Source organism: Paenibacillus oryzae, from assembly GCF_001675045.1.
GTDB classification, from domain to species: domain Bacteria; phylum Bacillota; class Bacilli; order Paenibacillales; family Paenibacillaceae; genus Pristimantibacillus; species Pristimantibacillus oryzae.
On sequence record NZ_LYPA01000047.1, the window covers coordinates 1 to 115,343 of the forward strand.

Genomic DNA, 115,343 nt, shown 5'->3' on the forward strand with positions numbered 1-115,343 from the left:
GTGGAAGCACAGCAATGTGTGGAGCTGACGAATACTAATCGGTCGAGGGCTTATCCTATTCGCTTGATTGTTCATACAGACATCAAGCAACCAGCTAAAGTAACGTTAAGCATTCTTTCGTATCCGGTTTTCAAGGTACAAAAACCTTGGTTTTATACATATTCCCTGATAGCTCAGTCGGTAGAGCACTCGACTGTTAATCGAGTTGTCACAGGTTCGAGTCCTGTTCGGGGAGCCAGTCATGGAGAAGTACCCAAGTGGCTCAAGGGGACCCTCTGCTAAGGGGTTAGACTGCGTAAGTGGTGCGAGGGTTCGAATCCCTCCTTCTCCGTTTTATAATCAAGGCCCGTTGGTCAAGGGGTTAAGACACCTCCCTTTCACGGAGGTAACAGGGGTTCGAATCCCCTACGGGTCACCAATGCCGTTGTAGCTCAACTGGTAGAGCAACTGACTTGTAATCAGTAGGTTGGGGGTTCAAGTCCTCTCGACGGCACCATTTTGCGGAAGTGGCTCAGCGGTAGAGCATCGCCTTGCCAAGGCGAGGGTCGCGGGTTCGATTCCCGTCTTCCGCTCCATAAGTTTTACGGGATGTAGCTCAGCTTGGTAGAGCACCTGGTTTGGGACCAGGGGGTCGCATGTTCAAATCGTGTCATCCCGACCATTCAATGCATACTTAATAAAGCTGCCAGTATAATAGCAGCTTTTTTTTGTGCCCCCGCATTCGCAATTAAAGAATGCGGGGGTATTTTATTGTCTGCCTCTGCTTCGCTTTCTAAGGTATCACTCCACTTAAGCAGTTACGGGGACTGTGATTCGGTCGATGCGTACATGAAATACATCCATTGGCGTTTCAACGGGGATAACATCGCCCCATGTCCTTAAGAGCAATTTTTCCGCAATGGGCGATAAAAAAGAAATGCGATTTTGCTCAGGATCGGCTTCATCAGGAAAAACGATGACAAAAGTATCTGTCATATTTTCCTCCGTGTATGTCACCGTTACGCTGCTGCCAATAAGAACGACGTTTTGCGGCTCTTCGCCTGAACGCAACAATTCATCCAGTGCATCCGTATAGGCATCTAGCATCTTATCCGCATTTGCCCGTTTGTTATCGTATTCTGGAAAATGGGCGTTTAAAAATAAGAGCTTTTCCTCGCGAAGACGCAGAAGCTGGAGATGGTAAGCTCCCCTATCTGCCTTTTCCTGTTTACTATGGCTCATAGTAGATTTCACCCCCTGGATGCTGCCGGCCGCCATGGAAGACGATTCCCGTTTGATTACTCATATTGAATTCCTCCCGATAGTAAGATAAGAGGCCTCCGAGGGAGGCCTTAACTGTATTGTAGCAGACTTAATGAGGTAATACCAAAGTTACCTTTTTGAATAATCGTGTCTCGATAAAAGGTCCGGTTACTTGTCAGTAAGGCCGCAAATTCGCAGAAAGGCGCATGTTAAAAGTTTATGCAGAGAATTAAAAAGCTGCATAGCGTCCAAGAAGGCAGGGAATAGTAGGCATACGGAAGGATCGAACCCGAGACAAATGAAATGATGATTGGGGAAAGGGGTCTTGTTTGAAAATGAGGATAAAATCCGGCGCTATCGCCGTATTATTAACTGCTGTATTATTTACAGCAGCAGGGTTGATTCATGCTCTGCCTGAGGCAATTACAGCTAAGGGGGCTACTGTTCAGAGCGGCAATCAACCGTCTGCATTTCATTTTGGCTTCAAAAAAAGTGTAAACGGCAAGCTGCCGTCGATTGATGAAGAAGGCTTCAAAGAGATTTTGAATAAACATGATTCGTTATTTCTGGGGAATACGGAACGCAAGGACTTGTACCTGACTTTTGATAACGGGTATGAAAATGGATTGACAGCGGCTATTCTGGACGTATTGAAGGCCAAGCAGGTGCCCGCAGCCTTTTTTGTAACGGGTCATTATGTTAAAGAAGAGCCCCAATTATTAAAGCGCATGGTGGACGAAGGGCATATCGTAGGCAATCATTCCTGGAGCCATCCCGATATGTCGCAGTTGAACGAGACTCAAATTGCTTCCGAGCTTGATCGGGTTGATGAGCAGGTTCAGCGCATTACCGGGCAGAAAAAGATGCAGTATTTAAGACCCCCGAGGGGCATTTTTAATGAGCGCGTTCTTGCAGCAAGCCGTAAGCTGGGCTACAGAAGCGTATTTTGGTCCATTGCGTACAAGGATTGGGATGTCAATGCGCAGAGGGGGGCCGGTTATGCTTTTGAGCAAGTCATGAAACAGCTGCATCCCGGAGCGATTTTGCTTCTTCATTCCGTTTCCCGGGACAATGCGCAGGCTTTGGGCAGCATCATCGATAAAGCCAGAGAGCAGGGGTATACCTTCCGCAGTCTGGATGAGCTGGTTGCGGAAGAACTCCCCGGAGGCATGGGAATATTTCCTTGAGCTCAATAAAAGTCTTCTCTTCAACGTTTTCGGCTGTTTGCTAAACATGAATCGCTGCATGTTTAGCAGGCAGTTTTTTTGAGTCTATCAATAAAATACAATGACACAGGTTAATAGAATAGAATGAGCCCTGCTCGTTGATCACGTATACTTATGGTGAAATATGTAAGCGCTATCAAACTTATGAATCATTTTGGAAAAGGGAGATGGTTGAGCATGGGGACTAAGGGAATTCAGTCAAGGGCAGGGAGGTTTGTAATAGGACTGGCTATATTGGCGCTGCTTGGGCAAGCTATTCTGCTTGCCGGTCCGGCGCAACGGGCGGATGCCGCTATCGGTCCGGCGGATTTTTTGAAGACGGATGGACTGTTTATCAAAAATAATAGCGGAACGGGAGAAATTGTAACACTGCGCGGTACTAACGTCGGAGGCTGGCTGGCTCAAGAGTACTGGATGTCGCCATTAGGCGAATTTGCGGCCGACCGCACGGGATGGACCGTGACTGCATCAGCAAATGGAGCAAATGCGGGCAATGTACTTGATGGAAGCAATACGACATATTGGGATAGCGGGGCCAATCAAACGAGCGGGCAATGGCTGCAAATTAATTTGGGTGCGCCAACGTTGTTTAACCGGATCTATGTTGATGCGGGAGGCAGGACGGGCGATTATCCGAGAGGTTTTGTCGTCGAAGCATCCAATGATGGTGCTACTTGGCGAAATATCGCCAGCGGAGCTTCTGTCACGGCCAATACGGTAATTCGCACCATACCGCAGGCCGCTCAATATGTGCGCATAAGCCAGACGGGAACGGCATCCAGCTGGTGGTCAGTGGCGGAATTTAATCTTTTTAACGATCCCGTCCTGAATAATGGTTCCTTTACGGCTTCCTCCTTTGCTTCGGGAGCCGGCACAACGGCGAATGCTGCTGTGGACGGAAATGTTAATACAAGATGGACAAGCGGCGCGGCACAAACAAACGGGCAAACCTTCACAATGAATCTGGGCGGTAACAGAGAGGTTAGCCGAATATTAATCGATGCCGGCGCGGCATCAGCTAATGATTATGCCAGAGGCTACGAGGCTTGGGGATTAACGGACGGCGTATGGACTAAATATGCAAGCGGAACCGGCACTTCCCGATTCATCCATGCAGAGTTTTGGTGGTCCTACTGGATGTCGGAAATCAGAATCGTGCAAACGGGAAGCAGCTCCAACTGGTGGTCGATCGCCGATGTGGCCGTGTACTCCGGTGGCAGTCTGGAGCGGAGCGGATGGACGTTAAGCGCATCGTCCAGCGCAGCTGGCTCAGCTCCTGCAAATGTAAGAGACGGCAATCCGGGAACCGTGTGGACGACCGGCGCTGCTCAAGCAAACGGGCAATGGTTTCAGATCGATTTAGGCTCGAAGGCTACCTTTAACCAAATCGTGCTAGACACGGACAAAAATTCGGGTCAGGAACAGGATTATCCGCGGGGATATACCGTCCAGGTTTCGCAAAATGGAAGTACATGGACAACAGTCGCCACCGGGCAAGGATTGCGCAAAGCAACGCCTATCAATTTCCCCGCAGTGGGAGCCAGATACATTCGCATCAACCAGACAGGCAGCGCAGGCAACTGGTGGTCAATCGGGGAATTAAACATTAGTCTGAACAATGATGACTATTCCCTGTATTCTACACTAGGACAGCGGTTTGGAGCCTCTACACGAGAAAGTCTGTATACGACGCATCAGAATACATGGATCGTGGAGAGCGATCTCGACATGATTAAAAATATGGGCATGAACGTGATAAGGGTGCCCATCGCCTGGTTTGAGATTATGGACGAAAGCGGTGCGATAAAGCCGGATGCCTGGACCAATATCGATTGGATCGTCACAGAAGCGGCTGAGAGAAATATGTATGTGCTGCTTGATCTGCACACCGTTCCGGGCGGAGGTTGTCCTTGGGGCAGCTGCGGGCGCGTCGGCCCCAATCCAAATGCGTTTTGGACTACGCAAGCCTATCAGGATATGGTCGTTGATATTTGGAGGGCAATCGCATCCCGTTATGTCGGCAACCCGGCAATCGCGGGTTACGACCTCATTAACGAACCTCTGATCGATTATTCAGAGGATGCCGACGACGTTGCTCAAAAAAGCGCGTATTATGACCGGCTATACGATGCGGTTAGGGCGATTGATCCCGACCATACTATTTATCTCGCCGCATTTTTTAACTGGAGCAGCATTTATGCGCCGGCGATTTACGGTTGGGAAAACGTAGTTTACGAGGTTCATCCCTACGATATGCCAAATGGGAAGGATGCGGATGCGCAAAACACGCTTGTTGAATCTACTGTAGCGCAGGTTGGAGCCATCCAAAACGATCCCAACTGGAATGTTCCGATTTTGCTGGGTGAATATTCGTTGTATCATTACGATGACGTTTGGGCCAAGTTTATGTCGGGCTTAAATGCTTTAAACATTTCATGGACGAACTGGTCGTATAAAGTGCGGCAGGATCAATACCAAGGAGCAGGCGGCTATTGGGGCTTCTACAATTCTAACCATAATCCGTTGCCGATCATTAACAACGATGCTTCTGCGACAATTGCGGCCAAGCTGAGCCAATTCGGCACCTCGCAATTTGCGGCCAACACGCGGTTTATTGATGTGGTAAGCCGATTTGCTGCCGGCCAGCCCTGGATGGCAACCGTTCCGATCGACAAAAGCGGCTGGACGGCAACGGCATCATCGACGGAGCCCGGAGGTTCACCCATGAACGCTTTGGACTGGAATCCCGCCACCCGTTGGAGCAGCGGTACGCCCCAGGCTGCGGGACAATGGTTCCAGGTTGACATGGGCGCAAGAAAAGCGTTTGACCAGGTTTCCTTCGAGACGGGAACCTCAAACAAGTGGGATTACCCGCGGGGCTATCAGGTACAGATCTCCAATGACGGCGCAAGCTGGACGACCGTAGCATCCGGCCAAGGCTTTGGCTGGAAGCAAGCAATCGTGCTTGGCCCTCAATATGCCCAATACATTCGGATTACGGGAACGGGCTTTTCGCATGAATGGTGGTCCATCTCGGAATTCCACGTTTACTCCGAGCCTTCGCTTGATCGGAGCGGCTGGACGGCCAGCGCGTCCGGAACGGGGGCTGGCGATTCAACAGCAGGGCCGCTTGACGGCAGCTTAACAACGCGCTGGAGCAGCGGAGCGCCTCAGAGCGATGGTCAATTTTATGCCGTGGATATGGGCAAAGCGCAGACCTTCAACCGCTTGCTGCTGGAAACGGGAGCATCTTCAAGCGATTATCCGCGCGGCTACCAGATTCAGGTATCCGCCGACGGGACGAATTGGACGACGGTTGCGTCCGGCGCTAACGGAAATACAAACCTGCTGATTCAATTCCCGGTACAAACCGCTCGTCATCTTCGCGTGGTGCAGACGGGAACGGCAAGCAGCTGGTGGTCCATTGCCGACCTTCAGATTTATGGGGAAAAGGAGCTGTCGCGGACAGGCTGGACAGCGTCGTCATCGCATAGCGAAGCCGGAAGCAATCCGGCGAATGCTCTGGATGCCAGCGAAACGACGAGATGGAGCAGCGGCGCAGCACAGGCTGAAGGCCAGATATTCCAGGTGGATATGGGAGCAAACCGGTGGTTCAATCATATCGTTATGGAGTCCGGAGCAAGCACAAGCGATTTTGCAAGCGGCTACGTCATTGAAGTTTCTTCAAATGGCTCCAATTGGAGAAGCGTAGCAAGCGGTGAAGGGCGCTCGGCTACGATTTCGGCGAATTTCCCCATCACGGAAGCCCGTTATATCCGGGTAACGCTTAAGAAAGCTTCGCCAAACTGGTGGTCGATCAGCGACTTTCGCGTATTTGAGTAGGAGGGGTGAACATGGGCGTAAAGCTGTCTTTTAGAAAATGGATCTCTGGCGTCACGGCATTGTTTATGCTGACGACAATGGCCGTTTTGCCCGACAAGGCGTTTGCGAACGATTACCAGAATCCCGCGCTTGGCGTGGAGCAGCGCGTATCGGACTTGCTTGGCCGCATGACTCTGCAGGAAAAAATCGGGCAGATGCTCCAGGTTGAGCGGCTTGCCGCCAGCCCTGGCCAAGTAGGGAGCAATTTTATCGGCTCCGTATTAAGCGGAGGAGGCTCCAATCCTGTCCCCAATACAAAGGAAGCCTGGGCGTCAATGGTGAACGGATACCAGGCAGCGGCAATGGGAACGCGACTTGGCATCCCGATTTTGTACGGCGTGGATGCCGTGCACGGACATAACAACGTCTATGGGGCAACTATTTTTCCGCATAATGTAGGACTGGGGGCGGCAAACGATGAATCGCTGACGCGAAGAATCGGCGCGGCAACCGCGAAGGAAATCAGAGCAACCGGAATCCAGTGGGACTTTGCTCCTTGCTTGTGCGCGCCGCAGGATATTCGCTGGGGGAGAACCTATGAAGGTTATTCCGAAGATCCCACCATTGTTTCACGGCTGGGCACGGCATATGTGGAAGGATTACAGGGGCTGCCTGGCGATGCCGGTTTTTTGAAAGGGACCAAGGCCGTTGGCACCGTCAAGCATTGGCTAGGCGATGGCAACACAACGGCGGGAGACGACCAAGGAAATATAACGTTGTCTGAAAGCCAGCTTGATCCCTTCATTCAGCCATATAGAGAAGCTATACAAGCGGGAGCCCGTTCAGTCATGATTTCGCTGACGACTTGGAATGGCGCCAAAATGCACGCCAGCTCTCATCTGATTACAACTATGCTGAAGCAGGGGTTAGGTTTTGACGGCATTGTCGTATCAGATTGGAACGGAGCTTATTCGCTGGTCAATCAGGGAGTATACCCCAACTACTCCGATGCGCTCAAAGCGACGGTTAACGCGGGTATTGACATGTTTATGGAACCGGACAACTGGTCACAGTTCATTCCAACATTGACCGCGCTCGTCAACAGCGGGCAGGTGAGTCAGACGCGCATTAACGATGCAGTCTCGCGTATTCTCAGGGTCAAGTTTCAAGCGGGATTGTTTGAAGCGCCGTATAGCGATCCTTCTCTTCTCACCGACGGTTCGTTTGGCGGAACGCAGCATAGAGCTCTGGCCCGCGAGGCGGTTCGCAAATCCGCCGTTTTGCTCAAAAATGAAGGCAAGCTGCTGCCTTTGTCCAAAAACGCCAAACTATTTGTTGCAGGTTCAAAAGCGAATGATATAGGCACGCAGTCCGGCGGATGGACGATCAGCTGGCAAGGCTCATCCGGGGCGATTACGCCGGGAACTACGATTCTGCAAGGGATACAGGCTGCTGCGGCCAATCCCGCTAACATCACTTATTCCTCTAACGGCTCAGGCGCCGCCGGGCATGACGCGGCTATTGTAGTTGTGGGAGAAGACCCGTCAGCGGAAATGATGGGAGATGTCGGGCCCGGCCAGCCGCGTCCCAACCTAGACCTAAGCGCCGCCGATCAGGCGGTATTGGCTAATGTGGCGGCAAGCGGTGTACCCATGACAGTTGTTCTTCTATCCGGTCGTCCCATGACGATTAGCGGCATGCTTCCGGATTGGGAGGCGTTTGTGGCTGCCTGGCTTCCAGGTACGGAGGGAGCGGGGATAGCAGATGTGCTTTTTGGCGATTATGATTTTACGGGCAAGCTGCCCTTTACCTGGCCTCGAGACATGACCCAAATCCCGCTGACCTATAAAGATAGCGGATATACGCCATTGTTTCCGATTGGCTATGGCCTTAATGCTTTATCGGGCGGAGTGCGGGAGCTGCCTGGCATGATCGAAGCTGAAAACTACAACGCTTCGTTTGGCGTCCTGTCGGAGCCATCGAGTGATGCCGGGGGCGGCCTGAACGTTGGGTTTATTGAAACTGGCGATTGGATGGAATATCGGGTGCTGGCTCCATCCGCAGGCACATACAAGCTGAGATTGCGCGTAGCGAGCGGCATTGGCGGGGGAGCGCCAAATGGTATTGGCGTCAGCTCAGGCGGGACTTCGCTGGCGACGATAAGCGTCCCCGGCACAAGCGGCTGGCAGTCCTGGACGACCGTTCAGGGTACCGTAACACTGGCAGCCGGCGCGCAAACGCTGCGCCTCACGGCGCTTGGCGGAGGATGGAACGCCAACTGGCTGGAGCTGATTCCGGCTGCTGCTCCTTCAAGCAATCTTCTTCTCAATCCGGGATTCGAAACGGGGGATACATCGGGCTGGAACGAATGGAACGACGGCTTGCTTGCGCAAAGCGTCGATACCGATCAGCCTTATGATGGAACGCGCAAGCTGACACATTGGGCGTCCGTCCCGTATCGCCAGTTAACGCGACAGACCGTTAATGTTCCAAACGGGCTATACCGGCTCAGCGTGAAAGCGAGAACGGGAGGCGGCCAAAACGCACTTCATCTGTACGCAAAAACAGCTGGCTTTGAGAAGCGCGCGGCGGTAACAAGCGCGGCTTCGGAGTATTGGAAAACGTACTCAATCGACCGGATTCTAGTGACGGACGGCATGCTGGAAATTGGCGTATGGTCGGATGCCAAAGCGGGCAATTGGTCAGCGTTTGACGGGTTTGAGCTTATTCCGGCCAACTAAGCCAGCTCGCAGGAGAACTCCTGCATCCAGTCGAATTAACATTAGAAAGACCCGGAGAGCCGGGAGCAGGAGGAACCTATGCCGCTGAAATCAATCAGCATCCGCTTCCGGCTGATGGTGCTTATGATCGCGCTAACAACGCTTCCGGTCATTACAGTGACCTGGCAGGCAACGAATAATACGAGAAGTTCCGTGGAGACGGAAATGATCGGCGCCAACAAGTCCAGAATGATGTGGGCAAGCCAATATGTGGACGAGTTGATTCAACAGATTGATACGCTGTTTTATGCGCTTCATATCCGGTCAGATTTGGTGGGCGAGCTCGCGAGGGTAGACGAACTGGATGCGGAGGAGCGTTTCCGGCTGCAAAATACGTTGTTTGCGGCTATGAACACGGCTTATTATTCGTTCTCCCGAAAAATCGACAATCTGACGCTGTATATCCATGCCACGGGAAGGGCGTATTCCGTTAATTATGCTAACAGCGGAATGAACCACTCGCTTGAAATTGAGGACGGACCGTGGAGCCGTATACAAAAACAGCCGATTGGCTTATATTTCAAGTCATCCGGAGGAATGTTAAGCGCATACCACTCCATGAATGAATTTCAAGGGCAGGAGCTGATCGGCGGCATAGCCGTGCGCATCGACGATAAAGTGTGGGGGCAAGCCGCCTCCTTATTGCAATCGGAGCCAGAAAGCTCGATCTTCCTCATCAACGATGAGGGAGAGCTGCTTCCGGGCTCTTCGCCATTGCCGGAGGATGAAGGATTAATTGCGGTTCTGGAAGACATAAAGCCGGAGTCGCCGGATGTCAGGTTTATACGAACCGATAACTATTATGCCTTTGCAAAGCTGGTTGGCGGCGGGCAACTGCATATTGTCAAAGCTATACCGGCTGCAACAATCGATGCCATCGCCAGAAAAACGATGATGGCCGGCATATGGACGGGTGTGCTTTTTGCAGTTATCTCCATTATTTTGTCCATCGTTGTATCGTTACGTATTAGCCGGCCGATCGTAAGTCTTGCCAAAACGATGAGGAAGGCGCATATACACGATTTTGAGATGAAGGCTGTGCAGAGCAAAGATGAGATTGGGCTGCTTGAAGTCGGCTACAATTTTATGATGGCGCGAATGAAGGCTCTGATCGAAAACGAATACCAGCGTGAAATCGATCTGAAAAACGCGCAATTGATCGCTTTGCAGGCTCAGATCAACCCCCATTTTCTTAACAATACGCTCCATATGATCGGCGGCATGGCATTGGTAAAGGGCGCGCCGGAAATTTACCGCGTCACGCATGTTATGGGAGATCTGCTCCGTTATTCCATCAGCTCGGAGCAAGAACAAACGGTCCAGCTGAGCGACGAGATGAAACATACGTCCAATTACTTGTACATTCAGGAGCAGCGCTTTGCGGGGCGGTGCACCGTCAAGCTGCTTGTGGAAGAACGGGCGGGAGCGGTTACTATGCCAAAGTTTACGCTGCAGCCCATTGTAGAAAACGCCTTTGAGCATGGACTTCAGGCAAAGCAAGGCGAATGGAGGCTGGAAATCAGGGCAAGGGTAATCGGGAAACGGCTTGTTCTGATCGTCAAAGACGGCGGTGTCGGCATGGAGCGGGAGAGATTGGCTCAATTACGCAGAGAGCTGGCTTCGACAGGCCGGTCAACGATATCCTCCTCCCCATCCGATGGATTAGGCAGAAGACGTGGTATTGGATTATCCAATGTTCACGGGCGGCTCGCGATTATTTATGGAAAGCGGTACGGAATCCGATTGTTTAGCGAAAAAGACGCAGGGACGCTGGTTGTTCTTGCGCTGCCGGCAGCCGACGCGATGGTTGACGACGGGAAAAACAAGGGGGACTTCTATGTATAGCTTGTTTATTATGGACGACGAACCATGGTCGAGGGAAGTAGTAAAAGCGCTGGTCAATTGGAAGACCCTCGGCTTTGTGCTGTCGGGAGAAGCGGAGGACGGTACAGCCGGCTTGCGGGAGCTTGGCGAGCGGCGGCCCGACATCGTTGTGACGGATATGAGAATGCCCGGCATTGACGGCGTAGATCTGCTGCAAGCCATACATGAGAGTCACCCCAGGATGAAAATTATCGTGATGAGCGGATACAGCGATATCGTCTACCTGAAAGGCGCAATCCGTTCCAAAGCTGTGGAATATTTGCTTAAGCCCATTAACGGCGAAGAGCTGAATGCGGCTTTGGGCAGATGCAAGGAAGAGCTGGACGATAGGAAGGGACTCGGTTATAGGCTTAATCACGACAAACAGCTCCTTCCCAGATCGCCGATTTTTTCGAGCGGAGAAGCAATGGCCCGTTATTCCGGCTTTCGCGACCGGCTATACGCCAGCTTGCTCGCTTTGGACAGAAACCGTGTCGAGGCTTCCTTTGAAGCTTTTGCCAGAGCTCTTGGAGATAAGGAGTTTAACGTCGTGGAGGCCGAAGGCCTGTCCCGGATTGCCAGCGATTTGCTGCTGCTGCTGGAGCAATTCCTGTCGGAGCAGGAAACGACGCTGGAGCACCTGCTGCAGGGCTGGCCCGGCAAGGCGGATACGCTTCATAAAGAAGGCGGTCCGGGAGAGGTCGTTACCGCCATGCGTGACTTGTACCGCTCTGCGATCGACGGGCTATTGGCGCTGCGCCTGTCGCGCAGCAGGCTTGAGCTTGAGGATGTAGTGGGGTATATTGATGCCCATTATCATGAATCCATCACATTGGAAACGGTAGCGGGACAATTTCTTGTCAGCCGGGAGCATCTCAGCCGTTTATTCAAGTCCAGAACGGGTGAAAATTTGTCAGATTATATTCTGCGCAAGCGGATGGAGAAAGCCCGTTTTCTCATTGCGGAGGAGCGGCTGCCGATTAAACATGCCGCGCAGCTGGCCGGATATGAGGATATCGCCTATTTTTACAGGGTGTTCAAAAAGCACTTTGGCGTGACGCCTGGAGAATTGCGCAAATAGGGCGGCAAAGCATCAATATAGTACAATGCCATACATTAAAATCCTCAAAAGAAAGCGCTTTATCCCTTCGGTATACTGAAGCTGTAACTAACTTTTGGGGGGAATTCACAATGAAGAGAGCACTTCACCTGCTGCTGACGCTGACGATGCTGGTCGCCGTGCTGGCCGCTTGCAGCTCGGGAACAAACAAGAACGGACCATCAGGCAGCGCTTCGCCTTCATCCGCTAGCGGCGGAGAGGCGGCTGCCACGGAGCCGCCTAAAAAAGTCGAGCTGAAGGTGTTTATGAGCTTTCCGAGGTTCAAGGATCAATTCGAGCGTTACTTCGCGCAGTTTAAGGAAAAACAGCTGGCGGAAAAAAATATCGACGTTACGATCCAACTGGAAATGCCCAACGCGGACCAGGCCAAGCAAATCCTGCAATCCCGGTTATCGTCGGGCGACGCGCCTGATCTCTATACCCTGCATGCCAATGACATCCCGACCTACTACGACGCGGGATATGTTGCGGATTTGACCGGGCAGCCGTTTGTAGCCAAGCTTTATGAAGCGGTGACGGAGACGGTCAAATACGACGGCAAGGTAGCGGCGCTTCCGCTTGAAAGCTTGTCGTGGGGATATTTGTACAATAAAACCATTTTTAAAGAGCAAGGCTTGACGCCTCCGCAAACGCTGGACGAAATGAAAGCTGTAACGGAAAAGCTGCAAGCCGCAGGCGTAAAGCCTTTCCTGCTTGCGTTTCAGGAATCCTGGATTCCGCAATTGATGATGGCGCTGTCCCTTGGCGGTACCGTTTCGTCATCCCATCCGGACTGGATTCAGAAGATGAATGAAGGCAGCGCTTCTTACGCCGATGTAAGATCGGTATTCGATATTATCGACATCATTATGGCGAATGGCACTGACAAGCCGTTCGAGACGGGTAATGAAGCGGGCTCCGCAGAATTTGCCAATGGCAAGGCGGCTATGTGGGTACAAGGCCCTTGGAACGCAGAAACGATATTAAAAGTGAATCCCGAGATGGACTTTGGCGTTGCGCCGCTGCCCGTCAGCAGCAATCCGGAGGATGCAATGATTAATCTGGCGACCTCAACGTCGCTTGCTTTGTCTCCAACGAGCAAAAATAAGGATGTGGCGCTGGATTTGCTCAATTATATTCTGGACGACAAGGATTCCTCCGCTTTGTTTGAGGAATTGAAATTTAATCCTATTGCAACCGTCCATCAATATGAAGTATTCCCTTGGGTGAACGAAGCGAGCTCCTACGTATCCCAAGGCAAAGCCTATCTGGATCTCAAGCTTCCCAACGGCGTTACGGACGAAACGGCCAAGCTGCTCCAAAGCTACTATATTAAGGACGTAACCCAGGATGACATCATCGCAGCGCTGGATAAAGTATGGCAAACCGCCGTCAAGAGCAATTGATTATGACGCGGGCAAACGATGTCCGGCCAACCGGGAGTGAAGGATAGATGCCGACAACTAGAAAGTGGAAGCCGTCTGCCATGCTGCTGCTGTTTGTTTTTCCCGCGCTGGTGTTTTATTGCGTCTTTACGCTTGCCCCCGCTATCGGGGGCATCTGGTACAGCCTGACGGACTGGAATGGGCTGAATCCGGCGTATCGCATGGTGGGGTTATCCAATTACGTCGAAGCGATGGGAGACCGCTTTTTTCTGAAGTCGCTTTGGTTTACGCTGAAATTTGTTGTGTTTATGCTGGTTTTGCAAAATTTGCTGGCTATTCTGCTAGCTGTTTTTATCGAAGCGATGGGGCGCAGCAAGGTGTGGTTCCGAACGATTTTTTTTATGCCTAATATGTTAAGTCTTATTATTGGCGGTTTTATGTGGATGTTTATTTTTACGCGGGTTTTTCCTTATGGGGCAGAAAAGCTGGGATGGTCCCTGCTGAATCAATCATGGATCGGAGACCCCCGTTATTCGTTTTTTTCCATTCTTGCTCTTTCGTTATGGGGCGGCGTCGGTTATTTGATGGTCATCTATATTGCGGCTTTGCAAGGCGTTCCAAAAACGCTGAAGGAAGCGGCCGCGATAGATGGGGCGGGAGCGCTCAGTTTATTCCGCAACGTTACGCTGCCGATGATTTATCCGGCGTTAACAATCGGCGTTTTTCTGACGCTCAACGGTTCGTTTAAGGTGTTTGATGCGGTATATTCGCTGACGGGCGGAGGTCCGGGGCGGTCCACGCAGGTTATTGCAATCAATATATTCGAGGAAGCGTTCAGCTTCTCCAATCGCTATGGATATGCAAGCGCCAAAGCTATGATTCTGTTTGGCATTGTCCTGGTCATTTCCATCGTTCAGCTAGCGGTTATGAAGCGCCGGGAGGTGAGGGCATGATTTCCCCCAAATCCTTTCAGACGGCTTCTATTGGAATCCGGCAAACGGCGCTCCGAAGGATAGGCGCCGGCGGCATGTTTCTGTTCCTGCTTATTGCGGCAATCATTACGCTGTTTCCCATTTATATGGCGCTTCTGAATTCCGTCAAAACGCAAGGCGATATGCTGAGCAATATTTTGGCGCTTCCCGCCTCCCTGGAATGGGGCAATTATACCGATGCTTTTCGCAAAACGAATTATGTTCGCAGCTTGTGGAATACGTTTGTTGTAGCTGGCACTGGTCTTGCTGGCATCGTCCTGTTTGCATCGATGGCCGGCTACAAGCTGTCGCGGACGCCGGGAAAACTTAGTGCATTTCTGTTTGGCCTGTTCGTTATGTCCACCCTTATTCCGTTTCATTCCATCATGATTACGCTGGTCAGAATCAGCAGCGGCTTGAAGCTGCAGGGCAGCGCTGTTGGACTTGGTCTTCTCTATATCGGCCTTGGCGTGGCTGTAGCGATATTCCTGTATCATGGCTTTGTCAAGTCGGTGCCCAAGGAGCTAGACGAAGCCGCGGTCATTGACGGATGCGGCGAGTTCAAGCTTTATTTTGCCGTCATCCTGCCGCTATTGCTGCCGATTACGGCAACAATTGCCATTTTGAATACGCTCTGGATGTGGAATGATTTTTTGCTCCCGCTGCTGGTTTTGACCGATTTCAAAAGCTACACCTTGCTCTTGTCGACCAACATGCTGTTTGGGGAATACAACAATGATTGGTCCGCTATACTGGCATCGCTTGTGCTGGCTATGCTGCCGGTCATCCTACTTTATTTGCTTCTGCAAAAATATATTCTGCACGGCATTTCGGAAGGCGCAATCAAATCTTAAACGCTCTTAAACGCAAGGAAGGCGCTTGAAAGCTTGCATTTCGGGGAGGATCAGGAATTCATGAATGTGGAGAGGAACAAGGAGGTATATGGCTTTCTCCGGGCGGACGGCTGCAGGCTGGTCAACGGGAGGGGTGAACCGGTTTTGCTGCGGGGCGTCGGCTTTGGCAGCTGGCTTTTGCCCGAAGGTTATATGTGGCGCTTCCCGCAGGAGGGCGACCGCCCGCGGCGGATCGAAATTATGGTGGAACGTCTGATCGGCGCGGAAAATGCGAAAGCATTTTGGGATGCCTACTATAACAGCTATATAATCGAAGAGGACATTGCCGCCATAGCGGAGGAAGGCTTCAACTCGGTTCGGATTCCGATCAATGCCAGATTTCTGACGGGCGAAGGGCCAAAAGGCCGGGACGCGGAGGAGACTTTATCGGATCTTACATTTGATGGGGAGCGATTGGCGCTGATCGACCGTGTCATTGATTGGTGCAGGAGTCACCGCTTGTATGTCATTCTGGATTTGCACGGCGCGCCGGGCGGGCAGACAGGGACCAATATCGACGACTCCCGGTATGACCATCCGGAGCTGTTTACTGACGGAAAACGTTCCAGGGAGGCCGTTGAGCTTTGGCGGATATTAGCCGAGAGGTATAAGGACGAATGGATCGTCGCAGGGTACGATTTGCTGAACGAGCCGTTGCCGGAATGGTTTTCGGCTTATAACGATCGCGTTTTGCCGCTGTATAAGGAAATGATTGCGGCGATTCGCGAGGTAGACAAGGAGCATATGATCATTTTGGAAGGCGTCCATTGGTCCACGGATTGGTCGATTTTCGAGGAGGCATTCGGCAATGATCCCATAGACGGGAATGTGCTGCTGCAGTTCCACAAATATTGGAACAATCCCGATACGGAAAGCATTGCGCATTATTTGGCATGCCGGGACAAATGGAAGGCGCCGATTTTTATGGGCGAAGGCGGCGAAAATAATAAGGACTGGTATGCGGGGGCGTTTTGCCTGTTCGAGGATCACGAGATATCGTGGAATTTCTGGACATGGAAAAAACTCGATACCACCAACTCGCCCTGCTCTATAAACAAACCGGAGCAATGGGAGCTACTGACCGCATTTTTGCAGGGCGGAGAGCAGCCGGATGCCGAAACGGCGGAAGCCATCCTGAACCAATACCTTCATAATATGAAACTCGAAAATTGCGTCTATAGGCCGGAGGTTGTCCGTTCGCTTCTGAGACGTGCGCCCGTTCGCATACCGGCTGTATTTTACGGATACAAGGGTGAGGGCGTCAGCTACGGGGTTGGAGAGCGCAAGGGAGCTGGACATGATGTGCACGATGAACCGCGCCATGAGCTGTCAGACGCCGATCGGACAATGGGGAGAGAACCACGGAATTCATCTGCCGCTACTGGTTTTCGGGCAGGGGACCACTCTCTCATTGCCTTCAAGCAGGGCGGCCTGCAGACCGCAACGTTTGCGCATGGAGGCGGAGAGGAATGGAAGCCGGAGGAATGGCTTTGCCTGAAGCTGCTTGAGGGCGATTGGTATTGCTATTCCTTCCATGAAGACATCGCGGATCGCCGGCGGATGACGGAAGTGACGGTTTCTGTGGAGGTTCAGGGAGCGGGTCAAGGAGGAGAGCTGCAACTGGAATTGGATAACCAGCAGATAGCGTCATTTAAGGCGGAGCCCGGCGAATGGCGGACCTGCGGGCCGTTTTTATTGGGAATGCCGGCAGCGGGCCGGCATGAATTAATCCTTCGATGCACACACGGCGCTTTGAAAGCAAGCTGGCTGTTATTGGAGCGGGGTTAATTAGCAAATCTGCATGGTTGGCATTAATAAAAAGGAGCCTTTGCAGCCATTTTTTACGATGGCGTGAAAGGCTCCTTTCGCGTGAGCAGGTTCCCGTTTCATTTTAACCCGGCGTCAGGCCAACGCAGGTTTTTTGGAGAAAAAGGCCGTAAGAGCTTTATATACTTCATTTTTTTCCTTAATAATGGAATACATGAATTTTTTGTCCTGAATATGCTTGTAGGCAGACATAAGCGTGCTGCTTCTATTATATTGGTTGACTTCTCCGTAGCCAAACATGTTGCAGCGCTCCAGCAGCTGGGCAATCAGCTTGACGCAGCGTTCATTGTCCGAGGTCAAATTGTCGCCGTCCGAAAAATGAAACGGGTAAATGTTCCAGCTTGCGATGGGATACCGGCTATCAATAATATCAAGCGCTTTGACATACGCGGATGAACAAATGGTGCCGCCGCTTTCGCCGCGCGTAAAAAATTCCTCCTCCGTCACTTCCTTGGCTTCGGTATGATGGGCGATAAACACAATCTCCACCTTTTCGTATTGCTGCCTCAGGAAACGCGTCATCCAGAAGAAGAAGCTGCGCGCGCAATATTTTTCAAAGGAGCCCATGGAGCCGGAAGTGTCCATCATGGCCAGAATGACCGCGTTGGACTGCGGCTTGACGATCTCCTCCCATGTTTTGTAGCGCAGATCATCCGGGCTTATGCCATGAATGCCGGGTTTTCCCGAGGTGGCGTTCCGCCGCAGATTTTCAATGATGGTTCTTTTTTTGTCGATATTGGACATGATTCCTTTTTTGCGGATGTCGGTAAACCGGATTTCCTTTGTTTCGAGCTGATCCTTGTCCTTATGCTGGAGGAAGGGAAGCTCCAGCTCCTGGAACAGCATCTGCTCCAATTCCGCAAGCGAAATTTCGGCTTCAATAATGTCTTCTCCGGGCTGATCGCCCGCACCCTCGCCCTTTCCGCCTTTTTTGGCAGCTTTGGGATCAACGCCGAGCACGTCCCCTACCTGACTGTCGCCATCGCCTTGGCCGATATGCTTGCTTTTATTGTAATTGTAGACGAAACGATATTCATCCAGGCTGCGGATCGGCACTTTAATGGTTTGCTTGCCGTCCGACATGACGATGCTTTCCTCGGAAACGAGATCGGGCAGGTTTTGCTTGATCGCCTCCCTTACCTTCTCCTGGTGGCGCGCCTGGTCTTGATACCCTTTGCGGTGCAGGGACCAATCTTCTTTTGACACAATAAACATTCCTGAACTCATTATCGGCCACCTCCTGCTTCAATGGTTGCTGTTAACTAATATATTCAAGCCCGGCTCTGTTATGTGAAGGAAATGAGCCTGCAATCGTCATAGAAGAGGCATATTTCACCTTGCTTCCTGTGTGGCGTGTCTTCAAGCTTCAATGATAGAATGGGAGAATAGAAGGCTGCAGGAGGGGAAGTGAGTGTTGTGAAGCTGTTTCATACGGCGGATTGGCATTTGGGAAAGCTGGTGCACGGCGTATATATGACGGAGGACCAGCGCTATGTGCTGGAGCAATTCATAGAGGCGGTGCGGGACGAAAAGCCCGATGCGGTTATATTGGCAGGCGATATTTATGATCGCGGCGTTCCTCCCGTAGAGGCGGTGGAGCTATTGGACTGGGCTCTGGAGCAAATCGTGCTGGAGCTGGGAACGCCGGTCCTTGCCATTAGCGGAAACCACGACAGCCCAGACCGGATAGCCTTTGGCTCCCGTTTTATGGAGAGCCGGGGGCTTCATTTGGCTGGCGGATATACGGGGGAGATCAAGCCGGTAGTATTAAAAGACGAATTCGGAGAAGTGCATGTGCATCTTGTGCCCTACGCCGACCCTGGTCAAGTGCGGCATGCGCTTGGCGACGACGGGATACGGACTCATCAGGATGCTATGGCCGCCATTACGGCAAAACTTGAAGAGAAGCTGGACCCTTCGGCGCGGCATGTGCTGGTGGGACATGCTTTTGTAACGCCGGCGGGCGAAGCCCAGCCTAATACAAGCGAATCCGAAAGGCCGCTTTCTATCGGTGGAGCCGAGCATGTCAGCGCAGCCTTATTCCAATCCTTTCATTATACGGCGCTGGGGCATTTGCATGGAGCGCATTATGTGCTTAACGAAACGATTCGTTACAGCGGTTCGCCGCTCAAATATTCCATAACGGAAGAAAATCACGATAAAGGGTATTTGGTCGTGGAAATGGACGGGAACGGAATGTCTGCTGTTCAAAAGAAACCGTTGGCGCCCAGACGGAATATGCGGCGGGTAATTGCATCGATTGAGGAACTGGAGCGCCATCCTGTCAATGACGATTATGTGTTTGTGACGCTGCTTAACGAAGCCCCGGTATTATTTCCGATGGAGAAGGTTAGAGCCGTTTATCCCAACGCCCTGCATGTTGCCCGGCAGACGGCCCCAGCTAGCCATCAGGATGCCCAAAGCGGCGTTTCGGAAGAAACGGCCGCCAAGCGAAGCCAAAGCGAACCTGTGGATTTGTTCGCGGGATTTTATCAGGAAGTGAAGGGCGTGCCGCTCACCGAGAAGCGTAAGTCATTATTTGCGGATATGCTTGAAGGCCTGCTCAAGGAAGAGGGGGCTGGCGCATGAAGCCGTTAAAGCTGGCTATGACGGCCTTTGGCCCTTACCGTAACGAGGAAATCATTGATTTTACGAAGCTGGGCGAGCACCGGCTGTTTGTTATTTCGGGAAATACAGGCGCAGGCAAAACAACGATTTTTGACGCCATTTGCTTTGCTTTGTTTGGTTATGCCAGCGGAGAGGACCGGATGGACCCCCGGATGCTGCGCAGCCAATTTGCGGATGAGGATACTCATACGGCGGTAGAGATGACCTTTTCGTCGGGAGGCAGGACGTATCGGGTGCTCCGCCAAATGAAGCATCGCAAAGGAGCCAACAAAAGCGAAACGGGCGAAAAATGCGAGCTGTACGAGCTGCTGGATGGAATGGAGCTGCCTGCCGTCGATCGTTTTATTACGACGGAGGTTAATGCGAGACTGCTTGCCATCGTTGGGCTGAGCAAGGAGCAATTCAGCCAAATCGTCATGCTTCCGCAGGGCGAATTCCGCAAGCTGCTAACCTCGGACACCGATAATAAGGAGGAAATTTTGCGCCGTATTTTCCGAACGGAGCTGTTTCAGCGGCTGCAAGGGAAATTTCAGCAGCGAAACCGGGAGCTGCAGGATAAGCTGAAGGAGCAGCGGGCCGGCGCGGCCGCCGTGATGCGGCAGGCTGCAGAAGCGTTGCCGCTGCGGGATGGAAGTCTCCTGCAGGCAACCTTTGGCCAGGAATCCTACAACAGCGTTCAAGTAGGTCAAGCATTGGCCTTGGAGGCGGAGCATTACAGGCTGCTGGAAGCCAGGGCCGGATTGGACAAGCAGGAAGCAGCAACAGGTTTGGAAAAGCTTCAGGAGAAGCTGCACGCTATGACGTATCTGAACGAGCGGCACGACGAGCTGGAGCTCAAGCGCCGCCAGCTCCACGAATACAGCATACAGAGCGATGCCATGGCCATTCAGGAGCAGGCGTTAAAGCTGGCTGCAACCGCGGAGACAATACGCCCGCATGAGGAGGCTGCGCTCCGCAGCGTACAAATCCGCCGGGAGCAGGAGATGATGCTGGAGCAGCGGATGAAGGAGCTGGAGGAGGCCGAAACGCGCCGCAGTCTGGCAAGCGCCAGGCTTCAGGACGAAGCCGCAAAGGAAGAGGAGCGGCATAGGGCCGAGCGCGAGCTGAACGCCATGACGGAGCTGCTTCCTGTTGTTCAAAGCTTGTCGGTCAGAGAAAAAGACCTGACCGGGCTTGACCGGCGCTGCAAGGAAGCCCGCGCTGCGGCAAGATCGACCGAAAACGCGCTGGCGGAAGGGCGAGCAAGGCGCAATGATCTCCTGCAGCACATTTTGGGCAGCGAAAAAGCGCTGAAGGAGCTGAATTCGGCTCTGCAGGAGTTGACTGGCATCGAAGCTTCCGGCAAAGCCATCAAGCGCCTGCTTGGCGTTTCGGAGGAGCTGCGCCGTTGCGTCCGCCTGGAACAGGAATTCAAGCATGAGCTTGCTTCCGCCCGCGAAGCGCACGAGACATTGGAGCAGGCTTGGGTTGAAGGGCAGGCAGGAATGCTTGCTTTCCATTTGCATGATGGACAAGCTTGTCCCGTGTGCGGAAGTCTGGAGCATCCAGCGAAGGCTGCAACTCACGGGAATATGCCAAGCAAAGAGCAGGTTCAGGCTGCAAAAGAACGTTTATCCCATGTGGAGCGTGAGCTTTTGGCAGTTCAGGCTCAAGCTGCTGCGGCGGCGTCCGTCCAGGAGCTCGACGACGAGGAATGGGAGGGACTGCTGCCCGGCATTGGCAAATTGCCGCTTTCTGAGGCAAGCACGGAAGAAAAGCTGCTGAGGAGGCAGGCAGAGCTTAGAGAAGCATGGAAGAGCGGGAAGGAGCGAGCCGGAAGCCTGCAGGCAGCCTCGGATGCGCTGGATGGCTTGAGGCAGCAGCAGAGCGAGCTGGAGAGCCGGCTTGCCGGGCTGGAGGCGGAGCTTGAGGCGTCAAGAGGCCAGGTGCGAAATCTGGAGCTGCGTCATGCCGCAGAGAAGGCGCTGCTGGAGCGCGAGCTTGATCGTATACCTGAAACGCTGCGGCGGCCCGAAGCATTAAACGAAGCAATAACGAGCGGACAACGGCGTTTGAAGGAGCTGCAGAGGGCTTGGCAGAGCGCGCAGGAGGAAGCTGCGGCTTCGGAAGCCAGACTGGCGGAATGCAGGGCATATGCCGGCGGGGCGCGTGAACGATATGAAGAGTCGCTTCGCGAAGAAGCGGAGAAAGAAGAACGGCTGAAGCGGGAGCTGGCGCAAGCCGGTTTCGGTACGGTACAGGACTACCGGAACGTGCTGCTTGAGGAAAGCCAAAGAGAACGTTTGCTTAATGAGCTGGAGCAATACCGCGCTAGCGTAGCGGCGTTGAAGGCTTCGATCGACCAATTGCATGAGCAGCTCTCTGGCACCTCCCGGTTTCCACTCGAGGAGCTGCAAGCCGCAATTATAGAGCAAAAAGAAACTCATGAAGGAGCTATCCGCGCGGAAAGCGAAGCCCGGAGCTATAGCCGCGAAGCCTTCCGGCTGAAGGAAGCGGTTGGGGCAACGGCGGCTTCGGTGGCCCGGCTGGAGGAGGAACTGGAGGATGTGCTGGACCTGTACAGCATGCTGAAGGGAGACAACAGCCTCAAGCTGTCCTTTGAACGGTATATTTTGATCGAATACCTGGAGCAAATCGTAAGCATGGCAAACGTGCGTCTAGCTGAGCTGTCAAACGGGCAGTTTCAGCTGCAGCGGAGCGACAGGCTGGAATCCAGAGGCAAGCAAAGCGGATTGGGTCTGGATGTATACGATGCGTATACAGGCCAGCAGCGGGACGTCAAAACCTTGTCCGGCGGAGAAAAATTCAATGCATCGTTATGCCTTGCGCTAGGTATGACTGACGTTATTCAATCCGTGCAAGGAGGGATTTCTATTGAGATGATGCTAATTGACGAAGGGTTTGGCTCACTAGACGAGGAATCTCTGCAAAAGGCTGTAGCCGCGCTTGTCGATTTGCAAAAGCGAGGACGAATGATAGGTGTCATTTCCCATGTGGGAGAGCTGAAGGAGGCCTTTCCGGCATGTCTGGAGGTTCACAAAACGAAGGAAGGCTATAGTAAAACAAAATTGGTCCTTAAATAAGGGCTTTAAAGCGGAAAACGGGCTTGCATGGCGCGGGGACAAAAAACTCCCCTTCCTTTAACAAAGGAAGGGGAGAGAATGTACAAGTAAGCGGGAAAGCTAGGAGGCGGCAGCCATGCCCGCCAAACCGATGATAAACAGTCCGATTGCCCCTACAAAAACAAGGCCGTTCAAAATCAAGCCGATAATACCGAAAACCTTGCGCTTGTTTTTGGCAAATACGGCGATTAAGCCAAAGATGAGACCAAGGAAAGCCAGGCCGACGGCTCCCACAAAAAGGACCATGGCGCCAAGCATACTAGTAACGGCTCCCTTGAATTCTTCGTTTTCCAAAATTTTATTGCCAAGCTCCGTTTGATCCTGATATTGCTCCGTCATAGAGAACATTTCGTTAAGCAGGTCCTCGTTGTTTGTAAAGTTGGATACGGATGAACTTATGATGAGGGAACCGATGATGATAAGCAGGACAGAAACAATGGCTATAACAAATGATGTGATGCCTAAGCCGGAATGCTTGAGCGGCTGGTCAAAGCCGACCGGCTGTACCGGGCTAAAGCCTTGGTTGTTGGACGGGAATTGATTTTCATTATTTTCCATTACTCTAACTCCTTTTATATGTATTTAATGAATTATACACAAAAACGAAAGGATTGAAAACAACATGATTCCCAAATATTTTGTAATCGGAGCAATTAATGCAGCATTTGCCATTGCGCTGGGCGCGTTCGGAGCCCACGCGCTGGAGGGGCATTTTTCCCCGGATCGTCTGGATACGTTTGAAACAGGTGTCCGTTATCATATGTACGGAGCGCTTGGCCTTATGCTGATTGCGCTGCTGGACAAGCTGGCGGGAGGAAGCCGGCTGATCGTTATCGGAGGCAAGCTTCTTTTGGCAGGTATGCTTATATTTAGTGTGAGCTTGTATGTGCTGGTTTTAGCGAATATCCCTATGCTGGGTGCGGTGACGCCGATCGGAGGCTTCGCCATGCTGGCAGGCTGGGGCTTCGTTATCGCAGGCGCGCTTAAGCTGAAAGGAAAGCAGGGGTAATACAAGTTCATCCGCGGCTTCGACAGCATTCGCGTCCCGGAAAAGGCGGTTTGCTGTCGTTCAAGCAAATATTTCTATGACAAATTATTGATTTCGTTTATAATAAAGCTGACAATGAGTTGACTCGACGCGAGGAAGGAAGTTTGTGTGTGGCTGAAGACATAAATAAAACGCCTAAAGCACGGCTCCGACAACGGAAGATGACGGTTCTGAATGAACCGTGGACAATGATAGCTGGCATAACCGCGTTAGCATTATTGTGGCTGCTAATTACCTTTTTGGTCATTCATGACGCCATGTACCGGTGGACGTCGTTTACGGTGGCAGCATTGCTGCTGGCTACCGCCCTTTTGCTTTATTTGCGCCGAAACCCGCTGGGAGGCATCCAGAAATACCATGGAGCCATTGCGGACGCATTGCTTGTATCCGACGCGGTTCCGCTAACCGTGCTGGATTCATCCGGCTATGTCGTGGAGTTAAATGAGGCTTCCAGTCTGATGCTGGGCTACCAGCGATTCGAGCTGATTGGCGAACCTTTGATTACTCTTATTGATCCCGGAAGCCGCACGACGCTCAAACAGGCGCTTGAAGAGGCGGCTCAAGGCTCTATTACGAGAAACAATGTACATATTAACCATCGCTCGGGCTTTCCGCTTGAGCTGCAAATCATATGCTCCCCGATGCAGAGAGACGGAATTATTATCGGGTCCCTGCTCATCTGTCAGGATCTGAGCGACCGCAAGCGCAATGTTGAGCGGATACGCTATATGGCCTATTACGACGATATGACAGGGCTGCCTAACCGTACTTTGTTCCAAATCAAGCTTACGGAAAGTTTGGCCAGCGCCGGGGAAGAAGGCCGGCTGGTGGGCGTTTGTTACCTGGATCTCGACGGCTTTAAGCTGGTTAATGCATCCTTCGGGCGCGAATTCGGAGATATGCTGCTGCTTCAGGTGGCGGAGCGGGCAACGCGCGGCTTGTCGGAGCAAGACCTGGTTGCCCGAATGGAAGGCGATGAATTCGCATTTCTGTTTCATTCCATCTCTTCCGAGGACGAGCTAATGGAGAAAGCCAATAAATTGCTGAAAGCAATCGAGGAGCCATACGAATTAAAGGGGTTCCCCGTTCATATCACAGCCAGCATGGGCTTGGTGACAAGCTCGCAGGCGCTTGATGACGGCTATACCATGTTCAAAAAAGCGGATATCGCATTGGTCAAAGCAAAGGAAAACGGGAAAAGCGACTGCAAGCTGTATTCCGAAAGCTGGGAAAATTCATCCTTTGAGCGTTTAAAGCTGCAGCATGAGCTGTACCAGGCTATTCAACGCAATGAATTTGTGCTTCATTACCAGCCTCAGTATGATCTTGGCGGAGGCGGCATTGTTGGCGTCGAAGCGCTTGTCAGATGGAATCATCCCGTTCGCGGACTCCTGTCGCCTGGCGCCTTCATTCCGCTTGCAGAGGAAAGCGGAATGATCGTTCAGATTGGCGATTGGGTGCTGATGGAGGCATGCCGTCAAAACAAGGAATGGCAGGACGAGGGCCTGCCCCCGATGCCTGTTGCGGTCAATCTTTCCATCCGGCAATTTATGCAGCATGATCTGGCAGCGCGAATTGCCGAAGTGCTGCAACTAACCGGCTTGGAGCCGCAATATTTAGATTTGGAAATTACAGAATCCATGACCATTGATGTTGGCCATGTCACCCGCTGTTTGCTGGCGATTACGGAGCTTGGCGTTGGGATAAGCGTTGACGACTTTGGAACGGGGTACAGCTCGTTTCATTATTTGAAAAACTTCCCGATCGACCGGCTCAAAATAGACCGTTCCTTTGTCCGGGATATTCAGCAGGACCCTGACGATGCTGAAATCGTGGCGGCCATTATTGCTATGGCCCACAATCTGAACATTCAGGTTATCGCTGAAGGCGTGGAAACAGAAGAGCAAATGGAGTTTTTGCGCAGACATCAATGCGATGAAATGCAAGGATACTTCCGCAGTCCGCCTGTATCCCATGACCGGATTGAACGAATGCTTAAGGCTGGTTAATTACGCCCTATACATAATGAGCCTGCTCCGCATGGTAACGAATGAGTCGTTATGATGTGGAGCAGGCTCTTTTTTGCTGGATGGGAGTCCTTGTCTAATCCAAAATATCCTCAATTTCGGTCATTCTGAACGTATACACCTGTTTCTCGTCCACATGGTAAATGGTAATCAGCTGTTCGTTTTCGTCGATGTTAATGACTCGGCAGGGGATATTCAGCGTAATACCCAGTCCCTTGTTCACAATTAGCCGGATAAGCGCGTTGCTTTTCATAAACTTATGCAGGCTATTGAATCCGGGTAATTCCTGCTCTAGTTCAGGCTGTTTTTTTGGCGGGGTTGGGAGCGTTACGGGAATTTCAGAGCGCTGATTGTTTTCGACCAGCATTTGCTCTATGAGTTGGCCAAGCTGAATGCCGGAAGCGATGCGGTAATCTTTAAATCCGTTTGTATTCAAGGCTTTTAGCAATTGCTCCAATGCCTTGGCGTGATGGACATCTTCTACGAGAATGTCAACATTGAAGAGGTAGTTGGCTGGAGTGCCTTTTTGCTGGTTATTCATATCGAATGCTCCCACTGTTTTTTTAATTACAACATTTATTAATATACCACTAAATTTGCAGGGTACATAGACCTATATATTGGAACAATCCACACTGGGGAATGAAGGGAGCATATACTGTTTATTGCGATTGATTGGATATTTTATAGGTCCTGGGAGGTGGGTCATTTGGTGAAAATGGTTCCTTTTACACTGGAGAGCGGCGCTACGGTATTGGGGGTTGAAGTCAAGCTTCCCAAAACGACATTGTTATCCATTTCAACGGATCGGGGTTATATTATGTGCGGCGCGTTGGACGTTGCCTTGCTCAATGATAAGCTTAAAAGCCGTGAAATCATTGCCGGCCGCGCGGTTGGCGTACGCACATTGGAAGAGCTGCTGGCGGCTCCGCTGGAATCCGTGACGCACAAGGCCGAAGCGATAGGCATAACGTTGGGGATGAAGGGAGCAGACGCGCTGCAGCTCATGCTTTGATACAGCTTGGAGATCCTGATTTTGAGAAACCTCTTCAGCCGCTACTGCTATAAGAGAGAAGCAGCGGCTGCAAGAGAGCCCTAGCTATCATTGATGGAAAAGCTTGGCCAAATTTTCCTTGAACGGGGCTTGAATGATGCCTTTTTCGGTAATGATGGCCGTTACATACTCATTAGGGGTGACATCGAACGCGGGATTAAATACTTTGACGCCCTCCGGAGCGGTCCGTTTGCCAAAACCATTCGTAACCTCCTCGGCGCTGCGTTCCTCGATTGGAATTTCCGCGCCGGTAGGCGTTTCCAGATCAATGGTTGAAAGCGGGCACGCAACATAAAAAGGAATGCCATGAGCTTTGGCCAATACGGCTACGCTGTAGGTTCCGATTTTGTTGGCAACGTCGCCGTTTGCAGCCACGCGGTCGGTGCCTACTATAACGGCGTCAATCCAGCCTTTGGACATGACCATGCCGGCCATATTGTCGCATATCAACGTAACGTCAATACCCGCTTGATGCAGCTCAAACGCCGTCAAGCGCGCTCCTTGAAGAACCGGACGGGTTTCGTCCGCAAAAACGCGGATGGACATGCCCTGCTCCTTGGCCAAATAAAAAGGGGCCAGCGCCGTACCATATTTGGCAGTTGCCAGGCCGCCGGCATTGCAATGCGTCAAAACGCCCATGTCATCCTTAAATAACGACAAGGCATATTCGCCGATTAACCGGTTGGTCTCTTCATCCTCGCTTTGGATAGCTATTGCCTCCTGAAGCAGTCCTTCTTTAGCGGCCTCAAGCGTTATAGACTGGCCTGCAAGCCGAAGCGCCGCAGCCTTCACCCGGTCTAGCGCCCAAAACAGATTAACCGCCGTTGGCCTGGAGGTTGCCAGGTACGCGGAGTCGCGAATGACGGCTTCCTGCCATTCCTGCAGATTTGATGCCGTATGGCTGCCAAGAACAACGCCGTATGCGGCGGCAATTCCAATAGCAGGAGCGCCTCTCACCTTCAAATGGAAGATCGCCTCCCACACATCTTGAACAGTCGTTAACGGCAAATAAACAATTTCCTCCGGCAGAAGCCGCTGGTCCAGCAAATCCAGCTTGCCGTCCTTCCAAATAAGCGATTGCAGCCCGTTATAAAGCGTGGTCATGTTGAATGAACATCCTCTCTTGTTGCTGCAATTTCCAGCAAATCTCGTATGGAATTGGCCTTGCGGTTTCTGCGGATTAATGCCGTGCCTATGGCAAGCGCAAGCCTCTGCGCTGCTTCTCGTTTTGCAGCATCCGGAATCTGGTCGATATCCGCGACATGGGACAGGCCTACGATACGGCGTACCATTTTGGCTCCGGCAAAACCGATGGAATCTTGAAGAAGACGTTTCATATAAAGTTCCCGATAGCCCGGCGCGGATGAAGCCATCCGGTCGACGCCATGCTGATCCCAGAGCGCCCGAAATTTGGAGTCGAAGGCATTCCAAATCTCTTCTATTGTACGAAGCAAATAGGTTCGGAACGCAGCACGCTCCTGCTCGTCCCTGCTCCAGTGGACTTGTCCGGCATAATTCAAGAGCAGATTCGCAAAAACGGCTCCTACATCAAAGCCAATCGGTCCGTAGAAGGCGAATTCGGGATCGATAACTTTTGTTGATTCAGGAGTGGCAAAAATGCTGCCCGTATGAAGGTCGCCATGAAGAAGAGCCTGGGCCTGGGTCAAAAATTTCTCGCGCAGCAAAGCGATTTCCAGATGCAGCTCCCCGTCAGTCCGAAGAGCCGCGGCGGCATCCTCCAGATGGCTATCGTAGCTATTGTTTGGAGAATCGGTGTAGGGATCGTCAAAAATAAGATCCTCTGTAATTTTACAGAGCTCAGGATTAATAAAAGCTTTGACGAGCTGCTTTTTGTCCTGCTGGTTCATGCCGAGATCCGAGGTGAAAAACAGTGTATTTGCCATAAATGTGGATATATGCTCGCTGAACAGGGGGTAGCGCGTGCCCTCCATCAGACCCCTGCGCATAATATGATGGCTGCTCAAATCCTCCATCGCTGTCAGCGCAAGCTGGGCATCATAATGATAAACCACTGGCACAAGTCCCGGAGCAAGCTTGCCCTCCAGCATTAGTTTTTCGCTTTCTATGCGAGCGCGGTCGAGGGTGAGCGGCCAGGACTCTCCAACAACTTTGGCATAAGGCAGCGCTTGCTTCAAAATGACGCTGGCTCCGTTTGCCGCGTCTGTAATATGAAACACCAGGTTCAAGTTGCCGTCGCCGATTTCCCGGCAGGACAACTCGGCGTTTTCCGGAAACAGCTGATTGATTTCCCGGGCAATTTGTATCGCTTTTTCTTCGTCTAATGGACGATAGGCGGTCATGCCTATACACCTCCGGATGAGTATGATGTCATTGCCCAACTATAAGAGCAGCGCGTTAGAAGATACCCCCTAGTATAATAGAAAATAATAATGGATGGAATACCTTAGGGTATGTATGAAAAACCGTTTGGGGTCATCTTGCACAGCCTTTTGTCCCCCTGCTGCGTCCATTTTGCTTGACTTGCCCCGGTAAGCCTGCACAAAACTTCCTTGTATGGGACGAATAATTCGCACTACCTCTCGGAGTATTCAGACACAATCCAGGAAGGCTGTTCAAAAAGTAAGAGGCTTTATTGTTTATGCTTGCGGAAAACCTCAGATTAAGTTGACTTCCGCCGTGCTTTTTCCCACAATAGAGGAAACGAATCAATGGGGGACAAGTGATGAGCGTAGAGAATAACATGCAGCCCGTCGCACTCAAGGAATGGGCCGTGTCGGTTAAGGCGTTGCAAGAAGGCAAACAGATTATCGTCATGCGCAAAGGCGGAATTATTGAAGAAACACGAGATTTTCGCCTGCTCAGCCACAGCTTCTATCTCATGCCGGCTTACGAGCATCAGCGTAAGGAATTGCTGAAGCCGCTATACTATGACGATATGGATGAGACGCTGGTGAACTGGTCGCCTGATATGGGGGAAATGACGCTGTCTTCCTATGCCGAGGTTAGCGACGATATTGAAATCCAAGACCAGGAAACGCTGGACCGGCTGAGGGATCACCATATTTGGAATGATACCTTTGCAGAGGAGAGGTTGAAGTGGAAGCGCAAAAATCCTCTTCATTTACTTATTTTGAAGGTTTACAAGCTTGATAAACCGATCTCCATTCCGATGAAGCCGGCGTATACGGGATGTAAATCCTGGGTAAGGCTGGAGGATGGGATTCCTGAGCGGAATATGTCTCCCGTTATGCCGGAGTCGAAATTTGCGGAGGAAAGAGACAGAATAAGAAGGGCTATCATTGATTTATAACTAAAACTATATTAAAATGATTATTGAGAATCAGTGAGAATCAAAAAATGTCATTTAAAAATATAACCGTGGAGGGATAAGCATATTATGGCAACGCATTTTGTCATCGATGGTCTGAAAGCAGAAATCGAAGGAAAAGAGATTTTGAAGGGAATCAACCTGGAAATCAAGGGTGGAGAAATTCACGCGATTATGGGCCCTAACGGCACAGGCAAAAGTACGCTGGCATCCGCGCTCATGGGTCATCCCAAATATGAAGTGACGGAAGGCACAGCTACAATGGACGGCGAAGACCTGCTTGAAATGGAAGTGGATGAAAGAGCGCGCGCTGGTCTGTTTCTGGCAATGCAATACCCAAGTGAAATCCCGGGCGTAACCAACTCCGACTTCCTTCGCAGCGCAATCAACGCTCGTCGCGAAGAAGGCAGCGAAATTTCACTTATCCGTTTCATTCGTCAAATGGAAGGCAAGATGAAAGAGCTGGAAATGAATCCGGAGTTTGCGCACCGTTACTTGAACGAAGGTTTTTCCGGCGGCGAGAAAAAGCGTAACGAAATTCTGCAAATGATGCTGCTGGACCCCAAAATCGTCGTGCTCGACGAAATTGATTCCGGTCTGGACATCGACGCATTGCGCATTGTAGCTAATGGCGTTAACGCCATGCGCTCTGAAGATCGCGGTTTCCTCATTATTACGCACTATCAGCGTTTGCTGAACTATATTACTCCTGACTTTGTCCATGTCATGATGCAAGGCCGCATCGTTAAATCCGGCGGTCCTGAGCTTGCGCAGCGCCTTGAGAACGAAGGCTACGACTGGGTAAAGGAAGAACTGGGCATCGTTGACGAAACCGTCGGCCAGTCTTAATACGGGAGGAGGCAGATAAAATGAGTACACAATTGACGACTCCAACCGACCGGAACTCTGCAGAAGAGCTGGCGCGGAGCAAAGGGGAGCCGGAATGGCTTGTCAAGCTTCGCGGCGAAGCCGCGGAACTTGCGGGCGAGCTGGCATGGCCAAAGCCGGAGAAGGTTCGGATTGAACGCTGGAATTTGACTGCGGTTGGCAGCTATGCCAAGCCGGCTCCAGCGGCATCCCTGGCCGAACTGCCGGAGGATATTGCGTCGCTTGTAGCGGAAGGAACGGAAAATCTGGTTGTTCAACGCAACTCGGGCGCGATCTGGCGCGGGCTTTCTCCAGAGCTGGCTGCCCAAGGCGTTATTTTTACAGACCTCGAAACGGCTTGCACGGAGCATGGCGAGCTCGTTCAGCAATATTTGTTCCAGGCCGTCAAAAAGGACGAGGACAAGCTGACTGCATTGCATGCGGCTATCTGGAACGGCGGCGTATTTCTGTACGTGCCAAAAAATGTGGAAGTGGAATTGCCGCTTCAAGCTGTTCTTTACAATGATGCTGAAGCCGCATCGTTTGCTCCGCATATTCTGATTGTTGCCGAAAGCAATAGCCGCGTCACTTACGTCGACTGCGTTGTAACGGATAAAGCAGCGGTTTCGTCTCCGTTTGTTCATCCGTCCGTCGTAGAAGTATTTGCAAAATCCGGCTCGCTTGTACGTTTTGGCTCCATTCATTCCCTTGGCTCCGCTGGCGTCGACATGACGTTCCGCCGCGCTGTAGTGGAGAACGACGCACGCGTGGAGTGGATCATCGGCGATTTGAATGACGGCAACACCTTGTCGGATACCAAGTCCATTATGAAGGGCCAAGGCTCTACCTCCGACGTTAAAGTAATCAGCGTAGGCAATAACGCTCAGCAGATGAGTTTGACTACGCAAGCTGTTCATTTTGGCAAAAGCTCGGACAGCAACATGATTACTCGCGCTGTTATGAAGGATTCCGCTTCGGCGATCATCAATGGCATTACGAAAATTGAACATGGCGCTACCAAAGCCAATGGCGTTCAGACTGAAAAGGTTCTGATGCTGAGCCCTAAAGCGCGCGGTGACGCCAACCCTATTCTGTTGATCGATGAAGACGATGTAACAGCGGGCCACGCGGCAAGCGTAGGTCAGGTTAACCCAGAGCAGGTTTATTATCTTCGCTCTCGCGGCATTAGCAAGCAGGATGCTGAACGATTGATCATCTACGGATTCCTTGCCCCTGTCGTATCGGAAATTTCGGTCGAGGCGGTTCGGACCCAGCTTCAGCAATTGCTGGAAAGGAAGCTTGAGGGATGAATATACATGCAGTAAGGGAGCAATTCCCGATTCTGCATCAAGAGGTAAACGGGCATCCGCTCGTTTACCTGGATAGCGCGGCGTCTTCCCAGAAGCCGCGTTCCGTCATTGATGCGGTAAGTCGTTACTACGAGCTGGACAATGCCAATGTGCACCGCGGCGTGCATACGCTTGGCTCCCGCGCGACGGACGCGTACGAGGGGGCCCGCGAGAAGGTAGCCGCATTTCTGAATGCGGAATCGCCGGAGCAAATTATTTTTACCCGGGGAACAACTACCGCGCTTAATCTGGTGGCTACCGGTTATGCGCGCTCGGTTTGCGGTGAAGGCGACGAAATTGTCATTACGCCGATGGAGCATCACAGCAACCTGATTCCATGGCAGCAGGCGGCAAAGGCGACAGGCGCAACGCTGAAATATATTCCGCTGCAGCCGGATGGAACGTTATCGCTGGAGGATGTTGAAAAAACGATAACTCCGCGTACGAAGGTCGTGTCCGTTACTTATGTGTCCAATGTGCTCGGCGTCGTTAACCCCATTAAAGCCATCGCTGAAATCGCGCACCGCGCTGGGGCCATAATGGTGGTTGACGGAGCGCAAAGCACGCCGCATAAGCGGGTTGACGTTCAGGATCTGGGAGCCGACTTCTATGCTTTCTCCGGGCACAAAATGTGCGCCCCAACGGGCATCGGCGCCTTGTATGGCAAACGTACGCTTCTGGAGAATATGGAGCCGATCGAATTCGGCGGCGAAATGATCGATTTTGTAGAGCTGTACGACTCCACCTGGAAGGACATTCCTTATCGTTTTGAGGGTGGCACTCCGGTTATCGCTGGCGCTGTTGGTCTTGGCGCGGCAATTGATTTTTTGGAGAGCGTTGGCCTTGACGAAATTGAACAGCATGAAAGACGTCTGGCCGCTTACGCCTATGAACGGCTGTCGACAATCGAAGGACTGCAAATGTACGGTCCAAAGGAAAACAGGGTTGGGCTGATCACCTTTAATCTGGATGACGTTCATCCCCATGATGTGGCAACCGTGCTGGATTCCAAAGGCATTGCTATCCGTGCGGGACATCATTGCTGCCAGCCGTTAATGCGTTGGCTGAATGTTTCGGCTACGGCACGAGCAAGCTTTTATTTATACAATACCGAAAGTGACATTGATCACTTAACCGATGCGCTAATCCAAACAAAGGAGTTCTTCGGTCATGCAATTGGATGATTTGTATCGCAGAGTCATTATGGATCACTACAAAAATCCGCGAAACCGGGGCACGATGGATGAGGGAGCGGTTACGATCAATCTCAACAATCCCACATGCGGCGATCGCATTTCGCTTCAGCTTCAGGTGGAGGACGGCGTAGTGAGCAACGCTAAGTATACAGGCGAGGGCTGCTCCATCAGCATGAGCTCTGCATCTATGATGACGGAAGCTGTCAAAGGAAAAAGCTTTCAGCAGGCATTGGAAATGGCAGAACGCTTTTCTTGCCTGATGAAGGGCGAGGATGTTGAGTTTCAGGAAAACGAGGACATCGAGGCGTTGTCAGGCGTCAACAAGTTTCCGGCCAGAATCAAATGCGCTACGCTTGCTTGGAACGCATTGCGCAAGGGCATAGAGAACGAAGCAAAGTCTTGATTCGACGGTTCAACAACTTTAACTTCAAAATGTAAAAGGAGCGTGAATACCTTGGCTAAATCAATGCCGGAAATGGAAGAATATAAATACGGTTTTCGCGACGAGCATAAAGCGATCTTTCAATCGGGTAAAGGGCTGACACCGGAAATTGTCCGCACGATTTCTGAAATGAAAAATGAGCCGGAGTGGATGCTTGAATTCCGTCTCAAATCGCTGGAGCAATTCAACAAAATGCCGCTTCCGCGCTGGGGCGGCGATCTGGACGATCTTGATTTCAACGACATCCAATATTACGTTAAGCCTTCCGAGAAGCAAGGCAAAACGTGGGAAGAGGTTCCACAGGAAATCAAGGAAACGTTCGATAAGCTGGGCATTCCTGAAGCAGAGCAAAAGTTTCTGGCTGGCGTATCCGCTCAATACGAGTCCGAGGTTGTTTACCACAGCATGCAGGAGGACCTGGAGAAGCAAGGCGTTATCTTTACGGATACCGATACGGCTCTCCGCGAATATCCTGAGCTGATGAAGGAATATTTCGGTACAATTATTCCTCCGACGGATAACAAATTTGCGGCGCTGAACAGCGCGGTTTGGTCTGGCGGATCGTTTATTTACGTACCAAAGGGCGTTCAGTGCGAAATTCCCCTTCAAGCGTATTTCCGAATCAACTCCGAAAATATGGGGCAATTCGAGCGTACGCTTATCATTGCGGACGAAGGAAGCTCCGTTCACTACGTCGAGGGCTGTACGGCTCCTATCTACAGCACGAACTCGCTGCATAGCGCGGTCGTTGAAATCCTGTGTAAAAAGGATTCCCGCGTTCGTTACACTACGATTCAAAACTGGGCGCCAAACATCTACAACCTCGTTACAAAACGTGCTGTTGCAGACGAAAATGCGACTATGGAATGGATCGACGGCAATATTGGCTCCAAGCTGACCATGAAATATCCGGCGGTTGTATTGCGCGGCCGCGGCGCTAAAGGCATGGTATTGTCTATTGCCGTTGCAGGTAAAGGCCAGCACCAGGACGCCGGCGCAAAAATGACGCATCTGGCTCCAGACACCAGCTCCACTATCGTGTCCAAGTCGATCAGCAAACACGGCGGCAAAGTAACGTACCGGGGTCTGGCATCCTTCGGACGCAATTCCGATGGCGCTAAAGCCAACATCAAATGCGATACGCTGATTCTGGATAACCAGTCCACATCGGATACGATTCCGTACAACGAAATCCTTAACGACAACATTACGCTGGAGCATGAAGCTACGGTTTCCAAGGTATCCGAGGATCAGCTCTTCTACCTGATGAGCCGGGGACTTAGCGAAGACGATGCTACACAAATGATCGTTATGGGCTTTATCGAGCCGTTTACCAAAGAGCTGCCGATGGAATATGCGGTTGAAATGAACAGATTGATCAAATTTGAGATGGAAGGCAGTATCGGTTAACTGCCAACCCCGTTTCATGAAAAAGGCCTGATACCTCGGGACGCGAAAACGTCCCTTGTATCAGGCTTTTTTCAATATAAGTATGTACACCATACAATAGCTTTACAAAAACACCTGCTTGATCTCGTAATCCCGCTCGATGCTCATATCGATAAAGTCTTCGCCGATTTGAACCAGCGGGCGGAAAAACTCGGTTGGATGGGTCATGATGATAATGCCCATTTCTTCATTGTTAAGCAAAACATTTTTACCGATAAAGTTAGGGATCATATGGCGGATAAACGCATGAGTGGTTACGGGATCAAGCTCCGTAAAGCTGAGCCGGTACAATTCCCGGAGCACGTACAGCAAATCGCGCTCCTTTTGGTACACCCGTGCCGAAATCATGGCGCTGTAGATGTCTACAACCGCAACTATTCGCGCATAAGGATGAATCTCATCGTCCTTTAAAGCATGAGGATACCCGCTGCCGTCCATTCGCTCATGGTGCTGCAGCGCGGTCAAAGCCAGATCGTTATCCTGGAACGATTCCAGAATAATATCATGCCCGTATATCGTATGGCGTTTGACTTCGTCGAATTCATCGGTCGACAGTTTTTCGGGCTTGTTTAAAATATCGTCATTTATTTTGGATTTGCCGATATCATGAAGAAACCCGGCTCGTCCAATCTTGGTGCATTCCTCCGGGGAATAGTCCAGCCAGGTTGCCAGATAATAGGATAACATGCCGACCTGTACGGAGTGCTGGTAGGTATAATCATCTTGCGTATTGAGCAGAAGCAGCATGGATACAACATCCCGTTCAAGCTGCAAATTATTAAGCAGCGGGTGGAGAATGTTGTCTACAACAGCTGTATCAACCTTTCCTTCATTAAGAGCGGAGGAAAAAAGCTCTTGGATTGTTTTGACTGCGTTTTCATATATTGGCTTGACTGTAGGAAGCCATTTAGGATTTACCGTTGTTTCCAACGTTCGCTGCAATGGCTCAGGGCTTATTGAAATACGCTCTTCTATATCAATAAAATCAATCTGGTGTTGAATTAGCCGAGAGATTTCCGTTTTGGTAATCTGGGCTCCCTTAGAGAGCACATGCAACCCGTAATGGTTAAAAACATCATTACTTAACCGGTCTCCGTCCAATAAATCCGATACATGAATCCTCATAGAGACACCTCAAAATGGCTTAGTATGCTCCTCAAGTTGCAGGAATGGGCGTTTTCATCAGCTTTACCATTATATAGTAGCAATCAAATTGCCATATGACAATATGAGGGGGGGATAATTGATTCTAAATACCTAGAAATTCAGCATAAATATATCTTGCTCTTCCTAAATCTTCAGTTCCTTGTATAATTGCCCTGCCGTCCCGGAATAAAACAAAGGACATTTCTCCTGGCAGCTCGACCTTAACAAGGAAGCGGTTTTGCGTAATGGCGCCGCTGGCGGACAGACGCTCCGCCATTGCATCCAGATCCAGCACCAGAGGACTTGCGGGAGTTAGATGAACGGACTGGCGACCGCATAAAGCAGCAGCGGCGGGCGAAGCGTCTTCGTTATCCAGATAGCGGAATTCGCGTTTGCCGCAGCAAGGACAATCCTCCTTACGCGCTTTGGCAATGGCCATGGGCAGCCATCCATTCCGCCAAAGGTCGATTTGAAGCAAGCCTCCATGCAAGGCGTCAACATTGCCCGTGAGCAGCTTGATTGCTTCCATGGACTGCAGGGAGCCGATGATATCGACAACAGGAGAGAGAATGCCAGCCGTTTCACAGGTATCCGCGGTGCCCGGGGCAGGCGCGGATGGAAACAGGCAAACATAACACGGCGTCTTGCCTGGCAGAACGGTCATTGTCATCCCGTTTGAGCCTGTTGCGCCGCCATAAATCCATGGAATATGATGCTTGACGCAATAATCATTAATGAGATAACGGATGGCAAAATTATCACTGCCGTCCACAACGAGATCAACGCCGCCCAGCAATTGTTCGATATTGGCTGCCGTTACATCTGCTACATGAGCCTCCAACTCGATGCTGCTGTTGATGCTGCGCAAGCGCTCTGCCGCCGCCGCGGCTTTGGGCATCATGCCAGCCGCATCTTCCTCGGTATAAAGCATCTGGCGCTGCAAATTGGTCCAGTCCACGTAATCTCTGTCGATGACGCGTACATATCCGACGCCGGAGCGGACAAGATGCTGCGAGATGACAGAGCCAAGGGCGCCGAGTCCAACGATGGCTGCTTTGGCTGAGCCGAGCTTGCTTTGGCCGGCATTGCCGATTGCGCCGAAACGAATTTGCCGGGCATAACGGGATTGTTCCATATGCTGCGATACCTCCCTTTATGCTTCCAGGGGCGGGGCGACCGGGTTCCAGGGACCCTGCTGATGTCCCTTCCATTCCGAGCCGTCCTCCCAAATTTCTTTTTTCCAGATGGGCACGATTTGCTTCAAACGCTCTATCGCATAACGGCTGGCATCGTAGCAGCTTTCCCGATGCGGAGCCGACACCGCTATCACGACGCTGGTTTCCGCCAGTCCAACCTTACCGATCCGATGGCTGATTGCGCATTTGGCGCCTGTCCATCGTTCGGCAATTTCGTCGCCGATTTGCTTCATGGTGAGAACCGCCATTGGCGCGTAAGCCTCATATTCCAAATGGATTGTCCGTTGTCCATGCGTCCATTCCCGGGTTGTGCCCACAAACGCTAGAGATGCTCCATGCTCGGGAACAATGACTTTTTTGAGTACTTCGTCGGAGGATATGGGGCCCTCCGTAATAACAAAAAGCTCGCTGGGGTCATCCTGGGAAGCTTGTCCACCGGATACGGGGGGCAGCAGCGCCAGCTCATCATTGGCGTGCAGCATTTCTCCATCGTTGGCATACGCATGATTTCGCGCTACGAAAGAGGATGCCAGAACCGCCTGGTGCTGAGGCCAAACCTTTGCAATCGCATTTTTTAATTCGCCGGCCGTCATGGCCAACGCTTCATTTTCAATGGTAATTTCCGCAGTGCCGAACCGTTCGGGAAGTCCGGCAAAAAGCTTTATTTTCCAAGTGCGCATCATTATGTTTTTACCTTTCGGAATAGTGGATTAGGATGGATATAGAATACCATAAAACTTAAAATAATGTTATGCTGTAGGGAGCTGAATTTGTCGAAACGGAGAGGCTGGGATTACGGTGGCAGATATAATAGAGACGGCTGTTGTGCTGCTTCATAGCAACGACATTCACAGCCGCCTGGAAAACGCCGCCCGCATAGCCTCCATTATAGAGGAAGAAAGAGCTCTTTGGGGCGCGGACAGAGTGCTTGCGGTGGATTGCGGCGACCATATGGACCGAATGAGACAGGAAACCGAAGGAAGCGGCGGCGAAGTGAATATCAGGCTTCTGGAGGATGCCGGTTATGAGGCCGTGACGCTGGGTAATAATGAAGGATTGACGTATTCCATCCCTGAGCTGGAGAAACGTTTTGTGGATAGCAGCGGCTTTGCCGTTGTTTGCTCAAATATGAAGCTGGAACGCAATGGGGAACATCCAAGCTGGCTTAAGCCCAGCGTAATCATACACAAAAATGACCTGAAATTTGGCGTTATTGCGGCAACGGCAGACTACAGGCCGTTCTATAAGCTGCTGGGCTGGCAATCAAGCGATCCCTTGGAGGCAATTGGAGAAGAGGTCATGAAGCTCCGAAGCAAATGCGATACGATTGTTGTATTATCGCATCTGGGCCTGATGAATGACCGGAAAATGGCGGAGCAAATCGACGGAATCGATCTGATTTTAGGCGGACATACGCATCATCTGCTTCAAGAGCCGGAGATGATTAATGGGACAGCCATTTGCGCCGCCGGGAAATTCGGCGAGCATATCGGACGAATTGAAATAGGACGCAGGCGGGAGGACGGCGGCCTTGTTTATTCATGCTCCGTGATTCCGACAGCTGCTTTTGCCGAAAAACCGGAAGCGGCGGCTATTATATCCCGCTACCGAATAAGCGCAGGCAAGCAATTAAGCCGTATCATTGCTACATTGGATGAGGCGTTGCCGGCCAGCACGGACCGCGAAACCCCGTTGCCCAATCTGCTTGCGGCAGGGATCAGGCGATGGACCGGCGCCGATATTGCCTTGATCAACAACGGCCAGCTGCTTGGCGGACTGGCTATCGGCGATGCAACAGCCGGCGAACTGCATGCCTTATGCCCTTCCCCCATTAATCCTTGTGTCATGAAGCTGTACGGCAGACATATAAGAGCGGCTTTGGAGCAGTGTTTGCTGCCGGAATTTTACGACAAGCCGGTGAAGGGGTACGGCTTTCGCGGCGAGGTGCTCGGTACGCTGGCGGTAGACGGTGTGGAGATCGTTTATGACTCCGCCAAACCGCCAATGGAGAGGCTTGTTAAGGTTCTGATTGGCGATCGGCCCATGGAGGATGACAAACAGTATACAGTTGGATGTCTCGATATGTTCAGCTTCCGTATTGGATACGAAACTTTAGCGGATGGAGAGGACTACCAATTTTTCCTGCCTGAATTTATTCGGGATGTGCTTGAACGGGAGCTATGCGACCAATCAGCGCTTCAATTATGCAAGAAGAAGCGCTGGCACCCTGTTTAGACGGCCGCCTCCAAATCATTTTTTTGAACGGCTGTAATGGGTTGTAAATAGGGCTAAATGACGTATTATGTCGAATAGATGCATGAAAATGGTTGCGAAATGACGCATTTTGACGTAAATTAACATTATGAGCGGCTTTTTCCGATACTTTTAACTATAAGACCACAGACGGAGAGGACCGAAAAAATGCGATTGCTACCTGTTTCGCAGTGCCGACCAGGCATGAGACTGGCCAAAAAAATATTTTCCGAAGAAGGCATTGTTCTTCTTGCAGAGCATATGGAGCTGTCTGACCGTCTGATTGGTAGACTGGAGCAATGCGGCGTCCAATATGTTTATGTTGAAGATCACAGAACGGATGATATAAATCCTCCCACTCTCATAACGGAAGAAACCTTCCGTATGGCGGTCAAGGAGATCCGTACTAATTTTCGCCATTTAATGGAGCGTCCCAAGGCTAAAAAGGGCGTTTCCTATCCCTATGTAGCAGCTCCTTTCAAGCAGATGATGAACCATATTATTGATGATTTGTCCAATAACCAGGACGCGATGATTATGCTAATGAATATGGGAACTGTGGACCATTATTTATTCCAGCACTCGCTCAACGTTTGCGTATATACGACATTGCTAGGCATGTCGAAAGGATACAGCCGCGATGAAGTCGTGACGCTTGGCATGGGAGCGTTGCTGCACGATATCGGAAAAACTCAAATATCGACTAATGTATTAAAAAAGCCAGGTTCGTTATCTAATAACGAGTTCGAGCTGATGAAGCGGCATGCCCAATTGGGCTTTGAATTGCTGAAGGACGAGCCTAATATGCCCCTGCTGGTCGCGCATTGCGCTTTCCAGCATCATGAGCGGCTAGACGGCAGCGGTTATCCGCGCGGAATTGCCGGCAAAGATATTCACGATTATGCCAAATGGATTGGACTTGTCGACTCCTACGACGCGATGACGACCAATCGTGTTTACCGCGCTCCGATGCTGCCGCATGAGGCTATGGAAAGGCTTTATGCAGGCTCGGGAACCTTGTACGAGCAGCATATGCTGCAGCATTTCAGGGACAAAGTAGCGATTTATCCCATCGGCATTTCGGTAACGCTGCATACATGCGAACGTGGTGTTGTTGTGGATTTCAACAATAGCTACCCGCATCGCCCTATTGTACGCGTCCTTTATAACGAAGCCGGCGAAGAGCTTGCCGTGCCTTACGAAATCGACCTGTCAAAACAGCTGACTGTTATGATTGTTGGCGTAAATGATGAGGATACCGATGTCCAGCTTGTTTCCGGAATATGATGAGGAGCATCTGAATGGGGCCGAAAGGCCTCTTTTTGCTGTAATAAAGCAACAAAAGGATTTGCTTACTCCAGTATCGAGGATTACAATGAAGAAACAATGAATAGTAATGATCTATGAACTTCTAACAGATAGGATGATTAAGACAGGTGCTGAATAAAATAGATGTACAACCCCAAATGTTGTCCTCCAGCCAAACGCTGCGGGAGCTTTCCCCTCTCAACGATCCGTGGGACCCCATCGGCTCCCTTGTCAAATACGGCGAGCATCGTTTAACAAGCGTGGAAATGACGGTATCCAATCTGTGCAATATGCGATGCGAGCATTGCGCGGTTGGCGATACGCTGGTTATGCTGGAGCCGCCCAAGCTTCCGCTTGAGCTTATGTTGTCCCGGCTGGAGGAGGTTGAGCATCTGGAGACGATCAGTATTACGGGCGGAGAGCCTACTTTTTCGGATCGAACCGTTGATGAATATATGCTTCCTCTGCTGAAATGGGCTCGCAAGCGTGGTATTCGCTCCCAGATCAATTCCAATGTAACGCTCCCCTACAATCGATATGAGAAATTGGCTCCTTACCTGGACGTTATGCATATATCCTTCAATTACACCAATGCTGACGATTTTCATAACATCGGCTTTGCCAAGGCGGGACATGCGGTGCCCCGTCATACGGCTGCCCGAATGTATGAAAGAATGATCGACAATGCCAGAAGGCTTGTTGGCGAAGGAGTATTGGTCTCTGCTGAGTCGATGATCAACTACCGGACCCATGAGCAAATAGACGAAATTCACCGTTTGATTGTCGAAATGGGCTGCCAGCGTCATGAGGTTCATCCCATGTATCCAAGCTCGTTTGCCCGCGATTTGCCTATGATCACCAAGGAGCAGATGCGCGCGGCAATCGAAAAGCTGTTAAATGCGCGCGACAAGTCGGTGTGGATGTTGTTTGGCACGCTTCCTTTTTACCATTGCAGCGATAGCGGAGAGGAACGCGATCTGCTGAAGCGGCTGGCGAATGAACCCAATGTATCCGTACGGAATGATCCCGATGGGCGCAATCGCTTGAATGTCAATTTATTTTCAGGCGATGTTTTTGTTACCGACTTTGCGGATGTGCCGTCTTTTGGAAATATAAAGAAATCGCAGTTGGATGAGCTGTTTGCCCGCTGGCTGCGCCACCCGCTGGCGCAAGGCGTAAATTGCTATTGTCCGGCCGCTTCCTGCTGCGGTCCCAACCTTCTTGTCAAGGAAATGTATTATAGCGATGTGGACTTTCACAAGCGCAGCGCAAAAATGTGATTTGCAATGCTTGTCCCAGAAGCCGTGATTTGAGAGAAAATGTTCGGATAGGCTATAAATTGAATGGTTAGGAGGCGGGATGGATGTCGGTACGGGCAATTATGCTCACTGCGGTAGGGTTGTTGCTAATTTATTTGATGTTTACGGTTGGCGCTCCGTTTTTGCTTGCGCTAATTGTGGCGATCTTTCTGGAGCCGCTCAACGGTTTTTTTATGCGCCGCTTCCGGTTTAACCGCCTGGTTGCCGCAACGCTTTCCAGTACCTTGTTTACAGTGGCCCTGCTTGGGATGATCGTGCTGCTTGGCATCAAAATTATAGCCGAGCTGATTGCGTTTCTGGAGAGGGTGCCCAACTACTTTGGCGAAGCCAATACCTTTGTGAACCAGCTGCTTATTGATGCAAGAGGACTTTATCAAACCTTGCCGCCCGATGCCGTGCAAACGCTGGAGGGTTACCTGCTGGACCTCACCAAAAGCATTACCTCCATGGTTGGCAAGCTTTCCTCAACCCTGGTTGGCTTTGCGTCCACGCTTCCGGGAATGTTTATCTTTTTTATCGTGTTCCTGGTTGCGGTATATATGTTCAGCTTCAGCCTGAATACAATGAAAAACTCCGTTTTGTCCCTATTTGACGAATCCTCCCGCTCTCAGGTGGATCAGGTGCTGGGCAATTTGCGCAAATCGATATTTGGCTTCCTGCGCTCGCAGATCATTTTGAGCGGTTTGACCTACGTGCTGTCGCTCATTGGCCTGCTTATTCTGGATATCAAATTCCCGATGGCGATTGCGCTGTTGATCATTATCGTGGACATTTTGCCTATATTGGGAACCGGCTCCGTACTGGTGCCCTGGGCGTCTTATTTGATTCTTACGGGAGATATGTTTACGGGAATCGGCTTAATTGTGCTGTTCCTTGTCATTACCGTATTCCGTAGAATTATTGAGCCTAAGGTGTTGGGCGATTCCATCGGCATAGGCGCTTTGCCGGCATTAATCAGCCTATACGTTGGCTTTAAGCTGGTTGGCGTTATCGGGGTGTTTATTGGGCCGGTTGTCGTCATTATATATATTGCCGCCAAGCAAGCGGGATTGTTCCAGCACAAAATCAAGCTTTGAGCAAGGGTTGACAGACCTTTGGAAATAAAGGTATAGTCTAACAAGGAAATCCACTAGGGGCGCCGCAAGGCTGAGATAAAGCGTTAAGCTTTGGTCCCTTTGAACCTGATCTGGGTCATGCCAGCGTAGGAAAGTGGGACAATCGGACACGCCGCGGGCGCTGTTCGTCCATAAGGCTGTTACGCCATAGGCGAAGGCTGCATGGTTTGTGCGGGAGAGATGGGTATCCCGGCATAGACTTTGCTGTACGGTTTGCGCCAATGAAGCTTCCAGCCCTACTTTCTCATATGTTGCATAGACCTCCAGGTGGAATTCCAATATTCCATTGCGGAGGTTTTTTGTTATGTCTATTTTATCCAATCCATTGCCGGGAAGCATGAAGGTGTATGTAAAAGGGTCTGATCCGACGATATCGGTGCCGATGAGGGAAATTGCCTTGACGCCGACTCAAGGACGGAACGGAGAGGAAATGCCAAATGAGCCTGTGCGCGTTTACGACTCCAGCGGGCCGTATACCGATCCTGATTATGTTGCTGATGTAAGGGCGGGCCTGCCCCCGCTGCGGTTATCGTGGATACAGCAGCGCGGGGACGCGGAAGCCTACGCCGGGCGGGATGTGAAGCCGGAGGATAATGGCTTTGCTTCGGAGGAGCGCGCCAGGGAAAAAGGGGCAGAGCTGTTTCCTTCCCAGGGCCGAAAGCCGCTTAAAGCCCGGAGCGGCGGAAATGTATCGCAGCTTCATTACGCGCGCCGCGGAATCATTACGGCCGAAATGGAGTACATCGCCATACGCGAGGGGATGAGCCCCGAGTTTGTCCGCTCCGAGGTCGCGGCGGGGCGTGCCGTTATTCCTGCGAATATTAACCACCCGGAATGCGAGCCGATGATTATCGGCCGGAACTTCCATGTCAAAATCAATGCCAATATCGGCAACTCCGCCGTTGCTTCCTCCATCGAAGAGGAAGTCGAAAAAATGACCTGGGCTACGCGCTGGGGGGCGGATACCATTATGGATCTGTCAACGGGAAAAAACATTCATACGACCCGGGAATGGATTGTTCGCAACTCTCCTGTTCCGGTTGGCACGGTGCCGATTTATCAGGCGCTGGAAAAAGTAAACGGCAAAGCCGAGGATTTAAGCTGGGAGGTTTTCCGGGATACGCTCATTGAGCAGGCGGAGCAAGGCGTCGATTATTTTACGATCCATGCGGGGGTGCTGCTTCGCCATATTCCGCTTACAGCCAAAAGGGTGACGGGAATCGTATCCAGAGGCGGCTCCATTATGGCGGCCTGGTGTCTGGCCCACCACAAGGAAAATTTCCTGTACACGCATTTCGAGGAAATATGTCTCATCATGAAGCAATACGACGTTACCTTTTCGTTAGGAGACGGTCTAAGGCCGGGGTCCATCGCAGATGCCAACGACGAAGCCCAATTTGCGGAGCTGGATGCTCTGGGGGAGCTGACCAAAATCGCCTGGCGTCATGATGTGCAGGTGATGATCGAAGGGCCCGGACATGTTCCGATGCATCTGATCAAGGAAAACATGGACCGTCAGCTGGCTGTTTGCGAAGAAGCGCCTTTTTACACCCTGGGGCCGCTGACTACAGACATTGCGCCTGGCTATGACCATATTACCTCCGCGATCGGGGCGGCGATGATCGGCTGGTTTGGCACAGCCATGCTATGTTATGTGACGCCCAAGGAGCATTTGGGGCTGCCGAACAAAGAGGACGTCAAGGAAGGCGTAATCACGTACAAAATTGCGGCGCATGCAGCGGATCTTGCAAAAGGCCATCCTCGGGCTAAAATTCGCGACGACGCGTTGTCCAAGGCGCGTTTTGAATTCCGCTGGCGCGATCAGTTCCATCTGTCGCTTGATCCGGAGCGGGCGATGGCTTACCACGATGAAACGCTGCCGGCGGAAGCGGCCAAATCGGCCCATTTCTGCTCGATGTGCGGCCCCAAATTTTGCAGCATGCGCATTACGCAGGACATTCGCGAATACGCAGAGCAAAACGGTCTGGAGACACAGGAAGCGATTGAAGCCGGGATGAAGCAAAAAGCGGAGGACTTCAAAGCCGCCGGCAGCTCCATCTATGCTTAACGCAACCCCCCGCTCGCACATGGATGCTTCCGCGACCAGAGGACATTCCGAAGACAAGCCAATATCGGAGCGGTATTCCCGCCAGATTGCTTTTGCGCCTATCGGGGAAAGAGGGCAAAAACGTCTGGCTTCTGCCACGGTGCTGATCGTTGGCTGCGGGGCGTTGGGGGCAAGCCTTGCCCAGCATATGGTCCGGGCGGGCGTGGGAAGGGTCATTATTGCGGACCGCGATTATGTGGAGCCCAGCAATTTGCAGCGTCAGGTGTTGTTCGATGAGTCCGACGCGCGGGCAGCCTTGCCAAAAGCGGCTGCCGCTGCTGAGAAATTAAGGCGGATCAACAGCGAAATTCATATCGAGGCCCATGTGATGCATGTAGGAATTGATAATGTCTGGAGGCTGACAGAGGATGCCGATCTTGTGCTGGACGGAACGGATAACACGGGCACAAGACTGCTGCTAAGCGATGTTTGCTTCCAATTGGGCATTCCGTTTGTTTACGGAGGCGTGGTTGGCTCCAGGGGAATGAGCGCACTGCTCCTTCCCGATACAACGGCATGTCTTCGCTGTCTGATCGGCAACGAGGATGCGGCAGGGGAGACGGAGGGCTGCGATACGGCCGGCGTATTGTCTCCCGTCGTGGAATTTGTTGCGTCGCTTCAAGCGGTCGAAGCGCTTAAATGGCTTTCAGGTAATGGAGCAGAAGTGAGAAAATCGTGGCTATCTGCGGATTTGTGGAGTTTTGGCGTGACGGAGGCGGCTTTGCCAAACCCTTCGCCAGGCTGTCTGCATTGCGCCCCAGGGCGACTTCGGCGGCGCTGTGATGAGCGGAAGGAACAGAGCGCCTCCATGACCCGTTATTATACGCCGCCTATTGTATTATGCGGCAGAAACTCTGTGCAGGTAACGCTTGAGGCGCCTCTTTCTACGGATCAGGCGGAAGCCGCGCTAAAAGCGAATCCTGCCGCGAAATTGACTCGAAACCGTTATTTGCTTAAGGCGGAGTGGGAGAACGGCGAAAGTCTGGTTTATTTTCCGGATGGAAGGGTTCTGGTGCAGGGAACAACGGATGCCGACCGGGCGCTGGCGCTTTGCAAGAGGCTCTACCATCAGCCAAGCCGAACATAACAGAAAACACTAAGCAACGTTGTTGAAACGTATGGAGAGGAGGGCGCGAGATGTCCGAGATTAAAAATTGGCGAAATTTTCGTCTTTATGTTATTACAGCCGCCGATTGCCATCCCGGCAGGGAGCTGATACAGGTAATGGAGCAAACGCTGATTGGCGGCGCCGATATGCTGCAGCTTCGCAACAAGACGGGGTCCAAAAGGGAAGTGCTGGAGCAAGCGAAGGCGCTGAGGGAATTGACCAGCAAATATGGCGTTCCGTTTATCGTAAACGACCATCCCGATATCGCTTTGGAGGCTGAAGCCGACGGCGTTCATCTGGGACAGGAGGATATGCCGATTGCAGAAGCAAGGCAGCGATTGGGCAGCGGAAAAATAATTGGCATCTCAACGCAATGCGTAGAGCAAGCGCTGGCGGCGCAGGCGGCAGGAGCGGATTATATCGGCGCAGGCCCGGTTTTTCCAACCCGGACCAAGCCGGACCGCGCGGCGGTTACGACGGAGTATATCCGGCAAGCTGCCGAGGCGGTGTCAATTCCGGTTGTGGCGATTGGCGGCATTACGCCGGATAATGCGGAAACGGTGCTGGCTGCTGGAGCGAAACGGCTTTGCGCGGTTTCCGCCATCGTCGGCAGCGAAGATCCGGCAGCCGTGTGCCTGGCATTAAGGAAAACTATTGCGGCAGCCGGGGGATGGCAGAAGCGCCTCATTACGCTTAATGGTTTGGCGCATCCTACGAGTGCATCCCGTCTGGACGAGCTGATCCATCTGCTTGGTCAAGGGGAAAAAAGACTGGTTGCTGAATTGGACGGAACCGTGGTGCCGCGAAGCCAATGGGCGAGAACTCTTTTGTCCGAGGGAGCAAAGCTTGAGCTGGTTCATTTTGTGGGAGGGGGTTAACGATGGCAAAACACGAAAGCGAGCGGTTAAGCAAGCAGTCAGAGCCACAACTGCCCGGGGAAACAAGAAACTCCTCTCCTTTTTCGTCAGGGCCGGCTCAAGCCTCTGCGGGACAGGACTGCTTGTTGCTCGGCGGACAACGCCTGCATTCCCGTTTTTTGATGGGAACGGGCCGTTTTCCCAGTCCCTGGGTGCTTCAGGAGGCGCTGAAGGCGTCTGGGGCGGAGGTCATTACGTTTGCGGTTCGCAGGGTCAATATGGACAGCGTGGAGGATGATTCCGTGCTTCAGCATGTAACGGAGCGCCAATTGACTTATCTGCCCAACACCTCCGGGGCCAAAACAGCAGATGAAGCCGTGCGTATCGCAAGGCTTGCCCGTGCGGCGGGGCTGGGCAACTGGATCAAGGTTGAAATCAGCGGCAATCCAAGGACTCTTCTGCCAGATCCGTTCGAGACGATGAAAGCAACTGAAAGGCTGGCAAAGGACGGCTTTGTTGTGCTCAGCTATACCTCTGACGATCCCATCCTGTGCAAACGGCTGGAGGAAGCGGGAGCGGCGGCCGTTATGCCGGGCGGTTCTCCAATCGGGACGGGACTTGGCTTGCTTAATCCCTACAACCTGGGGCTTATTGTGGAGGAAGCCAACGTTCCCGTAATCGTGGACGCCGGCATAGGCTCGCCCAAGGATGCCGCAGAAGCGATGGAGCTGGGGGCAGCTGCCGTTTTGGCCAATACGCCAATTGCCAAGGCTACTGATCCCGTTGCAATGGCTCGCGCATTCCGGCTCGCGATTGAAGCGGGGCGTTTGGCAAAATTAGCCGGCAGGATACCGAAGAAGAGATATGCCTCTGCCAGCAGCTCGGAAAGCGGCTCCTTGTTTGGCGCAAGCATCCCTCCAAAAATCCCACCCGCGGAGGGGATTGCGTGGTAAGCGTGCTCCCGCAGGAAACGGTTGTGCTAGGCGGGGGGATTATAGGGCTATCCTGCGCTTTTGAAGCAGCGCGCCGGGGACACAGGGTAACGCTGCTGGAAAGCGGCGAGCTTGGCGGCCAGGCTTCGGGAGCTGCGGCAGGCATGCTGGCTCCCTTTTCCGAAAATACGGAGCAGCCCGATCCGTTTTTTCAGCTCAGCCTGAACAGCCTGCGGCTTTTTCCGCAGTGGGTGCGGGATGTCGAAGAGGCGTCCGGCATCAAAGCCGAGCTTATGCACACGGGAAGCCTGTCGCTCATTCAGCATGAAGCGGATTTGCTGCCGGCCCAAGGCCGCCTGGCTTGGCAAAATCAATGGGGAGCGGGGGCGGAGCTGGTGCAAGGAAGCGCCTTGCGCAAATTGGAGCCGAATCTATCCCGGCATATTGAAGCTGCGGTATTCAATCCGGAGGAAAGCCACGTTTATGCGCCAAAGCTGGTAGCCGGGCTAATCCAGGCTTGCCGCAGACTTGGCGTGAGGCTGGGTCAGCATGCCGGAAGGCTGGCAAGGCTGGAGCTTCGGCAAGGCGGCGGCGCTGCAATACAAATGATGAATCTGGAGAAAGAGATACAATGTGATTCCCTGCTGCTGTGCTCGGGAGCATGGGCCGGAGAGCTGGAGAGCTGGCTTGGCATTACCATTCCCGTTCATCCCATTCGGGGACAGATTTGCTCCTATCCAGGCAGTGCCGAGGAGCTCCGTCATATGGTGTTTTCCAGCCAGGCTTATTGGGTGGGCAAGCAAAATGGTGAAATCGTCTGCGGAGCGTCGGAGGATGTGGCCGGATTTGCAACCGGAGTAACGGAAAAGGGGATTGCCCGTCTGACGTCTGCAAGCAGCAGCTTTTATCCCTTTTTGGACAATCGGGCCTTGATACGGCAATGGGCGGGCCTGCGGCCTGCAACCCGGGACGGTTTTCCGCTTTTGGGCAGAGTTGCTGGAAGGAGCGGCATTATTATGGCTGCGGGCCATTATCGGAACGGCATATTGCTAAGTCCCGTTTCGGCCAAGCTGGCGATCGACGAACTGGAGGGACGAAGCCGCTCCGATGAACTGCGCCCCTTTTCTCCCAATCGCTTCACGTACATTTAAAGTCCAGGAGGGGCACTTCCTCTGTTAAACTAAAATGCCGCAAGAACCTTCAAAACCACGTTGTACGAAGTGGCTCTGAAGGTTCTTTTTTCATTATTCTTTTGGGGCATTATATAGACCAGCGCAGGACGACTCCGGCTTGCGTCAATCCGCCTCCAAAGCCGTACAGCAGCAAGAGATCCTCCTTTTTGACTGTCCCGCTGCGCACAGCCTCGCTAAGAGCGAGCGGAATGGATGCTGCTGATGTATTGCCATAATAGGTGATGCTGGACAAAACCTGCTCAGGCTCAAACCCGGTCCTCTCGCACATGGCGTCGATAATACGCTGGTTGGCGCTATGAGGCACAAACCAGTTGATATCGCGCGGGGTCATGCCGCTATTTTGGATCAATTCCTCGATGCCCTGTGTGACCTGGCTAACCGCCCAACGGTAAACCTCCCGGCCATTTTGCACAATCTTTCCGCTAGTTTGCAGCGGCAGGCCATTCAGCGTTGAGGAAAGGTTGCTTAAATATAGATGATGGCCGCCTTGCCCATTGGTATGGCTGTAAGCCGCCAGCAATTGGCCATTGCCATCTGGTGAAGCCTCAAGCAATACCGCGCCGGCTCCATCGCCGAATAAAATACAGGTGGTTCGGTCGGTGTAATCCGTAATTTTGGACAAAGCATCTGCGCCAACGATCAGTATCTTCCGATATAACCCCGACAGCAGCAGACCATTGCCCATTTGCAGAGCAACCGCAAATCCGGCGCATGCCGCCTGCAGGTCGGCGGAGCCGCATGCCGCTATGCCGTAGCGTGCCTGTACCCTCGACGCCATGCTTGGGAAAATCGTCTCCGGCGTGGAGGTGGCCACAAGAATATAATCCACATCCTCAAGCGCTGAACCGTAACGCTTCACCATATCGTCGATAGCGCCAAATATAAGGTCAGCAACGCCTTCATCGCTTGCCGAAATGCGACGCTCCAGTATACCTGTCCGTTGTCTGATCCATTCGTCGGAGGTTTCTACCATGGTTTCAAGGTCCGCATTGCTTAATATTGTGGATGGTACATAGGATCCGATTGCGGTAATCATGCTGTTGGATGCCATCATGAATAATCACTCTCCTCATAAATTAGTACCAAGTACTAATACTTGATACTAATATATACGTGCAATAGACGGCTGTCAATAGAGCTTTTGTGATTGATGAATACCGTTGATGCTGTCCGCAAAACATAATTGTGAAAGCTGATGGCAAAGACGTTGCGGAAAGACAGAGGAGGTAGTCATTGATGTCAAGCAAAATAAGGCTTCGGCCTTTCATCGCAGCTCTGCTATTGAGTGGAGCCGTTGCCGCGCTGGCTGGCGGCTGCGGAATGGAAAAGGTGGGCGATCTCGGTAACAAAAATATTCGGGGCAATAGTGTGCGTTACGATGCTAATGGCAACCTGCTGCGGGATAAACGGTTTGCCGACGATCAAAGAAACGAGATGAACCGGGTTAACGGAAACCGGCTGCACAGCAACAATCTAATCGGTTCCCACAAAAATTATAGAATCGAAATGAATGGGGAGGTATCCAATAAGCTGACGGAGGAGCTTGCGCCCGTAAAGGCGTCCTACGTGCTGCTTGCCAACCAAAATGCATACGTTGCTTTGTCGCTAAACGAATCGGAGGCCAAAGGCAACGCTAAATCCTGGAGCAGAACCGGAGTAAGCATGCTTGGAGAAGGCGACGCCTTACCGTCTAAAGGGCTTAAAAGCCTGTCAACCGGCGAGGAAAAGCTGAGCGATACAATAAGGGCCGAGGTAGAGGTTATTGTCAAAAGGCTTCGCCCCGATGTTGAGCATGTCTACATTTCCGCACATCCCGAATTTGTAGGGCGGTTAAACGCTTATATGAACGACGCCAAGGCGGGTTATCCCGTTCAAAATTACATTATGGAGTTTAACGCGCTGGCAGAACGGATTTTCCCGGCAGGCTCCAAGCCAACCAGCGAAGAGCTGCTACGGCCATATGGCGGACGAGGCGGAAGATTGCTGGAATAGCCTGAGGGGCGGGTAAGGGAGCTGCTTTGACGATGAATTAAAAGATTAACGGACCTAAGCTCCGGCCGCAATATGGCTGGAGCTTATTTGGGCAATCCGTATAAAATAAATATAATTGTTATTTATTAACCGTTCCTGAGTAGAATCACCTAAAATAATGATGCAATTACATGAGGCTAAGGGGGAAATAAAGTTGAAGATACGTTTTGCAACAGACGCAGACTATGAGACAATCCGGACTCGTGATCATCATATTTCTGAAGATATTATTCAATTAAAAATTAATCAAAGAGAAATTTATGTTTTGCAGAACGAAGACGAAGCTATAATAGGCTGGTTGAGATATGGACTATTTTGGGACAACATTCCTTTTATGAATATGTTATGGGTTGATGAGCCCTATAGAGGCAGGGGCGCGGGAAAGCAACTGGTTCTCTTTTGGGAAGAGCAAATGAAGAAATCCGGCTTTAACCTGATTATGACATCCACTCAGGCGGATGAAGACGCCCAGCATTTTTATAGGAGGCTGGGTTATGTTGATGCCGGCTGCCTGATTCTTGATACCCAGCCCTTGGAAATACTCTTGACCAAGAAGCTGATGTGATGGCCTGTCCCTGAAAAGGCTCGTCATGTCCCGGAATAATCCAATCGATAGTTGTTCGTTGATAATAGCCCGGTTGTTAACATTTTATAGTCCAATTGTTCTATTGGTAATATCTCCTATAATGGCCTTCTCCATAATGAAGTCATCCATTACATAGCCGTTGCCGATATCTCCGACCTGCTCGCGAATCTTAACAAACCCCTTTTTTTCGTATACGGCTATAGAAGCAGCATTGTAGCGGTTGACGGTCAGCCAGATTGTTTTCAAACCGCGCGTGCTGCATATCTGCTCCAGAAAGCTTATAGCCTTGCTAGCGGCTCCTTTTCCCCGATGCCTTTTCAGGACATACAATTTGCTTAAAAATAACGCGCCGTCCTTTTCCGCAAAGGCAAAATAGCCAAGAGGAGCTTGCTGCTCGGTCATCAAGTAATAAACCAGCTCCCCGCGCCGAATTTGGGAGGTTATGGCCTCCTGAGACTGGAACTTGTCCAGCATATAGGAAATTTGCTGCGCCGAGATCAAGCTAGTGTAATATTCCTGCCAGATTTCATTCGCCATTGCTGTCAAAAGGGAGACATGCTCCGAAGAATCCGCCAATGTAAATTCAGGCATCGTCATTAGTCATTCCTGCCTCTCCATTATTAATAATACGCAATATCCATTGAACAGCCTCTTTGCCCGCCACAACGGGTGAAAAATGAATTTGTATGAATTTAAGGCTGTTTCTCCATTATAAAAGGAGGCGGCCCGGCGGTAAATGCGAGGAATTAATACAAATGAATGGCAGGGCTATACTGGCAAGGTTAGATAAAAGGACAAATAAGCATAAATATCCTGCAAAAATGACGTGATTTTACCGTATCCTAAACATTCAAATCCCTGTAAAATTAAAGACAGGTTAACGTTAAGCAATTTGCACAGGAGAAAGGAAGAATTCAAATGGCAAACAAAATTTATACTATGGCGATTGTTGGTTACGGCGGGATGGGCTCTTATCATACAAAATTGATTGAACCTGTGGATAACATCCAGGTAACAGGCGTATTCGATATTAATAAAGACCGGATGAAAGCGGCTGCAGAAAAGGGCTACAAGGCCTATGAAAGCCTGGATGAGCTGCTGGCGGATAGCACGGTGGATATTGTTCTGATCGCAACGCCTAACGATGTGCACCGGGACCTTGCGATTTCCTCGCTGAGAGCCGGCAAACACGTCATTTGCGAAAAGCCTGTAACGATTACAAGCGGCGAATTGCAGGACATTATGGCTGTTCAACAGGAAACAAACCGGGTATTCACTGTTCATCAAAATCGCCGTTGGGACGAGGATTTCCTGACGATCAAGCATTTAATTGATACCAAGCAAATCGGAGAAACCTTCCATCTGGAATCCCGCGTTCAAGGAGCAAATGGCATTCCCGGCGACTGGCGTCAGGTCAAAGCTCCCGGCGGAGGCATGCTGCTGGACTGGGGCGTTCATCTGCTGGATCAGCTGCTGCTTATTACGGACAGCAAAATCGACAGCGTATGGACGGAGCTCAGCTTTATTCTCGGTACAGAGGTAGACGACGGCTTCACCAGCTTTATCAAGTTCAAGGACGGCCTGACCGCTTTGATCGAGGTAGGGACAACCAACTATGTCAAGCTGCCGCGATGGTATGTGAAGGGCACAGAAGGCTCCGCTATTCTTCGCGACTGGGATTTGAGCGGCGAAATCGTCCGCAACAACCCGGATGTAGCCAAGGTTGAGCCTAAACCGATTAAAGCAGGACAAGGATTGACCAAAACGATGGCTCCGCCATCCGAGGAATCGACGCTGAAGCTGCCTCTGGAGAAGCCGCCCGTACCGGAACAAAGCTTTTACGAAAACTTTATCGCCGCCATTGAAGGCACATCGCCGCAGCTTGTCAAAAATGAAGAAGCGCTTCGCGTGCTGCGCCTGATCGAAGCTATTTTTGAATCCGCCGAAAAACGCGCGGTTTTGAACGATCTGAATTTGTAGGCTGATTGTTCTGTCTTTTGATAGTGTTTAGCACTATTGTGGCGCTTGCGGACATTCACGGCTGTTAGGAGCTAATTCCTGTAGAAGACCCGCTTCTAATGGCCGTAAGTGACCGTTGCAAGGACGAATGCTGTTATTCTGGCCTGCTGCCGGTCATAAATGACCGGCAGATGCTTTACCTCATACAGGTTGTTATAGCTCCCTTTTTTTGATAGAATTTTGAATGAACGTTCATTCATTTGATATCGGCATTAAATAAATGAAATCTGAGAGGCGGATAAACAAATGTCGGAGGAAAGCAAGCTGCTGATGCAGCAATTTATGGAGGCCTTCCAGAATGGAGCGGGGGATGTGAATCGCCGCAACATTATGCTTCATGCGGTAGATGTATTTTCAAAAAAAGGCTATTCGGGCGCTAAGATCAAGGATATCGCTTCGTCTGCGGGCTTTAGTCAAGGGTATGTATACAGCTATTACAAATCCAAGGACGAGCTGTTTGTCAAAATAGCGGAAATTGCGTTAGACGGAGCGGCCCAATCGGTAATCTGGGCCTCCCGGCTGCAGGGCTCTCCGCTAGAGCGGATCACATGGCTGACCGAAGCCTATTTGTCTACGGACAGCGTTGCGCTTCAGCATTGGAGATTTAATTTGCTGCTTTCCGCCGCAGCGGACGGGGTTCCTGAAGAGGCAAAATTGCTGGCCCAACAAAAAAAGAGCGATCCCATCGCAAATCTGGTGCCCCTCCTTCAGGAGGGCCAGACGCTTGGAGAAATCGTGGAAGGCAATCCTGTTTCGCTGGCTATTGCTTATTTTTCGCTAATACAGGGACTGGGACTAACCCGTTCGGCGATGGGGAGCGATGGCGGGTTGTTTCCATCCGTGGAGATGGCGCTGCGCTTGTTGAAGCGGCAGACTTAGAGCAAAGGGAGACTTTATAGCTGCCGTAACCGATACGATACGAAAATGAACGCGAGAAGGAGGAGTAAATTGAAAAAGTTATCGCCATTCAAAAATAATAAGCAGCGCGCCAAGGTATTGGCTTCTTATGATGAATTGCTGAAGCTTTGGAATGCCAATGCTGAATCTCGTTTTGTAGAAACCTCGTACGGCAGGACGCATGTGCTTCTGGCTGGCGACCCGGGCAATCCGCCGCTTATGCTGTTTCACGGCGTTGGAGACAACTCCGCGTTAATGTGGGCTCTTAATATAGGGAAATTGTCGGCGCATTTTTATTGCATTGCGGTGGATACGCTTGGCGGACCGGGCAAAAGCGAGCCGGGAATACGATTTAACGGAGAGGAATTCCACAGTATTTTGTGGATGGAGGAGGTCCGGGAGGGGCTGGGACTGGACAGTCTTTATGTGGCGGGTGTGTCTAACGGAGCGTACATGGCTTATCGTTATGCCACTGCCAAGCCTGACATTGTTCGTAAAGCGGTTTGTTTGGAAGGCGGCATGGTTCTCCATCCTCTCAAAGCCATGCTGGGTACCGTAAAAATGATGTTCCCGGAGCTTTTGCTGCCAACCGACCGGAATTTGCGCCGCATCATAACCAAGCTTAGCTCGCCGGAAAGCGATGTTTTCGAGCGTTATCCAGCTTTAGCCGACCATCTGGTATTGCTGATGAAAAGCCATAATCAACGCGCCATGTTTCCCCATAAGCTGCAGAAATACGTTGTCGGGGAAGCGGCTGGTTTGAAGGAAAAGCTCTATTTTCTGCTGGGCGATCATCATACTGTAGCGGGTCCGTCTTTTGTCCATTTGCTTGAAAGCGAAGGCTTCCGGTATTGCATGATCAAAAAGGCGGGTCATGCGCTTAATCACGAGCAGCCGGAGACGGTACATAAAGAAATGATATCTTTTTTCTGCAAACGTCTGAGGGCTGAAGCGCGTGTTACAATGATGCAACATGGAGAACCGTATCACCGTTGATGGTAAAGCGGAGAATAGAAAAAAGTATCGCAGCATTGCTACTAAGAGAAACTAACGCATTGGAGATGCAGAGTGGTGGATGTGGACAATGGAGAAAATAATGGAGGTTTGGTAGTGGTGCTGGGATTTGTATGATGCTGAACGATATGGGGACTATAGAGTCTTCCGCGGAGGCAGTTGGGCTGAAGTTGAAAATAAATAGCACTTACAAAACCATGAGAATACGCATTTACCTGTCTTGAGATTTAATTATTACCGACATAATGGTGCATGAGATGTCGGATGGCGTGCTGTTAAATTTGCTAATCTGTACCTGAAGGGAGGTCATTCTTATGGGAGGGCTTGCAAATCTGAATCGAGCTTTGCAATATATCGAAGAGAATCTTGCTGAGGACGTGAATTTGAAGGAAGCGGCTAGACTTGCATGCTGCTCCGAATACCATTTTTCAAGAATGTTCTCGTTCCTTGCAGGCATCCCGTTATCGGAATATATCCGCAGAAGACGACTAACGCTCGCGGCATTTGAGCTTTTAACCGGTAATGTGCGAATACTGGATGTGGCGGTGAAGTACGGCTATGGCTCTGCAGATGCCTTTTCCAGAGCTTTTCAAAGCTTACACGGGTTCCCGCCTTCTTCGGTAAAATCTCAAACGGGGTCCATTAAAGCCTATCCTCGAATGACTTTTCAATTAACTATTCAGGGAGGAAGCGCGATGAATTATCGTATCGTTGAGAAGGAGTCTTTTCGTATCGTAGGTATCATGAGAAGGGTACCCATCCAGTTTCAAGGTGTGAACCCGGAAATTGAGTCCATGGCGAGCAGCTTAACACCGGAGGACATTGTAGAGCTGAAGGCACTTTCGGATAGGGAACCGCGGGGAATGGTTCAAGCCTCTGTGAATTTCTCGGAGGGGCGTATGGAGGAGAAGGGGTCCATTGATCATTATATCGGAGTAGCGACAAGGAAGGAATGTCCAGAGCGTTTTACGAAACTGGAGGTTTCGGAGGCAACTTGGGCTGTATTCGAAGCGGCAGGGCCCTTCCCGGAAACGTTGCAGAATATATGGGGACGGATTTATTCAGAATGGTTCCCATCCGCGAGTTACGAGTTGGCAAGCGGCCCGGAAATGGTATGGCATGAGAGCAAGGATTTTTCCTCCCCCACATTCCGTAGTGAAATTTGGATACCAATTATTAAAAAATAAGTCTGCGGTGAATCAATTTTGGAATTGGAATAACAGAACTTTTTTCCGAGGGAACACTTTTGTGTTCCCTCGATTTCGTGAGTTTGTATAAATCCGGTCGTAGAGAATGTGTATTGCTTCTGCGATCCAATATAGAGTAAAATTTAGTTCATAACAATGATAATGATTATCATTTTAAATGAGTGGTTTTTTTGTTGGAAAGCATAAAACGCAGGAGAGTGAACTTAATTATGGCAGGATCGGGATTAATGAAAGCAGGCTGGGTAGGTCTTATAACGGCCGCAATGATTATGATGGCGGGCTGCGGCTCGACAGGAGATGAAGCTGTGGCGACGGCAACTAGCGAGCAGTCAAACCAAGCAGCAGCAACGCCAAGTGCAGCTTCACCTCAGACGGAAACACGCATCGTTAGCGATGCTTTCGGTGAGGTCGAAATTCCAACAAATCCGAAGCGAATTTCAGCTCTTTATCGTGAAGATTATCTGGTTGCGCTTGGGGTAACGCCTATTGTGCAATATTATAACCCTATGTGGGGTAAGCAGGATTATTTGAAGCTGGAGGTGCCGTTGTTTGACGTGACGGGCAGCATCGAAGCCTTGATGGTGTCCGAGCCGGACTTGATCATCGGCGCGGGAGAGGTGGATGCAGCGCAATACGAGCTTTATTCCAAGGTTGCTCCGACGTTCCGCTTGCCGGATGACGTGCTTGCGGATTCACGCAAAACGTTGACCCTAATTGCTGAATTGCTTGGGATCAGCGACAAGGCGGAGCAGGTTCTTAATGATTATGAAGCCCGTATTGCTGATGTAAAGGCGAAACTGAACGAGGCGATTGGCGATGAAAAGATTGTTGTTCTGCGGATAAACGTGGTCGACCAATCAGTTAATATTTTCGGCATTCATAATACGTTTGTTGGGCAGCTTTTGTATGAGGATCTTGGGCTGAAGGCTCCGGGGTTTGCCGAGGCTATGACAGAGGGCAATATCGTTTTGTCGCAGGAGGTCATTCCGGAGCTGGACGCGGATCATATTATTTTGCTACCGTCCAACGGGACCTGGGAGGATGAGAGCATCGCGAAAACGCTTGAGGATATGAAGGCAAGTCCGTTATGGCAGTCCGTCCCCGCATTTAAGAATGGCCATGTCTATCCCGTAGAGAGATCATATTGGCAGACCGGAGCCATTACGGCTAACGGGTTGAAGATGGATGATTTGCTTCGATTGCTGGCTTCTTAGCAGCAGCTAAAAATGATCAGGTTTAATGTAGAGAGTGATTTCCATAATAAATATTGATGAGAGAGCCGCTTTCAACGAAGGTTGATAGGCGGCTCGTTTTGATTTACACTATATTAATTGAGAATCAATATCAATTAAGAGGCGGTTGATAGTCACGATGAATATTGAACAGCACAAACAAGACGGGACTGCTCCTTTAGCCCCATATGTGCTGCGATCGATTCGCTTAATCGCTGCGGGCGAGCAGACAGGTATGAGTGATGTGGACGGCAGTAATAGAAACGATACAGAAGATTTTGAACTGCTAATAGTGAAGAGCGGGATGGGACAAGGGAAATGTTATTTGCAGAGACCTGGCAAATCCTTATCCCTTGACCAGGAGGTTATGGGGTGCAGCTATTATCGAGTGAGCTTTGTAGCGAGCGGCGACGCAGCTTCCGGCTTGCTGCCGGACAAGCAAGATCTTGCCTGTGCACCCTTCGCAAAGGCGGTGGAGCTGCTTGACGAGCTGTACCGGCTCCGCGAGGCGAGCGACCAGCTTGAGCTATTCCAACGATTTGTGAGGTTTCAAGAGCTGCTGCTTTTTCTTTTTCGCCAAAATGCTCCTGCTGCCGAGGAGAAGGAAACGGATACCGAGCGGTATGGGGTAGAGGCTAGCATACGACATATTCATCAGTATTACCGTGAGCTTCTGACTGTGGAGGAGCTGGCCTCGCTCGCAGGCATTGACCGCTGGAAGTATACCCGATTGTTCAAGGAAGCTACAGGCCAAGTTCCGCTTCAGTACTTGAATGAAGTGCGAATTAATCAAGCCAAGAAGTGGCTGGCCAGCGCCGATGACAAGCTGCTTGATATTGCGCTGAATGCAGGTTTCAACAATGAATATTATTTTAATCGTCGCTTCAAGCAGACGGTAGGCATATCGCCAGGACAATACCGCCGCAGCCGCAAGGGGCAATTGAGATTAGTGGCGCCGTATTTGGAGGATTTCATAGTTGCGCTGGATATGCTGCCTATCGCCCAATATTGGCATGCAAAATGGGGAAAACAAGACTATTTGGGCCTGCACCACATTCCGACGTTCGACGAGAGCAGCGGCAACTTCGAGGCGCTTTCCGATTATAAGCCGGAATTGATCTTGCTTATGGATCGTTACAAGCAACAGCAATATTCCCAGTGCAGACGCATATCCAGCACATGTATTCTGCGTGAGCAGACCCATAATTGGCGCAAACTGCTGCAAACCGTCGCTCATTATTTCGGTCGTACGGAGCTGGCCGACGAGGCTATTGCAAGGTATGATTTCAAAGCGCGGAGCGCAAGTCACAAGCTGAGTCGGGTTATGAAGGATGAAACGGTCGCTTTTTTGCGTATATCGGCGGATCACATAATTCAATATACAGACGAAGGGCAAGGTTTTGTATCGACGGTTCTTTATGGCGATGTTGGCCTGCGCTCCCACTCCGCAGCAGGTGCAGCTTCAAAAGCGTACAGGCCGGGCATGTTCAATCTCTCTGTAGAGGATTTGTGCACGTTAAACGCAGATCACCTGTTTATTACTTTCGATAAGTGGCACAGCCAGGCAGAAGGAAAGGAGAGGGAGCTGCTGGGGCAGCCAGAATGGCGTGATCTGCCCGCTGTACGAAACAATCGCGTTTATGAGGTTGATTTTCTAACCTGGCTGAACAACGGAATTATTTCCAACGGGAAAAAAATTGATGATATATTGCGAGTGTTGGCTTGATTGGTTTTTCTGGCGGCTGGCCAGCAGGGGAAGCTTGCGCAGTGTACCTCTTCTCGCCTTCTTTTTTGTCCGCAAGCCGCATAGGTATGGGTAAGGCTGGACAGGATCGGGGGAATGCAACAATGGCAAAATGGGGAAAAAGAAGGCTGCTGCCACGGCTCGTTTTAGACCTTAGGCCATGGCGCGGCAAGCGTCAAAAACGGCGTTCTTTTTTTGCTGGCGGGACTGGTTATCGCAGAAGCAGCAGCGTCCGCTGGGGCAACGGGGGAAAGCAAGGCGGGACGCTGTTTTTGCGCGGCGCTGGAAGCAAACCTCCGAAGCCTTGGGGAAAGCCCTCCGGCGTCTCCTTTGCGTCGTCCTCATGGGGGATGAGACCGAAGGCGCATACGCCAAAACCGAGACGTCCTAAACCGGCAGCAGCATCCCGCCCGCCTGGAGCGGGAAGACCCGTTTTGCGCAAGCGGACTATGTTGCTGCTTTTTCTGGTGTCAATGCTGGTGTTTTCCGTGCCTTCGTTTGTATTTATGGAGCGCAACTTGCGGCCGCCGCTAATGGTTATTGCCAAGGTCAGAATAAAGCAGGTTGCAACGCAAGCCATTAACAAAGCCATCACGGAGCAGGTTGCCCGCCAATCGGATACGGAAAAGCTCATTGATTGGAAAATGAACGACAATGGCAAAATATCGGGATTTATGCTGAACTATGGGGAGCATATGAACATTACCTCGGAGACGATCAAGACCGTTCAATCGACGCTTAACGAAATAAAGGATATACCGGAACATATTCCAATCGGGCATGCTCTTAACAGCGCTATTATTTCCTCCTTCGGCCCCCGCGTACCCGTTAAATTCGAGCCTGTGGGCGCGGTAAAGGTCGAGCTTGGGACGCGGGAACGGAATTCGGGCATTAATATGGTGCTGGTGGAGGTTTATATTACCGTAACGACGGAGGTTTCCATCATCATTCCTTTCGATACCGAGCCGGAGGTGGTGCAGACGGAAATACCGATCTCCTATTTGCTGGTCGTTGGGGATGTGCCCATGTATTATTACGACAGCAGCGGCAAGGCGGTTGGCGATTCCGCGCCTCAAGCTCCCAATATTTCCGTTCCGCTTGCGCCAGGCACCGGTCTCTCCTCCTCGGGCAATAAGGAGGGGAGCGGCGGCGAAAGCGGGCAGCCTGCTGGCTCCGGCAGCTTGCATACGGGGACTGACTGAATAGGGCTGCTTAACGCTTGCGTTCGGACTGCTCCCAGCGCTTGAGCATAGGGTACGGGTCGAACGCCCACTCTACGAGGCCCCGGTCGCTATAAATGCCGTAGTGCAGATGAGGCGGGAATTTGCCGGAGGTGCCGGGTTTGCCGTACCCGGAGCTGCCCACCCAGCCGATAACTTGACCGGGTTCCACAATCTGGCCGGCGGCAAGCGATTTTTGAAAGCCGGACAAATGGGCGTAATAGTGGTAATGATTGTTCAAATCCCGGATGCCGACTCGCCAGCCTCCGTATTTGTTCCAGCCCTTGCTTTCAACGATGCCGTAGCAGGTGCTGCGGACCGGCGTGCCATGTCCGGCAAAAATATCGGTGCCTTCATGAATACGCCGACCGCCCCATCCCCGCCGGTCGCCCCATGTATCCCTGTACGAATAGGAGACGCCTTGCGGGAGCGGGAAGGCATGCTGGAATAAATCGAGGTGGCCGTAGTGACTGTAAATGGCCGCAAACTGCCCGATACGCTGAACGGCGCGGCTGTTACGGTAATATTCCCATACGCCGGCCGGAAAACGGCTTTCTGTCGGCCCGTACGAGGACATAAAGGAGATTAGCGAATAGAGCAGATCAAAATCACTGCTTCGAGCTGCCGCTCCATCTCCGTCTCCATCTCTTCCGATTCCCCCGAACAACCGGATTGACAGCGGGGAAATATCTTCCTGATCGGGATTTAATCCCCCGGCCCAGCGCTCATGCTCCACAAATACGGCAGAATACTGGCCTAAGGCAGCCCTTGCTTTCGGCTTGGCCTTTGATATTGTCCGCTCGTATTGATCCACCGCGGCAGACCAGTACCAGGGAACGCCGGTAACCAGTTCTACCCGGTCATACAGCTCTCTGCGCGCATCGTAAGCCTCGTTGCCCAAAGCGGCTGCTTCCATCGTTTTCCCGTCCGCCTTCGCAGCCCTCTCTTTCTGCAAGACTGCCGCAGATGCCGGAGCGTATTGGTGCGTTGGCGCAAAGGTCCGAGCTTCCGGCGTAATTGTAAGCAGCAGCCTATACGGAGATGCGCCCTGTCCGGACTGAGCTGCCGGCAATGCCGGGACAGACAGCAGTGCTACAGCGACGGCCGTTGCATGAAGGATCAGTTTCAATAGTCCCACCCTTTCGCCATACAAATGATACAGATATGGTTTGCAGTGAGACTTTTTTTATCCCTGTATGGGGGATTTCGGGAAATCCGGCTAGCCGATACATCTCATTTTGAGATAAAACAGATAATAATTAGCTATCGTTATTTGCTGCAGACAAGCGGGACTTGTCATTACTTTTTGTGGGCAAAGCGTGTTATAATGGGTGCGATGAGTTTTTTAAACAACCTCTTATAATTGGACGCGAAAGCAGGTAATGATAAATGAATCAGCGTGAAAAGCTGCAAAAGCCGGACTGGCTTCGGATCAAGCTTACCACTGATGGTCACTATTCGGAAATCAAGGACATGATGCGTTCCAAGACGCTGCATACCGTATGCGAAGAGGCCCGTTGCCCCAACATTTATGAATGCTGGTCCAATCGCACGGCGACCTTTATGATTCTAGGCGATATCTGTACTCGGGCTTGCCGTTTCTGCGCGGTCAAGACAGGTCTGCCTACGGAGCTGGATTTGCAGGAGCCGGAGCGTGTAGCCGAAGCGGCTGAATCCATGGGGCTGATGCATTGCGTTGTTACATCCGTAGCCCGCGATGATCTGGCTGACGGCGGAGCCTCAATCTTTGCGGCAACGATTGCCGCAATCCGGAAGCGGATGCCGGCTTGCCGGGTCGAGGTCCTAATTCCAGACTTTATGGGCAATCGGGATGCCCTGCAGGTTGTCATGGACGCGAATCCTGACATTCTTAATCACAATATCGAAACGGTTTCCCGTCTTTCCGATCGCGTAAGGGCGAAAGCGAAGTATCAGCGCTCGCTTGAGCTGTTGAAACGGGCTAAGGAAATGAAACCCAAAATTCCGACCAAGTCCAGCATTATGCTTGGCGTGGGCGAGGAATGGGATGAAATTTTGGAGGCTATGGACGATTTGCGCGCGGTTGACTGTAATATATTGACGCTGGGACAATATTTGCAGCCAACGCCAAAGCATATGCCGATCAAGCGTTACGTGCATCCAGACGAGTTCGCACAGCTTAAAATCGAAGGCAAAAAAAGAGGTTTCCGCCATGTAGAGTCCGGGCCGCTTGTACGCAGCTCGTATCATGCGCATGAACAGACGGATTCCGCACATGCAGCCATGGCCGCCGATGTTGCTTCGGGAATGGACAATGAGTTTGTGCTTGAGCCCTCCGGCTCCTGTTCAACCGCTGCGGCAGGCATTAAGTAACGCAGTTTTTAGCGAGGTGAAACTATGGCATTGATTCATATCGGGGGCAAATCCTACGAGCTTGTCCACGAAAATAGAAACGGCTGGAATCCGGAGTCCTTCCGGAGCCGATACAGCGAAGTGCTGGAGCGTTATGATTTTATCATTGGCGACTGGGGCTACAATCAGCTGCGGCTTAAAGGATTTTTCCGTGATAATCATCAAAAGGCCAATCGCGATTGCTCCTTTTCGAGCATTAGCGACTACATTAATGAATATTGCAATTTCGGATGCGCTTATTTCATCCTGGAGAAAAAGCAGGGGGCCGTCAAGGAATTCGGCGATGACGATCTGGATTTGAATGAAGCGCCTCCCCTTATTGCGCTGGACGGCATGGAGCTGAGGGCCGCCGCTGAATCGGCCGCAACGGCCGAGGCGGATGTATCGGTATCGGGCTTGATCGTAAGAGAAGCCTCAAGAGAAGCTGCCGTCCTTCCGCAGCGTAATCGCCATCGCTATCAGCCTCCGCGTTCCGAGGCGACTGCAGAAAAGCAAGACCAGCAGGAGCAGCAGCATAGGTCTGGCAGGCATGAGAAAGAAGGCAGAGGCGCTCGTGATTCCCGCAGCGGACAAGGAGAAGGCCGCAGACGGGACAAGGAGCATCAGCATCGCAAAGGAAATGCCCGCAGCCATGAGCACAAAGGCAAAAAAACGTCTAGACATGCTCCAGGCGGAAGCGGATCGCACGAGGCGGCGGCATCGGCATCGGAGCCGCGGCAAAACAGAGGAGCTTCGCATAAAGGGAACGCCGAGTCCGAATAAAAAAAGCTGGAGGTAATGGTTATTATATCCATTTCCCTCCAGCTTTTTTGATATTTTAGTATTTTAACATGTGTTAAGTGGATTTGTTTTTAATGCCTGAAGTGGATTTGTACGAAATTTCACTCAAAATGTGATTGCATGAACGTTAATAGAGGTGCTTTGTATGAAAAATCGTACAAAAGCAAAGCATTATTTTCCACAAGAGATATTTTTGTATGATAAATCGTACAAATGGTAATCGCTGCAATGAAAACCTATGTGTTTTATACGAAAAATCATACAAACCTGACATGGCTTCGCCGGCCTGTCTTACTGGCCTGTCTTACTGGCCTGTCTTACCGGCCTGTCTTACTGGCCTGTTTTGTTGATCTGTTTTGTTGATCTGTTGTTGATCTGCTTTATTGGCCGGTCTTATTGGTTTGTTTTACGGCTTGCGTTATTGAACGTCGTAGCCAAGAAACGCTTCGCGAACCCGGTTCCAGAACGGAAAAGGCCGATACCTTGGAAAGCTGACCTTGCGGTTGCTTACACTGCAGCGGATGGAACGGATATCGCTGTACATCATGCTGATATGGTCGATGCTGAGCTGGATTCGCTGGTCTTTTTTTGAAATAATGTCGCAATGATGATGCTTGGGCAGCAGAACGGATGAACCAAGCGTGCGAAATACCCGATTATTAATGGATGCAATTTCCGCAATCTGCAGCGACTCAATGGAGGGATGAACAACGGCTCCCCCAAGGCTTTTGTTATAAGCGGTGCTGCCGGAAGGGGTGGAGATGACGATGCCGTCTCCCCTGAACATCTCGAACAATTCATCATTAACATCAATTTGCGCCATAAGCGTGCCGTCTACGCCTTTGAGCGTAAATTCATTCAAAGCCAAATAGTTTAACGTTTCCGTGCTGGTTTCGATCTCAATCTGGGCTAACGGATACCGTACCATAATAGGCGTTTCCTTGGCCATAAAGGAAACGAGCTCCTCTAGCTCATCCGCATTCCAGTCTGCGTAAAAGCCGAGATGTCCGGTATGAATCCCAATAAATGCAACATCGGAAATGGAATTAACATAATTATGAAACGCCTGAAGCAAGGTGCCGTCGCCACCGATTGAAATGACGATTTCCGGCTTGGCTTCATCCAACTGGAAGCCGTTTTGTGCAGCCAGTTCATGAAAACGCCGGGCAAGCTCCTTTGAACGCTCGTCTCCTCTGTCAACCACTGCATATTTCAACGTGGAAATCTCCTTCCGGGTTTTACAAGGCTTTTAACAGCCTCTATAAATGATATCGGAAACAGGCATGAAATTCAATGATTAAGGGCCGAGAACTCCCCAAAAGAGGTAGACAAGTCCCATCGCAATAAAACCGTGCAGAAGGCGGGCCAGCAAGAGAGGGGTGTAGCGAAGCGGCGTTCTGCTGAGCAGGCTTGCGATTTGGGCATGAACGGATAAACCGCCCCATGAAAGAACCCAGGCGGCAATGGCGGCTTGATGCATCAGGCTGTTACCTCCGGCTCCGGCTGCTCTAGCTCCAAGCGTAACCTCGAATAGTCCAAATACCACAGCATCCGCGAGCTGAACAGGCATACCAGACAGCTCAAACAGAAGGCGTAGCACATTGGACAGCCCCTCCAGCAGCCCCGCAAGGTCAAGCATCTCCATCACAACGGAAAAAAACACAACAAGACCGCCTACAACAATCATAAGCCTAAGCGCCGATTGTATGGATTCCTGGAGGAGCTGGCCAAAATTCCGTCCATCCAGCAAACGGGCGTCATGCATAGCGCGAAACGCCGATTTAAGCCTGCTGCCGCTATAATTTCCGCTGCCGGATACCGGAGAATTATAGGCTGTGCCTTTTGCGGATGAAGGGCTGGAGTCCTCTTTAGCTGCGTGGAACCGCATCAGCAGGCCGATGACAAGCCCTCCTCCGTAATGCGCGGCCGCCAGCAGAGGCGCCAATGCGACCTGATGAAAAAAACCGACCGAAACGGCGCCAATTAGAAAAATAGGGTCAGAGGTTGTCGTAAAAGCGACAAGCCGCTCTCCCTCCGCCCGGTTGATCAGCCGCTGCTCCCAGAGCTGGGCGGTCAAGCGGGCCCCCACGGGATAGCCGGATATATAGCCCATTGCGACCACAAACCCGCCAATGCCTGGAAGGCGGAACAACGGGCGCATCAATGGGTCCAGAAGCCTGCCAAAAAAATGGACGATGCCAAGTCCCAGCAGCAATTCGGAAATAACAAAAAACGGGAAGAGGGCCGGAAAAAGCACCTGCCACCATATCGAAAGGCCGCGCAGGGAGGATTGCAACGCTTCCTCTGGAAAAACGGCCATCAGCAGACACAGGAGCAATGCCGAATAAGCAATCAGCGACAAGGGGTGTAGCAGGGCTCGAAGCATCTTGAGAACCTCCTCGGCATGTAGACCATAGGAATAAAAGCTATTCCTAAATCCTATGTTTCAAGTTGGACAGCCATCACAAACTTTGAAATGTTACAATGACATTACAGTTTGGAAAACGCTATCATTTTGCGTGTTATAGGACCGGGTTTATGGTACAATAAAACTATCCTTAAAGCTTGGAGTGGTGAGTATGAGTATTATCGCTGGCATTCTTGTCTGCGCTTTTGTCTACGTCATCCGTGAGTCCATTGCATCGCCAAACGAAGAGGATTACAAAACCTGAATTCGTGTCCGAAAACCTGGATATCCTTACCGGGCGAACACTTTTTGAACAACCTCTTAAAGCTTGGCGTCAAGAAATAGCGCCCGCATGCATGCATGCGGGTTGTTTTATTTGATGAGGCTGAAAGTTATCTCCTGATCAGTTCGCAAGTAGGATAATCAACATTGTGATATTCTTCGCGGACAAGCAGAGGAAAAGTGTGATATAATTCAAAATACCTACAAAATGGAGTTGGATATGCCGATGAATAGGAATATAAGCCTTTACGATGCATTGGGCGGCGAGGCTGCGATTAGGTCTATAGTCGAATGTTTTTACCCGAAGGTGCAAAATCATCCGTTGCTTGGTCCTATTTTCCCGGAGGATATTAATCCGGTCATGGAAAAACAATTTTTGTTTCTTACGCAATTTTTCGGCGGGCCCCATCTGTATTCAGAGCAGCACGGCCATCCCATGATGCGCGCCAGACATTTGCCTTTTCCCATTACGCCGGAAAGGGCGGAAGCATGGCTGTCCTGCATGAGGGAGGCTTTAAAGGAAGCAGGCATTGATTCCGAGCTTGCCGCTTTTGCTCTGGAGCGACTTTCGGGTCCGGCTCATCATTTTGTAAACACAACAGAGTAGGAGACGTGATGTTATGGAGCCGCTGTATGAGTCGAAAATAGAGTGCATCTGCTGTGAAACCACCTTTGCCACCTCTCGGGTTCGCCCCAGCTTCAAAAGGGCGTCAACCACCGACTCCGATTTTTGCGGACATTATGCAAATGGCATTAATCCGGATTTTTACGTGGTGCGCGTATGTCCGCATTGCGGATTTGCGTCTACGGAGAACGGTCTGGATAAGCTGAGCGACGCGCAGAAAATGCTCTATTACGAACGAATCGGCATGAATTGGAAGGGCGGAGATTTCAACGGCGAGCGTAGCAGGGAAACGGCTATGTACTGCTACAAGCTTGCGTTGTTGACGGCTCAGACAACTGGCGCCAAGGATCGCGTTATAGCGGGGCTGCTCCATCATATCGCATGGCTATATCGTTACGAAGGCAATAAAATCGAAGAACGGCGTTTTCTCGCTCATGCGCTGGAGTCCTATGTTCGCGTTTATGAAACGGAAGGCGTGTCGTTAAATAACGCACGTTTGATGTTTCTGATCGGGGAATTGAACAGACGGGTTGGTAATGATAAGGAAGCCGTAAAGTGGTTTTCTCGCATCATTAACGATAAACGCATTATGGATGCCGCAATGATCCGTGCAAGCCGCGAGCAATGGCAGCTGATCCGCGAGGAAGCCATGCTGCGGGAAGATGGTAATAACGAGGATTTTTCACAAGCCGTAACCTCAGCCTGAAGCAGCCGCTTCAGGCTTTATTGTTTCGCAAGGCGATATCGGAAAGCAGGTAATCCCGGTCGGTATCAATAATGGTTAAAACGTTGCGGCAGCAAGGGAAAACAAGCCGCTTTTTTTTGCCTTCCGCAATAACCTGCAATTCCGAAGGCTTCAGCGGCAAAAGCACGTTTTCTGCATCGCAGAAGGGACACTTGGATACATAAATGTCTCCCATGACCGTTTCATAAGGCCAGGTATTCTGGAACGGATGCATCATTGGCCGGAACCGTCTGTCTTGTCTTCGACGCTAGCGTTGACATGCCCTTGCTCGCCGGTTTTGCCGCCTTCTCCCTCTGCTGGTTTGGCGGGCGTATAGTCGGCTTTGTCCGGGGTGTCGGAGAGCGCTCCGCTATTTAATGACGCCAGCTTTTGGAGCAGGATATGACGAGGCATATGCATAAGATGCTCGATCGGAACGCCCAGCTGCTCGGAAAGCTTGATTGCGGTATCCGCCGAGATTTGTAACGGTTTAGACATGTGTTTATCCTCCATTTGGGTTATACTGTATCCATTATTCTATAACGAGGTGTGTAATTATGTCCAATCAATATCCATTAACATGGGACCTGGATTCCATTTATCCCGGAGGCTCGTCCTCCAAAGCATTTTCGGCAGAGCTGGATGAAATAGCAACAAATATCGGAAAGCTGACGACTCTGCTGAACAAAAAAAATCGCCCTTCGCTTGAGCTTGTCAAAGAGCTGACCGGGCTGGCTCAGCGCGTGTTGATTGCGCTGCGGCAATCGGAGTCATTTGCAAGCTGCTTAATGGCGGAAAATGTGAAGGACCAAGCTGCTGCTGCTTTGAGCGATCGCGTTAATACATTAAGCGCCGACTATATGTCCGCGATGGCTCAATACGACGATATTCTTCGCAACATTGGCGATAACGAGTGGGAAGCTATGCTTGCCGACCCGGAGCTTGGCGCCGTCGCTTTTTATTTGAATGAGCGCAGGGAGCTGGCAAAAATCAAGCTGTCTCCGGAGATGGAGGCGCTGATTGGCGATCTCTCCATTGACGGTTATCATGGCTGGGGCTATTTCTACAACACCATTGTTGCCCAGGCTCAATTCAAGGCAGTGGAAAAAAGCGGCGAATCCGTATTGCTGTCCGCAGGGCAAATGTTTAACCGGTTAAGCGACAGCGATCGCGAGGTTCGCAAGGCCGCATTCCAGGAATGGGAGCGCGAATGGGCGCGCAACGCGGATTTATGCGCCGACGTGCTTAATCGCATCGCCGGCTTCCGGCTTAAGCTGTATCAGCGCAGAGGCTGGGAGCAGGTGCTTCAGGAGCCGCTGCAAATCAATCGCATGAGCGAAAAAACGCTGTCCGCCATGTGGGAGGCTGTAAAGGAAGGGCAAAAGCTGCTTCAGCCTTATTTTCAGCGTAAGGCCGAGCTGTTTGGCCTTGAGCGGCTGGACTGGCATGATGTTGCCGCTCCTGTTAATACCTCGGAACGAATTATTCCGTTTGCGGAAGGCGCCGATTTTATTTTGGAGCAGTTCCGCGAGTTTGATCCGCGGCTTGCCGATTTTTCCGAAAAAGCATTTAAAGAAGGATGGATCGAGGCGGAGGACCGTCCTGGCAAACGTCCCGGCGGATTTTGCACTTCATTGCCTAAAAGCCAGCAGACCCGTATTTTTATGACTTATTCCGGGACGATGGACAATTTGTCAACGCTGGCTCATGAGCTTGGCCATGCCTATCATCAGCATGTAATGGATGATCTGCCTCCGTTTGCGCATGAATATGCAATGAACGTGGCGGAGACGGCATCTACCTTTGCAGAAATCATCGTGACCGACCGGGCGCTTAAAGCCTCCAAGGACAAGGATGAAACGATTAGCCTGCTGGAGAGCAAAATCGGCAATGCGGTGGCGTTTTATTCCAATATTTACGCCCGCTTCCTGTTTGAAACGCGTTTTTATGAAGCGCGCAAGCAAGGGCTGGTTTCGACTGAGGCGTTAAATGCTATGATGGAGGAAGCTCAAAGGGAAGCGTTCGGCGGAGCCTTGGGCGAGCTTCATCCCCATTTCTGGGCGGCCAAGCTGCATTTTTATTTGACGGATGTGCCGTTTTACAATTTCCCTTATACGTTTGGCTACTTGTTCAGTGCGGGCTTGTATGCACGGGCGAACCAGGAGGGAGAAGCCTTCCGCGACAAATACGTCGCTTTGCTTCGCGACACCGGCTCCTTGACCGTTGAGCAGCTTGCGAAGAAGCATCTAGGCATCAATCTGGAGGAGCCTCAATTCTGGAAAGAAGCCGTTGCTCTGACAGCCGACGATGTAGCTTTATTTTTGGAGCTGACAAAAAAATAATAGTCTGGAAAAACTAGGGCGTGTCTGAATACTCCGAGAGGAACAAGTTGTGCCGAATTTTCGTTCCCTACAAGGAAGTTTTGTGCAGGCTTACCGGGGGTAAGTCAAGCAAAACTGACGCAGCAGGGGGCGAAAAGGCGGTGCAAGATGACCTCAAGCGGGTTTTCAGACACGCCCTAAAGGCTCCCGAGCGCAATGCGGGGTATTGATCGAAGGATCATTGACCATGCTGCGTAAGGGGGCTTTATTTATGCGAAAAAAGCATATGTTGTACATGATATTCCAATGTGATATTTTATACAGGTGTATAGTTAGAAAAATGCTACACTTTAATTGTCTTATAGGACGTGTTCAAATAGTCCGGAAGGTATAATTCGCAATGGAAAGCGGATAGTTCGGGAGGGGAAAACGATTCAGCTCACATCCAGACAGTTGGAACTGATTGAACTGGTCAAGCAGCATGCGCCGGTGACCGGCGAGCAGCTAGCGGAATATTTGGGTGTCAGCCGCCCAACGCTTCGTTCGGACTTGTCTCTGCTGGTTATGCTGGGCATGCTGGACGCCAAGCCGAAGGTCGGTTATTTCCTTGGCACTCAATATCGCGCCGGCAACGCGCCATTACAACGTTTTCACAATTTGAAAGTAAGGGAAGTGCAAGGCGTTCCCGTCAATATACCCGAAACGCTTTCCGTACACGATGCCGTTATTACTTTATTTATGGAAAATGCGGACACCTTGCTGGTCGTGACGGAGAGCAACCGGTTTGCGGGAATTATTACGCCCAAGGATTTGCTTAAAATTACGCTGGGCAATGCCTCTGCGGCATCTATTCCTGTCAGTATGGTCATGACCCGTTATCCCAATATCGTCACCCTGAGTCCGGAAAATTCAGTCATGGACGCCATTGTCAAAATGTCGCAGCATCAGCTGGATTGTTTGCCGGTGCTTATGCCGGAGGAGGAGCCGGGGGCAAATCCGGTTTTGGCGGGATGGGTTTCCAAGTCCAGCATTATTGCTATTATGGCGGATATGGCCTCGGACGGAGAAACGGGGGAAGGCGGACGATGACCAAAGGTACCATTTATGTGTGCTCCGACGCAGTTGGCGAAACCGCGGAGGCGGTTGCCAAAGCTACGCTCCGCCAGTTTACCGAAGGCGATGTCAAGATTAAGCGGTATGGGCACATCCGAAGCGAGGAAGAAATTGTCCGCATCGTTTCAGAGGCAGCGGAAAGCGGCGGTTTTATCAGCTATACGCTGGTTCAGCCGGAGCTTAGGGAGCTGATGAAGGAGGAGGCTGTGCGGCTGGGCGTACGTGCGGTTGATGTAATGGGTCCGATGATGCAGGCCTATATCGACACGTTTGGCGATTTTCCCAGCAAGCAGCCGGGGCTGCTCCACTCGGTTAATGAGGATTATTACCAGCGGATGGAGGCCATCGAGTTTGCGGTTAAATATGATGACGGCAAGGATGTCAGAGGGCTGACACAGGCCCGGGTTGTTTTGATCGGGGTATCGCGCACATCCAAAACCCCGCTTAGCATCTTTTTATCCCACAAGGGAGTTAAGGTAGCTAATCTGCCGCTTATCCCCGAGGTTAATGTGCCTGCTGAGCTTCAGACAGGCCCGGACAGACTGATTGTGGGACTCACCATGCAGCCGGAGCATTTATATGAAATTCGCACGGAACGGCTCAAAAGTCTGGGGCTGCCGGCCTCGGCCCATTATGCCTCGATTGAGAGGATCCAGAGCGAGCTTCGATATGCGGCCTCCGTCATGGAGTCGCTGTCTTGTCCGGTCATTGATGTTACCAACCGCGCAATCGAGGAGACCGCGGGCATTATCCTGGAGTGGTTGAACCGATAAGGAACAAGGATGAAAGTTGAACTATAGAAACTAGCGTTTGACCAGAAGGTGTATGGTTCTGGAGAAGCAAAATTTATAAAACGGAGGGAATTATCATGGAAAAAACATTTGTGATGGTTAAACCAGATGGCGTAAAACGGGGATTAATCGGTGCCATCGTGGCCCGTTTTGAAAATAAAGGCTTTACGCTGGTCAAGGGCGAGCTGATGCAGCTTTCCAGAGAAAAAGCGGAGGTTCATTACGGCCACTTGCGCGCAAAGCCGTTTTTTGGAGAGCTTGTTGACTTTATCACTTCCGGCCCGGTGTTTGCGATGGTGCTGGAGGGCAAAGACGCCATTAAAAATTCCCGCCTGTTAATTGGGGCAACCAACCCTTCCGAAGCGGGAGCAGGGACCATCAGAGGCGATTTTGCGCTTGACGTGGAAGCCAATATCGTACACGGCTCGGACTCCGCCGAAAATGCAGAAATCGAAATCGAGCGCTTTTTTGGCAAGGGGTAGTTGACGGGAAGCAAGTTCTTGTGGTAGATTTTTACCAAGTAAATACGCAAACACGGAAGCACCGTATAGGAGCAGCAGACCGCTGCCCTTGTACGGTGCTTTTTTTGCGTATTTTGCTCCTGTCGGAGCAGTGGAAGTAAAGGGGCAGCTGATTAATGAGGAAGGGAGGAAATAGAGATGGGCAAGATTCAATTGGGATTGGCGGTAAGCGATATGGAATATACGCGAAGGCTTGCGGAATATGTGCGATGCGGACCGTTTCGGGATCGCTGCCAGCTTGTTGCCTTCACGAATGCCGAGGCCTGCCGGCGTTATATCAAGCAAGGCTTTGCGATGGAGCTTGTTGCGGGCGAGCCCGCTCTGCTGGAGGAGCTGAAGCCCGAGCTGGCGCAGACGCGGCAGGTTGCTCTGGTTGGCAGGCTGGGAGAAAGCCGGATTCAGGAGGAAGCGCTTCGTTATCAGGCGCTTCCGCAATTGCTGCAATCGCTGCTGGAACGTAATGTTGCGGCATTGGCTGGCAAAGTAATGGCGGGAGGCGCTATCGGCGGATATGAGGAGGGGCCCGTTGTTATCGGCGTCAGCTCTGTGTCCGGCGGTGTCGGAGTTACGGCGCTTTCGCTTCATCTGGCTAACGGTGCCGGGAGCATGGGTCTGCAAACCTGCTATCTTAACCTGGAGCGCTGGAATACGGCAAACTTATGGCTTGACGGCCATCATGCTTCCGCCAAAGGCGGCGGATTATCGGAGCTGTTATACGAAATCAAGGCGCACGGGAAGGCGGACAAGGAATGGCTTGGGGCGAACCGTAATCACAATACCACGCTCAAGGGAGATTATTTGACGGGGTTTAGCCATCCCGGAGACCGTGAAAACCTAACGGCCGAAGATGCCGTTGCCTTGATTGACTACATTGCAGGCTCGGGCCGTTACAGGGTTATTATTGTGGACCTGGACCACGAGCTCTGTGAATTGCATCTATCGGTGCTGGAGCGCTGCAATACCAGCTTCTACGTTGTGGCGGATGAAGCTTCCTCGCTTGGCAAGCTGTCGCTTGCATGGGGGTACGCCAACCATAAATGGGGAGAACGCCATAGCCGCATGCTTGCAAGCAATTGGGTTGTGCGCAATCGCATGACGGGCATGGGGACGCTGGCGCTGCCGCATGAATACCGCAGTGCGCCGGGCGGGCTTCCCGATGTGGAGGCTTGGCGGGAAGGGCGGCGGGGCAAGCTGCTGGAGTCCCCCGCCTTCCGAGCCGCTTCGGCGGAATTGCTCAAGCTGGCGCTAAAAAGCGAGGCGGCCCGATATGTCCATTGACGGGGCCGTTAGCGAGCTGAGGGAGGTCATCCGCTCTGAAATCGATTTTGGCGGGGCGATCACCGATGAAGAGCTGTTGCGGAAAACAGAGGAGGCTGTGTTGAATTGGTGCGGCCAAAACCCGCTTCCGGCAGCGGAAAAGGTTAACCTGGTGCGCCGAATCTATCATTCCTTTAGAGGGCTGGACGTTTTGCAGCCGCTTATGGATGATCCATCCGTTACGGAAATTATGATTAACAGCCATGAGGATATTTTTGTGGAGCGGAACGGAGAAATGGAGCGTCATTCCGTCCGTTTTGAAAGCCGGGAGCGGCTGGAGGATTTGATCCAGCACGTGGTAGCGGAGGTCAACCGCGTCGTTAATATGTCCTCGCCTATTGTTGACGCTAGGCTTCGCGACGGTTCTCGGATACATGTTGTACTTCCGCCAATTGCGCTTAAAGGTCCTTGTCTGACGATCCGAAAATTTAGCGATCAGCCTATAACGCTGGAACGGCTTGTGCAGCTTGGAGCATTAAGCCAGGAGGCTGCTGATTTTCTGCGGGTGCTGGTAGAGGCCAAATACAATATTTTTATAAGCGGCGGCACGGGAACGGGAAAAACGACCTTTCTTGGCGCTTTGTCCAGGTACATTCCGGCTGACGAAAGGGTTGTAACCATCGAGGATTCCGCCGAGCTGCAAATCAGGACGGTGCCCAATCTGGTATCGCTGGAAACCAGAAACGCAAACACAGAGGGCAAAGGAAAAATCGGCATCGACGATTTGATCCGCGCTTCGCTCCGAATGCGTCCCAACCGGATTATTATCGGGGAGGTGCGTGGGGCGGAGGCGTTTGATCTGCTGCAAGCGCTGAATACCGGCCATGACGGCTCGATCTCCACCGGTCATGCTAACAGCGCAAAGGATATGATGCTGCGTCTGGAAAGTATGGTGATGGGTGGAGCGGAGCTGCCGCTTCCGGTAATAAGGGCGCAAATTGCCTCCGCGCTGGATATTGTTGTCCATCTTTCACGGTTCAGGGACAAAACCCGGAAGGTTGCGGAGATTTGCGAGGTTTGTGGTGTTCAGGAGGGCGAAATCAGGCTGAAGCGTCTTTATCATTTTGAAGAAGAGGGCGAGCGGAACGGGAAAGTGATCGGCGGGCTGAAGGCAACCGGAGAAACGTTAAGCAATACCGATAAGCTGCTGCTTGCCGGAAAGGGACAATATGTCAAAGGCTGAGCAGGGAGTTTTGGCGAAATGGGCTTATTGGTGCGGATGGGAACGTGTTTGGTCCGGGACCAAGGCTGCGAGCCGGATAAGCGCCGTTAATTACGGCGTCTACACATTAAGTGTCAGAGAGCTGCTGCTGTTTGCTTTAATCGGCTGCGGGGGCATATTCGGCGGAACTTACATTTTTTATCATTCCGTATGGGTTGCAGGCTTGGCGGGGCTGCTTGGCCTTGCTGCACCCCGCTATGGACGCGCATTGCTGCTGGACCGGAGAAAAAAACAGCTGAAGCTGCAATTCAAGGAAGCGTTGTTTTCGTTGACCTCGTCGCTTGCTGCCGGACGGTCTATTGAAAATGCATTTCGCTCATCGCTGGAGGATTTACATATGCTCTTTGGCGATTCCAAAAGCGATATTATTGCCGAATTTACAGTCATTTGCCGCAGGCTGGATAACGGGGAGCCGCTTGAAGCCGCGCTTCGCCATTTTGCAGAACGCGCCCATAGCGAGGAAATTACGCAATTCGTCGATGTCATAGGCGCCTGCAAGCGGTCTGGCGGCGATTTGGTAGAGGTGATGAGACGGACTGCAACCGTAATAGGGGAAAAGCTGACCGTGGAGTCGGATATTATGGTGCTTATTGCTCAAAAGAAACTGGAATCACGCATCATGATGGCGGTTCCGTTTGTATTCATGGGATTTCTGTCCTTTGCAGCCCCGGACTATATGACGCCTCTCTACAGCGGCATCGGCTATGTTTTGCTGACGGTGACCTTGGGATTGCTGCTTTGCTGCTATTGGGCGATGGGCAAGCTGATGACATTTGATATCTAGGAGGCTACTATGGGGTCAATTTTTGCCTGTTTGCTCACGGCGGCATGGGCTGCGCTGTATATCGGATCATCGGGAAAAAGCAAGCCGGGCGGTCAAAAAAGGGGGAAAAGCCGCCGAGAAGGAGAAAAAAGGCGGAACTCAGGAGGCGGACAAGCTTCGCAGCTGAAGGCAAAGTGGCTGACAGAACCGTTTGTATATGCGTTATCGTCAGTATCCCATTGGCATTTGACTCAGCAATACACCAATAGCTACCATGCCCGGATGATGGTGCTGAATGGACCCGCATGGAAGGGGGATGCCTCCCGCGAAAAGCTTGCCGAAGCGTTTGGAAGCGGCTTTGCCTTGCTCTGGTGCTGCTCCTGGATTTCCTGGATTGGCGGCGAGAAGCTTGTGCTCCTGATTGGTTTTTTGCTTTTTATCGTTCTAGCATTCCGTACCTACGTGGAAGCGGGCCGCGAGCTGGAAAAAAGAAGAAGGCTGATTGTAGCTGCTTTGCCGGACAAGTTAAGCAAGCTGATGCTGCTTGTTGGAGCAGGAGAAACGGTGCAAGGCGCGTTTCACCGATGCGCGGACGGCTTAGGGGACAAGCCTGTCCATCCGCTTGACAGGGAATGGCTCAAAGCAAGCCTTTCGTTAGCAAACGGAGAAAGCTTCAGCGTTGTGATGGAGCGCTTCAGCCGACAATGCGCCGTTCAGGAGGCGGCTGTTTTTACGGCGGTGCTGCTGTTGAATTATAAACGGGGCGGCGAGCACTTTACGCTGGCGCTGCGCGAGCTTTCCTATTCTTTATGGGAGAAGCGCAAGGCCTTGGCAAGAATCAGAGGAGAAGAGGCTTCGTCTAAGCTTGTTTTTCCTCTTGCGGCTATCTTGTTCATCATGATGATTATTGTTGCCGCTCCTGCTGTTTTGATGATGTCTTAAAAAACAAAAAAAGGATGGTACGCCATGTTGAAACTTTATGGAAAAATGAAATCGTTTTGGTCAAATGAGCAAGGGCTTGGCACATTGGAAATTATTTTGATCATTGCTGTTGTTATCATTATTGCACTGCTCTTCAAGGACTGGATTATCGACCTGATCGAAACGTTGATGGGAAAAGCCGATGATGAGGCCTCCCGCATTTTTGAAAAGTAATCCCATGAAGCGGTGGCTAAAGGACGAACGAGGCAGCTTTACGATGGAATCATCCTTTGTTTTTCCCGTTTTGTTTGCTATGGTGATGCTTTTTATTGTTTTGGGCTGCTACCTTTATCAAAAAACAATCGTGTTTTATTACGCCTCGGCGGTTGCGGAAAGAACGGCTTTTGGCTGGGACAACAGTAATCGCCATCCCGCAACGGGCATTCTTTCTGAGCCGGCTTACGATCCGTTATATTGGCGCATGAGCAGTGATGGCGTGTTGGGAAGTCTGCTAAAATCCGGCTGGCGGGGCGAAACGGCGAGCATCAAGCTGCCCGAGGAAATCGGCATGGTCAAGGACGGCTATGCGGGGCTTGGTGAGCGGAAGCTGGCTTTAGGCGCTGGCTCCATTACAGCAGGGGGGCTTTCGTTTAAAGGGGAATCGGGAGTTATAAATGCCGGGTTTAGCCGTTATGTGGAAATAAAGCTTAAAAAGCCGATGGAGCTTGCCCCTCGGCAATCCGGCTGGTCCTGGGATGAGCCGGCCGGAGCGGGTAGAGGGTATTTGTCTGATCCGGTGGAGTTTATTCGCAGTGTCGACCTTGTACGTTATTACGTCCAGCGGTTTTCAAGCGACTCCGCGCAATCGGAGGGCGGCAAAGAAAATGCGGCCAAAGCGCTGGCGCCCTATAGGCCGGATGCGAAATAGGAGGATGCCGGATGAAAAATGTGCTGCTGAAAAGTAACGGAACGGTATCTATTTTCGGGGTAATTGTACTTTCGTCATTGCTGTTGTTTTTTGGCGTTCTTATCGACTATGCACGTATCGCTGCTTTTCAGCTTCAATCGGAAAGCAGCGTGCGCTCTGCCATCCGCTCCGTTTTATCGGCTTACGATGAAGCGTTGTATGAGCGGTACGGGCTATTCGGGCGAGGAGGTACGGAGGGAGACCTTATTTTTCAGGAGGTGCTAAAGCAAACGCTGGAGAGACAAGCCGTTTTTTTGGAAGGCGGATTTGATCTTACGGCAGCTCGGGTGGAGGAAACCTCGCTGAATACCTCTTTGACGCTAGGACGGCATGATGTTTTCGCAAGAGGCGTTTTGGAGGAAATGAAATATAAGGCGCCTATTGATTTTACGCTGGAGCTGTTATCGAAATTTACTCCGCTTGCCAAAACCTTGAAGGAAAGCTCGGCAGCGGTTGCTTCGCTGGAACAATTGAGGTCGCTTTATGAAAAACGGGAAAAGCTGCTGGAGGAGGCGTTAAGCTTGCAGTCATCGGCAGGCCGGGAAGCGGCGGCAAGTACAGTCATCGGCCTCATTCCAGCTAGCGGCAGACCGGCTGCATCGGGTTTGACGGCCGCCGGGTACGCATCGGGTGTCGAAGGGTACGTCAGCATGCTGCAATACGAAGCAGCCTTGCCGCCGGAAGAGAAAAGGGTGTTTTGGGCGGAAATCTGGCGTTTCCAGCAAGAAGCAAGCAAGCTGTCGTCCGCGCTTCAGGGAGAAGGCGCCTCAATGGAACAGATGCATACAGCCAAGCTGGAGCTTGCAAGGCAGCGCGTTCAGGAAGCGGAGCAGGTCAATCAAGCTATGGAGACCTTGCTGCAGAAGGTTGAGCATGCGGCTGCGCAAAGCTATGAGGAGGTTGCGGCTAACCAGGCGCAGGGGACGGCTTCCGCCGAAATTTCCGGGGGAGACGATATCAAAGCTATTGTAGAGGACGGAGGCAAGCTTATAAGGGAGGAAGGGTGGTTTGCCGCCTACCGTAATGAATTGGATGGACAGAGGAACGAGTTAGCTGCCCTGTCCGGGCAATTGCAGCAATTTGGCAGAAGGGTGCTTTCAGACATCCAGTCATCCAGTCACGCCTCCGAGATGAGAACTTTGGCTGGAACCATGTCCTCCGCATACAGCAAATACGCAGAGAGCTATGTGTCTCCGGCAACTGTATTGGGGCAACGCTCGGCAGAGCTGGAGGATCAGAATATAAAGGGCCAGCTGCGAGAACAGGAAAAAAAGAAAAAAGGGTTATGGAAGGAAGCACGGCAATTGCTGCAAGGAATGGCCGACAGCAAGGAGTCCGGGGAGCATGAGGAGCTGTTTCGCCAGGTGAAGCTGAAATATGAGAGGAGCTTGTTATACAACAGCGCAGGAGACAGAGCAACGGAAGAAGAGGGAGCCGCGTATATATCCGGCGCAGCCGATGCCAATGAAGGGGCGCTTCAAGCGTCGCAGGAAATGGACGGGCTGTTTTCCGGCATGGCGGATATGCTTGTGCGAGGCAGAGATTATTTTTATTACGGAGAATACGCAGCCGCCCGGTTTACCTCCTTTGACCCGCTTCAGCTGCGCTCATTGCTGGAGGATGGCAGCACGGAGGCATTTTCGGCCGCATCCTCGTTCCATAATCAGGAGATGGAGTATGTTTTGTACGGCTTTCATAATGCCAAAGGCAATTTGCTGGCGGCATACGGCGAATTGTTTGCCGTCAGGCTGGCTGTCAGAACGATGGAGGGCTTGATCGAAAGCCGCTCGCTGGGGCATCCGCTGCTTATTTTGTCGGCGGCTATTATTTATGGCTTGGAGCATACCATTCTGGACATGCTTTCCTTTGCGCAAAAAGGCTCGGCTCCCTTGTCCAAATACGTCAAGGTTGAGCTTTCCTATAAGGACTATCTTCGTTTGTTTATGCTGCTCCATGGCGGAAGCCAGGAGCAACGTCTGGCGCGTATGATTGCCGTGATTGAACAAAACTGCGGCATTACGCTTGCCGAGGTGCCGTCAGGCGTAACGGGCGAAGCGACGGTGTCCATGCAGCTGTGGTTTCTGCCAGGCGTCGTGAAGCTGCTGAACAGGGGGCAAAGCATGGGGGGAAGGGTGGTTGGCAACCGTTATGAAGCTTTTCATTTGGCGGGTCATTCCTATTAAGCGCTGCGCCCGCCGCATTGTTGGCCGCAATTCCCGATTCGCCGGCAGCAGCGGCTCTATTGTATTGGAAGCCGCCATTGTTATGCCGCTTATTTTGCTGGCGCTGCTTGCTTTCTCGCTGCTGATTTCTTTATGCGCAGCGCAAATGGCGCTCCAGTCCGCTGCTTCGCAATCGCTCCTTCAGTTGTCGGCTCATATTCGTCCGGTTGAGCTTGCACTGGAGGAGATCGGCAAAAACAAAGGGGAGGCCGAGGAGGCTGTCCGTCCCAAAAAGGAACTCCCGGAATGGAGCGAAGCGGCGGCGGGCGCGGCGGAGTGGCTGCCCGAGCCGTTTGGCGAGGTGTTTTCCTCCGGCTTGAGGGGAGATTGGGGACCGGCAAGAGATATTGCCGCGACAGAGCTTGGCCGGTCCATCATGGAGCCGTTTATTAGACGGCAGGCCAATCCATATTTGTTGAAGCCGGAGGCTATATCATTGTTAAGGCTGACGCTGCCTGACCTGCAGAAAAAAGAAAAGCCTTATGCGGGAATCGCGCTTACCTATGAATATCCTATCGCTGTACCTCTGCTTGGAAAAAGAATTCAGCTTCAAGCCTACGCTTACGAGAGAGTGTGGGTAAGCGACGCTCTGGCGGCGGCTTATGGCGCTTCAAATAATGAGGAAGACCCATTTTTTCTGCAAATTGTGTCTATTAACCCTTCACCTGTCAGGCCAGGACGCAAAGCGACGGTCGTTGCTTTGACTGAACCGGGCAAAACCATCTCCTTGGGAGTGATGTACAAAAGCGGCGCAAGCAAAGCTCGGAATTTGGGCGATGCAACAGCAGATGAGAACGGATATATTAGCTGGACATGGCATGTATCAGGCAATACAACGCCTGGGGTTTGGGAAGTAACGGCTACAGCGGCCGATGGCGGAGGGGAGAAAAAAATGCACTTTCTGGTTGAGAAGAAACAAGCCGACGGGACGGAGGAGAATTAATATGGCGATCGCGGCCGTATCCTTGCTGCTCCTGATCGCTTTTATTACCGACATACGCACGCAAAGGATTCCCAATGGACTAAATTTGATCTTTTTTTGCGGAGCGCTTCTGTTTTATGTGAGCTATGAAGGAGTGGGAGGCTTAAAAGCCTCATTGATAGGCGCGGCAGCAGGCTTTATCCCGCTTCTGCTCCTCTATTGGGCAAAAGGGCTTGGAGCAGGAGACGTTAAGCTTTTTGGAGCAGCTGGCGCCTGGCTGGGGATTCTTCCTGTGCTTCAGCTAATGCTCTATTCGTTTCTGTATGCGGGAGCGTTGGCGGCTCTTTTGCTGCTTGCCCGGAAAATGAGTCTTTTTCGTGAGTGGCAGCAGCTGCCCGGATCAGCAAATGCGAAACAAGCCTGGATGGAAAACGCGCGTTGGCTGAAGGAGGGGAAAAGCTTCCCTTTTATGCTGGCTGTAGCGCCCGCTGCTGTCACCATTTTGTGGATGGCTTTTTTTCAATAGATGGTTTTTTTGTGCAGATGAGGAAAGGAGAAAGGGAAAATGCTGCGTTTTGTGATTGATTTTGAAATGAATGCCGGGCATGAGATGACGCTGGGACGAGAACCAGGCATACAGAGAAGCGAATTGGTGGAGCTGGAGCTGAATATGCTTCAAGCGGCTCAATTATCAGCGCTTCTGCGTGTGGATTGGGTCAACATCGACGGCTCCGTTACGTTCCGTTATTCGTTGTCTGGCTGCAAGCTCCTGCTTCACCGTCTTCAGCAAAATGCCATTACCATGGAGCAGTATTACGGACTGCTGCTAAGTACGGTGGACGCGTTGACGGAATGCGGCGATTATATGCTGCGGCCGGAAGGATGCCTGCTGGATGAAGGGTTTATTTATGTTGGCGAGAGGCTGCATGAGTTGCGGTTTGTTTATGTTCCCATTGACCATAAAGGGCATCATGGCTATGACAATGGAGATTTGCTTTCTCTGGCTGTAAAATGGCTTTCCTATGTTGAAAAGGTGGATGGGGAAGGGCTGCGCAGCATATTGCAGATGTTCAGCGACAGCAAATGGCCGCTGGAAAAGCTCCGTGCGCTTTTATTGGAGCTCATCGGCAAATCTATTCCAGGAGGAGCATTGCAAAATAAAAAATCAACAGATGACATTTCAATAGGTGAAATGTCAACAGATATAAATTCTGCCGGTATTAATTCAACAGCCGCGAAATCAATAGGTTTACAGCCAACAAATGCAAAGCCGCCGCATGCTGGGCCGCAAACGTTAACGTCTATGCGGGGAGATGCAAGGCTGGAAAAACTGGAGATAAGGCAAGCGATACAGCAAAATGATCAGCTATCCGCATCAAAAGCGTCCGCTTGGGACGAAAGTTCACAAACTTTGGAGAAAGAGCGTTCCTATTTGGAGCCTGACGAAATGGAGGATGAACGCCAAGGCAAGCGGGGCAAATGGCTGGCAATGGCTGCTTTTGCTATTGGGACGGCTCTGATATGGCGGTTTATTTATATGACGGAGCCATCCTCCAGAAATCTGTATCTAAGCCTGGGTCTTACTCTGGCTGTATTGGCATTGGTTTTGTTCGTCATGAAACGGGGTCAGCGGATTTTTTTGGAAAAACAAGAGGAGGATATGGAGGCGGACTGGAGCTCCTTTGATCCCGATACAGGATATTTGCCCCCCGTAAACCGGCGGTTCCGAGCGTTGAAGCAACCCGAGCTTCATGAGAAACCCCAGCGGCCTGGACGCCATGAGTACCTGGATGTAAATAAAGCGCGTACCGAAGAAGGTACAACAACCTCTATAGGGGATTATTCTCTTCCTGCCAGGCCGGTCCAAAACGAACCTACTGTGCTGCTCTCCCGTAGCGGGGAAAAAGCAGGGGGTACAGCTGCAGGCAGCGAGGGCTGGAATGCGATATTGCGCAGAAAATGGAAGGGCGCCGAGGAGGATATTGATTTGACCGCTGACATCTTTAGAATCGGAAGGTCCGGCGAAGGCGCAAACTATACCGAAAATGCGGATGGCGTTTCGCGCATCCATCTGGAGATTGGGCGAAGCGGCGAGGAGCATCATGTCAAGGATTTGGGCTCCCGAAACGGGAGCATTCTTAATGGCGAGCTGATGGTTCCCTACAAAGTCTATAAGCTGGACAAAGGAGATGTCATCCATCTTGGCGGGGAAAAGGGTCCGGAGTATTGCCTGGTTTAATGTATATTTGCCAGCCATTTCCTCGATTAACGAAAAGGCCGTTTCCGGCCGCTGGCTCGTGGCTGGCGGATCAGAAACGGCTGCTTGAAATGGTCAAGCGTTATTGTGTCATTTGCTCAATGGACTGAAGCCAGTTCTGATGTGCGGCAGGATCGTCCTGAACAGGAGTAACCGTATATTGAATAAACACCTTGGCATCCTCAGGAAGCTCATTCACCGCAGCAGACAGCTCTTCGGTAAACCGATAAGCGTCCGTCCCGCTATCTGTAGTAATTTCGATTGAATTATTATCAATAATTCCGTTAAATGTGCCAGTCGCAATTGTGACTGTCCCCTCCGGGGTTTCTTGATTACCTTGTTCATCCGAGCCGCCGGCGGTTTCGCCGTTTTCAGCTCCGGCATCGTTGCTTTGACCGCTATCGCCAGGGGAGCCAGGCTCCATAATGCCTCCCTCGGCCGGCAGCTGATCGCCCTCCGAGTTGTTTCCTCCGGCGTTCTCCACAGATATCGGGTCGATTTTGGTTACTCCGCATGCCGATAGGGTAAGTGCAACAGCTAACAGCACGGCTGTGGCTATTCCTGCTTCTCTGCGTTTTTTCGCTTTTGAAAAATTCATGATGAAGCACCTCCTCCATGTTTTAACGAATCTGCCGCCCGGTGGGTTGCATTTTTTTTGGTAGACGGCAGTGAAAGGGCGTTATTTGTTGAGTAGATGCTCGTATGCGCTGTAGTCGATGCCTTTCCGATTCAGAAAATTAACCAGGCTGCGATAATCCCGGCTCGGGGTTGCCCGAATGTATCCCTCTATACAATGCTCTCTTGTTACGGCTTCAGCGCCTTGCTCAATTGCTACCTGGCCGATTTTTGCAGCGATGGAATGTTTGGCGATATCACGGAACGCTGACGGAACCGGTGAAACCAATTCATCCAGTAACGCTTTGGCGTCGTCGCCCCACATGCTGCGGCTGCGATCCACCCAATAATTTTGCCAATCCAGCTTTGACTTGCCGTCCCGCATGGGAAGCACTTTCAAAAACTTGCGGAACATAAAAAAACCGCCGACAGACATAGCCAGAACCATAATAATCGCCCAAAACACGATAAAATACATAAACCAGCTGGATGTTTCGCCCATTTGATTTGTCACCTCAATTGTAAATTATACTGTATTTTAAATCATATTTCGATATGGATTAAAGAGGAAAGAAGCCTTTTTGTTCCAGATAGCGTCCAATCGATTGGAGGTGGCATGATGAAAATAAATTTTTTATAGGAACAGACGATGAAGTTCGGGTCGCCCAATATTCAATTGAAGGCGTCAGGCCGCAGTAAACTAAATGCATGCACGGGAATTGAAACGAGGCAAAATAACAACGGCGGGGAATCTTATGCTTTATCGGATTGCGAAACCGATAGCGGCAGAAGCTTCTCGTTTCCAAAAATAAGATAAATTACAAAAGGAGCCGATGGAACTTTATTCCATTGACTCTTTTTTATTAGGTCGTGTTCGAAAAAACTCTCAACGTCATTTTGCAACGCCTTTTTGCCCCCTGCTGCGTCCATTTTGCTTGACTTCCCCACGGTAGGCCTACACAAAACTTCCTTGCATGAGAAGAAGATTTGACGAAGTCTGTTCCTTCCAGAGTATTCGGACACGCCCTAGATTTATTTCGTCATTCCCTGTAAAATAAGCTTTGATCAACTTCAGTGGTCCGTTTTTTGTGAAATCTTACTTTTAAAAAGGGGTGTTCGCTCATGTTGAAGATAGGTTCCCATGTGTCCTTTTCGGACAAGGGGCTGATTACTGCGGCCAAAGAAGCTATTTCCTACGGCTCCAGCACATTTATGATTTATACCGGCGCACCGCAAAATACACGTCGCAAGCCGATAGAATCCTTATATATTGAAGAAGGCAAAGCCTTAATGGAGGGGGCGGGCATTAACGAAATAGTTGTGCATGCGCCCTATATTATTAACCTGGGCTCCTATAAAGAAGACACCTTTGAGCTGGCGGTTAATTTTTTGCAGGAAGAAATCCGGCGTACGGCAGCCATTGGCGTACGCAATATCGTATTGCATCCCGGAGCCTATACGGACAGGGATGCCGAATACGGGATTAACCGTATTGCGGAAGGCTTGAATATGGTGCTGGACGGAACAGAGGGGCTGGACGTAAACATCGCGCTGGAGACAATGGCCGGCAAAGGAACGGAAATTGGGCGCAGCTTTGAGGAAATTGCATCTATTATAGAAAAGGTGCGGAATAATGAACGTCTGACGGTATGTATGGACACCTGCCACATGCATGATGCAGGGTATGATTTAATTCACAATCTGGACGGCGTGCTGGAGGATTTCGACCGGATTGTAGGTCTTGAACGCGTAGCCGTTGTTCACGTCAACGACAGCAAAAACGGACGCGGCGCGGGCAAGGACCGTCACGCGCCAATCGGCGCAGGCTGGCTCGGACATAAAGCGCTGTCGGCAATCGTTCATCACGAGAAGCTGCAAGGACGCCCTTTTATTCTGGAAACGCCATGGATTGGAAAGGACGATAAAAAAGTTCGTCCGATGTACGAGATCGAAATTGCGCTGCTGCGCGGCGAAGTCGAGTCGCGCTTTGGGGCCGGCTTCCTGGAGGATGTTGAACGGCTGAACGACTTTTTTGCTACACGTGAAATTGACCGGCGCCAGTTTGTACTTGATACCTGGAACCTTCTAAAGACTGATGCCAAAGCCAAAAAAGCCGATCCGCGCGAGCCGATGGAGCGGTTATATGATCTGGTTGTGGAGGAACGGCCAATCAGCGCCGATCTGAGCGAAGAAGAAATTAACCAGCGCCTGACGGCGTGGTTTGCTGGCTAGGCCAAATCCAAATCCATGTGAGAAAAGGAAGATGAATGTGACGCAAGCTGATGTAACCAATAATCCAACCGGAAAAGGCGGCCGTGCAAGAATGCTGATTTCTTGCCCTGACCGGTCCGGTATCGTGGCTGCCGTATCCCATTTCCTGCACGAGCACGGCGCAAATATCGTGCAGTCCGATCAATATACGATGGACCCCGAAGGCGGCATGTTTTTTATCCGCTTTGAATTTGATTTGAATGATGTAGAAGTTGAACTGCCAATTTTGGTGGAGGATTTTACGCGTGTGGCGGACCGCTTCCAGATGAAATGGCATATTTTCCGCGAAAGCCGCAAAAAACGGCTGGCAATTTTTGTTTCCAAAGAGGATCATTGCTTGCTTGAGCTGCTGTGGCAATGGAGAAACGGCGATTTGGATGCCGACATCGCTATGGTGGTCAGCAACCATCCCGATATGCGCTCGCTGGTGGAGCCTTTTGGCATTCCCTTCCACCATATTCCCGTCACTCCTAGTACTAAGGATGAGGCCGAACGCAAGCAGATGGAGGTTGTCGCAGGCAAAGCGGATCTGATCGTTCTCGCTCGCTACATGCAAATTATTTCGCCCAAGTTCATCGAGCAGTTCCCTAACCGGATTATTAACATCCACCATTCCTTCCTGCCTGCATTTGTCGGCGGCAAGCCGTATGCCCAGGCTTATACCCGCGGGGTAAAAATCATCGGCGCAACGGCGCATTACGTAACGGAGGAACTGGACGGCGGGCCGATCATCGAGCAGGATGTCCAGCGCGTCACGCACCGCGACAACGTGGATAACCTGAAAAGAATCGGCAGAACGATTGAACGAGTTGTGCTGGCAAGGGCCGTCAAATGGCATATCGAAGACCGCGTGCTTGTGCACCAGAACAAGACTGTTGTGTTTAATTAACAAGGAATGATACAATGAATACAGAATTTGAAATTGTCAAAATGAGATTTAAACAGAAAACAGGAGGGTAATAAAATGACGGTCAGTCAAAAATCGATTCAACAGCTTTCAATCGATACCATTCGTACGCTTGCGATTGACGCGATTGAAAAAGCTAAATCCGGCCACCCGGGCATGCCGATGGGCGCAGCTCCGATGGGGTATCAATTGTTTGCTCAAAATATGGTTCACAATCCATCCAATCCGGAATGGGTAAACCGCGACCGCTTTGTTTTGTCCGCGGGACACGGCTCCATGCTGCTGTACAGCCTGCTGCACCTGTCCGGCTACGCGCTGCCGCTGGAAGAGCTGCAAAACTTCCGTCAATGGGGCTCCCTGACACCGGGTCATCCTGAGTTTGGTCATACGGCTGGCGTTGACGCAACAACCGGACCTCTGGGCCAAGGCGTAGCAATGGCAGTTGGCATGGCTATGGCAGAGGCTCATCTCTCCGCTGTTTATAACAAAGACGGCTTTGACATTATCAACCACTTTACTTATTCCATCTGCGGCGACGGCGACCTGATGGAAGGCATTTCCCATGAAGCGGCTTCTCTCGCTGGCCACTTGAAGCTGGGCAAGCTGGTTGTTCTTTATGATTCCAACGACATATCGCTGGACGGCGAATTGAATTTGTCTTATTCCGAAACCGTTCAAAGCCGCTTCGAAGGCTACGGCTGGCAAGTGCTGCGCGTTGCCGACGGCAACGATGTAGAGGCATTGGCTGCTGCGGTAGCAGAGGCTCAAGCGGAAACAGGCAAGCCAACCCTGATCGAGGTTAAAACTGTTATTGGCTACGGCAGCCCGAACAAAGGCGGAAAAGGCGGCCATGCAGGCCCTCACGGCTCGCCGCTCGGCGCTGACGAAACCAAGCTGACCAAACAATTCTACGGCTGGAACGAAGAGCATCAGTTCCACGTGCCTGACGAAGTGCGCGCCCATTTTGCTGATGTTAAGGCAAAAGGCGAAGCGGCTAACGCAGCATGGAATACTCTGTTTGCGGCTTATAAGGAAGCACATCCTGAACTGGCCAAGCAATTTGAACTGGCTACCAGCGGCGATCTGCCGGAGGGCTGGGATGCCGACCTGCCGCATTACACGACTGAATCCAGCGCGGTATCGACACGTGTTGCTTCCGGCAATGCGCTGAACGGCCTGGCCAAAAACGTACCTAGCATTGCTGGCGGCTCCGCCGACCTGGAAAGCTCCACAATGACTCACCTGAAAGGCTTGACGCAATTCAAGCCCGGCAGCTACGACGGCCGCAACATTTACTTCGGCGTACGTGAATTCGGCATGGCTGCCGCAATGAACGGCATCAGCCTGCATACCGGCATCAAGGTATTCGGCGGAACGTTCTTTGTGTTTACGGATTACCTGCGCCCTGCAATCCGCCTGGCTGCTCTGATGAACCTGCCGGTTGTTTACGTGCTGACGCATGACAGCATCGCGGTAGGCGAAGACGGACCTACGCATGAGCCGATCGAGCAGCTGGCTTCCATCCGTATCATCCCAGGCTTGACGGTTATCCGTCCTGCTGACGGCAATGAAACCTCTGCCGCATGGGCTTATGCCGTTGAAAACAAAGAAAACCCGGTTGCTTTGGTATTGACTCGCCAAAACCTGCCGATTCTGGAGGGCACCGTTCAAGGCGCTCGCGAAAACCTGCGCAAGGGCGCTTATGTGGTTTCCGATGCAAAAGACGGCAAGCCGCAAGCACAATTGCTGGCTACAGGCTCCGAGGTTCAACTGGCGGTTGCAGCTCAAAAAGCGCTGGCTGAAGAAGGTATCCAGGTTCGCGTAATCAGCATGCCAAGCTGGGATCTGTTCGAGAAGCAATCCAAGGAATATAAAAACTCTGTACTGCTGCCTGACGTTAAAGCACGTCTTGCTATCGAAATGGCTCATCCGTTCGGCTGGGAGCGTTACACAGGCGATGGCGGCGACATTTTGGCGATCGACCGTTTTGGCGCTTCGGCTCCTGGCGACCGTGTCATCAAGGAATACGGCTTTACCGTAGAAAATGTAGTAAGCAAAGTCAAAGCGCTGCTGTAATCCCATTTTAAAGAGGTCGTTTTAGAACCCTAAAGGAGAATCCTCATATGTCGCAATTCGAAAATGTAACGGTTGTTAAAAAAGCCAATGTGTATTTCGACGGCAAGGTGACCAGCCGCGTCGTTTTGTTCCCTGATGGAACGAAAAAAACGTTAGGCATCATGCTTCCCGGCGATTATGAATTTGGCACGGACTGCGTGGAAATTATGGAGATTCTCGGCGGAGATCTCAAGGTGCTGCTGCCAGGAGAAACGGAATGGCTGCACATCCAGGGAGAAGGCGAATTCCAGGTGCCTGCCAACACCAAGTTTAAGCTGCAGGTAACGGAAGTAACCGACTATTGCTGCTCGTATATTTACGAGTAATTGAAAAGAGGGGCCCCACGTTGTTCGTGGCGGCCCCTTTTGCTTTTTGTAGTGTTTTTTTTGTTGTGCTTTTTCTGTAGTGCTTTTTTGTAGTTTTCGATTTTTGCTTGATAATCTCTTCATGTCCCCTATACATCTCTTTAGATCTCTTCGAATCTGTATATACACCTTTTATCCGGCACACTAGCGAGCGCTGGCGTAGCAGAACTTATGGACGAATCTAGAAATCGGCGCTTGACTGCTAGTGAAAGAGCATCTTGTGTCTAAAGACTACTTTGATTGCATCGTTGGGCTTACAATCAACAAGCGGCCTCTTTCGAGCGGTATTCTTAGACAGGATCACTCTCTTGCGGACAATTATGACCGTTAAAAGCTACTTTTTGAGGATTTTCACTTTGTAAAGGACATTGATGACCGTAAGACCTCATTATCCCGTTCATATGTGCTACTTTTAGGCTGTAAAGGTCACGGGTGACCGTTGCTCACAGCAAATCTAGCAAAATTGGCCTGTGGCGGTCATCAATGACCGTTAAGCTAAAGGGAAAGCAAAGCGAAGGAAGGGAACCCTTCACTCATGAGTAGGTGTGCTAAGCTCTGTGCAAGCCATTACCTGGAGTTTGTCTATCCAAATGGCAAGCCGTAACTTAGAGCGTGCTCTATCCTACTAGGGCGATCCGTAACTTAGGGCTTGTTCAGGCCCAGGATGAGCCGCAACCTAGGGCTTAGTTTAACCTAGAGGACAGCCGCAATGGGAAGAAGAGGCATCACGAGCTGCAATAGCTGTCGCAATGATATAGCAGCTGTCGCACTGATATAGTTGTCTCACTGATATAGTAGCTGTCGCACTGATATAGCTCTGTCACAATCACAATGATATAGCCGTTTGTTGAACGAGTCATTCTTTTTTGCCAGCATGAAGCTTGCGATATTGCAGGGGCGTGCAGCGCAGCAGACGCTTGAAAACGCGCTGGAAGTGTGCAAGGTTATTGAAGCCGGACTCCTGAGCCACATCGACTACCCGCATGCTGGTTTCCGCCAGCAGCTCGCGGGCTTTTTTTATGCGCAGCCAAACCAGGTATTCCGTAAACTGAAAGCCTGTATATTGGCTGAATTTTCGGCTGACATGGTAGGGACTCATATAAAATTGCTTGGCGATTTCCGTTAAGGATAAAGGCGAGGCATAATGCTCGTGCATATAACGGATCATTTCCTCCCAAACCGTCGGTTCCGGACGAAGCTCCTTTTCCGCAGCTTTTTCCGTCATTCTTGCAAGCTGAACAAGCAGCTGCGTTAGCAAGGATGCCAAAAATAGAGGTGTTGATGCTTGCGGCTTCCGGCTTTCGCCAATCATCATGTTCAATAAATATTCAATGGACTCCTGCTCCTTGACGTCAGGCGAAAGCCGGCCGCTAGCAGACAGCATTGCCAGAAGCTGCTCCGGCTCCGATCCCAGATGCTCCCGCAAGTACCGCCCGTGGAACTGTAGCAAAATCCGTTCGTGGTCGGGCTTCCCCGTATCCAGCGTCCGGTGAAGGATATGTGGCGGAATCCAGATAAGGTCTCGTGGCTGTACCAGCATATTGACATCATGAATAAAATATCTGCGTTCGCCATGCAGCAGGTAGTACAGCTCGTAAAAGTCGTGAATTTCATCCTTCTCCATCGTAAAATGGCCCTCGCGCTTCAGCCTTTCAATCTTGAACATGGAGCTGCTCATCATAGCGGCCTCCTTCCATTACGCTTTGAGCACAAGATATGCATACTTTTTTGAATATAAGCAATAATTCAGAAGAATATTGACTTATTTTGTTCTACTATGAGTATAAGCTTAACATCAATCATTGGTAAAGGCGGGTATGGGATATGGGGAAAAAGAGATATGCATTGGTGGGCACAGGTTCGCGGGCAGAGTTTTTTTATGGGGCGCTGGTTCGGGATTTCAGGGACCAAGGCGAGCTTGTCGCCTTCTGCGACAGCAACGTTACACGGATGAATTACGCTAACTCCTTGCTGCAGGAGCGCTATGACCATGCTCCCGTCCAGACGTACCGGGCAGAGCAATTCCAGGAGATGATTTCCCGGGAAAAGCCGGATTGTGTAATCGTAACCTCCATGGACCGCACGCATCATACGTATATCATTAAAGCGATGGAGCTTGGCTGCGACGTCATTTCCGAAAAGCCGATGACTATAGATGAGGATAAATGTCAGGACATTCTGGACGCTGTTGAGCGGACGGGCAAAAATCTTCGGGTTGCGTTCAATTATCGCTACGCGCCCCATAATACAAAAATCCGCGAGCTGATTATGGACGGAGTCATCGGCGAGGTGAATTCGGTTCATTTCGAATGGCTGCTGGATACGCAGCACGGCGCCGATTATTTCCGCAGATGGCATCGGGACAAGCGCAACAGCGGAGGGCTGCTGGTGCATAAATCGACGCATCATTTCGACCTAGTGAACTTCTGGCTCGGTTCGGAGCCGCAGACGGTATTTGCGATGGGCGATCTTCGCTTTTACGGCAAGGAAAACGCCGAACGCCGCGGCGAAACTCGGTTTTATCAACGGGCTTTTGGCAGCCCGGCCGCCAAAGAGGATCATTTTGCCCTGCATCTGGACCAAAATCCTTATTTAAAGGCGATGTATCTGGATGCGGAGCATGAGGATGGCTACCAGCGCGATCAAAGCGTATTCGGAGACGGCATCAACATCGAGGATACGATGGGCGTTATGGTGCAATACCGGAGCAAAGCTATTTTGACCTATTCGCTTAATGCGTATTTGCCTTGGGAGGGCTTCCAGGTTGTGTTTAACGGCAGCAAGGGCCGTCTGGAGGTAAGAGTAGTGGAGAAGCCATACGTAAACGGCGGCGGTGAAAAATCACAGGAGGGTGCGGTGAAGGGCATACGGCTGCTCGTTATTCCTATGTTTGATCCTGCCTACGAGGTTGAGGTAGAGACGGGCGAAGGCGGACATGGCGGCGGCGATCCTGTTCTGCTGCGCGATTTGTTTGGTCCTCCGGCATATGACCGCTTCAATCGGGCAGCGTCACATATAGATGGAGCCATGTCAATTCTGACGGGCATCGCGGGAAATCGCTCAATCAAAACGGGGCAAGCCGTCAAGGTGAATGAGCTGGTCCGTTTCCCATCGGGCAAATAATTGGCGAAGGCACTGGCAAGGAAAAGCACGCTCCGCAAAGGGCGTGTTTTTTTGTCGAGGGAACCGGGAGGAAGCAAACTTTCGTTAAATTGTTACAATCAAGGCGAGAGAATGCATTGTATACGCAGGGGGGATTGAGATAAAGTTATATAGACTGCATAAAATATAGCTTTTGAACACGCACTATATGATGGAGGTTTCCTGATGAAGCAAAAGAACTATACGCCGCTGGTCGCAATCCTGACGGTGGTTATCGTGGCGCTGGTGGCAGTTTTGTTTTTTCTGCCGGCCTATGACGGAGAAATCGGCTTTAATGTCAAAATTTTGCCTATGCTAAACGCGATTTTCAACAGCTTTACCTTTCTGTCACTGGTTGTTGCGCTAGTGGCGATTAAACGGAAAAACATTAAAATGCACCGTACCTTTGTTGGCATGGCGTTCCTCACAACGACCCTGTTTTTGGCTTCCTATGTGACGTATCACTACTTGACGGAGTCGACGCCATATGGTGGCGAGGGTATTTTGCGCGGCATTTATTTCTTTATTTTGCTAACGCATATCGTGCTGGCCGTTGTTGTTGTTCCGCTGGCGCTTCTGTCCGTGGTACGGGGAATGACGGGGCAAATCGAAAAACATCGCAAAATATCCAAATGGACTATGCCGATCTGGCTGTATGTCAGTCTGACGGGCGTTATCGTTTATTTGATGATTTCCCCCTATTATTAAGGAAAAGCCGGTTGCTCCTTCATCAATCGTTCATGTTGAACAGGCTTGTGTTCTAGGGGTAAATTGGCTATCCTTAAGGAATAGCCGAAGCTGGTAACTGGCGAAGCCAAGGCTTCGTAAAATACGTTGGGAGGCAATACGGGATGAGTAAAACAGTAAAGTTTGACTACAGCAAAGCGCTTGGCTTTATCGGCCAGCATGAAATTGATTATTTAACGGCGCAGGTGAAGACGGCGCATGATAATTTACATAACGGAACGGGAGCCGGCGCGGACTATCTGGGCTGGATCGATCTTCCTTCCAACTATGACAAGGATGAGTTTGCACGAATCAAAGCGGCAGCTGAAAAAATCAAAGGCGATTCCGAGGTTCTTATCGTAATCGGCATCGGCGGCTCCTATCTGGGCGCGCGCGCTGCCATCGAAATGCTGTCGAACTCCTTCTATAACATCCAATCCAAGGAGCAGCGCAAAACGCCTCAAGTGCTCTTTGCTGGCAACAACATCAGCTCTACCTATGTAACGCACCTTCTGCAGCTGCTGGAGGGCAAGGACTGGTCGATTAACGTCATCTCCAAATCCGGCACGACAACTGAGCCGGCTATCGCATTCCGCGTGTTCCGCGCCGAGCTGGAGAAAAAATACGGCAAGGAAGAAGCTCGCCGCCGCATTTACGCAACAACCGATAAGGAAAAAGGCGCATTGAAAAAGCTGTCCAATGAAGAGGGCTACGAGTCCTTTATTATTCCTGACGACGTGGGCGGCCGTTATTCCGTTCTGACGCCGGTTGGCCTGCTTCCGATTGCCGTTGCGGGCATTGACATTGACGCCATGATGCAAGGCGCGGCTGATGCTTCCAAGGAATACAGCAGCCCTGATCTGGCCGAAAATGAAGCTTACCAATATGCTGCGGCAAGAAACGCGCTTTACCGCAAAGGCAAAGCAACTGAAATTCTTGTCAACTACGAGCCAAACCTGCATTTTGTATCGGAATGGTGGAAGCAGCTTTTCGGCGAAAGCGAAGGCAAGGACTACAAAGGCATCTATCCTGCATCTGTCGATTTCTCCACTGATCTGCACTCCATGGGTCAATTTATTCAGGAGGGCAACCGCAATATTTTTGAAACGGTTATTCAGGTCAATGAGGTTCCTGAGCAAATTACCATTCAATCCGATGCAGATGATCTGGACGGCCTGAACTTCCTGGCTGGCAAAACGATGGATTTTGTCAACAAAAAAGCATTTGAAGGTACGCTGCTTGCCCATACTGACGGTCAAGTGCCTAACCTGATTGTCAACATTGCCGACCTGACTCCTTATACGTTTGGCTATCTCGTTTATTTCTTTGAAAAGGCCTGCGGCATCAGCGGTTATCTGCTTGGCGTCAATCCGTTTGACCAGCCGGGCGTAGAGGCATACAAAAGAAACATGTTTGCGCTTCTGGGAAAACCTGGTTATGAAAAAGAAAAAGCGGAGCTGGAAGCGCGTCTGTAAAGTACGGAGGGATAACATTCCATGCTGAACAGATACCGAACGGTACGACAGGAAAATCATGAAGAAATCGTGGTCAAAAAATCCCGTTTTATCGGCTATGCGAAGCCGGTGGAATCGGAAGAGGAGGCTGTCGCGTTTATTGATGAAATAAAGCGGCTGCACCGGACGGCGACCCATAATTGTTCCGCGTACATCGTAGGGGAGCGGGATCAGCATCAAAAAGCCTCGGACGACGGCGAACCAAGCGGCACGGCCGGGAAGCCGATTTTGGAGGTCATCCGTAACAAAGGACTAAAAAATGTTGCGGTAGTCGTTACCCGCTATTTTGGGGGCATTATGCTTGGAGCTGGAGGACTTGTCCGGGCTTATACGGACGGGGCGGTCGCGGGTATCGAGGCAGCTGGGGAAATTGAGCTGGTCCTGCATCGCGAGGTTTTTGTCGAGGTGGATTACACGTGGTACGGCAAGCTGGAGAATGAGCTTCACGCCCGGGCCATGCGAATTGGAGGCACGGAGTTTACCGATAAGGTAACGGTTTGCTGCTTGCCGGAGGAGCCTGACAAAGAGAGCTTTATAGCCTGGATGACGGAGCTGACTGCAGGCCAGGCCGTAATAGCCGAAGGAGAAGCCCGTTATTGCATTGAAGGCGAGTAGGCATATAGCGGTTGTTCATAAGGTTAAAGCAATAGCCGAGTTTAATACTTGGCTAGCAAGCTGTTTTTTCTGCCAACGTGGCGGGGAAAACAGCTTTTCTTTTTTTCAAAATGGTAAAAACATGTTGACGTATCCGCTATCGGGATGCTACATTATCAATACCAAGTATTATAATAGGAATTGTTAAAATGGCTGGTTAATACCCTGCGGCACGAGCCGACGGTTTGGAGGGTTACGTCACAGTGAATGCGTTATTTCGGGGAAAGGCCTGGAGCTTCGGTTTTCGGAGCACAATTATGCTTTACTTTGTTTGCCTGATTGTTTTGCCTATCTGCGGGATTTATGTTCAATCTCTATCGGAGGGCTGGTCCGCATTTTGGGAAAGCATCGCCGAACCGCTTGCCTGGAAGGCTGTTATGCTTACCATCAAGCTGGCCGTTATTGCAACATTAATCAATATGGCGTTAGGCACTATGATTGGATGGGTATTGATTCGATACCGCTTCCCCGGCAGAACGATTCTGAACAGTCTGGTGGATTTGCCTTTTGCATTGCCGACCGCGGTTGGAGGCTTGCTTATTTTATTGCTGCTGGGACCAGGCAGCCTGGTTGGCGGCTTGGCGCAAGCGATTGGCATTCAAATCGTTTTTCATGAACCAGCCATCGTTGTGGCTATGGTATTTGTCACCTTCCCGTTTGTAATCCGGGCTATTCAGCCTTTGCTGGAGGAGCTGGACAAATCCGAGGAGGAAGCCGCATATACATTAGGCGCTTCCAAAGCCAAAACCTTTTTTCAGGTTATATTGCCGACTATGGCGCCCGGCATTGCCAGCGGGGCTATGCTGGCCTTCTCGCGCGGACTTGCCGAATTTGGCGCAGTTGTTCTGGTGGCGGGCAATATTCCCGGAAAAACGCTTGTTGCCTCCGTTTTTATTTTTGGCGAAATAGAAAGCAATAACCCTCAAGGAGCCGCGGCTGTGTCCGTGCTGCTGCTTACTCTGTCCTTTCTGATTCTCTGGATCGTCAGCATGATTCAGTCCAGGAGGTCGGGACAATGAGCATAAGACGGTTATGGATCGGTTTGACGTATGTCGTATTTGGGCTGCTGCTTATCGTGCCGCTGATTCAAATAGCTGTTGGAGCCTGGAGCGACGGGGCGCAGTCTTTTGTAGACGCGCTGCTTCGTCCGCAATCGCTTCATGCATTGATGATGACGGGCATCATTGTTGTAGTCGTTACCGCAATCAACACCTTGTTTGGCGTGATGCTGGCGCTGTATCTTGTACGGGGAACATGGCTTGGGGGCAAAATAAAACGGCTGTTGAACAGCATTGTGGATCTGCCTTTTGCGGTGTCGCCCGTCATTGGCGGCCTAATGATTGTTTTGCTGCTTGGACCTAATACGATTATTGGAGCTTTTTTTGAAGATATCGGCTTTAAGGTGGTTTATGCGCTTCCGGGTATGATTCTGGCGACCTTGTTTGTTACCTTCCCGATTATGGTGCGCGAGGTTATGCCGGTGCTGCAGGAAATCGGGTCGCAGCAGGAGGAAGCCGCATCCATGATGGGCGCGTATCCCTGGTATACCTTTTGGATGGTTACCTGGCCGTCCATACGCTTTGGGGTTATCTATGGCGTCGTGTTGACGGTAGCTCGTTCGCTCGGCGAATTTGGCGCAGTATTGGTTGTTTCGGGCAACATTATGAACAAAACGCAAACGGCTACAACGCTGGTTTATCAGGATGTCGAAAACTTTAATGTGGTTGCCGCAAATGGAGTTGCGCTAGTGCTTGCGGCTTTTTCCGTAGGCTTGCTGCTGCTCATGGAATGGGCAAAAAAACGAAAGGAAGTGCATTAGCGGATGCATATCGAGGTGCGGGGTTTAAACAAAAGCTTCGGCGATTTTCATGCGGTCAAGGATGTCAGCTTTGATATTGAAAAAGGCAAGCTGATTGGCCTTTTGGGGCCAAGCGGCGGCGGCAAAACATCGATTTTGCGAATGCTGGCGGGACTCGAAACGCCTTCCAGCGGAGATATCGTTTTTCATGGCAAACGGGTAAACGACCTTCCCCCGCAGGAACGCGGCATCGGCTTTGTTTTTCAAAACTATGCCTTGTTCAAGCATATGACCGTTTATGACAATGTAGCGTTTGGACTCAAGGTGAAGAAACAAAGCAAAGAGCAAATCCGCGAGCGCGTCATGTATTTGGTGGAGCTGACGGGTCTAAAGGGCTTTGAGCATCGTTACCCGCATCAGCTGTCCGGCGGCCAACGTCAAAGGGTGGCGTTTGCGCGGGCGCTTGCTCCCGAGCCTCAGCTTCTGCTTCTGGATGAGCCATTTGCGGCCATCGACGCCAAAATTCGTTCCGAGCTTCGCACCTGGCTGAAGGATTTGATCGAAAGCGTAGGCATTACCTCCATTTTCGTCACGCACGACCAGGAGGAAGCCATTGAGGTTGCGGACGAAATTATGATCATCAGCAAAGGACGGCTGGAGCAAAAGGGCAGCCCTTGGGATATTTACAAAGAACCGGCAACGCCGTTTGTAGCCAGCTTTATCGGGGAATCCACCATTGTGGAGGATTTGTCGGAGCTCAAGGGCTTCGAGCATGCCTCCAGCGAATCTGGCACCAAGGCGCTTATTCGTCCCGAATACATCGAGCTTGGCAAGCCGGGAGAAATCAAGCTGGTATCCGCAACCATGCCTGCGGTTGTGAAGCATTTGCATTTCCGCGGCAGCGAATGGATGGTTGAGCTTGAGGTTGGCTCCACCAAGCTGATCACGTACCGGTCGCTGGAGAAGGATGTGCTGCATCCCGGCGAACAGGTTAACGTGCTCCTGCATCGGGCATATCTGTTTAACGATTCCCGCAGCTGGATTCTTGAAAACCCGCTTAAAGTAGACCCAATGCCTATGTTCATTTAATGGTTTCATCTATAAGTTGGACTAAAGAATTGTCAAAAGAAGGCCAGAGTGTGCATGGTTCTGGAAAAAGCCTATGCTTACGAAGCAACGTTCTTCCAAAACGTTTTGAGCGCTCGCTTGTGTTTCTAGATTTCAACATTAAACCTATAAAATCATGAAATGTTGAAACAACTGCGATCGGAAGGACCTTTCGCATGACGGCCCTCTTCGCTGAAATTGATTTATTCAACTTATCCACTTTCACGAGAAAGAGATGTTGTGATGATGGGAATCAAAAAGGGAAGATCCGGCGCAGCGCGGGCAATCGCATTGCTTGTGCTGCTGCTCATTATAGCGGGCTGCAGCGGAAATAGCGGAAATAACGGCAATGAGGATGGTGGCGAAACACCTGCAGAGGGACAGGTAACGCTTGTTATCGGCGCTTATTCCGTCGTCAAGGACGCCTTTGCGGAGCTGCTTCCAGAGTTTAAGCAGAAGTGGCTGGAGGAAACGGGCCAAACGGTTGTGTTCCAGGAATCCTATGAGGCTTCGGGTACGCAGGCGAGAGCGATTGCCGGCGGTTTTGAGGCTGACGTTGCCGTATTGGCCATGGAAGGCGATATCGACAAGGTGGAGGATGCCGGTTTTATTACAAAGAACTGGCGCTCCCCCAATGATGGCATGATTACCGAATCCATTGTTGTTTTGGGAACGAGACCGGGAAATCCGCTTGGTATTTCCGATTGGGAGGACCTCGCTGCAGATGGGGTAAAGGTGCTTTATCCCAACCCCAAAACCTCCGGCGGCGCGCAATGGGACATCAATGCCATTTATGGGGCTGGCCTCAAAAAATCGGAGGATCTGAACGGGGAGAAATCGCCGGAATATGCCAAGCAGTTTCTGAAGTCCATTCATCACAACGTCGAGTCGCTGGACAAAAGCGGGCGGGCCTCCATGGCGGCTTTTGAATATGGCGTGGGCGATGTTATCGTGACCTATGAAAATGAATTGCTGGCGCGTATCGCCAAAGGCATTCCTTATGACATCGTTATTCCGAAGTCAACAATCAGAATTCAAAATCCTGCTGCCGTAGTGGACAAAAATGTCGACAAGCATGGCACGCGCGATGTTGCGGAAGCATTTGTAGCCTTTCTGCACAGCCCCGAGGCGCAGCGCAAGTTTGTGGAATACGGCTTCCGCGCCGTCAATGAGGAAGTGGCAAAGGAAACGGCGGATCGTTATGTCGTGCCGCAGGAGCTGTTTGATATTTCCTATCTTGGCGGCTGGCAGCATGTACGCGAAACGCTGTATTCGAAGCGTGGAGTTTGGTATCAGGTGCTTGCCGACCTGTAACATCGCCATTCCATGCGCGAAACCGCAGGAAGTCGCCCTTGATCGGGTTACTGACACGCCTCAGTGGAATAGAGCTAAATAAGCACACCGCAGTAATGTTGCTATATGCAGCAATTGCGATGTGCTTTTTGGTATAAAGCTGCATGTATGAGAACCTTGAGGTTTGGCCCTGCTATTAAACAACTCTGATTCATATAGAATTAAAGTGTTTGGTTACGGAAGCTAATTGCTCCTGAATTAGAGTTTTTACGGAGTCTGGCTGGATGGACCTAATCGTTGCTCCATAGCTCATCAAGTAATTTGCAATAAACCGCTCTTCGCCTTTGTTGTAAAAGCCTTTAATGAAGTAACGACCTTGCTCCTGCAGCAGCTCCATTGAAGGATAATGCTCCTTATAAAAAAGATCGACTCCTCTGCTTGAAACCTCTGCCTGAAAGGTAATGGCCTCTTTATCCCGAAACATCGCTTTGGAGGCATTAAGCAGCTCGGAAAGCGGTTTGGCTAAATAGAGATTACAGGCTTTCACAGAACGGATTTTGTCGCAACGGAATATTTGCGGCTTATTGCTCTCGAAATTATAGGCTGCTGCATACCACTGTCCGTGAGCAGAGGTAATGTCAAAAAATTGGACATGATAGCTCCTCAGAGCATCCCCCTTGAAATAATGAACCTCACAGCCATTTTCATCTATCGCCATTTCCAAAATAGTCTCCAGCCAGCTGCATTCATTTAGATTTTGATAACGGCCCAAGCTGAAAATCATCTCCATTTTTTGCAGTTTCTTTTTACGTTCCTCTGAAATGCAGCCTTCGAACTTTTCCTTTAGCCTTTGAATGTTCAAGCTAAAGGGGGTCGACTGATAGCCGTTAAGAGTCTGCATAGCAAAATACAAGGCATGAACCTCGTCTATTGTAAAAATAATAGGGGACAATAAACGATTGGGAAGCAGGTTGTAGCAGCCGTTTCTTCCAGCCGTGGAGTAAATAGGCATGCCCATCTCCTCCAGAGCCTGAACATCGCGAAGCGCCGTGCTTTTGGAGATGGCGTAGCGATTCATTATTTCTTTGAGGTTAAATGACTTCTTGTCATTAAGATACAGCATCAGATCCTGAAGCCGGAGTGACTGTTTCATGGCCGATCCTCTTTTCGAATGAAAGGTTTCATGTTATGACACCATTATAGCGTATACTACAGAAAACAGGACAACACGAAAGGAGCAATGATGAATGAAAAGGATGTTTTTGGCATCATCCTTTGTGGATGTAGCGGATAAATTTATACACTTTGAAGGAGATTTGAGAGGAAAAAGCGTAGCCTTTATTCCTACCGCAAGCAAAGTCGAGATGGTTGTTTTTTATGTGAATGCGGGAAAAAAGGCGCTAGAGCAAATAGGCCTGGCTGTTGACGAGCTGGATGTATCGACAGCTTCAATCGACGAGATGATCAGCAAAATAAATAATCATGATTTCATTTATGTGTCAGGGGGAAATACGTTCTTTTTGCTGCAAGAGCTGAAAAGAACCGGCGCAGATCAAATCATTATAGAAGCGGTGCATTCGGGCAAGCTCTATATCGGAGAATCTGCCGGAGCTATTATTACAGCGGCTACTATTGAATATGCAGGGGCAATGGACAGTGTGGAAAAAGCGCCTGATTTAGAAAGCTTCGACGCATTGAATCTGGTAAACTTTTATACCATTCCTCATTATGGAAATCCGCCTTTCCAACAAACAGCGCAAAAAATAATGGATACTTATTCATCGGCTTTGAATTTGCTCCCTATCAGCAATAATGAAGCAATCGTAGTAAACGGCAATGTTGTCAAAATAGAACGAAACGAGGCCCCCGGCTAATGAGCCTGAAGCCTCGTTGCTGCAACTATTCTTTATTTGACCAGCTTAAATGGCATAGCCGTGTTTTCTTTGCTGTTTGGTCCAACAAAAGCGATGAACGCTCCGGCGTCGCTGGATAAGCTCAAATCGGAATGATAATACCGAAGCTGCTCTTCGGTCAATGTAAAGGCGACACGTTTGCTTTCGCCTGGCTGGAGCTCTATTTTGCGGAAATCCTTTAATTCCTTGACGGGGCGCACCACCTCGCCGGAGAGATCGCGCACATAAAGCTGTACGGCTTCCATTCCCGCCATTTCACCGGTATTGGTTACCGTTACCGATATCGACAGCTCCTCGTCAGATTTCATGGTTTTGGAGGAAATGGCCGCGTCGCTGTAGTCAAAAGCGGAATAGCCAAGCCCAAAGCCAAACGGAAGGAGCGGCTCGTTTGGTATGTCGAGATATTGGGAAACGTAACGCTCTTGGGCGTCAGGCGCGCCTTGCGGCCTGCCTGTGTTAAAGGCGTTGTAATAGACCGGAACCTGGCCAACGCTGTATGGAAAGGACATCGTCAGGCGGCCGGACGGATTGGCATGGCCGAGCAGCAGATCGGCGATTGCACGGCCGGCCTCGGAGCCGGGGAACCAGGCCTCCAGCACCGCATCGGCTTCGTCCAGCACGCCGTGCAGGTCAAGCGGACGGCCGTTGAACAATACCGCAACAACAGGTTTGCCTAACGCCTTCACTTTGGCTACAAGCTCCAGCTGAGCCTGCGGTAAGCGAATATCTGCGCGGCAGCCCGCTTCGCCGCTCATATCGGAATCCTCGCCTAGCGCCAATACGATAACCTCCGCGTTATGTGCGGCGGCTAATGCCTCTTCCCACTGGGAAGCCGTGGGATGCTCCATGATGCCGCAGCCTTCCGCAACATACAGCTTGCCCGAGCCAGCCGCAAGCCCAGCGGCCAACCCCTGATTCAGCTTGACGGCATCCTCGCGCGAGCCCGTCCAGGACCATGGTCCAAGCACATCGCCGCTTGCTGCAAACGGTCCGATCAGAGCAACTTTGGCATTCCCTCGCAGCGGGAGAACGCCGCCTTCATTTTTCAACAGCACGCAGGATTGCAGCGCCAGCTCGTAAGCGGCATCGCGATGCTCCTTGCTGAACACAAACTCCTTCTCCCGATCGGGGTCGGCGGCCCGGTAAGGCTGCTGGAACAAACCAAGCTTTTCCTTCAGCGTCAAAATCCGCAGCACGGCTTCATCAATTAACGCTTCATCCACCTCGCCGGTTTTCACCAGCTCCTCAAGATGATTGACATAACAAGGGGTCATCATTTCGATATCAACCCCGGCCTCCATGCTTTTTAATGCGGCTTCGCGTTCGTCTGCGGCTATACCGTGCGCAATCAGCTCTCTTACCGCTCCCCAATCGGAGATGAGAATGCCGTCGAAGCCCCATTCCTTCCTAAGCAAATCCCGCATCAGCCTGCGATTTCCGGTAGCAGGAATGCCGTCGACCGTATTGAAGGAGGTCATCACCATTTCGCAGCCTTCATCCAGCGCGGCTTTGTAGGCTTGCAGATAAAACTGTCTAAGCTGCCGCTCCGACATGTCCACCGTATTGTAGTCGCGTCCCGCTTCTGCCGCGCCATATGCCGCAAAATGCTTGACGCAAGCCGCAACGCGGCCCATGTCGCCCGCCAGATCGCTGCCCTGAAAGCCGCGAACGAAAGCCCGGGCGAACAAAGCATTCAGATGAGGGTCCTCTCCGGTTGATTCCATTACGCGGCCCCATCTTGGATCGCGCACCAGATCCGCCATCGGCGCATAGGTGACATGAACGCCGGAAACAGCGGCCTCCAGCGCCGCAATTTCCGCGCTTCGCTCCGCAAGCTCCATATTCCAGGAGCAGCCGATCGCCAGCGGCACCGGGAATATCGTTTTGAATCCGTGCACAATATCCGCCATCATCAATAGAGGAATGCCCAAGCGGTTGTTCTCCAGATGGGTGCGCTGCACGGCAATCACTTCCGCGGCGCCCGCCATGCCTAACACGGACCCGGCATTGGCCACCGTGTCACGGGTTATGCCCATGGCTTCCATAGGGCCCGTAATAAGTCCGGCGCTTTCCGCCCCTTCGAAAAAGGGAACGGCCAGCTGGATCAATTGGGCTATTTTTTCATCCAGCGTCATTTGAGCCACAAGCTGCGGCAAGGTGCCTTTGCCTTGATAACCGAGAGTTTGCGCACCTGCGGCTGGTGTCGATGCTTGTTGCTGCAGGGGTGATGTTTTGCTCATATAGGAGAAACCTCTTTTCTGTCAGTATGGGTTATGCCTATTCCTTGACCGCGCCGATTACGATGCCTTTGACGAAGTAGCGCTGCAGGAAGGGATAAGCAATCAGGATCGGCAGCGAGCCGATGAAGATTTGCGATGCCCGGATGGTGCGCTGAGACAGCTTTTGAACGACGGTTGGATCAAAACGCGTCATGTCGGCCTGTACGATAATGGTTTGCAGGAAGCTTGCCAATGGCAGTCTGGCCGTCTCCTTGATATAGATCAAGCCGTCGAAGTAAGCGTTCCAGTGCATAACCATTGTAAAAAGCGAGATCGTCGCCAGCGCCGGCATCGACACGGGCAAATAGATTGAAATAAATGTGCGGAAATGGCCCGCGCCGTCCATAAACGCTGCTTCCTCCAGCTCACGCGGCACGGTCCGGAAAAAGTTAAGCAGCAAAATCAGATTGTAGACGGATACCGTCACGGGCAAAATAAGCGCCAGCAGCGTATCCATCAGTCCCAGCTTCAGAATCAGGATATAGTTTGGAATCATGCCGCCGCTAAACAGCATCGTGATGACAAAATACCACATGTAAACCTTGCGGGCCCGGAAGTCGCGAGTTTCCTTGGACAGAGCATATGCGGCAAGCGATGTAATCAGCATCGCAAAGGTTGTGCCAAGCACCGTCCGCTGCAGCGATACCCACAGGGAGGAGATAAAGTTTTCATTCTCAAAGGTGATGGAATAAGCCTCCAGCGTAAAGCCTACAGGCCAGAAGGTAACCAAACCGCCGTTTGCCGCAGAAGCGGAGCTGAGCGAAACCATCAGCAAATGAAACAGGGGAAGCAAGCAAACAACGGCAACTACGCTCAGAAAGATATTGTTGAAAATGCTGAAGATGCGATAGGATAACGTTTTGTGATACAAAATAGTTCCCCCTTTCTAGAAAATCCGGTAGCCGGCGAATTTGTAGGCAAGACGGTAGGAAATAATGATCAGTACCAGGCTGATGCCGGATTTGAACAGGCCAACCGCCGTTGCAAAGCTGAATTGTCCGCTGAGCAGGCCTTCCCGGTAAACGAAGGTATCAATAATATCGCCTTGCTGGTAGATCAGCGGGCTGTACAGGTTGAACACCTGGTCGAAGTTGGCGTTCAGCACGTTGCCCAGCGCAAGCGTTGCGATAACGATCATGATTGGAATAAGCGCCGGAATTGTAATATGCAGCGTCTGCTTCAAGCGAGTTGCGCCGTCCACCTCGGCCGCTTCATACAACGACGGATTAATTCCCGACAGCGCGGCAAGGATAACGATGGTATTAAAGCCGAATTCCTTCCACACGTCGCTGAAAATGATGGTCATGCGGAACCAGAAGCCATCGCCAAGGAAAAAGATCGGCTTGATGCCGAATACGTTGCTTAGAAATTGGTTTAGCAGCCCCGTCTGGGCAAGCACGTCGATCAAAATGCCGGACAACGTCACCCACGACAGGAAGTGCGGCAGATAAACCAGCGTCTGAATGCCGCGTTTTAGCCCCATATGGCGCACCTCGTTCAGCAGAAGCGCAAACAGGAAGGGAATAATCAGATTAAGCGCCATTTTGGAGCAGGCAAACAGCAGCGTGTTCCAAGTAATCTGGATAAAATATTCGTTTTCAAACATGCTGCGAAAATGCTTCAGGCCCACCCATGGCGAACCCAGGAAGCCCAGCCTGGCGGAGTAGTCCTGAAATGCCATCGAAATTCCCGTCATGGGAATATAGGCGAATACAAAGACAAGCACGACAGCGGGAAGCACCATCAGATGCAGGCTCCAGGGCTGTCTTTTTGATTTCTTTTTACCCTTGCTCTGCGTGAGTCCGGGGGGTGTGTTCTGCAATGCGGTTGCTTTCATCCGTCTCCCTCTCCCAAAAAAACATAATTGTGTATTGCGTCAATCCCTGATATAAATAGTACCAAAGCGAGTTGATGGCGCTCTATAAGACAATATTAGGATCGATAGCGTTTTGTTAGGGTGTGTATTCAAACTCCGCAGGGAGCAAATGTTGCCGAATTTTCGTTCCCTGCAAGGCGCTTTTTCGAAGGCTTACCGGGGGTAAGTCGAGAAAAAGTAACGCAGCAGGGGGCGAAAAGGCGGTGACTGATGCCCTTGATTGAGTTTGAAGACACACCCTTAGACGATTCATCTAGAGGGGGAGAAGAGAAATGGCAGCAGCTCCAGGCAGCCAGGATTTCGTCAATCGGAAAACCGCAATAAGATTCAGCCTGTTTCTCAAAATGAATGCCTTGATTATCCTTTTGTTTGTGCCTATTGTTATCCTTTTTGCCTATTCCAACGGGGTGACGAATAATGTTATCAGCAAGGAGCTGAAGGAGTCCAATATGACGCAACTGGTTTTCCTGTCGAGCCAGCTGGAGAACCGGATCTCGCAAACGGTGAACTTTGTTATCTCCTTTTCCCGCGATCCCAACGTAGAGAAATTCAACGGTCTGAATATATGGGACGACCGATATGACCGGATGCAGACGCGATACGTCGTACAGGAAAAAATGTCATTACAGTCCGGCTTGAACAATATATGGCCCGTGGATTATTCCGTTTATTCACAGCAAAACAAAGAAGCGATTTCCAATGCAAAGGCCCCCGTTGCCTATGACGAGGATTATTTGAAAGCCAATATGTCGGGCAAATGGACCTATGGCGATGGACGGAGCAGCGGCTCTGCCGAGAATGGCACCTTTAACTGGTTTTATGCGGCGTCCTACGGTTACCAGGGTACGCTGAAGGGCAGCGATCTGGTTGTTCAAGCCAGCTTCAGCCATGACAATATCCGGAAAATGCTGGATGAATACAAGGCTGGCGGACAAGGCAATGCCTTGCTTTACCGGAAGGGAGAAACGCCGATTGTCAACGAAAGCGCAGCGCCGTCCCTGCTGGCTGACCTGGCGAACGATCTGGATAGCCGGGAATTGGGCGATAAGGCGCAATACATCGCTTCGCTGGATGGGCAAAGCTATTTGATCAGCTCCATTCGGTCGACGCAGCTGGACTGGTACCTTGTGGACGCGGTACCTCTGGATCAAATGCTGGGCCCGATCGCCGCCAGCCGAAATCTATTTTATTTGACTATGGCTCTGCTGCTTGCGGTAGGCATTAGCGCCTCCGTGCTGCTATACCGGAATGTGCAGCGGCCTATCATTCAGCTTATTCGCGGCTTGCAAAGCGTGCAGCGGGGCGATTTTTCCGTCCAGATTAAAGCAAAGGTGAACAACGAGTTTTCCTTCCTGTTTTACCGCTTCAACGAAATGTCCCGGGAAATTCAGGAGCTGGTGGAAAAGGTTCTGGGCGAAAAGCTGAGAGCGCGAGAGGCAACCCTGAAGCAGCTTCAGGCGCAAATCAATCCCCATTTCCTCTACAACTGTCTGGGCTTTATTATCAACATGGCGCAGATGAAGGAGGAGGAGGCGGTGGTGTCGATGGCCTATAATTTGAGCGCCTATTATCGCTATACGACCCGTATGGAGCGGGAAACGGCTGCGCTGGAGGAGGAAATGAAGCTGGTCGTCAACTATCTGGAAATTCAGATGTTGCGCAACAGCCGTATTCGCTACCGGATTGACCTGCCGGAGGAAATGAAGCGGCAGCAGGTGCCGCGCCTTATTTTGCAGCCCCTTGTCGAAAATGCAATCATTCACGGCATTTCCAAGTCGTATGCCGCTGGTGAGATTGTTATTACGGGGAGCATGGGGGACGGCTTTTGCAGGATTTATGTGGACGACGACGGTCCGGGGCTGGACAAGGAGGGACAGGAGCAGCTGCTGCGCAAAATGCAGGAGCCGCTTCAGGAGGAAATGGGCTGTGGTCTCTGGAATACCAACCGCCGCCTGATGCATTTGTTCGGTGAAGGCTCATGCCTCCGGTTCTGCGATTCGCCGCTGGGCGGCTTCCGTACAGAGCTGATCTGGCGGCTGCCCGAGGAAAAAGAAAAACTAGCCATGGCTCTGCCGGAAGTAAAAGGAGTTCCTGCATTGGCTTGAATGTTGTAATGTCTATAGAAGTTTACCAAAACAAGCGTTAGGCCATAGGTCTGGACATCAAAAGGGGGAGCTGGCATTGCAACTGTTAATTGTTGACGACGAAGCACATTGGGTAGATAATCTGGCGATGAACAAGCCGTGGCATACATTGGGGATTACCGGCGTGTTTAAAGCCTATTCCGCGCGGGAGGCGCTGGAGCTGATTCAGGCCAACGGCATCGATATCGTTATCTCCGATATCCTGATGCCGGAAATGACGGGCATACAGCTGATCGAAAAAATTCGGGAGCTGGACAAGAGCATTAAATGCATTATTCTGTCTGGCCACTCCGATTTTGAATATGCCAAAGAAGCGGTTCGCCATCAAGCGGTTGAATATGTGCTGAAGCCGCCTTCGGACGAGGAATTGTTTGCGGCGGTGGAGACCGCAAGAGACCAGCTTCAGGCGGAATGGGCAAATATCAGCTCCTACGAGCGCACGCAGTTTACGCTGCGGGAAAATTTGCCGCTGCTGCGCGGACAATTGCTGCTAGGGGCTTTGCGCGGCGAACGGCTCCACAGAGAGGAATGGACGAGGAAGCTGGAAAGCTACGCCTTGCCTGTCAAATTTGGAGACAGCTGGCTGATGCTAGTGCGGATGGAAGAAGAGTTTGGCCAATACCGGAACAATGGACAGCATCTGGTGGAGTACGCCGTTATGAACATTGCGGAAGAAATTTTAGGTGAATACGCGCATGTGTGGGGCGTCAAAGATGAACACGGTTATTTGGTTTTCCTGCTTCAGCTCAAAAGTGAAGGAGACAGCCGCCGCGGCGACAAGCTGCTGGAAGGGTTGATGGTAAGGCTGCAAAGCAAAGTGAAGCAATATTTGCAAGGGTCGTTGTCCATTGTGATGACGGAGCCGTTTCAGTTCCCGGAGGAAGTGCCGGCCTGCTACCGCCGTTCGGTGAGCAGCTTTCGCCAAATTGTCGGGGACGAGCGCGAATTTATTATGGTGCTTGGCGAGGAAGAAAAATCGCCTTCGCACGGCACGCTGGAGAGCATTCATATGCCGCCTTTGCTAGGAAGCTTGCTGGAGGCTGGCCGTTGGGATGCCGCAGAGGAGAAGCTGGGGGCTATTTTTGGCGAGCTTGACGAGCATTATTCCGATTCTCTGGAGCACTGCATGGAAGCGGGGTTTCTCATTGCGGCGGCTTTTACCCATATCGCCCATCGGAACGGGCTGACGTTATCGGGGCTTCAGGGAGGCAATACAGAGCAATTGATGAATGGGGAAGCCTTCTCCTCCATCAGCAGATTAAGGGCATGGTCCTTGGGGGCGTTGTCGGCGCTGCGTTCGGCGACCGCTAATGAAATGAACGATACCCGCTCCCGCTATGTGAAGAAGGTGCAGCAGTTTGCGGAAAGAAACCTGCACCTGGACGTTTCGCTGCGGGCTTTGGCGGATCATGTGAACCTGCATACGACACATTTGTCCAAGATCTATAAGCTCGAAACGGGCGAAGGCATCAGCGATTATGTGGCGCGGCTTCGAATGGAGCGGGCCTGCCATTTGCTGAGGGCAAGCGAAAAAAAGGTGTATGAAATCAGTGCTGAAATCGGTTATTTGGAGCCCGCTTATTTTATTAAAGTGTTCAAAAAGCAATTTGGGGTTACGCCTCAGGAGTACCGGAACGGAGCGCAAACAACATGACAGAGTGCTACGTAAACTAACAAAATCATATAGATGGCATCCCCGCCATGTTGATAAAGTTGTTTATGAGGCCGTTCGGTAAAGCAATTGACCTGAACGCGCTAATCAGCTCTATACTTCACTACAAAGGGGAATCGCAATGGCTACTTTCAGAAAAACGTTTGCGCTTTTGCTTTCGCTGGTTATCGTTTTAAGCGCTTGCAGCAGCGGCAACGGCAACAACGCAGGCAAGGACAATGGTTCCGGCAGCACAACGGAGCCTGTAGTAGAATCGGACGTGGCAAAAGCAGCGTTTGCCGCCGGCAAATATGATCCGCCGATTGAAATCAGCACCGTTATTATGCCGAAAAAATACACGAACGGCGACACAAAGGAAAACAATGTGCATGACCGCTGGATGCTGGAGACGCTTGGCATCAAGCATAAGGATACCTGGTATCCTGCAGGCAACGACCCTTATAAGCAAAAGCTGCAGCTTGCCCTGTCCTCCGGCGAAAAGCTGCCCGACTTTGTTTTTGTGCCGACAGACCCTGTTCTTACAAACCAGCTGATCGAATCCGGCCAGTTCATTCCGGTTGACGAGCTGTTCGACAAATATGCGAACGACATTTGGAAGGGACATGCGGAGCAGCATCCCGAGCTCTGGTATCCCTTCACGAAGGACGGCAAAAAGTGGAACGTGCCAATCATGGAATATACAGACAATGACGACACGATCCTGTGGCTGCGCGAGGATTGGATGCAGAAGCTTAACCTTGAAGCGCCAAAAACAATCGCCGATCTTGAAGTTATCATGGACAAATTCAAAAACGAAAATCCGGACGGCTTGGCTGCCAAGGACGTATATCCTCTAGCCGTCTCGCTGAAAAACAATACAAACACATGGATGGGTTCGCTGGATTGGCTGTTTGGCGCGTATGGCACCATCGAGGAGCAGTGGAACAAGGATGCCGACGGCAATCTGGAATACGGCTCCATTAATCCAGGCGCCAAGCAAGCGCTCGCCAAGCTGCAGGAATGGATGAACAAAGGCTACATTCACCCCGATGCCGCGCTTTGGGATGAAGGCAAATCGGCTGAAATCTGGACCAGCGGCAAAGCCGGCGTATTGCCAGGCGCCAACTGGGTGCCGGACTGGCCTGCTCCGGACCTGCTGAACAACGTGCCGGGCTCCAACTACAAGGCTTATCCGGTACCGGTAGGACCAGACGGCCATGCAGGAACCAAATGGCAAAATTCCGGCGTCAACAGCAGCTTTATGATCAACAAGGAAGCCAAAAATCCGGAAGCCATTTTCCTGTATTACAACTATCTGCTCGACAATCTGGCTAACCCGGCTGAAGGAAGCCCGTACGAATACGGCTTTGCCCAAGGCTATGACTGGGATATTGTTGACGGCACGCCAACAAACAACAAAGACAAAATCGCTGACTTCAACAATGAATTTCCGTTTATTACGGGACCTGCGCGTATTCCTGATCTGTATATGAAAACGCTGGTGAAGCTGGCTGACGGCGAAGAGCCATCGACGCCTTACGAGAAGCAGCAAGCCGAGTTCCGCAAGCCGGAAAACTGGTATTCCGCCAAAGTGGTTATGTCTCAAATGGACGTGCGCAAGCAAAACTACTTTACGGGAGCCGCAACCGAAACCATGATTACAAAGTGGAGTCTTCTGCGCCAATCCGAGCTGGAGACGTTTAACAAAATCATTTACAACAAACTTCCGATTGATGCCTTCGACACATTTGTATCCAACTGGAAAGCAAACGGCGGCGATCAAATTACGAAGGAAGTTAATGAATGGTACCAGTCGGTAACGGCAGCTAAATAAACTCTAGTATTTCGCCTAACTTTTCGCGAAACGTTTCGCCGCTATTCTTTTTTGAACCCAATCGTTTGCAGCTAAGCTATCTAGATCAAGCACCGCTGTTCAAGCGCATTAGATGATGAAAATGCAAAAGAACCTTCAAATCCGCTAGGATTGATATGCTCCCTGTCAACTTGACGGGGAGCATGTCAGGAAAGTGGATTTGAAGGTTTCTTTTTTTGCGAAAGCAGCGCAGTTCCCTCATTTTATGGATGGTATTCGCCGACAGTCATGGGAGATTTGTACGATGGATCGTACAAAAGTACTGTGACCAGCTATGGCGTGCGCCGTTTTGTACGATGAATCATACAAAATCGCTACGATAAGCTTCAGCGGTCGCTGTTTTGTACGATGGATCGTACAAAATCGCTATGATCAGCTTCAGTGTGCGCTGTTTTGTACGATGAATCATACAAAATCGCTACGATCAGCTTCAACGGTCGCTGTTTTGTACGATGGATCGTACAAAATCGCTATGATCAGCTTCAGTGTGCGCTGTTTTGTACGATGAATCGTACAAAAGCACTGTGATCAGCATCGGCGTTCGCTGTTTTGTACGATGGATCGTACAAAAGCGCTGTAATCAGCATGGTCGAACGTCGTTTTGTACGATGAATCATACAAAATCGCTACGATCAGCTTCAGCGGTCGCTGTTTTGTACGATGGATCGTACAAAATCGCTACGATCAGCTTCAGTGTGCGCCGTTTTGTACGATGAATCATACAAAATCGCTACGATCAGCTTCAGTGTGCGCTGTTTTGTACGATGAATCGTACAAAAGCACTGTGATCAGCTTCGACGAGCGCCGTTTTGTTCGATAGATCGTACAAAAGCGCTGCCCGTTTGTTCATTCTGGAGGACTGCAATAGAGTTCTTTTTATTCCGGAAGCCCAAATATGCGGAAAAGCGTCGCCGCCGCTTGCGCTCGGGTAGACTTATCGCGAGGGGCGAATAAGTCGTTTTCTTTGCCATTCATTGCGCCGTGGCGCTGCAGCTCGCTTACAGCTTCCAATGCATAATCTGCAATGCTGCCTTGATCCGCAAACTGGCTTGCAGCGGTTGCAGGTTTGCTCCATTCAAGCTCCATTGCCTGGGCGGCCCGATAAAGCATAACCGCCATATCCTGCCTGCTAATGGTATCATTAATGCCGAATGTGCCATTGCCATTGCCGTTAACAATCCCTAATTTTTGAGCCGATGCAATGGCGCTGTAATACCATGCGCCGCTTTTAGCATCAGTGAAGGATGCAGCAGCTGTTGGATCGGCCAGATCAAACAAATTGACGAGCATTGTAATGAATTGGGCGCGCGTCACTTGACCGTTAGGATTAAACAGGTCATTGCCAACGCCGTTAACAGCTTCTCTGGCAGCCAGCGCCTCAATGTAAGGCTTCGCCCATGCCGCTTCGTTCAAATCGGTGAACGATTTGTCGGAATAAGCCGGAAAGTTTGGCTTCAAATAGGTTGGGCTAAGCTTCAGCGTGCCCGTTTCCACACTGTATACGGCGTTTTTAATCACTTCGAGCTTGCCTTTTTCATTGACATAATAAAGAACGACTTTGCCCGGGTTTTCGCCTGGCTGCAGCGTATATGGAATTTCTATTGTTACTTCTCCCTTTTTAAAAGAACCGATGGAACGGCCGTCCAGCTTGACATCCATGTCGTACACTTTAGTGCCTGGCTTCAGCTTTTCCTGTGCAGCAGCCGGAAGAGTGGATTGGTCTACCTCGGACACAGACAGCTGGAGATTGCCTGGATTGCCTTGCGTGAGCAAGCTTCTGTCCAGCAGGATTGTGGAGCTTCCGCTGTCGATAGCGACCTTACGAACCTTTTCCGCACCAGCCTTTTGGATGATGTCAAGCGGGATGCTCAGCTCGATGGTTTTAACTCCTGAGTCGGGTTTCATAACAACAGACAGAGTATTGCCGGTCATCACATCAACCGCATTTTGCAAATGGGCCGAAGTAAGCTTCAGCGAAGCCAGTCCGCTCTCATTTGGTTTGGCTCGCAGTTGAATGGCAGTGCTTGTAATGACAGGCTCTGTTCCGTTATCAGGCTTTGGATTAGTTTCGCCGGTTATGAGAGGCGGCTGTGTCGATGCGACGGTATTGGTTAGCGCGACATTTGCTTGTTGTCCAGGGGTAAAGACCGTCCAGCTATCGTTGGATTGTCCGATCTTGATTCTGTTCAGCGTTATGGTTCCCGTCCCGGCCGCAAGCGCAGTAAGCTTGACCTTGGCCAGAACTATGGCTCCATTTGCGCCTCCGTCATTGCCGATTTTAGTAAATGCGGCCCGGAGTTGTCCGCTGCTCAGCAGCTCGGGATTTACGATTGAGCTGAAGCCGTTTAAGTCTGTTACATAAGTGCTCCCGGTAACCGTCCATAATTTCGGGTCAAACGTAACATTAAGCTCATAAGCAACCCAATCATCGGCGTTTTGCGCTCCGATGACCAAATCGACCTGGTCGCCA

Annotated in this window: 96 protein-coding genes, 6 tRNA genes, 1 pseudogene and 1 riboswitch (1 of these 104 running past the window's edge); of the genes and pseudogenes, 79 read left to right on the plus strand and 24 right to left on the minus strand. The window is 51.1% G+C overall.

The genetic code is table 11. The annotated features are described in order from the left end of the window. The first annotated feature begins 162 nt into the window (after nucleotides 1-162). The 6 genes from A7K91_RS09090 to A7K91_RS09115 all read left to right on the plus strand — a co-directional run bounded on the left by A7K91_RS09090 (nucleotide 163) and on the right by A7K91_RS09115 (nucleotide 661). Nucleotides 163-238 (plus strand) — tRNA-Asn (locus tag A7K91_RS09090). A 5-nt stretch (nucleotides 239-243) separates the two neighbouring features. Then, nucleotides 244-331, plus strand: a tRNA-Ser gene (locus A7K91_RS09095). A 12-nt stretch (nucleotides 332-343) separates the two neighbouring features. After that, nucleotides 344-418: transfer RNA gene (locus tag A7K91_RS09100), tRNA-Glu, on the plus strand. Nucleotides 419-420: 2 nt separating this feature from the next. After that, a tRNA-Thr gene (locus A7K91_RS09105) sits at nucleotides 421-496 on the plus strand. A 4-nt stretch (nucleotides 497-500) separates the two neighbouring features. Next, nucleotides 501-575: transfer RNA gene (locus A7K91_RS09110), tRNA-Gly, on the plus strand. A gap of 9 nt (nucleotides 576-584) precedes the next feature. Further along, nucleotides 585-661, plus strand: a tRNA-Pro gene (locus tag A7K91_RS09115). Between the two features lie 128 nt (nucleotides 662-789). On the opposite strand, the gene A7K91_RS09120 is transcribed toward A7K91_RS09115, so the two are convergent. Further along, the gene (locus A7K91_RS09120; RefSeq protein ID WP_068681892.1) at nucleotides 790-1,221 is read right to left on the minus strand and encodes a GreA/GreB family elongation factor; all 432 of its coding nucleotides are present in this window, start codon (nucleotides 1,219-1,221) and stop codon (nucleotides 790-792) included. A gap of 356 nt (nucleotides 1,222-1,577) precedes the next feature. On the opposite strand from A7K91_RS09120, the gene pdaA reads away from it, so the two are divergent. The 9 genes from pdaA (at nucleotide 1,578) to A7K91_RS09165 (ending at nucleotide 17,069) form a co-directional block, all read left to right on the plus strand. Continuing rightward, a complete protein-coding gene (gene pdaA / locus A7K91_RS09125) occupies nucleotides 1,578-2,429 on the plus strand; it encodes a delta-lactam-biosynthetic de-N-acetylase (RefSeq protein WP_082967327.1) in 852 nt (283 codons plus the stop codon). Nucleotides 2,430-2,645: 216 nt separating this feature from the next. After that, a complete protein-coding gene (locus tag A7K91_RS09130; protein WP_068681894.1) occupies nucleotides 2,646-6,311 on the plus strand; it encodes a discoidin domain-containing protein in 3,666 nt (1,221 codons plus the stop codon). A gap of 11 nt (nucleotides 6,312-6,322) precedes the next feature. After that, nucleotides 6,323-9,031, plus strand: coding sequence for a glycoside hydrolase family 3 N-terminal domain-containing protein (locus A7K91_RS09135; protein ID WP_068681896.1), 2,709 nt, complete (start codon nucleotides 6,323-6,325; stop codon nucleotides 9,029-9,031). Nucleotides 9,032-9,109: 78 nt separating this feature from the next. Further along, nucleotides 9,110-10,915, plus strand: a complete 1,806-nt coding sequence (locus tag A7K91_RS09140) for a sensor histidine kinase (protein WP_068681898.1) — start codon at nucleotides 9,110-9,112, stop codon at nucleotides 10,913-10,915. Beyond that, nucleotides 10,908-12,014, plus strand: a complete 1,107-nt coding sequence (locus A7K91_RS26380) for a response regulator transcription factor (RefSeq protein ID WP_068681900.1) — start codon at nucleotides 10,908-10,910, stop codon at nucleotides 12,012-12,014. Before A7K91_RS09140 ends, A7K91_RS26380 begins: the two co-directional genes overlap by 8 nt. Nucleotides 12,015-12,124: 110 nt before the next feature. Next, nucleotides 12,125-13,438 (plus strand): ABC transporter substrate-binding protein, encoded by a 1,314-nt coding sequence (locus tag A7K91_RS09150; protein WP_068681902.1) that lies wholly within the window; start codon nucleotides 12,125-12,127, stop codon nucleotides 13,436-13,438. A 47-nt stretch (nucleotides 13,439-13,485) separates the two neighbouring features. Then, on the plus strand, nucleotides 13,486-14,370 hold the full coding sequence (locus A7K91_RS09155) for a carbohydrate ABC transporter permease (RefSeq protein WP_068681904.1): 885 nt from the start codon (nucleotides 13,486-13,488) through the stop codon (nucleotides 14,368-14,370). A 74-nt stretch (nucleotides 14,371-14,444) separates the two neighbouring features. Continuing rightward, a complete protein-coding gene (locus A7K91_RS09160) occupies nucleotides 14,445-15,242 on the plus strand; it encodes a carbohydrate ABC transporter permease (protein WP_068682149.1) in 798 nt (265 codons plus the stop codon). 60 nt (nucleotides 15,243-15,302) lie between these two features. Beyond that, a complete protein-coding gene (locus A7K91_RS09165; RefSeq protein WP_068681906.1) occupies nucleotides 15,303-17,069 on the plus strand; it encodes a glycoside hydrolase family 5 protein in 1,767 nt (588 codons plus the stop codon). A 114-nt stretch (nucleotides 17,070-17,183) separates the two neighbouring features. Here the strand turns inward: A7K91_RS09165 and yhbH are convergent, their stop codons facing one another. Further along, a complete protein-coding gene (yhbH, locus tag A7K91_RS09170) occupies nucleotides 17,184-18,335 on the minus strand; it encodes a sporulation protein YhbH (protein WP_068681908.1) in 1,152 nt (383 codons plus the stop codon). 189 nt (nucleotides 18,336-18,524) lie between these two features. On the opposite strand from yhbH, the gene A7K91_RS09175 reads away from it, so the two are divergent. Then, nucleotides 18,525-19,697, plus strand: a complete 1,173-nt coding sequence (locus A7K91_RS09175) for an exonuclease SbcCD subunit D (protein WP_068681910.1) — start codon at nucleotides 18,525-18,527, stop codon at nucleotides 19,695-19,697. Next, nucleotides 19,694-22,819, plus strand: coding sequence for an AAA family ATPase (locus A7K91_RS09180; protein WP_068681912.1), 3,126 nt, complete (start codon nucleotides 19,694-19,696; stop codon nucleotides 22,817-22,819). Before A7K91_RS09175 ends, A7K91_RS09180 begins: the two co-directional genes overlap by 4 nt. Nucleotides 22,820-22,918: 99 nt before the next feature. On the opposite strand, the gene A7K91_RS09185 is transcribed toward A7K91_RS09180, so the two are convergent. Further along, nucleotides 22,919-23,416, minus strand: a complete 498-nt coding sequence (locus A7K91_RS09185; protein WP_068681914.1) for a phage holin family protein — start codon at nucleotides 23,414-23,416, stop codon at nucleotides 22,919-22,921. Nucleotides 23,417-23,480: 64 nt separating this feature from the next. Here A7K91_RS09185 and A7K91_RS09190 point away from each other — a divergent pair, with 64 nt between their 5' ends. Beyond that, the gene (locus tag A7K91_RS09190; protein WP_068681915.1) at nucleotides 23,481-23,867 is read left to right on the plus strand and encodes a DUF423 domain-containing protein; all 387 of its coding nucleotides are present in this window, start codon (nucleotides 23,481-23,483) and stop codon (nucleotides 23,865-23,867) included. 149 nt (nucleotides 23,868-24,016) lie between these two features. Continuing rightward, nucleotides 24,017-25,915 carry a putative bifunctional diguanylate cyclase/phosphodiesterase gene (locus A7K91_RS09195; RefSeq protein ID WP_245697360.1) on the plus strand — a complete coding sequence of 633 codons (1,899 nt, stop codon included), beginning with the start codon at nucleotides 24,017-24,019 and terminating at the stop codon, nucleotides 25,913-25,915. Between the two features lie 94 nt (nucleotides 25,916-26,009). Here A7K91_RS09195 and A7K91_RS09200 read toward each other — a convergent pair whose 3' ends face one another. After that, complete coding sequence (locus A7K91_RS09200; protein WP_068681917.1) at nucleotides 26,010-26,474, minus strand: hypothetical protein; 465 nt, start codon at nucleotides 26,472-26,474, stop codon at nucleotides 26,010-26,012. A 177-nt stretch (nucleotides 26,475-26,651) separates the two neighbouring features. Here A7K91_RS09200 and A7K91_RS09205 point away from each other — a divergent pair, with 177 nt between their 5' ends. Continuing rightward, nucleotides 26,652-26,948, plus strand: a complete 297-nt coding sequence (locus tag A7K91_RS09205; RefSeq protein ID WP_425415653.1) for a YunC family protein — start codon at nucleotides 26,652-26,654, stop codon at nucleotides 26,946-26,948. Between the two features lie 87 nt (nucleotides 26,949-27,035). On the opposite strand, the gene mtnA is transcribed toward A7K91_RS09205, so the two are convergent. After that, nucleotides 27,036-28,091, minus strand: a complete 1,056-nt coding sequence (mtnA, locus tag A7K91_RS09210; RefSeq protein ID WP_068681921.1) for an S-methyl-5-thioribose-1-phosphate isomerase — start codon at nucleotides 28,089-28,091, stop codon at nucleotides 27,036-27,038. Next, nucleotides 28,088-29,308 carry an S-methyl-5-thioribose kinase gene (gene mtnK, locus A7K91_RS09215; RefSeq protein WP_068681923.1) on the minus strand — a complete coding sequence of 407 codons (1,221 nt, stop codon included), beginning with the start codon at nucleotides 29,306-29,308 and terminating at the stop codon, nucleotides 28,088-28,090. The genes mtnA and mtnK overlap by 4 nt, the downstream gene beginning before the upstream one ends. Nucleotides 29,309-29,691: 383 nt before the next feature. Between mtnK and A7K91_RS09220 the strand changes: the two genes are divergently transcribed. The 6 genes from A7K91_RS09220 to sufB all read left to right on the plus strand — a co-directional run bounded on the left by A7K91_RS09220 (nucleotide 29,692) and on the right by sufB (nucleotide 35,561). Further along, entirely contained in the window at nucleotides 29,692-30,279 is a 588-nt protein-coding gene (locus A7K91_RS09220; RefSeq protein ID WP_082967329.1) for a DUF1802 family protein, read from the plus strand. An 87-nt stretch (nucleotides 30,280-30,366) separates the two neighbouring features. Beyond that, a complete protein-coding gene (gene sufC / locus A7K91_RS09225; RefSeq protein ID WP_068681925.1) occupies nucleotides 30,367-31,146 on the plus strand; it encodes a Fe-S cluster assembly ATPase SufC in 780 nt (259 codons plus the stop codon). A 20-nt stretch (nucleotides 31,147-31,166) separates the two neighbouring features. Further along, entirely contained in the window at nucleotides 31,167-32,474 is a 1,308-nt protein-coding gene (gene sufD / locus A7K91_RS09230) for a Fe-S cluster assembly protein SufD (RefSeq protein WP_068681927.1), read from the plus strand. Beyond that, complete coding sequence (locus A7K91_RS09235; protein WP_068681929.1) at nucleotides 32,471-33,697, plus strand: cysteine desulfurase; 1,227 nt, start codon at nucleotides 32,471-32,473, stop codon at nucleotides 33,695-33,697. Before sufD ends, A7K91_RS09235 begins: the two co-directional genes overlap by 4 nt. Beyond that, entirely contained in the window at nucleotides 33,684-34,112 is a 429-nt protein-coding gene (gene sufU / locus A7K91_RS09240) for a Fe-S cluster assembly sulfur transfer protein SufU (RefSeq protein WP_068681931.1), read from the plus strand. Before A7K91_RS09235 ends, sufU begins: the two co-directional genes overlap by 14 nt. A gap of 63 nt (nucleotides 34,113-34,175) precedes the next feature. Continuing rightward, nucleotides 34,176-35,561, plus strand: a complete 1,386-nt coding sequence (gene sufB / locus A7K91_RS09245; RefSeq protein ID WP_245697377.1) for a Fe-S cluster assembly protein SufB — start codon at nucleotides 34,176-34,178, stop codon at nucleotides 35,559-35,561. Nucleotides 35,562-35,663: 102 nt separating this feature from the next. On the opposite strand, the gene A7K91_RS09250 is transcribed toward sufB, so the two are convergent. From A7K91_RS09250 to A7K91_RS09260, 3 genes are all read right to left on the minus strand, one after another. Beyond that, nucleotides 35,664-36,725, minus strand: a complete 1,062-nt coding sequence (locus tag A7K91_RS09250) for an HD-GYP domain-containing protein (RefSeq protein WP_068681935.1) — start codon at nucleotides 36,723-36,725, stop codon at nucleotides 35,664-35,666. A gap of 124 nt (nucleotides 36,726-36,849) precedes the next feature. Further along, nucleotides 36,850-37,881: a ThiF family adenylyltransferase gene (locus tag A7K91_RS09255; protein ID WP_068681937.1), complete on the minus strand. Its 1,032-nt coding sequence runs from the start codon at nucleotides 37,879-37,881 to the stop codon at nucleotides 36,850-36,852. An 18-nt stretch (nucleotides 37,882-37,899) separates the two neighbouring features. Continuing rightward, nucleotides 37,900-38,625, minus strand: a complete 726-nt coding sequence (locus tag A7K91_RS09260; RefSeq protein ID WP_068681939.1) for a molybdenum cofactor biosynthesis protein — start codon at nucleotides 38,623-38,625, stop codon at nucleotides 37,900-37,902. A 115-nt stretch (nucleotides 38,626-38,740) separates the two neighbouring features. Here A7K91_RS09260 and A7K91_RS09265 point away from each other — a divergent pair, with 115 nt between their 5' ends. From A7K91_RS09265 to thiO, 9 genes are all read left to right on the plus strand, one after another. Continuing rightward, nucleotides 38,741-40,177 carry a bifunctional metallophosphatase/5'-nucleotidase gene (locus tag A7K91_RS09265; protein ID WP_245697362.1) on the plus strand — a complete coding sequence of 479 codons (1,437 nt, stop codon included), beginning with the start codon at nucleotides 38,741-38,743 and terminating at the stop codon, nucleotides 40,175-40,177. Between the two features lie 186 nt (nucleotides 40,178-40,363). Then, nucleotides 40,364-41,482 carry an HD-GYP domain-containing protein gene (locus A7K91_RS09270; RefSeq protein WP_068681941.1) on the plus strand — a complete coding sequence of 373 codons (1,119 nt, stop codon included), beginning with the start codon at nucleotides 40,364-40,366 and terminating at the stop codon, nucleotides 41,480-41,482. 179 nt (nucleotides 41,483-41,661) lie between these two features. Beyond that, complete coding sequence (gene yfkAB / locus A7K91_RS09275; protein ID WP_068682156.1) at nucleotides 41,662-42,783, plus strand: radical SAM/CxCxxxxC motif protein YfkAB; 1,122 nt, start codon at nucleotides 41,662-41,664, stop codon at nucleotides 42,781-42,783. A gap of 83 nt (nucleotides 42,784-42,866) precedes the next feature. Next, nucleotides 42,867-43,898: a sporulation integral membrane protein YtvI gene (ytvI, locus tag A7K91_RS09280; protein WP_068681943.1), complete on the plus strand. Its 1,032-nt coding sequence runs from the start codon at nucleotides 42,867-42,869 to the stop codon at nucleotides 43,896-43,898. A gap of 45 nt (nucleotides 43,899-43,943) precedes the next feature. Then, nucleotides 43,944-44,047, plus strand: a riboswitch (TPP riboswitch). A gap of 194 nt (nucleotides 44,048-44,241) precedes the next feature. Continuing rightward, on the plus strand, nucleotides 44,242-46,005 hold the full coding sequence (thiC, locus tag A7K91_RS09285) for a phosphomethylpyrimidine synthase ThiC (RefSeq protein ID WP_068681945.1): 1,764 nt from the start codon (nucleotides 44,242-44,244) through the stop codon (nucleotides 46,003-46,005). Beyond that, nucleotides 45,998-47,131: a ThiF family adenylyltransferase gene (locus A7K91_RS09290; protein WP_245697363.1), complete on the plus strand. Its 1,134-nt coding sequence runs from the start codon at nucleotides 45,998-46,000 to the stop codon at nucleotides 47,129-47,131. Before thiC ends, A7K91_RS09290 begins: the two co-directional genes overlap by 8 nt. A gap of 50 nt (nucleotides 47,132-47,181) precedes the next feature. Then, the gene (gene thiE / locus A7K91_RS09295) at nucleotides 47,182-48,030 is read left to right on the plus strand and encodes a thiamine phosphate synthase (protein WP_068681947.1); all 849 of its coding nucleotides are present in this window, start codon (nucleotides 47,182-47,184) and stop codon (nucleotides 48,028-48,030) included. A 2-nt stretch (nucleotides 48,031-48,032) separates the two neighbouring features. Continuing rightward, complete coding sequence (locus A7K91_RS09300; protein WP_082967331.1) at nucleotides 48,033-48,962, plus strand: thiazole synthase; 930 nt, start codon at nucleotides 48,033-48,035, stop codon at nucleotides 48,960-48,962. After that, entirely contained in the window at nucleotides 48,956-50,092 is a 1,137-nt protein-coding gene (gene thiO, locus A7K91_RS09305) for a glycine oxidase ThiO (RefSeq protein WP_245697365.1), read from the plus strand. The genes A7K91_RS09300 and thiO overlap by 7 nt, the downstream gene beginning before the upstream one ends. 109 nt (nucleotides 50,093-50,201) lie before the next feature. Here the strand turns inward: thiO and A7K91_RS09310 are convergent, their stop codons facing one another. After that, a complete protein-coding gene (locus A7K91_RS09310; RefSeq protein WP_068681949.1) occupies nucleotides 50,202-51,188 on the minus strand; it encodes a ketoacyl-ACP synthase III in 987 nt (328 codons plus the stop codon). A 182-nt stretch (nucleotides 51,189-51,370) separates the two neighbouring features. Here A7K91_RS09310 and A7K91_RS09315 point away from each other — a divergent pair, with 182 nt between their 5' ends. Together A7K91_RS09315 and A7K91_RS09320 are read left to right on the plus strand one after the other, a co-directional pair. After that, entirely contained in the window at nucleotides 51,371-52,126 is a 756-nt protein-coding gene (locus A7K91_RS09315) for a YhcN/YlaJ family sporulation lipoprotein (RefSeq protein ID WP_068681951.1), read from the plus strand. Between the two features lie 193 nt (nucleotides 52,127-52,319). Beyond that, on the plus strand, nucleotides 52,320-52,730 hold the full coding sequence (locus A7K91_RS09320; protein WP_068681953.1) for a GNAT family N-acetyltransferase: 411 nt from the start codon (nucleotides 52,320-52,322) through the stop codon (nucleotides 52,728-52,730). 84 nt (nucleotides 52,731-52,814) lie between these two features. On the opposite strand, the gene A7K91_RS09325 is transcribed toward A7K91_RS09320, so the two are convergent. Further along, entirely contained in the window at nucleotides 52,815-53,348 is a 534-nt protein-coding gene (locus A7K91_RS09325) for a GNAT family N-acetyltransferase (protein ID WP_068681955.1), read from the minus strand. Nucleotides 53,349-53,669: 321 nt separating this feature from the next. Here A7K91_RS09325 and A7K91_RS09330 point away from each other — a divergent pair, with 321 nt between their 5' ends. From A7K91_RS09330 to yunB, 8 genes and pseudogenes are all read left to right on the plus strand, one after another. Continuing rightward, nucleotides 53,670-54,731, plus strand: a complete 1,062-nt coding sequence (locus A7K91_RS09330; protein WP_169833389.1) for a Gfo/Idh/MocA family protein — start codon at nucleotides 53,670-53,672, stop codon at nucleotides 54,729-54,731. A 285-nt stretch (nucleotides 54,732-55,016) separates the two neighbouring features. Beyond that, complete coding sequence (locus A7K91_RS09335) at nucleotides 55,017-55,649, plus strand: TetR/AcrR family transcriptional regulator (protein ID WP_068681959.1); 633 nt, start codon at nucleotides 55,017-55,019, stop codon at nucleotides 55,647-55,649. A gap of 69 nt (nucleotides 55,650-55,718) precedes the next feature. After that, on the plus strand, nucleotides 55,719-56,663 hold the full coding sequence (locus A7K91_RS09340; RefSeq protein WP_245697367.1) for an alpha/beta fold hydrolase: 945 nt from the start codon (nucleotides 55,719-55,721) through the stop codon (nucleotides 56,661-56,663). 115 nt (nucleotides 56,664-56,778) lie between these two features. Further along, nucleotides 56,779-56,850 (plus strand): annotated as a pseudogene (locus A7K91_RS27000) (formylglycine-generating enzyme family protein); the annotation flags it as partial. 145 nt (nucleotides 56,851-56,995) lie between these two features. Then, nucleotides 56,996-57,868 (plus strand): AraC family transcriptional regulator, encoded by an 873-nt coding sequence (locus A7K91_RS09345; protein WP_068681963.1) that lies wholly within the window; start codon nucleotides 56,996-56,998, stop codon nucleotides 57,866-57,868. Nucleotides 57,869-58,098: 230 nt separating this feature from the next. Beyond that, nucleotides 58,099-59,103: an ABC transporter substrate-binding protein gene (locus tag A7K91_RS09350; RefSeq protein ID WP_068681965.1), complete on the plus strand. Its 1,005-nt coding sequence runs from the start codon at nucleotides 58,099-58,101 to the stop codon at nucleotides 59,101-59,103. Nucleotides 59,104-59,260: 157 nt separating this feature from the next. Beyond that, entirely contained in the window at nucleotides 59,261-60,847 is a 1,587-nt protein-coding gene (locus A7K91_RS09355; protein WP_068681967.1) for a helix-turn-helix domain-containing protein, read from the plus strand. Nucleotides 60,848-60,969: 122 nt separating this feature from the next. After that, complete coding sequence (gene yunB, locus A7K91_RS09360; RefSeq protein ID WP_068681969.1) at nucleotides 60,970-62,067, plus strand: sporulation protein YunB; 1,098 nt, start codon at nucleotides 60,970-60,972, stop codon at nucleotides 62,065-62,067. A gap of 10 nt (nucleotides 62,068-62,077) precedes the next feature. Here yunB and A7K91_RS09365 read toward each other — a convergent pair whose 3' ends face one another. Continuing rightward, nucleotides 62,078-63,214, minus strand: a complete 1,137-nt coding sequence (locus tag A7K91_RS09365) for a M23 family metallopeptidase (protein WP_245697369.1) — start codon at nucleotides 63,212-63,214, stop codon at nucleotides 62,078-62,080. 260 nt (nucleotides 63,215-63,474) lie between these two features. Between A7K91_RS09365 and lipA the strand changes: the two genes are divergently transcribed. Further along, on the plus strand, nucleotides 63,475-64,437 hold the full coding sequence (gene lipA, locus A7K91_RS09370) for a lipoyl synthase (RefSeq protein WP_082967332.1): 963 nt from the start codon (nucleotides 63,475-63,477) through the stop codon (nucleotides 64,435-64,437). 24 nt (nucleotides 64,438-64,461) lie between these two features. Then, nucleotides 64,462-65,238, plus strand: coding sequence for a YutD family protein (locus tag A7K91_RS25985; protein ID WP_245697371.1), 777 nt, complete (start codon nucleotides 64,462-64,464; stop codon nucleotides 65,236-65,238). Nucleotides 65,239-65,674: 436 nt separating this feature from the next. Here A7K91_RS25985 and A7K91_RS09380 read toward each other — a convergent pair whose 3' ends face one another. Both A7K91_RS09380 and ylbJ read right to left on the minus strand, forming a co-directional pair. Beyond that, nucleotides 65,675-66,472 (minus strand): NAD kinase, encoded by a 798-nt coding sequence (locus tag A7K91_RS09380; protein ID WP_068681971.1) that lies wholly within the window; start codon nucleotides 66,470-66,472, stop codon nucleotides 65,675-65,677. 81 nt (nucleotides 66,473-66,553) lie between these two features. After that, a complete protein-coding gene (gene ylbJ / locus A7K91_RS09385) occupies nucleotides 66,554-67,642 on the minus strand; it encodes a sporulation integral membrane protein YlbJ (protein WP_068681973.1) in 1,089 nt (362 codons plus the stop codon). 529 nt (nucleotides 67,643-68,171) lie between these two features. Here ylbJ and A7K91_RS09390 point away from each other — a divergent pair. Then, nucleotides 68,172-68,552 carry a globin domain-containing protein gene (locus A7K91_RS09390; protein ID WP_068681974.1) on the plus strand — a complete coding sequence of 127 codons (381 nt, stop codon included), beginning with the start codon at nucleotides 68,172-68,174 and terminating at the stop codon, nucleotides 68,550-68,552. A gap of 13 nt (nucleotides 68,553-68,565) precedes the next feature. Beyond that, nucleotides 68,566-69,276, plus strand: a complete 711-nt coding sequence (locus tag A7K91_RS09395) for a DUF2225 domain-containing protein (protein WP_068681976.1) — start codon at nucleotides 68,566-68,568, stop codon at nucleotides 69,274-69,276. A gap of 10 nt (nucleotides 69,277-69,286) precedes the next feature. Here the strand turns inward: A7K91_RS09395 and A7K91_RS09400 are convergent, their stop codons facing one another. Next, nucleotides 69,287-69,529: a hypothetical protein gene (locus tag A7K91_RS09400; RefSeq protein WP_211274517.1), complete on the minus strand. Its 243-nt coding sequence runs from the start codon at nucleotides 69,527-69,529 to the stop codon at nucleotides 69,287-69,289. Then, nucleotides 69,529-69,792 (minus strand): YycC family protein, encoded by a 264-nt coding sequence (locus A7K91_RS27435; protein ID WP_082967333.1) that lies wholly within the window; start codon nucleotides 69,790-69,792, stop codon nucleotides 69,529-69,531. Before A7K91_RS27435 ends, A7K91_RS09400 begins: the two co-directional genes overlap by 1 nt. Before the next feature lie 59 nt (nucleotides 69,793-69,851). On the opposite strand from A7K91_RS27435, the gene A7K91_RS09410 reads away from it, so the two are divergent. From A7K91_RS09410 to A7K91_RS09475, 14 genes are all read left to right on the plus strand, one after another. After that, nucleotides 69,852-71,636 (plus strand): M3 family oligoendopeptidase, encoded by a 1,785-nt coding sequence (locus A7K91_RS09410; protein ID WP_068681980.1) that lies wholly within the window; start codon nucleotides 69,852-69,854, stop codon nucleotides 71,634-71,636. 432 nt (nucleotides 71,637-72,068) lie between these two features. Next, entirely contained in the window at nucleotides 72,069-72,704 is a 636-nt protein-coding gene (locus A7K91_RS09415; protein WP_068681983.1) for a CBS domain-containing protein, read from the plus strand. After that, complete coding sequence (locus A7K91_RS09420) at nucleotides 72,701-73,501, plus strand: pyruvate, water dikinase regulatory protein (protein ID WP_068681985.1); 801 nt, start codon at nucleotides 72,701-72,703, stop codon at nucleotides 73,499-73,501. The genes A7K91_RS09415 and A7K91_RS09420 overlap by 4 nt, the downstream gene beginning before the upstream one ends. A gap of 95 nt (nucleotides 73,502-73,596) precedes the next feature. Then, nucleotides 73,597-74,001 carry a nucleoside-diphosphate kinase gene (ndk, locus tag A7K91_RS09425; protein WP_068681987.1) on the plus strand — a complete coding sequence of 135 codons (405 nt, stop codon included), beginning with the start codon at nucleotides 73,597-73,599 and terminating at the stop codon, nucleotides 73,999-74,001. Nucleotides 74,002-74,178: 177 nt separating this feature from the next. Beyond that, complete coding sequence (locus A7K91_RS09430; RefSeq protein ID WP_068681989.1) at nucleotides 74,179-75,318, plus strand: P-loop NTPase family protein; 1,140 nt, start codon at nucleotides 74,179-74,181, stop codon at nucleotides 75,316-75,318. After that, nucleotides 75,308-76,540 carry a TadA family conjugal transfer-associated ATPase gene (locus tag A7K91_RS09435; RefSeq protein WP_068681991.1) on the plus strand — a complete coding sequence of 411 codons (1,233 nt, stop codon included), beginning with the start codon at nucleotides 75,308-75,310 and terminating at the stop codon, nucleotides 76,538-76,540. The genes A7K91_RS09430 and A7K91_RS09435 overlap by 11 nt, the downstream gene beginning before the upstream one ends. Then, entirely contained in the window at nucleotides 76,527-77,363 is an 837-nt protein-coding gene (locus tag A7K91_RS09440; protein WP_068681993.1) for a type II secretion system F family protein, read from the plus strand. Before A7K91_RS09435 ends, A7K91_RS09440 begins: the two co-directional genes overlap by 14 nt. A 9-nt stretch (nucleotides 77,364-77,372) precedes the next feature. Continuing rightward, nucleotides 77,373-78,284 (plus strand): type II secretion system F family protein, encoded by a 912-nt coding sequence (locus A7K91_RS09445; RefSeq protein WP_068681995.1) that lies wholly within the window; start codon nucleotides 77,373-77,375, stop codon nucleotides 78,282-78,284. Between the two features lie 24 nt (nucleotides 78,285-78,308). Next, complete coding sequence (locus tag A7K91_RS09450; protein ID WP_068681997.1) at nucleotides 78,309-78,497, plus strand: Flp1 family type IVb pilin; 189 nt, start codon at nucleotides 78,309-78,311, stop codon at nucleotides 78,495-78,497. A gap of 4 nt (nucleotides 78,498-78,501) precedes the next feature. Beyond that, nucleotides 78,502-79,191, plus strand: coding sequence for a TadE/TadG family type IV pilus assembly protein (locus tag A7K91_RS09455; protein ID WP_156739437.1), 690 nt, complete (start codon nucleotides 78,502-78,504; stop codon nucleotides 79,189-79,191). Nucleotides 79,192-79,202: 11 nt separating this feature from the next. Then, nucleotides 79,203-81,413 (plus strand): hypothetical protein, encoded by a 2,211-nt coding sequence (locus A7K91_RS09460; protein ID WP_068682001.1) that lies wholly within the window; start codon nucleotides 79,203-79,205, stop codon nucleotides 81,411-81,413. Continuing rightward, the gene (locus A7K91_RS26390; RefSeq protein ID WP_156739439.1) at nucleotides 81,379-82,395 is read left to right on the plus strand and encodes a hypothetical protein; all 1,017 of its coding nucleotides are present in this window, start codon (nucleotides 81,379-81,381) and stop codon (nucleotides 82,393-82,395) included. Before A7K91_RS09460 ends, A7K91_RS26390 begins: the two co-directional genes overlap by 35 nt. 1 nt (nucleotide 82,396) lies before the next feature. Beyond that, nucleotides 82,397-82,900 carry an A24 family peptidase gene (locus A7K91_RS09470; RefSeq protein WP_068682005.1) on the plus strand — a complete coding sequence of 168 codons (504 nt, stop codon included), beginning with the start codon at nucleotides 82,397-82,399 and terminating at the stop codon, nucleotides 82,898-82,900. Nucleotides 82,901-82,939: 39 nt separating this feature from the next. Further along, on the plus strand, nucleotides 82,940-84,613 hold the full coding sequence (locus A7K91_RS09475) for a DUF6382 and FHA domain-containing protein (protein ID WP_068682008.1): 1,674 nt from the start codon (nucleotides 82,940-82,942) through the stop codon (nucleotides 84,611-84,613). 100 nt (nucleotides 84,614-84,713) lie between these two features. On the opposite strand, the gene A7K91_RS09480 is transcribed toward A7K91_RS09475, so the two are convergent. Both A7K91_RS09480 and A7K91_RS09485 read right to left on the minus strand, forming a co-directional pair. Beyond that, nucleotides 84,714-85,229, minus strand: a complete 516-nt coding sequence (locus A7K91_RS09480; protein ID WP_068682010.1) for a hypothetical protein — start codon at nucleotides 85,227-85,229, stop codon at nucleotides 84,714-84,716. A gap of 81 nt (nucleotides 85,230-85,310) precedes the next feature. Next, nucleotides 85,311-85,748: a DUF2621 domain-containing protein gene (locus A7K91_RS09485; RefSeq protein ID WP_068682012.1), complete on the minus strand. Its 438-nt coding sequence runs from the start codon at nucleotides 85,746-85,748 to the stop codon at nucleotides 85,311-85,313. Between the two features lie 620 nt (nucleotides 85,749-86,368). Here A7K91_RS09485 and A7K91_RS09490 point away from each other — a divergent pair. The 4 genes from A7K91_RS09490 (at nucleotide 86,369) to ppnP (ending at nucleotide 90,865) form a co-directional block, all read left to right on the plus strand. Further along, complete coding sequence (locus A7K91_RS09490) at nucleotides 86,369-87,478, plus strand: deoxyribonuclease IV (RefSeq protein ID WP_068682014.1); 1,110 nt, start codon at nucleotides 86,369-86,371, stop codon at nucleotides 87,476-87,478. A gap of 31 nt (nucleotides 87,479-87,509) precedes the next feature. Then, a complete protein-coding gene (gene purU, locus A7K91_RS09495; RefSeq protein WP_068682016.1) occupies nucleotides 87,510-88,406 on the plus strand; it encodes a formyltetrahydrofolate deformylase in 897 nt (298 codons plus the stop codon). A gap of 75 nt (nucleotides 88,407-88,481) precedes the next feature. Beyond that, nucleotides 88,482-90,500 carry a transketolase gene (tkt, locus tag A7K91_RS09500; RefSeq protein ID WP_068682018.1) on the plus strand — a complete coding sequence of 673 codons (2,019 nt, stop codon included), beginning with the start codon at nucleotides 88,482-88,484 and terminating at the stop codon, nucleotides 90,498-90,500. Between the two features lie 47 nt (nucleotides 90,501-90,547). Further along, nucleotides 90,548-90,865: a pyrimidine/purine nucleoside phosphorylase gene (gene ppnP, locus A7K91_RS09505; RefSeq protein WP_068682020.1), complete on the plus strand. Its 318-nt coding sequence runs from the start codon at nucleotides 90,548-90,550 to the stop codon at nucleotides 90,863-90,865. Between the two features lie 895 nt (nucleotides 90,866-91,760). Here ppnP and A7K91_RS09510 read toward each other — a convergent pair. Continuing rightward, a complete protein-coding gene (locus A7K91_RS09510) occupies nucleotides 91,761-92,585 on the minus strand; it encodes an AraC family transcriptional regulator (protein WP_082967335.1) in 825 nt (274 codons plus the stop codon). 143 nt (nucleotides 92,586-92,728) lie between these two features. Between A7K91_RS09510 and A7K91_RS09515 the strand changes: the two genes are divergently transcribed. The 8 genes from A7K91_RS09515 to A7K91_RS09550 all read left to right on the plus strand — a co-directional run bounded on the left by A7K91_RS09515 (nucleotide 92,729) and on the right by A7K91_RS09550 (nucleotide 101,158). Further along, on the plus strand, nucleotides 92,729-94,027 hold the full coding sequence (locus A7K91_RS09515; protein ID WP_068682024.1) for a Gfo/Idh/MocA family protein: 1,299 nt from the start codon (nucleotides 92,729-92,731) through the stop codon (nucleotides 94,025-94,027). A 204-nt stretch (nucleotides 94,028-94,231) separates the two neighbouring features. Next, entirely contained in the window at nucleotides 94,232-94,753 is a 522-nt protein-coding gene (locus tag A7K91_RS09520; protein WP_068682026.1) for a DUF420 domain-containing protein, read from the plus strand. Nucleotides 94,754-94,896: 143 nt separating this feature from the next. Further along, the gene (locus A7K91_RS09525) at nucleotides 94,897-96,246 is read left to right on the plus strand and encodes a glucose-6-phosphate isomerase (protein ID WP_068682028.1); all 1,350 of its coding nucleotides are present in this window, start codon (nucleotides 94,897-94,899) and stop codon (nucleotides 96,244-96,246) included. Nucleotides 96,247-96,267: 21 nt separating this feature from the next. Then, entirely contained in the window at nucleotides 96,268-96,900 is a 633-nt protein-coding gene (locus tag A7K91_RS09530) for a YigZ family protein (protein ID WP_068682029.1), read from the plus strand. A 242-nt stretch (nucleotides 96,901-97,142) separates the two neighbouring features. Further along, the gene (gene cysT / locus A7K91_RS09535) at nucleotides 97,143-97,958 is read left to right on the plus strand and encodes a sulfate ABC transporter permease subunit CysT (protein WP_082967336.1); all 816 of its coding nucleotides are present in this window, start codon (nucleotides 97,143-97,145) and stop codon (nucleotides 97,956-97,958) included. A 2-nt stretch (nucleotides 97,959-97,960) separates the two neighbouring features. After that, nucleotides 97,961-98,758 carry a sulfate ABC transporter permease subunit gene (locus A7K91_RS09540; RefSeq protein ID WP_068682164.1) on the plus strand — a complete coding sequence of 266 codons (798 nt, stop codon included), beginning with the start codon at nucleotides 97,961-97,963 and terminating at the stop codon, nucleotides 98,756-98,758. Between the two features lie 3 nt (nucleotides 98,759-98,761). Then, on the plus strand, nucleotides 98,762-99,826 hold the full coding sequence (locus A7K91_RS09545) for a sulfate/molybdate ABC transporter ATP-binding protein (RefSeq protein WP_068682031.1): 1,065 nt from the start codon (nucleotides 98,762-98,764) through the stop codon (nucleotides 99,824-99,826). 264 nt (nucleotides 99,827-100,090) lie between these two features. Next, nucleotides 100,091-101,158 carry a sulfate ABC transporter substrate-binding protein gene (locus A7K91_RS09550; protein WP_068682166.1) on the plus strand — a complete coding sequence of 356 codons (1,068 nt, stop codon included), beginning with the start codon at nucleotides 100,091-100,093 and terminating at the stop codon, nucleotides 101,156-101,158. A gap of 190 nt (nucleotides 101,159-101,348) precedes the next feature. Here the strand turns inward: A7K91_RS09550 and A7K91_RS09555 are convergent, their stop codons facing one another. Further along, entirely contained in the window at nucleotides 101,349-102,290 is a 942-nt protein-coding gene (locus tag A7K91_RS09555; protein ID WP_068682033.1) for a helix-turn-helix transcriptional regulator, read from the minus strand. Between the two features lie 94 nt (nucleotides 102,291-102,384). On the opposite strand from A7K91_RS09555, the gene A7K91_RS09560 reads away from it, so the two are divergent. Beyond that, nucleotides 102,385-103,011: a peptidase E gene (locus tag A7K91_RS09560; protein WP_068682035.1), complete on the plus strand. Its 627-nt coding sequence runs from the start codon at nucleotides 102,385-102,387 to the stop codon at nucleotides 103,009-103,011. Between the two features lie 32 nt (nucleotides 103,012-103,043). On the opposite strand, the gene bglX is transcribed toward A7K91_RS09560, so the two are convergent. The 3 genes from bglX to A7K91_RS09575 form a co-directional block, all read right to left on the minus strand. Next, nucleotides 103,044-105,185: a beta-glucosidase BglX gene (bglX, locus tag A7K91_RS09565; protein WP_068682172.1), complete on the minus strand. Its 2,142-nt coding sequence runs from the start codon at nucleotides 105,183-105,185 to the stop codon at nucleotides 103,044-103,046. A 142-nt stretch (nucleotides 105,186-105,327) separates the two neighbouring features. After that, nucleotides 105,328-106,200, minus strand: a complete 873-nt coding sequence (locus tag A7K91_RS09570; protein WP_068682038.1) for a carbohydrate ABC transporter permease — start codon at nucleotides 106,198-106,200, stop codon at nucleotides 105,328-105,330. Nucleotides 106,201-106,215: 15 nt separating this feature from the next. Further along, on the minus strand, nucleotides 106,216-107,166 hold the full coding sequence (locus A7K91_RS09575) for an ABC transporter permease (protein ID WP_068682040.1): 951 nt from the start codon (nucleotides 107,164-107,166) through the stop codon (nucleotides 106,216-106,218). A gap of 311 nt (nucleotides 107,167-107,477) precedes the next feature. Between A7K91_RS09575 and A7K91_RS09580 the strand changes: the two genes are divergently transcribed. The 3 genes from A7K91_RS09580 to A7K91_RS09590 all read left to right on the plus strand — a co-directional run bounded on the left by A7K91_RS09580 (nucleotide 107,478) and on the right by A7K91_RS09590 (nucleotide 112,834). Then, on the plus strand, nucleotides 107,478-109,310 hold the full coding sequence (locus tag A7K91_RS09580) for a sensor histidine kinase (protein ID WP_068682041.1): 1,833 nt from the start codon (nucleotides 107,478-107,480) through the stop codon (nucleotides 109,308-109,310). Nucleotides 109,311-109,386: 76 nt separating this feature from the next. Beyond that, nucleotides 109,387-111,003 (plus strand): response regulator, encoded by a 1,617-nt coding sequence (locus A7K91_RS09585; protein WP_068682042.1) that lies wholly within the window; start codon nucleotides 109,387-109,389, stop codon nucleotides 111,001-111,003. A gap of 139 nt (nucleotides 111,004-111,142) precedes the next feature. Continuing rightward, nucleotides 111,143-112,834, plus strand: a complete 1,692-nt coding sequence (locus tag A7K91_RS09590) for a type 2 periplasmic-binding domain-containing protein (protein WP_068682043.1) — start codon at nucleotides 111,143-111,145, stop codon at nucleotides 112,832-112,834. 915 nt (nucleotides 112,835-113,749) lie between these two features. Here A7K91_RS09590 and A7K91_RS09595 read toward each other — a convergent pair. Beyond that, nucleotides 113,750-115,343, minus strand: partial view of an S-layer homology domain-containing protein gene (locus A7K91_RS09595; RefSeq protein ID WP_068682045.1) — the 3' portion only. Its footprint extends 125 nt past the window's final position; only the last 1,594 of its 1,719 coding nucleotides appear in the window; its start codon lies off the right edge, out of view; the stop codon is at nucleotides 113,750-113,752.

Coding starts and splice junctions, on each gene's coding strand:
- A7K91_RS09120 (WP_068681892.1), bottom strand. CDS start 1,221: ATGAGCCATAGTAAACAGGAAAAGGCAGATAGGGGAGCTTACCATCTC.
- pdaA (WP_082967327.1), top strand. CDS start 1,578: ATGAGGATAAAATCCGGCGCTATCGCCGTATTATTAACTGCTGTATTA.
- A7K91_RS09130 (WP_068681894.1), top strand. CDS start 2,646: ATGGGGACTAAGGGAATTCAGTCAAGGGCAGGGAGGTTTGTAATAGGA.
- A7K91_RS09135 (WP_068681896.1), top strand. CDS start 6,323: ATGGGCGTAAAGCTGTCTTTTAGAAAATGGATCTCTGGCGTCACGGCA.
- A7K91_RS09140 (WP_068681898.1), top strand. CDS start 9,110: ATGCCGCTGAAATCAATCAGCATCCGCTTCCGGCTGATGGTGCTTATG.
- A7K91_RS26380 (WP_068681900.1), top strand. CDS start 10,908: ATGTATAGCTTGTTTATTATGGACGACGAACCATGGTCGAGGGAAGTA.
- A7K91_RS09150 (WP_068681902.1), top strand. CDS start 12,125: ATGAAGAGAGCACTTCACCTGCTGCTGACGCTGACGATGCTGGTCGCC.
- A7K91_RS09155 (WP_068681904.1), top strand. CDS start 13,486: ATGCCGACAACTAGAAAGTGGAAGCCGTCTGCCATGCTGCTGCTGTTT.
- A7K91_RS09160 (WP_068682149.1), top strand. CDS start 14,445: ATGTTTCTGTTCCTGCTTATTGCGGCAATCATTACGCTGTTTCCCATT.
- A7K91_RS09165 (WP_068681906.1), top strand. CDS start 15,303: ATGAATGTGGAGAGGAACAAGGAGGTATATGGCTTTCTCCGGGCGGAC.
- yhbH (WP_068681908.1), bottom strand. CDS start 18,335: ATGAGTTCAGGAATGTTTATTGTGTCAAAAGAAGATTGGTCCCTGCAC.
- A7K91_RS09180 (WP_068681912.1), top strand. CDS start 19,694: ATGAAGCCGTTAAAGCTGGCTATGACGGCCTTTGGCCCTTACCGTAAC.
- A7K91_RS09185 (WP_068681914.1), bottom strand. CDS start 23,416: ATGGAAAATAATGAAAATCAATTCCCGTCCAACAACCAAGGCTTTAGC.
- A7K91_RS09190 (WP_068681915.1), top strand. CDS start 23,481: ATGATTCCCAAATATTTTGTAATCGGAGCAATTAATGCAGCATTTGCC.
- A7K91_RS09200 (WP_068681917.1), bottom strand. CDS start 26,474: ATGAATAACCAGCAAAAAGGCACTCCAGCCAACTACCTCTTCAATGTT.
- A7K91_RS09205 (WP_425415653.1), top strand. CDS start 26,652: ATGGTTCCTTTTACACTGGAGAGCGGCGCTACGGTATTGGGGGTTGAA.
- mtnA (WP_068681921.1), bottom strand. CDS start 28,091: ATGACCACGCTTTATAACGGGCTGCAATCGCTTATTTGGAAGGACGGC.
- mtnK (WP_068681923.1), bottom strand. CDS start 29,308: ATGACCGCCTATCGTCCATTAGACGAAGAAAAAGCGATACAAATTGCC.
- A7K91_RS09220 (WP_082967329.1), top strand. CDS start 29,692: ATGAGCGTAGAGAATAACATGCAGCCCGTCGCACTCAAGGAATGGGCC.
- sufC (WP_068681925.1), top strand. CDS start 30,367: ATGGCAACGCATTTTGTCATCGATGGTCTGAAAGCAGAAATCGAAGGA.
- sufD (WP_068681927.1), top strand. CDS start 31,167: ATGAGTACACAATTGACGACTCCAACCGACCGGAACTCTGCAGAAGAG.
- A7K91_RS09235 (WP_068681929.1), top strand. CDS start 32,471: ATGAATATACATGCAGTAAGGGAGCAATTCCCGATTCTGCATCAAGAG.
- sufU (WP_068681931.1), top strand. CDS start 33,684: ATGCAATTGGATGATTTGTATCGCAGAGTCATTATGGATCACTACAAA.
- sufB (WP_245697377.1), top strand. CDS start 34,176: ATGCCGGAAATGGAAGAATATAAATACGGTTTTCGCGACGAGCATAAA.
- A7K91_RS09250 (WP_068681935.1), bottom strand. CDS start 36,725: ATGAGGATTCATGTATCGGATTTATTGGACGGAGACCGGTTAAGTAAT.
- A7K91_RS09255 (WP_068681937.1), bottom strand. CDS start 37,881: ATGGAACAATCCCGTTATGCCCGGCAAATTCGTTTCGGCGCAATCGGC.
- A7K91_RS09260 (WP_068681939.1), bottom strand. CDS start 38,625: ATGATGCGCACTTGGAAAATAAAGCTTTTTGCCGGACTTCCCGAACGG.
- A7K91_RS09270 (WP_068681941.1), top strand. CDS start 40,364: ATGCGATTGCTACCTGTTTCGCAGTGCCGACCAGGCATGAGACTGGCC.
- yfkAB (WP_068682156.1), top strand. CDS start 41,662: ATGTTGTCCTCCAGCCAAACGCTGCGGGAGCTTTCCCCTCTCAACGAT.
- ytvI (WP_068681943.1), top strand. CDS start 42,867: ATGTCGGTACGGGCAATTATGCTCACTGCGGTAGGGTTGTTGCTAATT.
- thiC (WP_068681945.1), top strand. CDS start 44,242: ATGTCTATTTTATCCAATCCATTGCCGGGAAGCATGAAGGTGTATGTA.
- A7K91_RS09290 (WP_245697363.1), top strand. CDS start 45,998: ATGCTTAACGCAACCCCCCGCTCGCACATGGATGCTTCCGCGACCAGA.
- thiE (WP_068681947.1), top strand. CDS start 47,182: ATGTCCGAGATTAAAAATTGGCGAAATTTTCGTCTTTATGTTATTACA.
- A7K91_RS09300 (WP_082967331.1), top strand. CDS start 48,033: ATGGCAAAACACGAAAGCGAGCGGTTAAGCAAGCAGTCAGAGCCACAA.
- A7K91_RS09310 (WP_068681949.1), bottom strand. CDS start 51,188: ATGATGGCATCCAACAGCATGATTACCGCAATCGGATCCTATGTACCA.
- A7K91_RS09315 (WP_068681951.1), top strand. CDS start 51,371: ATGTCAAGCAAAATAAGGCTTCGGCCTTTCATCGCAGCTCTGCTATTG.
- A7K91_RS09325 (WP_068681955.1), bottom strand. CDS start 53,348: ATGACGATGCCTGAATTTACATTGGCGGATTCTTCGGAGCATGTCTCC.
- A7K91_RS09330 (WP_169833389.1), top strand. CDS start 53,670: ATGGCAAACAAAATTTATACTATGGCGATTGTTGGTTACGGCGGGATG.
- A7K91_RS09335 (WP_068681959.1), top strand. CDS start 55,017: ATGTCGGAGGAAAGCAAGCTGCTGATGCAGCAATTTATGGAGGCCTTC.
- A7K91_RS09345 (WP_068681963.1), top strand. CDS start 56,996: ATGGGAGGGCTTGCAAATCTGAATCGAGCTTTGCAATATATCGAAGAG.
- A7K91_RS09350 (WP_068681965.1), top strand. CDS start 58,099: ATGGCAGGATCGGGATTAATGAAAGCAGGCTGGGTAGGTCTTATAACG.
- A7K91_RS09355 (WP_068681967.1), top strand. CDS start 59,261: ATGAATATTGAACAGCACAAACAAGACGGGACTGCTCCTTTAGCCCCA.
- yunB (WP_068681969.1), top strand. CDS start 60,970: ATGGCAAAATGGGGAAAAAGAAGGCTGCTGCCACGGCTCGTTTTAGAC.
- lipA (WP_082967332.1), top strand. CDS start 63,475: ATGAATCAGCGTGAAAAGCTGCAAAAGCCGGACTGGCTTCGGATCAAG.
- A7K91_RS25985 (WP_245697371.1), top strand. CDS start 64,462: ATGGCATTGATTCATATCGGGGGCAAATCCTACGAGCTTGTCCACGAA.
- ylbJ (WP_068681973.1), bottom strand. CDS start 67,642: ATGCTTCGAGCCCTGCTACACCCCTTGTCGCTGATTGCTTATTCGGCA.
- A7K91_RS09390 (WP_068681974.1), top strand. CDS start 68,172: ATGAATAGGAATATAAGCCTTTACGATGCATTGGGCGGCGAGGCTGCG.
- A7K91_RS09395 (WP_068681976.1), top strand. CDS start 68,566: ATGGAGCCGCTGTATGAGTCGAAAATAGAGTGCATCTGCTGTGAAACC.
- A7K91_RS09400 (WP_211274517.1), bottom strand. CDS start 69,529: ATGCATCCGTTCCAGAATACCTGGCCTTATGAAACGGTCATGGGAGAC.
- A7K91_RS27435 (WP_082967333.1), bottom strand. CDS start 69,792: ATGTCTAAACCGTTACAAATCTCGGCGGATACCGCAATCAAGCTTTCC.
- A7K91_RS09410 (WP_068681980.1), top strand. CDS start 69,852: ATGTCCAATCAATATCCATTAACATGGGACCTGGATTCCATTTATCCC.
- A7K91_RS09420 (WP_068681985.1), top strand. CDS start 72,701: ATGACCAAAGGTACCATTTATGTGTGCTCCGACGCAGTTGGCGAAACC.
- ndk (WP_068681987.1), top strand. CDS start 73,597: ATGGAAAAAACATTTGTGATGGTTAAACCAGATGGCGTAAAACGGGGA.
- A7K91_RS09430 (WP_068681989.1), top strand. CDS start 74,179: ATGGGCAAGATTCAATTGGGATTGGCGGTAAGCGATATGGAATATACG.
- A7K91_RS09435 (WP_068681991.1), top strand. CDS start 75,308: ATGTCCATTGACGGGGCCGTTAGCGAGCTGAGGGAGGTCATCCGCTCT.
- A7K91_RS09440 (WP_068681993.1), top strand. CDS start 76,527: ATGTCAAAGGCTGAGCAGGGAGTTTTGGCGAAATGGGCTTATTGGTGC.
- A7K91_RS09445 (WP_068681995.1), top strand. CDS start 77,373: ATGGGGTCAATTTTTGCCTGTTTGCTCACGGCGGCATGGGCTGCGCTG.
- A7K91_RS09450 (WP_068681997.1), top strand. CDS start 78,309: ATGTTGAAACTTTATGGAAAAATGAAATCGTTTTGGTCAAATGAGCAA.
- A7K91_RS09455 (WP_156739437.1), top strand. CDS start 78,502: ATGAAGCGGTGGCTAAAGGACGAACGAGGCAGCTTTACGATGGAATCA.
- A7K91_RS09460 (WP_068682001.1), top strand. CDS start 79,203: ATGAAAAATGTGCTGCTGAAAAGTAACGGAACGGTATCTATTTTCGGG.
- A7K91_RS26390 (WP_156739439.1), top strand. CDS start 81,379: ATGAAGCTTTTCATTTGGCGGGTCATTCCTATTAAGCGCTGCGCCCGC.
- A7K91_RS09470 (WP_068682005.1), top strand. CDS start 82,397: ATGGCGATCGCGGCCGTATCCTTGCTGCTCCTGATCGCTTTTATTACC.
- A7K91_RS09475 (WP_068682008.1), top strand. CDS start 82,940: ATGCTGCGTTTTGTGATTGATTTTGAAATGAATGCCGGGCATGAGATG.
- A7K91_RS09480 (WP_068682010.1), bottom strand. CDS start 85,229: ATGAATTTTTCAAAAGCGAAAAAACGCAGAGAAGCAGGAATAGCCACA.
- A7K91_RS09485 (WP_068682012.1), bottom strand. CDS start 85,748: ATGGGCGAAACATCCAGCTGGTTTATGTATTTTATCGTGTTTTGGGCG.
- A7K91_RS09490 (WP_068682014.1), top strand. CDS start 86,369: ATGTTGAAGATAGGTTCCCATGTGTCCTTTTCGGACAAGGGGCTGATT.
- purU (WP_068682016.1), top strand. CDS start 87,510: ATGAATGTGACGCAAGCTGATGTAACCAATAATCCAACCGGAAAAGGC.
- tkt (WP_068682018.1), top strand. CDS start 88,482: ATGACGGTCAGTCAAAAATCGATTCAACAGCTTTCAATCGATACCATT.
- ppnP (WP_068682020.1), top strand. CDS start 90,548: ATGTCGCAATTCGAAAATGTAACGGTTGTTAAAAAAGCCAATGTGTAT.
- A7K91_RS09510 (WP_082967335.1), bottom strand. CDS start 92,585: ATGATGAGCAGCTCCATGTTCAAGATTGAAAGGCTGAAGCGCGAGGGC.
- A7K91_RS09515 (WP_068682024.1), top strand. CDS start 92,729: ATGGGGAAAAAGAGATATGCATTGGTGGGCACAGGTTCGCGGGCAGAG.
- A7K91_RS09520 (WP_068682026.1), top strand. CDS start 94,232: ATGAAGCAAAAGAACTATACGCCGCTGGTCGCAATCCTGACGGTGGTT.
- A7K91_RS09525 (WP_068682028.1), top strand. CDS start 94,897: ATGAGTAAAACAGTAAAGTTTGACTACAGCAAAGCGCTTGGCTTTATC.
- A7K91_RS09530 (WP_068682029.1), top strand. CDS start 96,268: ATGCTGAACAGATACCGAACGGTACGACAGGAAAATCATGAAGAAATC.
- A7K91_RS09545 (WP_068682031.1), top strand. CDS start 98,762: ATGCATATCGAGGTGCGGGGTTTAAACAAAAGCTTCGGCGATTTTCAT.
- A7K91_RS09550 (WP_068682166.1), top strand. CDS start 100,091: ATGGGAATCAAAAAGGGAAGATCCGGCGCAGCGCGGGCAATCGCATTG.
- A7K91_RS09555 (WP_068682033.1), bottom strand. CDS start 102,290: ATGAAACAGTCACTCCGGCTTCAGGATCTGATGCTGTATCTTAATGAC.
- A7K91_RS09560 (WP_068682035.1), top strand. CDS start 102,385: ATGAAAAGGATGTTTTTGGCATCATCCTTTGTGGATGTAGCGGATAAA.
- bglX (WP_068682172.1), bottom strand. CDS start 105,185: ATGACGCTGGATGAAAAAATAGCCCAATTGATCCAGCTGGCCGTTCCC.
- A7K91_RS09575 (WP_068682040.1), bottom strand. CDS start 107,166: ATGAAAGCAACCGCATTGCAGAACACACCCCCCGGACTCACGCAGAGC.
- A7K91_RS09580 (WP_068682041.1), top strand. CDS start 107,478: ATGGCAGCAGCTCCAGGCAGCCAGGATTTCGTCAATCGGAAAACCGCA.
- A7K91_RS09590 (WP_068682043.1), top strand. CDS start 111,143: ATGGCTACTTTCAGAAAAACGTTTGCGCTTTTGCTTTCGCTGGTTATC.